This is a genomic window from Methylobacter arcticus (assembly GCF_050917435.1).
Lineage (GTDB): Bacteria > Pseudomonadota > Gammaproteobacteria > Methylococcales > Methylomonadaceae > Methylobacter_A > Methylobacter_A titanis.
Window position 1 is genome coordinate 458,538 of sequence record NZ_CP159583.1, and the last position, 112,877, is coordinate 571,414.

120 protein-coding genes, 1 tRNA gene, 1 pseudogene, 1 CRISPR repeat array and 1 riboswitch (2 of these 124 cut by a window edge) are annotated in these 112,877 nt (G+C 46.1%); of the genes and pseudogenes, 93 read left to right on the plus strand and 29 right to left on the minus strand.

Features of this window, described 5'->3' with window-relative positions:
- The 7 genes from ABXJ76_RS02255 to pmbA all read left to right on the plus strand — a co-directional run.
- A protein-coding gene (locus tag ABXJ76_RS02255; RefSeq protein ID WP_432743704.1) for a YhdP family protein crosses the window boundary here: on the plus strand, positions 1 to 1,995 show its 3' portion. Its footprint begins 1,902 nt before the window's first position; the window shows 1,995 of its 3,897 coding nt (coding positions 1,903-3,897); its start codon lies off the left edge, out of view; its stop codon occupies positions 1,993 to 1,995.
- Between the two features lie 96 nt (positions 1,996 to 2,091).
- Positions 2,092 to 2,895 carry a carbon-nitrogen hydrolase family protein gene (locus ABXJ76_RS02260; RefSeq protein ID WP_432743706.1) on the plus strand — a complete coding sequence of 268 codons (804 nt, stop codon included), beginning with the start codon at positions 2,092 to 2,094 and terminating at the stop codon, positions 2,893 to 2,895.
- A 7-nt stretch (positions 2,896 to 2,902) separates the two neighbouring features.
- Positions 2,903 to 3,487: an outer membrane protein assembly factor BamC gene (gene bamC, locus ABXJ76_RS02265; protein WP_432743708.1), complete on the plus strand. Its 585-nt coding sequence runs from the start codon at positions 2,903 to 2,905 to the stop codon at positions 3,485 to 3,487.
- Positions 3,488 to 3,579: 92 nt separating this feature from the next.
- Positions 3,580 to 5,031: a metalloprotease TldD gene (tldD, locus tag ABXJ76_RS02270; RefSeq protein WP_432743710.1), complete on the plus strand. Its 1,452-nt coding sequence runs from the start codon at positions 3,580 to 3,582 to the stop codon at positions 5,029 to 5,031.
- Between the two features lie 9 nt (positions 5,032 to 5,040).
- The gene (locus ABXJ76_RS02275; RefSeq protein ID WP_432743712.1) at positions 5,041 to 5,268 is read left to right on the plus strand and encodes a hypothetical protein; all 228 of its coding nucleotides are present in this window, start codon (positions 5,041 to 5,043) and stop codon (positions 5,266 to 5,268) included.
- A 128-nt stretch (positions 5,269 to 5,396) separates the two neighbouring features.
- The gene (locus tag ABXJ76_RS02280) at positions 5,397 to 5,519 is read left to right on the plus strand and encodes a DUF2283 domain-containing protein (RefSeq protein WP_432743714.1); all 123 of its coding nucleotides are present in this window, start codon (positions 5,397 to 5,399) and stop codon (positions 5,517 to 5,519) included.
- A 20-nt stretch (positions 5,520 to 5,539) separates the two neighbouring features.
- Positions 5,540 to 6,871: a metalloprotease PmbA gene (gene pmbA, locus ABXJ76_RS02285; RefSeq protein ID WP_432743716.1), complete on the plus strand. Its 1,332-nt coding sequence runs from the start codon at positions 5,540 to 5,542 to the stop codon at positions 6,869 to 6,871.
- Positions 6,872 to 6,999: 128 nt separating this feature from the next.
- Here pmbA and ABXJ76_RS02290 read toward each other — a convergent pair whose 3' ends face one another.
- Together ABXJ76_RS02290 and thiO are read right to left on the minus strand one after the other, a co-directional pair.
- Positions 7,000 to 8,013, minus strand: coding sequence for a quinone-dependent dihydroorotate dehydrogenase (locus ABXJ76_RS02290; RefSeq protein WP_432743718.1), 1,014 nt, complete (start codon positions 8,011 to 8,013; stop codon positions 7,000 to 7,002).
- Between the two features lie 163 nt (positions 8,014 to 8,176).
- Positions 8,177 to 9,277 (minus strand): glycine oxidase ThiO, encoded by a 1,101-nt coding sequence (gene thiO / locus ABXJ76_RS02295; RefSeq protein WP_432743720.1) that lies wholly within the window; start codon positions 9,275 to 9,277, stop codon positions 8,177 to 8,179.
- Between the two features lie 592 nt (positions 9,278 to 9,869).
- Between thiO and ABXJ76_RS02300 the strand changes: the two genes are divergently transcribed.
- From ABXJ76_RS02300 to mgtE, 14 genes are all read left to right on the plus strand, one after another.
- Entirely contained in the window at positions 9,870 to 10,766 is an 897-nt protein-coding gene (locus tag ABXJ76_RS02300) for a hypothetical protein (protein WP_432743722.1), read from the plus strand.
- A gap of 143 nt (positions 10,767 to 10,909) precedes the next feature.
- A complete protein-coding gene (locus ABXJ76_RS02305; protein ID WP_432743724.1) occupies positions 10,910 to 11,155 on the plus strand; it encodes a type II toxin-antitoxin system Phd/YefM family antitoxin in 246 nt (81 codons plus the stop codon).
- Complete coding sequence (locus tag ABXJ76_RS02310) at positions 11,155 to 11,535, plus strand: type II toxin-antitoxin system VapC family toxin (protein ID WP_432743726.1); 381 nt, start codon at positions 11,155 to 11,157, stop codon at positions 11,533 to 11,535. The genes ABXJ76_RS02305 and ABXJ76_RS02310 overlap by 1 nt, the downstream gene beginning before the upstream one ends.
- Positions 11,536 to 11,538: 3 nt before the next feature.
- Entirely contained in the window at positions 11,539 to 12,483 is a 945-nt protein-coding gene (gene pip / locus ABXJ76_RS02315; RefSeq protein WP_432743728.1) for a prolyl aminopeptidase, read from the plus strand.
- Between the two features lie 144 nt (positions 12,484 to 12,627).
- On the plus strand, positions 12,628 to 13,605 hold the full coding sequence (locus ABXJ76_RS02320) for a KpsF/GutQ family sugar-phosphate isomerase (RefSeq protein ID WP_432743730.1): 978 nt from the start codon (positions 12,628 to 12,630) through the stop codon (positions 13,603 to 13,605).
- Entirely contained in the window at positions 13,605 to 14,147 is a 543-nt protein-coding gene (gene kdsC, locus ABXJ76_RS02325; protein WP_432743732.1) for a 3-deoxy-manno-octulosonate-8-phosphatase KdsC, read from the plus strand. The genes ABXJ76_RS02320 and kdsC overlap by 1 nt, the downstream gene beginning before the upstream one ends.
- Before the next feature lie 50 nt (positions 14,148 to 14,197).
- Positions 14,198 to 14,713, plus strand: coding sequence for an LPS export ABC transporter periplasmic protein LptC (gene lptC / locus ABXJ76_RS02330; RefSeq protein ID WP_432743734.1), 516 nt, complete (start codon positions 14,198 to 14,200; stop codon positions 14,711 to 14,713).
- A complete protein-coding gene (lptA, locus tag ABXJ76_RS02335; RefSeq protein WP_432743736.1) occupies positions 14,700 to 15,272 on the plus strand; it encodes a lipopolysaccharide transport periplasmic protein LptA in 573 nt (190 codons plus the stop codon). Before lptC ends, lptA begins: the two co-directional genes overlap by 14 nt.
- A gap of 73 nt (positions 15,273 to 15,345) precedes the next feature.
- Positions 15,346 to 16,071, plus strand: coding sequence for an LPS export ABC transporter ATP-binding protein (gene lptB / locus ABXJ76_RS02340; protein ID WP_432743738.1), 726 nt, complete (start codon positions 15,346 to 15,348; stop codon positions 16,069 to 16,071).
- 28 nt (positions 16,072 to 16,099) lie between these two features.
- The gene (locus ABXJ76_RS02345) at positions 16,100 to 17,545 is read left to right on the plus strand and encodes an RNA polymerase factor sigma-54 (protein ID WP_432743739.1); all 1,446 of its coding nucleotides are present in this window, start codon (positions 16,100 to 16,102) and stop codon (positions 17,543 to 17,545) included.
- 54 nt (positions 17,546 to 17,599) lie between these two features.
- Positions 17,600 to 17,890: a ribosome hibernation-promoting factor, HPF/YfiA family gene (gene hpf / locus ABXJ76_RS02350; protein ID WP_432743741.1), complete on the plus strand. Its 291-nt coding sequence runs from the start codon at positions 17,600 to 17,602 to the stop codon at positions 17,888 to 17,890.
- A 78-nt stretch (positions 17,891 to 17,968) separates the two neighbouring features.
- On the plus strand, positions 17,969 to 18,826 hold the full coding sequence (gene rapZ / locus ABXJ76_RS02355) for an RNase adapter RapZ (protein WP_432743743.1): 858 nt from the start codon (positions 17,969 to 17,971) through the stop codon (positions 18,824 to 18,826).
- A gap of 219 nt (positions 18,827 to 19,045) precedes the next feature.
- Positions 19,046 to 20,101 (plus strand): IS701 family transposase, encoded by a 1,056-nt coding sequence (locus ABXJ76_RS02360; protein WP_432743745.1) that lies wholly within the window; start codon positions 19,046 to 19,048, stop codon positions 20,099 to 20,101.
- A 24-nt stretch (positions 20,102 to 20,125) separates the two neighbouring features.
- A complete protein-coding gene (mgtE, locus tag ABXJ76_RS02365) occupies positions 20,126 to 21,499 on the plus strand; it encodes a magnesium transporter (RefSeq protein ID WP_432743747.1) in 1,374 nt (457 codons plus the stop codon).
- Positions 21,500 to 21,544: 45 nt separating this feature from the next.
- On the opposite strand, the gene ABXJ76_RS02370 is transcribed toward mgtE, so the two are convergent.
- The 9 genes from ABXJ76_RS02370 to ABXJ76_RS02410 all read right to left on the minus strand — a co-directional run bounded on the left by ABXJ76_RS02370 (position 21,545) and on the right by ABXJ76_RS02410 (position 26,332).
- Positions 21,545 to 21,742 carry a winged helix-turn-helix domain-containing protein gene (locus ABXJ76_RS02370; protein ID WP_432743749.1) on the minus strand — a complete coding sequence of 66 codons (198 nt, stop codon included), beginning with the start codon at positions 21,740 to 21,742 and terminating at the stop codon, positions 21,545 to 21,547.
- Positions 21,743 to 21,771: 29 nt separating this feature from the next.
- On the minus strand, positions 21,772 to 22,038 hold the full coding sequence (gene minE / locus ABXJ76_RS02375; RefSeq protein ID WP_432743751.1) for a cell division topological specificity factor MinE: 267 nt from the start codon (positions 22,036 to 22,038) through the stop codon (positions 21,772 to 21,774).
- A complete protein-coding gene (gene minD, locus ABXJ76_RS02380) occupies positions 22,038 to 22,847 on the minus strand; it encodes a septum site-determining protein MinD (protein WP_432743752.1) in 810 nt (269 codons plus the stop codon). The genes minE and minD overlap by 1 nt, the downstream gene beginning before the upstream one ends.
- Positions 22,848 to 23,025: 178 nt before the next feature.
- Positions 23,026 to 23,763 (minus strand): septum site-determining protein MinC, encoded by a 738-nt coding sequence (minC, locus tag ABXJ76_RS02385; protein WP_432743754.1) that lies wholly within the window; start codon positions 23,761 to 23,763, stop codon positions 23,026 to 23,028.
- Between the two features lie 88 nt (positions 23,764 to 23,851).
- Positions 23,852 to 24,022 (minus strand): hypothetical protein, encoded by a 171-nt coding sequence (locus tag ABXJ76_RS02390; RefSeq protein ID WP_432743756.1) that lies wholly within the window; start codon positions 24,020 to 24,022, stop codon positions 23,852 to 23,854.
- Positions 24,023 to 24,024: 2 nt separating this feature from the next.
- Positions 24,025 to 24,216, minus strand: a complete 192-nt coding sequence (locus ABXJ76_RS02395; RefSeq protein ID WP_432743757.1) for a hypothetical protein — start codon at positions 24,214 to 24,216, stop codon at positions 24,025 to 24,027.
- Positions 24,185 to 25,240, minus strand: coding sequence for an IS701 family transposase (locus ABXJ76_RS02400; protein ID WP_432743759.1), 1,056 nt, complete (start codon positions 25,238 to 25,240; stop codon positions 24,185 to 24,187). Before ABXJ76_RS02400 ends, ABXJ76_RS02395 begins: the two co-directional genes overlap by 32 nt.
- Before the next feature lie 134 nt (positions 25,241 to 25,374).
- Positions 25,375 to 26,229 (minus strand): inorganic phosphate transporter, encoded by an 855-nt coding sequence (locus tag ABXJ76_RS02405; protein ID WP_432743761.1) that lies wholly within the window; start codon positions 26,227 to 26,229, stop codon positions 25,375 to 25,377.
- The gene (locus ABXJ76_RS02410) at positions 26,171 to 26,332 is read right to left on the minus strand and encodes an inorganic phosphate transporter (protein ID WP_432743763.1); all 162 of its coding nucleotides are present in this window, start codon (positions 26,330 to 26,332) and stop codon (positions 26,171 to 26,173) included. Before ABXJ76_RS02410 ends, ABXJ76_RS02405 begins: the two co-directional genes overlap by 59 nt.
- A 371-nt stretch (positions 26,333 to 26,703) precedes the next feature.
- Positions 26,704 to 26,820, plus strand: a riboswitch (TPP riboswitch).
- Positions 26,821 to 26,849: 29 nt separating this feature from the next.
- Here ABXJ76_RS02410 and thiC point away from each other — a divergent pair.
- The 3 genes from thiC to ABXJ76_RS02425 all read left to right on the plus strand — a co-directional run bounded on the left by thiC (position 26,850) and on the right by ABXJ76_RS02425 (position 32,758).
- Positions 26,850 to 28,730, plus strand: a complete 1,881-nt coding sequence (gene thiC, locus ABXJ76_RS02415) for a phosphomethylpyrimidine synthase ThiC (protein ID WP_432743765.1) — start codon at positions 26,850 to 26,852, stop codon at positions 28,728 to 28,730.
- A gap of 319 nt (positions 28,731 to 29,049) precedes the next feature.
- Positions 29,050 to 29,493 (plus strand): universal stress protein, encoded by a 444-nt coding sequence (locus tag ABXJ76_RS02420; protein ID WP_432743767.1) that lies wholly within the window; start codon positions 29,050 to 29,052, stop codon positions 29,491 to 29,493.
- A gap of 136 nt (positions 29,494 to 29,629) precedes the next feature.
- The gene (locus tag ABXJ76_RS02425; RefSeq protein ID WP_432743769.1) at positions 29,630 to 32,758 is read left to right on the plus strand and encodes a nitrate- and nitrite sensing domain-containing protein; all 3,129 of its coding nucleotides are present in this window, start codon (positions 29,630 to 29,632) and stop codon (positions 32,756 to 32,758) included.
- A 41-nt stretch (positions 32,759 to 32,799) separates the two neighbouring features.
- On the opposite strand, the gene mazG is transcribed toward ABXJ76_RS02425, so the two are convergent.
- From mazG to gcvH, 3 genes are all read right to left on the minus strand, one after another.
- Complete coding sequence (gene mazG, locus ABXJ76_RS02430; RefSeq protein ID WP_432743771.1) at positions 32,800 to 33,600, minus strand: nucleoside triphosphate pyrophosphohydrolase; 801 nt, start codon at positions 33,598 to 33,600, stop codon at positions 32,800 to 32,802.
- A 73-nt stretch (positions 33,601 to 33,673) separates the two neighbouring features.
- Positions 33,674 to 34,606, minus strand: a complete 933-nt coding sequence (locus ABXJ76_RS02435; RefSeq protein WP_432743772.1) for a carbohydrate kinase family protein — start codon at positions 34,604 to 34,606, stop codon at positions 33,674 to 33,676.
- 138 nt (positions 34,607 to 34,744) lie between these two features.
- Entirely contained in the window at positions 34,745 to 35,128 is a 384-nt protein-coding gene (gene gcvH / locus ABXJ76_RS02440) for a glycine cleavage system protein GcvH (RefSeq protein ID WP_432743773.1), read from the minus strand.
- Positions 35,129 to 35,323: 195 nt separating this feature from the next.
- Here gcvH and ABXJ76_RS02445 point away from each other — a divergent pair, with 195 nt between their 5' ends.
- The 19 genes from ABXJ76_RS02445 (at position 35,324) to ABXJ76_RS02535 (ending at position 55,893) form a co-directional block, all read left to right on the plus strand.
- Entirely contained in the window at positions 35,324 to 36,394 is a 1,071-nt protein-coding gene (locus tag ABXJ76_RS02445; RefSeq protein WP_432743775.1) for an efflux RND transporter periplasmic adaptor subunit, read from the plus strand.
- Positions 36,387 to 37,166, plus strand: coding sequence for a CRISPR-associated endonuclease Cas3'' (locus ABXJ76_RS02450; RefSeq protein WP_432743777.1), 780 nt, complete (start codon positions 36,387 to 36,389; stop codon positions 37,164 to 37,166). The genes ABXJ76_RS02445 and ABXJ76_RS02450 overlap by 8 nt, the downstream gene beginning before the upstream one ends.
- 35 nt (positions 37,167 to 37,201) lie before the next feature.
- Positions 37,202 to 38,701 (plus strand): CRISPR-associated helicase Cas3', encoded by a 1,500-nt coding sequence (cas3, locus tag ABXJ76_RS02455; protein ID WP_432743779.1) that lies wholly within the window; start codon positions 37,202 to 37,204, stop codon positions 38,699 to 38,701.
- 121 nt (positions 38,702 to 38,822) lie between these two features.
- Positions 38,823 to 38,990, plus strand: coding sequence for a hypothetical protein (locus ABXJ76_RS02460; RefSeq protein ID WP_432743780.1), 168 nt, complete (start codon positions 38,823 to 38,825; stop codon positions 38,988 to 38,990).
- 178 nt (positions 38,991 to 39,168) lie between these two features.
- Positions 39,169 to 39,888, plus strand: a complete 720-nt coding sequence (gene cas5c / locus ABXJ76_RS02465) for a type I-C CRISPR-associated protein Cas5c (RefSeq protein WP_432743782.1) — start codon at positions 39,169 to 39,171, stop codon at positions 39,886 to 39,888.
- A complete protein-coding gene (cas8c, locus tag ABXJ76_RS02470; protein WP_432743783.1) occupies positions 39,885 to 41,738 on the plus strand; it encodes a type I-C CRISPR-associated protein Cas8c/Csd1 in 1,854 nt (617 codons plus the stop codon). The genes cas5c and cas8c overlap by 4 nt, the downstream gene beginning before the upstream one ends.
- Positions 41,739 to 41,789: 51 nt before the next feature.
- Complete coding sequence (gene cas7c / locus ABXJ76_RS02475) at positions 41,790 to 42,656, plus strand: type I-C CRISPR-associated protein Cas7/Csd2 (protein WP_432743785.1); 867 nt, start codon at positions 41,790 to 41,792, stop codon at positions 42,654 to 42,656.
- A 64-nt stretch (positions 42,657 to 42,720) separates the two neighbouring features.
- Positions 42,721 to 42,954 (plus strand): hypothetical protein, encoded by a 234-nt coding sequence (locus ABXJ76_RS02480; protein ID WP_432743787.1) that lies wholly within the window; start codon positions 42,721 to 42,723, stop codon positions 42,952 to 42,954.
- Entirely contained in the window at positions 42,944 to 43,294 is a 351-nt protein-coding gene (locus ABXJ76_RS02485; protein WP_432743788.1) for a type II toxin-antitoxin system PemK/MazF family toxin, read from the plus strand. Before ABXJ76_RS02480 ends, ABXJ76_RS02485 begins: the two co-directional genes overlap by 11 nt.
- 165 nt (positions 43,295 to 43,459) lie before the next feature.
- On the plus strand, positions 43,460 to 44,083 hold the full coding sequence (gene cas4 / locus ABXJ76_RS02490; RefSeq protein WP_432743790.1) for a CRISPR-associated protein Cas4: 624 nt from the start codon (positions 43,460 to 43,462) through the stop codon (positions 44,081 to 44,083).
- Positions 44,084 to 44,085: 2 nt separating this feature from the next.
- On the plus strand, positions 44,086 to 45,120 hold the full coding sequence (gene cas1c, locus ABXJ76_RS02495; RefSeq protein WP_432743792.1) for a type I-C CRISPR-associated endonuclease Cas1c: 1,035 nt from the start codon (positions 44,086 to 44,088) through the stop codon (positions 45,118 to 45,120).
- Between the two features lie 16 nt (positions 45,121 to 45,136).
- Positions 45,137 to 45,427 (plus strand): CRISPR-associated endonuclease Cas2, encoded by a 291-nt coding sequence (gene cas2 / locus ABXJ76_RS02500; RefSeq protein ID WP_432743794.1) that lies wholly within the window; start codon positions 45,137 to 45,139, stop codon positions 45,425 to 45,427.
- A 176-nt stretch (positions 45,428 to 45,603) separates the two neighbouring features.
- Positions 45,604 to 47,767: a CRISPR direct-repeat array (repeat unit 32 nt; unit sequence GTCGCGCCCCGCGTGGGCGCGTGGATTGAAAC).
- 336 nt (positions 47,768 to 48,103) lie between these two features.
- Positions 48,104 to 48,745 (plus strand): 3-hexulose-6-phosphate synthase, encoded by a 642-nt coding sequence (gene hxlA, locus ABXJ76_RS02505; RefSeq protein ID WP_432743796.1) that lies wholly within the window; start codon positions 48,104 to 48,106, stop codon positions 48,743 to 48,745.
- Positions 48,746 to 48,747: 2 nt separating this feature from the next.
- Entirely contained in the window at positions 48,748 to 49,281 is a 534-nt protein-coding gene (hxlB, locus tag ABXJ76_RS02510) for a 6-phospho-3-hexuloisomerase (RefSeq protein ID WP_432743798.1), read from the plus strand.
- 134 nt (positions 49,282 to 49,415) lie between these two features.
- Positions 49,416 to 51,401, plus strand: coding sequence for a transketolase (gene tkt, locus ABXJ76_RS02515; RefSeq protein WP_432743800.1), 1,986 nt, complete (start codon positions 49,416 to 49,418; stop codon positions 51,399 to 51,401).
- A 158-nt stretch (positions 51,402 to 51,559) separates the two neighbouring features.
- Positions 51,560 to 52,300, plus strand: a complete 741-nt coding sequence (locus ABXJ76_RS02520) for a hypothetical protein (protein ID WP_432743801.1) — start codon at positions 51,560 to 51,562, stop codon at positions 52,298 to 52,300.
- 3 nt (positions 52,301 to 52,303) lie between these two features.
- Entirely contained in the window at positions 52,304 to 53,470 is a 1,167-nt protein-coding gene (locus tag ABXJ76_RS02525; RefSeq protein WP_432743803.1) for a hypothetical protein, read from the plus strand.
- 361 nt (positions 53,471 to 53,831) lie between these two features.
- Positions 53,832 to 54,818: a transaldolase gene (locus tag ABXJ76_RS02530; RefSeq protein ID WP_432743804.1), complete on the plus strand. Its 987-nt coding sequence runs from the start codon at positions 53,832 to 53,834 to the stop codon at positions 54,816 to 54,818.
- A gap of 556 nt (positions 54,819 to 55,374) precedes the next feature.
- On the plus strand, positions 55,375 to 55,893 hold the full coding sequence (locus ABXJ76_RS02535) for a DUF1097 domain-containing protein (RefSeq protein WP_432743806.1): 519 nt from the start codon (positions 55,375 to 55,377) through the stop codon (positions 55,891 to 55,893).
- Positions 55,894 to 56,042: 149 nt separating this feature from the next.
- Here ABXJ76_RS02535 and ABXJ76_RS02540 read toward each other — a convergent pair whose 3' ends face one another.
- Complete coding sequence (locus tag ABXJ76_RS02540; RefSeq protein WP_432743808.1) at positions 56,043 to 56,207, minus strand: hypothetical protein; 165 nt, start codon at positions 56,205 to 56,207, stop codon at positions 56,043 to 56,045.
- Between the two features lie 44 nt (positions 56,208 to 56,251).
- On the opposite strand from ABXJ76_RS02540, the gene ABXJ76_RS02545 reads away from it, so the two are divergent.
- The 24 genes from ABXJ76_RS02545 (at position 56,252) to ABXJ76_RS02660 (ending at position 78,457) form a co-directional block, all read left to right on the plus strand.
- A complete protein-coding gene (locus tag ABXJ76_RS02545) occupies positions 56,252 to 57,394 on the plus strand; it encodes an RNA-guided endonuclease TnpB family protein (RefSeq protein WP_432743810.1) in 1,143 nt (380 codons plus the stop codon).
- 155 nt (positions 57,395 to 57,549) lie between these two features.
- On the plus strand, positions 57,550 to 58,944 hold the full coding sequence (gene dnaB / locus ABXJ76_RS02550; RefSeq protein ID WP_432743812.1) for a replicative DNA helicase: 1,395 nt from the start codon (positions 57,550 to 57,552) through the stop codon (positions 58,942 to 58,944).
- The gene (gene alr, locus ABXJ76_RS02555) at positions 58,941 to 60,029 is read left to right on the plus strand and encodes an alanine racemase (protein ID WP_432743813.1); all 1,089 of its coding nucleotides are present in this window, start codon (positions 58,941 to 58,943) and stop codon (positions 60,027 to 60,029) included. Before dnaB ends, alr begins: the two co-directional genes overlap by 4 nt.
- Positions 60,030 to 60,074: 45 nt before the next feature.
- Complete coding sequence (locus tag ABXJ76_RS02560; protein WP_432743815.1) at positions 60,075 to 60,347, plus strand: DUF4258 domain-containing protein; 273 nt, start codon at positions 60,075 to 60,077, stop codon at positions 60,345 to 60,347.
- On the plus strand, positions 60,344 to 60,571 hold the full coding sequence (locus ABXJ76_RS02565) for a type II toxin-antitoxin system MqsA family antitoxin (RefSeq protein WP_432743817.1): 228 nt from the start codon (positions 60,344 to 60,346) through the stop codon (positions 60,569 to 60,571). Before ABXJ76_RS02560 ends, ABXJ76_RS02565 begins: the two co-directional genes overlap by 4 nt.
- A gap of 117 nt (positions 60,572 to 60,688) precedes the next feature.
- On the plus strand, positions 60,689 to 61,672 hold the full coding sequence (pseB, locus tag ABXJ76_RS02570) for a UDP-N-acetylglucosamine 4,6-dehydratase (inverting) (RefSeq protein WP_432743819.1): 984 nt from the start codon (positions 60,689 to 60,691) through the stop codon (positions 61,670 to 61,672).
- An 11-nt stretch (positions 61,673 to 61,683) separates the two neighbouring features.
- Entirely contained in the window at positions 61,684 to 62,844 is a 1,161-nt protein-coding gene (gene pseC / locus ABXJ76_RS02575) for a UDP-4-amino-4,6-dideoxy-N-acetyl-beta-L-altrosamine transaminase (protein ID WP_432743820.1), read from the plus strand.
- A complete protein-coding gene (gene pseF, locus ABXJ76_RS02580; RefSeq protein WP_432743822.1) occupies positions 62,841 to 63,590 on the plus strand; it encodes a pseudaminic acid cytidylyltransferase in 750 nt (249 codons plus the stop codon). Before pseC ends, pseF begins: the two co-directional genes overlap by 4 nt.
- Positions 63,591 to 63,597: 7 nt before the next feature.
- Positions 63,598 to 64,842 carry a class I SAM-dependent methyltransferase gene (locus tag ABXJ76_RS02585; protein ID WP_432743824.1) on the plus strand — a complete coding sequence of 415 codons (1,245 nt, stop codon included), beginning with the start codon at positions 63,598 to 63,600 and terminating at the stop codon, positions 64,840 to 64,842.
- A 266-nt stretch (positions 64,843 to 65,108) separates the two neighbouring features.
- Positions 65,109 to 65,549 (plus strand): hypothetical protein, encoded by a 441-nt coding sequence (locus ABXJ76_RS02590; protein WP_432743826.1) that lies wholly within the window; start codon positions 65,109 to 65,111, stop codon positions 65,547 to 65,549.
- 478 nt (positions 65,550 to 66,027) lie between these two features.
- Positions 66,028 to 67,131, plus strand: coding sequence for an FkbM family methyltransferase (locus tag ABXJ76_RS02595; protein WP_432743828.1), 1,104 nt, complete (start codon positions 66,028 to 66,030; stop codon positions 67,129 to 67,131).
- A 53-nt stretch (positions 67,132 to 67,184) separates the two neighbouring features.
- A complete protein-coding gene (locus ABXJ76_RS02600) occupies positions 67,185 to 68,030 on the plus strand; it encodes a transketolase (RefSeq protein ID WP_432743830.1) in 846 nt (281 codons plus the stop codon).
- A 4-nt stretch (positions 68,031 to 68,034) separates the two neighbouring features.
- Positions 68,035 to 69,021, plus strand: a complete 987-nt coding sequence (locus ABXJ76_RS02605) for a transketolase family protein (protein WP_432743832.1) — start codon at positions 68,035 to 68,037, stop codon at positions 69,019 to 69,021.
- Positions 69,011 to 69,760: a 3-oxoacyl-ACP reductase family protein gene (locus tag ABXJ76_RS02610; protein WP_432743833.1), complete on the plus strand. Its 750-nt coding sequence runs from the start codon at positions 69,011 to 69,013 to the stop codon at positions 69,758 to 69,760. Before ABXJ76_RS02605 ends, ABXJ76_RS02610 begins: the two co-directional genes overlap by 11 nt.
- The gene (locus tag ABXJ76_RS02615) at positions 69,738 to 70,973 is read left to right on the plus strand and encodes an ATP-grasp domain-containing protein (RefSeq protein ID WP_432743834.1); all 1,236 of its coding nucleotides are present in this window, start codon (positions 69,738 to 69,740) and stop codon (positions 70,971 to 70,973) included. The genes ABXJ76_RS02610 and ABXJ76_RS02615 overlap by 23 nt, the downstream gene beginning before the upstream one ends.
- Positions 70,973 to 71,815 (plus strand): N-acetylneuraminate synthase family protein, encoded by an 843-nt coding sequence (locus ABXJ76_RS02620; protein WP_432743836.1) that lies wholly within the window; start codon positions 70,973 to 70,975, stop codon positions 71,813 to 71,815. Before ABXJ76_RS02615 ends, ABXJ76_RS02620 begins: the two co-directional genes overlap by 1 nt.
- A 29-nt stretch (positions 71,816 to 71,844) precedes the next feature.
- Positions 71,845 to 72,831 (plus strand): hypothetical protein, encoded by a 987-nt coding sequence (locus tag ABXJ76_RS02625; RefSeq protein ID WP_432743838.1) that lies wholly within the window; start codon positions 71,845 to 71,847, stop codon positions 72,829 to 72,831.
- A gap of 5 nt (positions 72,832 to 72,836) precedes the next feature.
- On the plus strand, positions 72,837 to 74,810 hold the full coding sequence (locus ABXJ76_RS02630) for a hypothetical protein (RefSeq protein ID WP_432743839.1): 1,974 nt from the start codon (positions 72,837 to 72,839) through the stop codon (positions 74,808 to 74,810).
- On the plus strand, positions 74,807 to 74,929 hold the full coding sequence (locus tag ABXJ76_RS02635) for a hypothetical protein (RefSeq protein WP_432743841.1): 123 nt from the start codon (positions 74,807 to 74,809) through the stop codon (positions 74,927 to 74,929). The genes ABXJ76_RS02630 and ABXJ76_RS02635 overlap by 4 nt, the downstream gene beginning before the upstream one ends.
- Before the next feature lie 81 nt (positions 74,930 to 75,010).
- Complete coding sequence (locus tag ABXJ76_RS02640) at positions 75,011 to 75,844, plus strand: flagellin (RefSeq protein ID WP_432743843.1); 834 nt, start codon at positions 75,011 to 75,013, stop codon at positions 75,842 to 75,844.
- A 69-nt stretch (positions 75,845 to 75,913) separates the two neighbouring features.
- Positions 75,914 to 76,336, plus strand: coding sequence for a flagellar protein FlaG (locus tag ABXJ76_RS02645; RefSeq protein WP_432743845.1), 423 nt, complete (start codon positions 75,914 to 75,916; stop codon positions 76,334 to 76,336).
- A gap of 32 nt (positions 76,337 to 76,368) precedes the next feature.
- A complete protein-coding gene (gene fliD / locus ABXJ76_RS02650; RefSeq protein ID WP_432743847.1) occupies positions 76,369 to 77,748 on the plus strand; it encodes a flagellar filament capping protein FliD in 1,380 nt (459 codons plus the stop codon).
- A gap of 2 nt (positions 77,749 to 77,750) precedes the next feature.
- Positions 77,751 to 78,149: a flagellar export chaperone FliS gene (gene fliS / locus ABXJ76_RS02655; protein WP_432743849.1), complete on the plus strand. Its 399-nt coding sequence runs from the start codon at positions 77,751 to 77,753 to the stop codon at positions 78,147 to 78,149.
- Complete coding sequence (locus ABXJ76_RS02660) at positions 78,149 to 78,457, plus strand: flagellar protein FliT (protein ID WP_432743851.1); 309 nt, start codon at positions 78,149 to 78,151, stop codon at positions 78,455 to 78,457. Before fliS ends, ABXJ76_RS02660 begins: the two co-directional genes overlap by 1 nt.
- A gap of 122 nt (positions 78,458 to 78,579) precedes the next feature.
- Here ABXJ76_RS02660 and ABXJ76_RS02665 read toward each other — a convergent pair whose 3' ends face one another.
- Complete coding sequence (locus ABXJ76_RS02665; protein ID WP_432743853.1) at positions 78,580 to 81,087, minus strand: 6-hydroxymethylpterin diphosphokinase MptE-like protein; 2,508 nt, start codon at positions 81,085 to 81,087, stop codon at positions 78,580 to 78,582.
- 117 nt (positions 81,088 to 81,204) lie between these two features.
- Entirely contained in the window at positions 81,205 to 82,032 is an 828-nt protein-coding gene (locus ABXJ76_RS02670; protein WP_432746420.1) for a flagellin, read from the minus strand.
- Between the two features lie 436 nt (positions 82,033 to 82,468).
- Between ABXJ76_RS02670 and ABXJ76_RS02675 the strand changes: the two genes are divergently transcribed.
- Positions 82,469 to 82,663: a hypothetical protein gene (locus ABXJ76_RS02675; protein WP_432743855.1), complete on the plus strand. Its 195-nt coding sequence runs from the start codon at positions 82,469 to 82,471 to the stop codon at positions 82,661 to 82,663.
- A 79-nt stretch (positions 82,664 to 82,742) separates the two neighbouring features.
- Here the strand turns inward: ABXJ76_RS02675 and ABXJ76_RS02680 are convergent, their stop codons facing one another.
- Positions 82,743 to 83,537 (minus strand): cytochrome C assembly family protein, encoded by a 795-nt coding sequence (locus tag ABXJ76_RS02680; protein ID WP_432743857.1) that lies wholly within the window; start codon positions 83,535 to 83,537, stop codon positions 82,743 to 82,745.
- Between the two features lie 238 nt (positions 83,538 to 83,775).
- On the opposite strand from ABXJ76_RS02680, the gene ffh reads away from it, so the two are divergent.
- The 9 genes from ffh to dbpA all read left to right on the plus strand — a co-directional run bounded on the left by ffh (position 83,776) and on the right by dbpA (position 91,118).
- Positions 83,776 to 85,137, plus strand: a complete 1,362-nt coding sequence (gene ffh / locus ABXJ76_RS02685; RefSeq protein WP_432743859.1) for a signal recognition particle protein — start codon at positions 83,776 to 83,778, stop codon at positions 85,135 to 85,137.
- A 259-nt stretch (positions 85,138 to 85,396) separates the two neighbouring features.
- On the plus strand, positions 85,397 to 85,648 hold the full coding sequence (rpsP, locus tag ABXJ76_RS02690; protein WP_340121031.1) for a 30S ribosomal protein S16: 252 nt from the start codon (positions 85,397 to 85,399) through the stop codon (positions 85,646 to 85,648).
- 7 nt (positions 85,649 to 85,655) lie between these two features.
- Positions 85,656 to 86,162: a ribosome maturation factor RimM gene (gene rimM / locus ABXJ76_RS02695; protein WP_432743861.1), complete on the plus strand. Its 507-nt coding sequence runs from the start codon at positions 85,656 to 85,658 to the stop codon at positions 86,160 to 86,162.
- A gap of 8 nt (positions 86,163 to 86,170) precedes the next feature.
- Complete coding sequence (trmD, locus tag ABXJ76_RS02700; RefSeq protein WP_432743863.1) at positions 86,171 to 86,908, plus strand: tRNA (guanosine(37)-N1)-methyltransferase TrmD; 738 nt, start codon at positions 86,171 to 86,173, stop codon at positions 86,906 to 86,908.
- A 14-nt stretch (positions 86,909 to 86,922) separates the two neighbouring features.
- On the plus strand, positions 86,923 to 87,264 hold the full coding sequence (gene rplS, locus ABXJ76_RS02705) for a 50S ribosomal protein L19 (protein ID WP_305269899.1): 342 nt from the start codon (positions 86,923 to 86,925) through the stop codon (positions 87,262 to 87,264).
- 100 nt (positions 87,265 to 87,364) lie between these two features.
- Complete coding sequence (locus ABXJ76_RS02710) at positions 87,365 to 87,850, plus strand: methylated-DNA--[protein]-cysteine S-methyltransferase (protein WP_432743865.1); 486 nt, start codon at positions 87,365 to 87,367, stop codon at positions 87,848 to 87,850.
- On the plus strand, positions 87,847 to 88,731 hold the full coding sequence (xerD, locus tag ABXJ76_RS02715) for a site-specific tyrosine recombinase XerD (RefSeq protein WP_432743867.1): 885 nt from the start codon (positions 87,847 to 87,849) through the stop codon (positions 88,729 to 88,731). The genes ABXJ76_RS02710 and xerD overlap by 4 nt, the downstream gene beginning before the upstream one ends.
- 5 nt (positions 88,732 to 88,736) lie before the next feature.
- Positions 88,737 to 89,513, plus strand: a complete 777-nt coding sequence (gene lpxA, locus ABXJ76_RS02720; RefSeq protein ID WP_432743868.1) for an acyl-ACP--UDP-N-acetylglucosamine O-acyltransferase — start codon at positions 88,737 to 88,739, stop codon at positions 89,511 to 89,513.
- A gap of 216 nt (positions 89,514 to 89,729) precedes the next feature.
- The gene (gene dbpA, locus ABXJ76_RS02725; RefSeq protein WP_432743870.1) at positions 89,730 to 91,118 is read left to right on the plus strand and encodes an ATP-dependent RNA helicase DbpA; all 1,389 of its coding nucleotides are present in this window, start codon (positions 89,730 to 89,732) and stop codon (positions 91,116 to 91,118) included.
- Positions 91,119 to 91,296: 178 nt separating this feature from the next.
- On the opposite strand, the gene ABXJ76_RS02730 is transcribed toward dbpA, so the two are convergent.
- The 5 genes from ABXJ76_RS02730 to flgA form a co-directional block, all read right to left on the minus strand.
- Positions 91,297 to 92,559 carry a DEAD/DEAH box helicase gene (locus tag ABXJ76_RS02730; RefSeq protein WP_432743871.1) on the minus strand — a complete coding sequence of 421 codons (1,263 nt, stop codon included), beginning with the start codon at positions 92,557 to 92,559 and terminating at the stop codon, positions 91,297 to 91,299.
- A gap of 183 nt (positions 92,560 to 92,742) precedes the next feature.
- A tRNA-Arg gene (locus ABXJ76_RS02735) sits at positions 92,743 to 92,819 on the minus strand.
- Between the two features lie 64 nt (positions 92,820 to 92,883).
- On the minus strand, positions 92,884 to 93,378 hold the full coding sequence (locus tag ABXJ76_RS02740) for a flagella synthesis protein FlgN (RefSeq protein WP_432743873.1): 495 nt from the start codon (positions 93,376 to 93,378) through the stop codon (positions 92,884 to 92,886).
- 2 nt (positions 93,379 to 93,380) lie between these two features.
- Positions 93,381 to 93,689: a flagellar biosynthesis anti-sigma factor FlgM gene (gene flgM, locus ABXJ76_RS02745; protein WP_432743874.1), complete on the minus strand. Its 309-nt coding sequence runs from the start codon at positions 93,687 to 93,689 to the stop codon at positions 93,381 to 93,383.
- Positions 93,690 to 93,767: 78 nt separating this feature from the next.
- Positions 93,768 to 94,466 carry a flagellar basal body P-ring formation chaperone FlgA gene (gene flgA, locus ABXJ76_RS02750; RefSeq protein ID WP_432743876.1) on the minus strand — a complete coding sequence of 233 codons (699 nt, stop codon included), beginning with the start codon at positions 94,464 to 94,466 and terminating at the stop codon, positions 93,768 to 93,770.
- 295 nt (positions 94,467 to 94,761) lie between these two features.
- On the opposite strand from flgA, the gene flgB reads away from it, so the two are divergent.
- The 11 genes from flgB to flgL all read left to right on the plus strand — a co-directional run bounded on the left by flgB (position 94,762) and on the right by flgL (position 105,478).
- Positions 94,762 to 95,154, plus strand: coding sequence for a flagellar basal body rod protein FlgB (gene flgB, locus ABXJ76_RS02755; RefSeq protein WP_432743878.1), 393 nt, complete (start codon positions 94,762 to 94,764; stop codon positions 95,152 to 95,154).
- 2 nt (positions 95,155 to 95,156) lie between these two features.
- Positions 95,157 to 95,573, plus strand: a complete 417-nt coding sequence (gene flgC, locus ABXJ76_RS02760) for a flagellar basal body rod protein FlgC (RefSeq protein WP_432743880.1) — start codon at positions 95,157 to 95,159, stop codon at positions 95,571 to 95,573.
- Between the two features lie 10 nt (positions 95,574 to 95,583).
- Positions 95,584 to 96,267, plus strand: coding sequence for a flagellar hook assembly protein FlgD (locus ABXJ76_RS02765; protein ID WP_432743881.1), 684 nt, complete (start codon positions 95,584 to 95,586; stop codon positions 96,265 to 96,267).
- 15 nt (positions 96,268 to 96,282) lie between these two features.
- Positions 96,283 to 97,674, plus strand: a complete 1,392-nt coding sequence (gene flgE / locus ABXJ76_RS02770) for a flagellar hook protein FlgE (protein ID WP_432743883.1) — start codon at positions 96,283 to 96,285, stop codon at positions 97,672 to 97,674.
- Positions 97,675 to 97,727: 53 nt separating this feature from the next.
- A complete protein-coding gene (flgF, locus tag ABXJ76_RS02775) occupies positions 97,728 to 98,471 on the plus strand; it encodes a flagellar basal-body rod protein FlgF (RefSeq protein WP_432743885.1) in 744 nt (247 codons plus the stop codon).
- A 196-nt stretch (positions 98,472 to 98,667) separates the two neighbouring features.
- Complete coding sequence (gene flgG / locus ABXJ76_RS02780; RefSeq protein ID WP_432743887.1) at positions 98,668 to 99,456, plus strand: flagellar basal-body rod protein FlgG; 789 nt, start codon at positions 98,668 to 98,670, stop codon at positions 99,454 to 99,456.
- Positions 99,457 to 99,474: 18 nt separating this feature from the next.
- Complete coding sequence (locus ABXJ76_RS02785) at positions 99,475 to 100,158, plus strand: flagellar basal body L-ring protein FlgH (protein ID WP_432746422.1); 684 nt, start codon at positions 99,475 to 99,477, stop codon at positions 100,156 to 100,158.
- Between the two features lie 15 nt (positions 100,159 to 100,173).
- Positions 100,174 to 101,277 carry a flagellar basal body P-ring protein FlgI gene (locus ABXJ76_RS02790; RefSeq protein WP_432743888.1) on the plus strand — a complete coding sequence of 368 codons (1,104 nt, stop codon included), beginning with the start codon at positions 100,174 to 100,176 and terminating at the stop codon, positions 101,275 to 101,277.
- 40 nt (positions 101,278 to 101,317) lie between these two features.
- Positions 101,318 to 102,358, plus strand: coding sequence for a flagellar assembly peptidoglycan hydrolase FlgJ (gene flgJ / locus ABXJ76_RS02795; RefSeq protein WP_432743890.1), 1,041 nt, complete (start codon positions 101,318 to 101,320; stop codon positions 102,356 to 102,358).
- A gap of 46 nt (positions 102,359 to 102,404) precedes the next feature.
- Positions 102,405 to 104,174, plus strand: a complete 1,770-nt coding sequence (gene flgK, locus ABXJ76_RS02800) for a flagellar hook-associated protein FlgK (RefSeq protein WP_432743892.1) — start codon at positions 102,405 to 102,407, stop codon at positions 104,172 to 104,174.
- A gap of 11 nt (positions 104,175 to 104,185) precedes the next feature.
- Positions 104,186 to 105,478: a flagellar hook-associated protein FlgL gene (gene flgL / locus ABXJ76_RS02805; protein ID WP_432743894.1), complete on the plus strand. Its 1,293-nt coding sequence runs from the start codon at positions 104,186 to 104,188 to the stop codon at positions 105,476 to 105,478.
- 167 nt (positions 105,479 to 105,645) lie between these two features.
- Here the strand turns inward: flgL and ABXJ76_RS02810 are convergent, their stop codons facing one another.
- From ABXJ76_RS02810 to ABXJ76_RS02830, 5 genes and pseudogenes are all read right to left on the minus strand, one after another.
- Entirely contained in the window at positions 105,646 to 105,888 is a 243-nt protein-coding gene (locus tag ABXJ76_RS02810; RefSeq protein WP_432743896.1) for a hypothetical protein, read from the minus strand.
- A 123-nt stretch (positions 105,889 to 106,011) separates the two neighbouring features.
- Entirely contained in the window at positions 106,012 to 106,740 is a 729-nt protein-coding gene (locus ABXJ76_RS02815; RefSeq protein ID WP_432743898.1) for an ABC transporter ATP-binding protein, read from the minus strand.
- Positions 106,737 to 107,483 carry an ABC transporter permease gene (locus tag ABXJ76_RS02820; protein WP_432743900.1) on the minus strand — a complete coding sequence of 249 codons (747 nt, stop codon included), beginning with the start codon at positions 107,481 to 107,483 and terminating at the stop codon, positions 106,737 to 106,739. The genes ABXJ76_RS02815 and ABXJ76_RS02820 overlap by 4 nt, the downstream gene beginning before the upstream one ends.
- Positions 107,484 to 107,493: 10 nt before the next feature.
- Positions 107,494 to 108,453 (minus strand): ABC transporter substrate-binding protein, encoded by a 960-nt coding sequence (locus tag ABXJ76_RS02825; protein WP_432743902.1) that lies wholly within the window; start codon positions 108,451 to 108,453, stop codon positions 107,494 to 107,496.
- Between the two features lie 330 nt (positions 108,454 to 108,783).
- Positions 108,784 to 108,975, minus strand: a pseudogene (locus ABXJ76_RS02830) (transposase); the annotation flags it as partial.
- Positions 108,976 to 108,990: 15 nt separating this feature from the next.
- On the opposite strand from ABXJ76_RS02830, the gene ABXJ76_RS02835 reads away from it, so the two are divergent.
- Positions 108,991 to 109,347, plus strand: a complete 357-nt coding sequence (locus tag ABXJ76_RS02835; RefSeq protein ID WP_432743904.1) for an NAD(P)H-dependent oxidoreductase — start codon at positions 108,991 to 108,993, stop codon at positions 109,345 to 109,347.
- Between the two features lie 245 nt (positions 109,348 to 109,592).
- Here the strand turns inward: ABXJ76_RS02835 and ABXJ76_RS02840 are convergent, their stop codons facing one another.
- Positions 109,593 to 110,267: a TetR/AcrR family transcriptional regulator gene (locus ABXJ76_RS02840; RefSeq protein ID WP_432743905.1), complete on the minus strand. Its 675-nt coding sequence runs from the start codon at positions 110,265 to 110,267 to the stop codon at positions 109,593 to 109,595.
- 197 nt (positions 110,268 to 110,464) lie between these two features.
- On the opposite strand from ABXJ76_RS02840, the gene ABXJ76_RS02845 reads away from it, so the two are divergent.
- From ABXJ76_RS02845 to ABXJ76_RS02860, 4 genes are all read left to right on the plus strand, one after another.
- On the plus strand, positions 110,465 to 110,587 hold the full coding sequence (locus ABXJ76_RS02845) for a hypothetical protein (RefSeq protein ID WP_432743906.1): 123 nt from the start codon (positions 110,465 to 110,467) through the stop codon (positions 110,585 to 110,587).
- A gap of 100 nt (positions 110,588 to 110,687) precedes the next feature.
- Complete coding sequence (locus ABXJ76_RS02850; RefSeq protein ID WP_432743908.1) at positions 110,688 to 111,629, plus strand: bestrophin family protein; 942 nt, start codon at positions 110,688 to 110,690, stop codon at positions 111,627 to 111,629.
- 9 nt (positions 111,630 to 111,638) lie between these two features.
- Positions 111,639 to 112,283, plus strand: coding sequence for a carbonic anhydrase family protein (locus ABXJ76_RS02855; protein WP_432743910.1), 645 nt, complete (start codon positions 111,639 to 111,641; stop codon positions 112,281 to 112,283).
- Positions 112,284 to 112,316: 33 nt separating this feature from the next.
- On the plus strand, positions 112,317 to 112,877 hold the 5' portion of the coding sequence (locus tag ABXJ76_RS02860) for a bile acid:sodium symporter family protein (RefSeq protein ID WP_432743912.1). It continues 510 nt past the right edge of the window; only the first 561 of its 1,071 coding nucleotides appear in the window; its start codon is at positions 112,317 to 112,319; its stop codon lies off the right edge, out of view.

A 112,877-nucleotide genomic window follows, 5' to 3' on the forward strand; every position in this document is an offset into this window, starting at 1 on the left:
CAAGCCGAGGTGACTATTCCAACGCTGAATAAAAGTAAGTATTTGCTGATTCAGGGTAAGGCTGAAGCGGAGATCGGTCAGGTTTTGGCCCTTATGCAGCAGATGCCGCTGAGTTTGCCGGTGGATTCGCTGCTGGAAGCGATTACGCCTCAAGGAAATACCCAGGTAGTACTGGATCTTAAAATTCCTTTAGTTGACGATGTGCCTGCCCAGGTAGATGGCATGGCGGAATTGAAAGATGCCAGATTGACAGTGAAATCGCTGGATCTGCCGGTTAGCAAAATTAATGGCCAACTCAAGTTCAATGAACGGGGCGTTTTTAGTAACGCCATTCAGGCAACGGCCTTGGGCCATCCGATACAAATTAACATTGAAAGTTCGGGTAGCCAAACCAGCGTCAACGTTGCGGGTAAAGCCGGTATTGACGACCTACAGACGCAATTTGACCTGCCCTGGTGGAGCATCGCTGCCGGGGAGACAGAGTATCGGTTAAAGCTGGCGTTGCCTTACGGCGACGTGGCTCCAGAGCTTGTTGTCAACTCGACATTATCCGGTGTATCCCTGGATTTGCCGGGAGCATTGGCTAAGACCCGAGAACAACGCGTACCGTTGTCATTGACATTTAGTTTGGGCGATAAACCGTTATTGCCGATGCTGTTAAATTACGACGATAAACTGAAAGCGGCGATGCAGTTGGATACCCGACAAAAGACTGTTTTTTCAGGGCATGTGCTGGTCGGTGCCGGTGAAGTCGTCCAGTCCCTGGATGCCGGGTTACGGCTGGAGATCAATCGCGACCGTCTGGCTTTGCAAGACTGGCTAGGTTTAGCGGTTGCTCAAGGTGCAGGTGATAGCGTCAGGGAACTGAAAATTCATAGCGATCATGCGTTGTGGAAGCAAACCGATATTGGCCTTTTCGATCTGGCTTTGAAGCACGACCGCAATGACTGGACTGGGGCTATAGCCAGCTCATTTGCAAACGGAAGCATTCATATTCCTGCCGGTTTTACGGGCACTGACAGAATCAGTCTGAACATGAAGTTATTGGATCTTTCGGCATTAAAGCAACTAGGGTCGAAAGCTGTTTCAGCTTCGCAGGCATTATCGCCAGAGCTTATGCCTTTATTGACGATCACCAGTGATAAAACGTTGTGGCAGTCAGTTGATTTGGGCCGGTTATCATTAGAAACCCAGCGCATTCCGGGCGGTATGAGTTTTAACAGCGTAGAACTAACCGGAGAAAATCAAAAGCTGAGCTTGTCGGGCGACTGGCAAGCAAGCGGAGGAAAATCGGTAACGCATACCCAAGGTCATTTGGAAGTGCCTCGTGCAGGGCAACTGCTGGCAAAGTTGGGTATTACTAAGGATATGACCGAAACCAGCGCAGTCGTTGATTTTACCGTTAATTGGAATGCGGCACCGTATCAATTTTCGTTGGCAGATTTGAAAGGCGAGATGGATATTACACTCAAAAATGGACGAATTTTAAGTATAGAACCCGGATTCGGCCGGGTGCTGGGTATGCTGGCGATGGCTCAATGGATAAAGCGGGCGCAGCTGGATTTTAGCGATATTTATCAGGAAGGTTTGACCTTTAACAGCATTAAAGGGCATTTTGATTTAGCCGGTGGAATCGCCTCTACGGATGATTTAGTCGTCGATGCCGTCCCGGCTAAAATTGCCATCAGCGGAGATACCGATCTTGTCAGTCAAACCGTTGATCACATTGTCAATGTCACCCCTAAAAGTGCGGATGCCGTACCTATTGCTGGTACAATTATGGGCAAAGTGGCCGCCTTGATTGGTCAGTCTTTGACCGGCAAAAATCAGGAAGGATTTTTCTTTGGTTCCCAATATCAGGTAAAAGGTGCTTGGGGAAATGCCCAAATTATCCCGATGCATAAAAATAATGGCTTGCTGCAGAAAACCTGGGATGGCATTACCGACTTTCCATGGTTACGGCAAGAAGAAACCACGCAGCAGTTAGAAAAATAGAACGCGGATGACGCGGATAATTAAGATTTTCATCTGCGTCATCAGCGTTCCATTGTATTTGTTGGCTGAGTCGTTATAAATTAAAGAGAGAGTAATATGAACAGATGTGCCGCCATACAAATGGCATCAAGTCCCAATATCAGCGCCAATTTTCTGGAAGCCGACAAGTTGATAGCGGAAGCGGTCAAAGCGGGTGCAAAGCTGGTGGCTTTGCCGGAAAACTTTGCCTTAATGGGCGATCATGAATTGGACAAAATTAAAGCCAAAGAAGCCGATGGTTCAGGGCCTATCCAAAGTTTTTTGGCAACGGTTGCAAAAAAATATGCGGTCTGGGTGGTTGGCGGTACCATCCCGATAGCGGGTGATGACAGCAATAAAGTGCGGGCGGCTTGTCTGGTTTATAACGATCAAGGCGAACGCGTTGCCCGCTACGATAAAGTCCATTTATTTGATGTCAACGTTCCCGGCAGCGATGAGGTTTACCGCGAATCCGATTCTATTGAGCCGGGTATTGAACCGTTGGTGATCGACACGCCTTTTGGCAGAGTGGGCATCGCGGTTTGTTACGATTTGCGCTTTCCCGAGTTTTTCCGCAAGATGGGCATGGAAATACTGATCATCCCGTCCGCATTTACCGCAGAAACAGGGGTTGCTCACTGGGAATTATTGCTGCGTGCGCGTGCCGTGGAAAACCTGTGTTATGTCATTGCGCCGAATCAAGGCGGTTTTCACCTGAATGGCCGCAAGACTTTCGGGCATAGTATGATTATTGATCCGTGGGGTGTGGTACTGGATTGCTACAAAACCGGTGGCGGCTTTGTCTCTGCTGAAATAGATCTGGAGCGTCTGGAAAAAGTGCGCAGCGCATTTCCGGCGCTGAACCATCGTCGTTTTTTTTGAGGAAAATATGCGCATAATCGTTAAAAGTTTATTGCTGATTAGCTTTCTGGTTTCCTGTTCAACCACCACGGAGGAAAGTCGTTACCGCAACACCGACAATCTTGAGCGTCCGCCAATTGTGACTAGCAGCAGTCCGGCTCGGGAGCAGCGTATAGTCGACAACAGCTCAATTTCGAAGAAAAAAGACAGTGCCGGCTTAGGTGCGGATGTTTATTTGAGTACGCCGGGGCAACTGAACATCAAACAACCTTTTGATGAAGCCTGGAATACCTTAAATCGGGCATTGAAGCAAGGCGACATTAAAATAACCGATCATGAACGTGATAAGGGACTTTTTTATGTTACCCAGAATACAACGGATACCAGCGGTTTTTTTGCCAAAGTGACTTCCTTTTTAAGCGATGATGCGGCCATCTATCTGCTGACCGTAAAACAAGAGGGCGAAGAAACGACGGTGATCGCGACAGTAGCTAATGTGAGCGAACAAAGCAGCATGGCTAAAGACGGTACGCCGCCGCCTTCTGTCGAAGGCGCAGAAGACCTGTTGCAGTTATTGTTTAAGACCTTGCGTGATAAGCTGAAAGAAGAATAACGAAGAAGATGAGAGACGAAAGGCGAAAAGAACATCGTTCTGTATCTTCCGCCCTGTGCCTTTTACCCTAAACCCTTATTAATGATTTGTTGATGGAAATATTAAACCTTGCAAGACAAGCTATTCTGATGCCTGCCGGTATACAGGATGGCGATATTGAAAAAATTATGGGGCGGTTGCTCAGTTCGCCGGTTGATGCGGCAGATATTTACTTTCAGTCCAGCCATTTCGAATCTTGGGTCATGGAAGGCGGCATCATTAAAGAGGGTAGCCATAGTATTGAACAGGGAGCCGGAGTGCGTGCGGTATGTGGCGAAAAAACCGGCTTTGCTTACAGCGACCGGATTGAACTGTCGGTATTATTGGAAGCGGCTAATAACGTTAAAGCCATCGTTCGGCAAGGGCAGGATGCAGATCCCTTGCATTGCAAGGTCTCTACCAAAACAGCCGACTGGCCTCAGTATTACTTGACGCACAATCCGTTAAAATCGCTAGAAGATCAGCAGAAAATCGATTTGTTGCGCCGGGTTGACAGCGAAACACGCAAACTGGACAGCCGGATTGAAGAAGTTATTGTCAGTCTGGTCGGCGTACATGAGCATATTCTGGTGGCAAGACAGGACGGTTCTTTGGTTGCCGACGTGCGGCCTTTGGTGCGGATGAATGTCACCGTAATCGTCGAACAAAAGGGTCAGCGCGAACAAGGCAGCATGGGCGGCGGTGGACGTAGCGATTACAGCTATTTTATCGATCAGGATACTGCAGTGGGCTATGGCCGCGAAGCCGTAAGACAGGCGCTGGTTAACCTGGAAGCTGTCGATGCGCCTGCCGGCAACATGGCGGTAGTGCTGGGATCGGGTTGGCCGGGTATTTTGCTGCATGAGGCCATAGGTCACGGTCTGGAAGGCGACTTTAACCGCAAGGGTACTTCGGCATTCAGCGGTCGCGTCGGCGAGCGGGTAGCATCCGATTTATGCACGGTAGTCGATGACGGCACCTTGGCCGGACGGCGCGGTTCGTTAAGCATTGATGATGAAGGCACGCCGACCGAAAAAACCGTATTGATCGAAAATGGCATCCTCAAAGGCTATATGCAGGACAATCTCAACGCCCGGTTAATGGGCGTGAATCCTACCGGTAACGGCCGCCGCGAATCCTACGCGCATCTGCCGATGCCGCGTATGACCAACACCTACATGTTGCCGGGGCAACACGACCCCGAAGAAATCATAAAGTCGGTCAAAAAAGGCCTGTATGCCAAAAACTTTGGCGGCGGTCAGGTCGATATTACGTCGGGCAAATTTGTGTTTTCCGCCAGCGAAGCCTACCTGATTGAAAACGGCAAAATCACCCGTGCCGTTAAAGGTGCGACATTGATTGGTAACGGGCCGGATGTATTAACCAAAGTGTCTATGGTTGGTACCGATCTGGAACTCGATAGCGGTGTCGGCACCTGCGGCAAGGAAGGGCAAAGTGTGCCTGTCGGCGTCGGTCAGCCTACGTTGAAGATTGACGGCTTGACGGTTGGCGGGACGAGTGTTTAGAGGGAATTCATGTCAAAACTAGAAAGTATAAAAGCCGATCTTTCGCTTCATGAGAAAATACTTTTTGCAGCGGTTGCGATTATGATTACTTTAGTCGGCTGGACGGCAGCAAATTATCTGGCAGTTAAAAGCTGGTTGTTATTTATGGCGTTGCTGGCAATAGTCGGCATCAGTATTTTTATTGTTTACCAGTATCGTATTATCAAGAAATTGATAAAGGAGTTAATCGATGTTTAATACTATTATCATGTTTTTAATCGCTACGGTTTTTGTCGCTTTAATCAGTTACTTTGCCTGGGATTCCTATCAAGATTTCAAGGATCACGAATCAAAATAATGAGTTATTTCTTTTTTAGGACAGAGTCGTGAAAATTAAATATTTTGAAGATACCGATACGGCATTACTAGAGTTTTCAGAGTGCCCGATTTTTGAGACTAAAGAAATTAATGAGGTCTCATTTCAGCAGATAAATCGTCAAATCGCATAAAAGCAAATTAAGAGAGCACCGTGCAAAATCAGGAACATATTAATCATTTAAAAAACACCGTTCAGGACATCTTGGACGAGGCTGTAAAACAGGGCGCCAGTGCCGCAGAAGCCGGCTTGAGCCAGGAAAACGGCTTGTCCGTAGCGGTGCGCCTGGGCGATGTCGAAACCATAGAGCATCATTGCAGCCAGGGCTTGGGCGTGACCGTTTATTTTGGTCAACGCAAAGGTTCTGCCAGTACTACGGATTTGTCGCCGGCTTCGATTAAGGAAACGGTCAGCGCGGCTTGCAGTATTGCCCGTTACACCAGCGAAGACGAGTTTTCAGGTCTGCCTGAACAAGAGCTGTTGGCTACCGAATTTCCCGATCTTGAGCTTAACCACCCGTGGGATATTGGCGTTGATGGAGCCATTGCGCTGGCCGTTGAATGTGAAGATGCGGCGCGCTCTTATCATGCGGAAATCAGCAATTCCGAAGGCGCTTCGGTAGATAGCCATCAGGGTATCCGGGTGATGGGGAATTCGCTGGGTTTTCTTCAGGGTTACGCGTCAACCCGTCATTCCTTAAGCTGTTCGGTTTTAGCGCAACGCGGCGACAGCATGCAGCGCGATTACTGGTACACGGTAGCAAGGGATGCGCTTAATCTGGAGTCTGCTGTTGACGTAGGGAACAAAGCGGCTGAGCGGACGCTCCGGCGCTTGCAGGCTCGCAGTTTAAGCACGCGGCAGTGTCAGGTGCTCTATTGTGCGGAAGTCGCTTCCGGCTTGCTGGGATCGTTTATCGGTGCAATCAGCGGCGGCAATCTATATCGCAAGTCCACTTTTTTGCTGGATGCCTTGGATACTCAGGTTTTTCCTGAATTTGTCCGCATTTACGAGCAGCCTTATTTAAAAGGCGCTTTGGGCAGCGGCGCCTATGACGGTGAAGGCGTTGCGACCAAAACACGCGATATAGTCAGCGACGGTTTTTTGCGCAGTTATGTTCTGAGCAGCTATTCCGCACGAAAACTGGGACTGCATAGCACCGGAAATGCCGGTGGCGTGCATAATTTAACGATTGATCCGGGTGCGCTGGATTTTCAGCACATGTTAAAGGAGCTCAATACCGGCTTGTTGATTACCGAGTTGATGGGGCAAGGGGTCAATATAATGACCGGCGATTATTCGCGCGGAGCAGCCGGATTCTGGGTGGAAAACGGCGAAATCCAATATCCGGTTGAAGAAATCACCATTGCCGGTAATCTGAAAGATATGCTGAAAAACATTGTTGCTGTGGGTAATGATATTGATTATCGCGGCAATGTCCGCACCGGTTCGATACTGGTTGAGCGGATGTCGATTGCCGGGGAATAAGCCGCTGTATTGAAAGGGCGACCGGCCGGATCGCCCCTACGGGTAATTCAATTAAACCGGCCGGATCGTGTCCCTACGGGTAATTCAATTAAACTGTAGGGGCAACCGGTGGGTTGCCCTTTTCATGTTTACAGTGATTTAACAATATCTTCAATCAACTGCGGTCCGCGATAAATAAGTCCGCTGTATATCTGCACCAGAGCGGCTCCCTCCGCTAATTTTTCCTGGGCATCAGCCGCAGTTAAGATTCCGCCTGCCGCAATAATCGGAATTTTGCCATTTAATTCCGCCGCCAATCCTCGCACCACAAAAGTCGATTGTTCCTTAACCGGAGCGCCGCTTAAGCCACCGGCTTCATGGGCCAGCGGATGATCGGCAATCTGGTCTCTGGCAACCGTCGTGTTGGTCGCAATCACGCCATCGATTTCAAATTCCAGTAACAGTCTGGCAATATGGCTTATTTCATCGGCTGTCAGATCGGGCGCTATTTTCAGCGCTAAAGGCACGTATTTTCCGTGCTGTTGCTGCAATTTCAGCTGTTCTTCTTTTAGCGTAGAAATAAGAGCTTTAACTTCATCGCCCTGCTGTAACTGGCGCAGGTTCTTGGTGTTCGGCGAAGAGATATTGATGGTGATATAGCTGGCCGATGTATAAGCCTTGCGCAAGCCGATCAAATAATCGTCCGCCGCATGTTCAATCGGCGTGTCGAAATTCTTGCCGATATTAATGCCCAGAATGCCGGAATAGCCGCTTTGTTTTATCTGGGTCAACAGGTGGTCGACGCCCAGATTGTTAAAGCCCATGCGATTGATGATGGCCTGGTGTTCAGGCAGTCTGAATAGGCGTGGTTTTGGGTTGCCCGGTTGCGGGCGCGGCGTTACTGTGCCAATTTCTACAAAGCCGAAACCCAATGCGGCCAGTGCATCAATGTAGTCGCCGTTTTTATCCAGACCGGCGGCAAGACCGACCGGGTTTTTAAACTCCAGTCCCATGATCTTGACGGGTTTGTGGTCAATTTTTGGATAGATGAGTTTGGATAAGCCCGACTTATAAGCCGCATTCAGCAGTTTAAGCGTCACTTCGTGAGCGATTTCCGGGTCCAGAGAAAATAACAGGGGGCGTAGTAATGGGTATAGATTCATGGGGGCGACCGTGTTGTTGGGCAAGGTTGATGGTTGCGAGGGCGATTAACTATTGGAGTGCAGGCGTCCCGTGCAAGCGCAAGCAAAGCTTGCACTCCTGTTGTCATATGTTGCCTTCAAAATATTAGTTGCAGGGGAGACCGGCCGGTCTCCCATTAAAATATTAGTGTGGGCTGGTTAGTTTATAAGGTTCCGGTACTACCTGCGTTGTGCGCTGCAACACCAGATCGACCATCAGTTGCGCCGATGCCGGTCCCATTGCCAGGCCATTTCTAAAGTGGCCGGCATTAATGTACAAGTTGTCGATCTCGGGATGTTGGTCGATATACGGTATGCCATGTTCAGTGCCCGGTCTTAATCCCGCCCAGTGCTGAACAATCGGGAAGTTGTTAAGCGACGGCAACAAATTTACGGCAAATGCATGCAGCCGGTCTCGGGCTTCTTCAGTTGTTGTCTTGTTGAAATCATCCCGCTCTACGGTGCTGCCCGCCAGTATTTTACCGTCAAGTCGTGGAATCAGGTATTGATCGCCATCCAGTACCATGAACTTAAGCGTTTCCGGCAGTGCATCAAATAACAGCATTTGACCCTTAACCGGAGCGATTTTTGGCGCATTGTCGATAGCGGCTGAAAAAAGCTGCCGAAATAACTGACCGGTCCAAGCGCCAGCAGCAATAATCAATTGGTTGACGGCGAGCTGGCCGGATGAGGTATTGATCGCTGTTATGCGGCTATTAGTGCGGGTAATTCCGGTCAATTCGCAATGTTCTATTAGCGTGGCGCCTTTATTGATCAGGTCTTGTTTTAATGATTTAACCAGCCGTGGATTTCGTGCCTGGGCAATTTCAGGCAGCCAAAGCGGCTGGTCGGGGATGGTGTTAATGTTGTTCAAAAAACCGGCATCAGCGGGTTGGCATAAAATAGCGTTAGCCGCACACCAGTTAACCGCCGCAGTCATGTCGGGATTTTTAGTGATCAGTAAGCCGCAGGGATTCCATTCCGGGTCTATCAAGGTTTCGGCAGTTAATTGGGCGGCCAAAGCCGGGTACAGCTTCAGACTTTGTAATACCAAGCGGCTAATCGCATCCGGCTGTCGCCAAGGATAAAGCGGCAACAAAATACCGCCGCCCGCCCAGGATGATTCCTGCCCCAGCTGGTTTTTATCAATAATCGCGACGGTAGCGCCAGCCTTAATAAACTCGCGGGCAGTTAGCAGGCCGATAATGCCGCCGCCAATGAGGGTAATGTCAGGGATTGTGGTCATGTATGTTGGTAAAGATCAGGGTAAAAAATAAGTAGTGTTGTTGGGTAGCGCTGAGGAATGGAAATTGAATAACGTGAGAAAATGTTAAATCATGATGCTCAGGTGACATAAAAGGCGGTTAACCCATTGTCTGTTGTACAAAATATACTATCTTCCTAGCGATTTGATTTCTAATTTAATCGCTTCATGGTTTACCGCAAACGGTTAAATCCAAATTAGCCTTGTTAAGTAGAAAATCTCTATTTGTGTTATAGAGAATACCACACTTATAGCGTCATTTTTCTGTGTCGATTCAACAACCCTCTATAGGTTAGGGCAGATTTTGTGTTTTATGCTTAGCCGAGAGTGGTGCAAAAAAAAATAATTGTGGCGTAGAAGTATAAGCTGAATAATTTGTTGTTTTTTGCGTACAGTTAATTCTTTGTAATTAGAAGGTGTTCTTACTTGTTGATAAATAAGGATTAGTTAATATTAAAAAAGTGATGTTAAAACTTGTAGGGAATTAGTTTAACTGCTACTATTATGCCCGTAGGATAGGATTTGTTGTATTAAAACAAATTTTTATAAAATAATAACCTCATGAGGGGGATAAATGATCAATAAAACTAAACTAGCGCTGGGCATTGCGACGGCAACATTAACCATGACCGGGGCATTGGTTTCTCCGCAAGCTGTCGCCGGCTCAAAATCGCAGAACCACGCTGAAGTAGCAGGCATGAGCAATAAAGTTGACGCATTGGAAGCGCAACTGCAAGCTATGCAAGCTGAGATAAGCCGATTAAGAGCGGAAACAAGCCGTCCTCGTTCTAGTGCCGAAGCCGACAAAGTTCAGGAGCTGGATCAGTGGATGACGTCGGTTAAGAGTGCTCCTGTAGCCGTAGTTGAAAAAGACCACTTATTCTCTGCTCGTGGCGGCTGGATGCATCTTAATGATAATCGTGGTTCAACATCAGGTTTGGGGGGATCCGGCTTAGGTGAAGATGTTCTGACCAGTGGAACAGACAAAGACGCTTTCTATTATGGCGGCGCGATCGATTTCAATATGAACAATAACCTGTTCGGCCTGATGGATCATACTTCGTTTCTGATGGAATTGGGTATTGAATATTCCGAATTAGGCGATAGAAAAGACAGCGGTCTTGATAATGTAATTACTACGGCTGCTTTGGGTCAGACGATAAATTTACAACAATCTGTAACGGTCAATATGTTACGTATCAATGCTTCACCTAAAATAAAATTTATGCATGGCAGCAAATTCAGACCTTGGTTGATTCCAGTCGGTTTGGACATCAATATTATCAGTCCTCCATCTGATGCGGTAACTGTGTTGAACACGGGTATGCAGTTTGGTGCCGGTGCGGAATATGAATTCCTGAAAGGCATTGTGATTGGTGCGGATGGTCGTTATCATCATACTTTTGATGATGTTGACGGTGTTGATACCGATGGCTTCACCTTGGGCGGTTCTTTAGGTTTCAAGTTCTAAGATTGCATACTTAGCGAAACCTGAAAAGGGCAAAAAAGGGAGGGTTTCAAACCCCTCTCTTTTTTTTGCGTAATTTTCGGGTGAATTGACGTTTAATGTTATTAAGTTCATACTTTGAAAAAGTAACTTGATATGGGAGCAATATGAAAGCAACCGCAAAAGATCTTAGAGTTCATTCAAAAGGGCTGCTTGACGCTGTAAGCAAGGGAGAAGATGTCGTCATTACTTTCAGGGGTAAACCTTGCGCTAGGCTTGTGCCTTATGAGGAAGTGGATAAGACAACTGTACTGGATAATAAGGATGAGTTGTTCGGGATTTGGGCGGATCGCGTTGATATTGAATCTGTAGAAGAATATATGCAGAATCTGAGAAAAGGCAGGTTTTTTTGATGTTGGTCGATACGGATGTGTTGATCTGGTATTTAAAAGGTAACAATAATGCAAGGCTGGAAATAGAAGTCTTGTCAGGTTTTTTTATTTCGGTGGTGACTTATATAGAGCTGGTTCAGGGAATGCGAAATAAAAAGGAACTTATTGCATTAAGACGAGCGTTAAGATTTTGGAATGCAAAAGTGCTGTATCTTTCTGAGGATATTTCCGCTAAAGCGATGTTTTATGTTGAGCAATATTATTTAAGTCATTCAATGCAACTTGCAGATGCATTGATAAGTGCGACGGCAGTTGCAAATGGCCTCGACCTTTTTACAGCTAACATTAAGCATTATCGAGTCCTGAAAGATATTTCGATAAAAGAATTTAAACCCGTTTAAATAATGAAAACCCTTTATCCTGAAACACCTCCCTACCACACATTTTTCCTCGAAACCGGCAGTAAGCATCAGGTTTATGTAGAGCAAAGCGGCAGTCCTGACGGCATTCCGGTCATTTTTTTGCACGGCGGACCGTGTTCCGGCACCAAGCCCGATCATCGGCGTTTTTTTAATCCCAAGTTTTATCGCATCATTCTGTTTGACCAGCGCGGCTGTGGGCTGTCGCTGCCCTTTGGTGAGCTGGAAAACAATACCACCCAGGATTTAATCGATGATATGGAGCGTATCCGACATCAGCTGGACATAGCTCAATGGCTGGTGTTTGGCGGATCGTGGGGCGGGGCGCTGGCTTTGTTGTATGCCCAGCAGCATAAGGATAAAGTCATAGGCTTAATTATTCGTGCGGTGTTTCTGGCGCGGCAGCAGGATTTGGACTGGTTTGCCAAAGATGGCGCGGGCAATATTTACCCAGAGCAATGGCAGCGATTAATTGAAAGTATCCCGGAACAAGGACGAGGAAATCCGGTGCAAGAGTTGTATGATGCAATATGGGGCGAAGACGAGGTGGCGCAAAGGCGAGCAGCCAAGGAATGGATGGCCTGGGGTGGGCAGGTGGCATTGGGTAACGATTATCAGCCGAGTCCAAAAGGCGAACATGCAACGGAAAAAATGGTTAAACAGGTGCGCATGGAATTGCATTATGCCAAGCAGCATTATTTTATTAGGGAAAACCAGATCCTGGATAATTGTGGCGGCTTGGTTGATATTCCAACGGTTATCATTCACGGGCGCTATGATTTTGTCTGCCCGATCGAAGCCGGTTATAGTCTGCATAAAGCATTGCCGAATGCCGAATATATTGTTTTACCCAATGCCGGGCATGTCGCTCAGGGTAAGGAAATGATCAATGCGCTGGTTGCTGCAACCGACAGCTTTGCAGGTAATTGATAGTCCTTTAAATTTACAATCAACTGCCCCATAAAGCGGTAAATGCTTTATCATTCACGTAAATTAATAAGCCTTCAACGGCAACATGCCTGAGGCGCCAAATTCAGCATGCCTGAGCGACTGCAATACACTCTATACAAATAAATGAAATTACATGATCAAAAGCTCCGTGAATTGGGCTTAGCCGTTATTCAGGTGGAAACACAGGCGATTGCCGCATTAGCCGAGCAAATTAATGATGATTTTGTGCTTGCCTGCAAATTAATGTTTACTTGTAAAGGTCGTGTGGTGGTTACCGGCATGGGTAAATCAGGGCATATTGCCGGTAAGATTGCTGCGACTTTAGCCAGTACCGGAACGCCCGCTTTTTTTGTGCATTCGGGTGAAGCCAGCCATGGCGATTTGGGTATGATTACTCAGCAAGACGTGGTGTTGGCTTTATCGAATTCAGGGGAAACCGAGGAGGTTTTAACGATACTGCCTATCATTAAACGGCTGGGTGTACCGTTAATAGCCATGACCGGAAACCCGGCGTCAACGCTGGCTAAGTTTGCCACCACCCATATCAACGTGGCTGTTGAGCAAGAAGCTTGCCCGCTGGGACTTGCGCCTACCTCCAGCACCACAGCAGCCTTAGTGATGGGCGATGCGCTGGCGGTTTCTTTGCTGGAAGCACGGGGCTTTACTCGCGATGATTTTGCCTTGTCTCATCCCGGCGGCAGTTTAGGCAAGCGATTGTTATTGATGGTAAGTGATATTATGCATACCGATGAAAAAGTACCCTCAGTGCCTGAGTCTGCACTGATCAGCCATGCTTTGCTGGAGATGACTGAGAAAAAGCTGGGTATGACGGCGATAGTCGATACGGATAACCGCGTCACCGGTATTTTTACTGATGGCGATTTGCGGCGAATGCTGGGCAAGAATTTTGATATACACAAAACCTCCATTACCGAAGTCATGACACCGAATTGTACGGTCATTTCGGCGGATATGCTGGCGGCTGAGGCCATGCAAATTATGGAACGGAAAAAAATTAACGCTTTAATTGTTGTTGATCAGCAGCACAGGGCGATAGGTGCATTGAATATGCATGATCTGATTCGAGCAGGTATCGTGTAATGACGGATAGTCAAAACAGGCAGGCTATTGTGGAAAAAGCCAAGAAACTCAAATTGCTGATTCTGGACGTGGACGGAGTATTAACTGATGGCAGGCTTTTTTTCGATGCTGAGGGCAATGAATACAAGTCATTTCACGCACGGGACGGTCATGGCATCAAGCTGCTGCGTCATACCGGTGTTGAGGTCGCGGTGATTTCCGGGCGCAACTCAAACTCGGTCGCACTGCGCATGAAAAATCTGGGTATCGAGCATGTGTATCAGGGCCATGAAAATAAAGTCGCCGCATTTAATGAGATTATTGAGCTTATAGGTATAACGCCGGATCAGGCGGCGCATGTCGGCGATGACTTGTTGGATTTGCCTATAATGATCAGAGTCGGTCTGGCGATTGCGGTTAGTGATGCTAACTTTGCGGTTAAACAACATGCTGATTGGTGTACGACCTTGCCTGGAGGCCTGGGTGCGGTCAGGGAAGTTTGTGACTTTATTATGCAGGCACAAGGACGTTTTGATGAAGTCTTGAATACTTACTTAAAATGACCCGACTAAACGGCAATTACAGTTATCTGTATCTGATCATTATCGCGGTAATGAGCTGGTGGTTGGTTAAATTAACCGGTTCGGATGAGTTTGGTCGTATAGCGGCTCCTGCGCACAGCCCTGATTATTTCAGCAAGGGCTATACGAAATGGGAAATGAGTGAGTTTGGCATTCCTAAAAGCAAGTTGATGGCTGATGAAATGGTTCATTACAGCGATGACAGCACCACACATATGGTGAATCCATTGATGTTTTTTTATAACGAGAAAACCCCGCCTTGGGTAGTTAAATCAGAGGCTGGTATTTTGTCTGCCGATGGCAAAGATTTGTTATTAAATGGCGAGGTCGCTGTTGAGAGGGCAGCGGCTGAAGGGGTCAGAGAGCTTAAAATATATACCTCCAATTTAAAAGTAAAACCGGAAACCAGTTATGCAGAAACGGGTGCATGGGCAAAGTTGGTCAGTTTACCAAACTGGACGACAGGAATCGGTATGAAGCTGACTTTTGCGGATCCGATTCATATTGAATTGCTTTCTAATGTTAAAGGAAACTATGAAACAAAATAATAAACCTCGCTGCTGGGCACTCCTTAGAAGTAGCTGTTATTTACTTTTAGTGGCGCTTTATAGTGCGGGTGCTTACGCCCTGGAAAGTGACGCCAACCAGCCGATCATTATCGATTCAAATACAGCGACTTATGATGATCTAAAAGGGGTTAGTATTTATACGGGTAATGTGATTTCGATTCAGGGCAGTATTCGGGTGCAGTCAGATAAGCTGGTGGTTTATTTTATAGCCGGTGAGGTGGATAAGCTGGTGTTTACCGGTAAGCCGGCAAAATTTAAACAAACGCCTAACGAAGGAGCCCAGGATATAACCGGTGAAGCGTTAACCGGCGAGTATTACCCTAAAAAGAATTTGTTGGTTTTGATTGATAAAGCCACTGTCTGGCGGGAGACCGGAGCTTATTCCAGTGACATGATTGTGTACGATCTTAAAACCTCGTTAGTTAAAGCGGGCGAAAAAGAATCGACTAGCAAACGTGTCCATGTCGTATTGCAACCGAAAACTAAAGAACAATCGTCAGTATCAGAGCAGTCGCCTGTAAAGGACAATAGTAAATGATGAAGCGAAAGACGCAAGGCGCAAGCTACAAAACGATGTTTTTCACCTTTAGCCTTGAACTTCTTGCTTAACCATGACCAGACTAGCCGCAAAACAGCTGATTAAAAACTACAATAAACGCAATGTGGTGAACGGTGTTTCATTGCATGTTGATACCGGTGAAGTGGTCGGTTTATTGGGGCCTAACGGCGCGGGAAAGACCACCAGTTTTTATATGATGGTAGGCCTGATTAAAGCAGATGAAGGTGACATTACGCTGGATTCACAGGTCATTACTCATCATCCGATGCATTTGCGGGCACAATTAGGGATAGGTTATTTGCCCCAGGAACCCTCGGTTTTTCGAAAATTAAGTGTGGCGGATAATTTACGTGCGGTGTTACAAATCCGTTCTGACTTAACGGAAGGGCAGGCGGAGCTAGTGATTGAGGAATTGTTGCAGGAATTTCATATCCTGCATCTACGCGATCAAACCGCCTTGGGCTTGTCGGGCGGCGAACGGCGGCGGGTTGAAATTGCCAGGGCGTTGGCGACTAACCCTCAATTTATACTGCTGGACGAGCCTTTTGCCGGGGTAGATCCGATATCGGTAGATGATATAAAGAAAATCATCGAACATTTGAAAGATCGCGGTATTGGCGTATTGATTACCGAACATAATGTCAGGGAAACACTAGGTATTTGTGATCGTGCGTATATACTTAACGACGGCAGAGTCATTGCCGAAGGCGGAGCGGAAGCTATCGTTGCCAATGAGGAAGTGCGTAAAGTGTATTTAGGCAATAATTTTAGCCTTTAGCTTTGGAACCTTGAACCTTGAGCCTTAAATGAAACAATCCTTACATCTTCGATTAGGCCAACAGCTGTCTATGACGCCGCAATTGCAACAGGCGATCAAATTGCTGCAGATGTCGACATTAGAATTGCAGCAGGAGATTCAACAGGCTCTTGAATCCAATATGATGCTGGAAGTTAATGAGGAAGAATATGCCGTTCAGGAAGTCGAAATAACAGCTGAGAAAAAAACTGATAATACGGATTTACTGACCAGTCAGGGTTCACAAACCGATATGCCGGATGAACTGCCCATCGATTCTTCTTGGGATGATGTCTATGAATACGCGATGGAGTCGGGTGGTAATTCCTCTGAGACTATCGAATTTGAAACACAGCGCAGTAAATGCTCAACCTTGCAGGATCATTTGTTATGGCAAGTAGAATTGACCTCGTTTTCAGAACGGGACCATGCCATCTCTATGGCTATTATTGATTCGATTAATGGAGACGGCTATTTAATCAGTAGCCCTGAAGAAATTTTTCAGGGGATGTTGGGGCAGTTAGACGATTTGGAATTCGATGAAGTTAATGCGGTACTGCACAGGGTGCAAAACTTTGATCCGGTCGGTGTTGCCGCCATTGATTTAAAAGATTGCCTCAAATTACAGCTACAGCAGTTGCCGGAGGCCACGCCTTATAAAGAGGAGGCATTGATTCTGGTTACCCGATACCTGGATTTATTAGCTACGCATGAACAGTCGAAACTGATGCGTAAATTGGGTGTTACCGAGCGGCAATTGGATGAGGTGGTGGCACTCATCAGAACCCTGGATCCCAAACCGGGCGCACAGATACAGGATTCGGATTCCGAATATGTTATCCCCGATGTCTACGTGGCTAAGCGAAACGGTAAATGGCAAGTCAACCTAAACCCCGATATAGCGCCTAAATTACGTATCAATCCGTTTTATTCAAGCATGATAAAACGGGCAGATAATAGTAAGGACAATGCCTGCATGAAAGATCATTTGCAGGAGGCCAGATGGTTTATTAAAAGTTTGCATAGCCGTAACGATACCTTATTGCGTGTTGCCCGGTGCATTGTGGAAAAGCAGACCGGGTTCCTTGAGCATGGCTCTATTGCCATGAAGTCTATGGTGTTGAGAGATATTGCTGAAGAACTGGAATTGCATGAGTCCACAATATCCAGAGTGACCACGCAAAAATTTATGCATACCCCCAATGGTATTGTCGAATTTAAGTATTTTTTTTCCAGTCATGTATCAACAGAAGGAGGAGGAGAGTGTTCATCTACGGCTATCAGGGCGTTTATTAAAGAGCTAATCAGCAATGAAAATCTGGCAAAACCGTTAAGTGATAGTAAAATAGCCGAGCTATTAAAAGAAAAGGGCATTAATGTTGCTAGAAGAACAATTGCCAAGTATCGTGAAGCGATGCTCATTTCCTCATCAAGTCAGCGTAAGCGTATTTTATAACGCTACCTGACGCTGATAACAAACTAATCATTCACCATTAAAGGAGTTTATCTCATGCAAGTTATCGTAACAGGCCATCATCTTGAAGTAACCGACGCTTTAAAAGCGCACATCGACTCAAAATTTGAAAAATTAGCACGTCATTTTGATAATGTTACCGAAGTGCACGTTATTTTAAGCGTGGAAAAATTAATTCAAAAGGCCGAAGCAACGTTGCAAATGAGTGGCGCTAAACTGTTTGCCGAAGATCATCAGGAAGATATGTATGTGGCTATTGACCACATGGTTGAGAAATTAGATCGTCAAATTACCAAGCATAAAGAAAAAACTGCACAGCATAGATAAAAAAGCAGGCGAAAGGTTCAAGGCGAAAGGTACAAAAAGCGCCTTGAACCCAGCCCCTTTTACCTTGAGCCTCATTTTATGAAACTATTAATCGTTAGCGGTCTTTCCGGTTCGGGTAAAAGTATCGCCTTGGATACGTTGGAAGATTGCGGCTATTACTGCATCGATAATCTACCTGTAACCTTGCTGGAAGACTTTATCAGCCACGTCATGCTGGTGGACAAAAAAACCTATGCCAAAACGGCTATAGGCATTGACGCCAGGAACCAGAGCGAAAGCCTGATCAATTTTTCTGAAAGTCTGGATTTAATTCGCAGCAAAGGGATTGATTGCGAAATTATCTTTATGCAGGCTGAAGAATCTACCTTATTGAAGCGTTATAGTGAAACCCGGCGGCGGCATCCGTTGACGGATTTAAATGTACCGTTAAAAGAAGCATTAAAAATTGAAAAGGAAATGCTGACGCCGGTTGCCAGGTATGCCAGTGTGATCATTGATACCAGCCGAACTCATGTCCATCAGTTGCGTGAGCTTATCAGGGAGCGGGTCGGCGAAAGGGATGCCAGACATATTTCTTTGCAGTTTCAATCGTTTGGTTTCAAGCATGGTGTCCCGCTGGATGCCGATTTTGTGTTTGATGCCCGCAGTTTACCGAATCCCTATTGGGTGCCGGAATTGCGAGGATTGACAGGAAAAGATCAGCCGGTCGTCGATTTTCTTAACGAACAAGAGCATGTTGCCGAGCTTTTTAAAGATATTTCCGGGTTTCTTGAGCGATGGATTCCCCGATTTGAGGCTGAAGGACGTAGTTATTTGACCGTGGCTATAGGATGTACGGGCGGCCAACATCGCTCGGTTTATCTGGTGGATGCATTCGCCAAGCAGTTTAAAGGCCCTTTTTCAAATGTAATCGTCCGCCATCGGGAATTGCAATAAGTTTCTTTTTGGGGCTTCATATCACACCGCCCCGCTTCGCTCTATTTCCGGCATAACCCACAGGGATATGCCGAATGCAGATTATGCATGGAGAAGAATATTTTTCCATGTCGTCAGCTGATCAATTCAAAATAGGCCTATAAGCCTACTTTATCATTTTAGTCATTTTTATTTAACTGATGTTACGCACCCACCCTTCAAAAAGCGTATTATTTCGGGATGGAAAAAATAAAATTAGAATTATACACAGACTACCTGATCTGCAATAACGGGTTTGCGACGGCGACCGGATTGTCGGCAATGATGGAAGGGGATATAAGCCATGACCAGATGACGCGTTTTCTGGCATCGAAAGCATTTACCTCCAAAGACCTGTGGGGGCAAGTTAAAGCGACAGTACGCCAGATAGAACAGGAAGATGGTTGCCTGATATTTGACGATACCATTCAGGAGAAGGCCTGGACGGATGAGAACGAAATCATGTGCTGGCACTTTGATCACTGCAAAGGGCGTTCGGTCAAAGGTATCAACTTGCTGAACGCCCTATACTATAGTGGGGGAGTTTCAATTCCCGTCGCCTTTGAAGTGGTGCGCAAGCCTTACCAGTTCAGTGATGTGAAGACCCGCAAGGTCAAGCGGGCCAGTGAGTTCACCAAAAATGAGCTGATGCGGGAGATGATAGCGACCAGTGTGGCGAATGCCATCAAGTTCCGCTATGTGTTGACGGACAGTTGGTTTGCCAGCAAGGAGAACTTTGAGTTTATCCTGAAGAAAGGCAAGCACTTCATCAGCGCCCTAAAGGATAACCGCTTGGTGGCTTTAACAGAAGAAGACAAGAAAGAAGGCCGTTTTGTACGAATCAGTCAGCTGGAATTGGCGGATCAGCAGGCGGTGCGCGGTTGGATGAAAGGCTTTCAACAGGAAGTGCTTTTCGTCCGCCGGGTCTTTACAAACAAAGACGGCAGCATCGGCCTATTGAATCTGGTATGCAGTGATTTAGCGTGCAATGGCGAACAAGCCGCCACGATCTACCAAAAACGGTGGAAAGTTGAGGAGTTCCACAAGTCATTAAAATCCAATGCGGGGTTGGCAAAGTCACCAACCCGTACGGTCACTACCCAGAACAACCCTGTCTTCATGTCGATCTATGCGGTGTTCAAGCTGGAATGTCTGAAGATAAAACACAAGGCCAATCATTTTGCGCTAAGAACTAAGCTGTTTATCAAAGCGAACCAGATAGCTTATGAAGAGTTGCAAAAATTACTGGCTGCGTAACATCAGTTATTTAAGGAGATTTCTATGGATCTATCTTCTGTGTCATTTACTGAAAAAAAATACAATAACAGGCTTTTATTAACGCAGATTACAGCATTGTTGAAAAGTGGCTCCCTCTTTCAGATTAGGCACTTTATCCATGAGTTATATCCTGCGGAGACAGCGCATTTAATTGAATCGCTACAACCCGAAGATCGAAAGAAAATCTGGGCGGTTATTCCGCCTGATGTTATGGGTGAGATTCTGGTTCAATTGCATGTTGAAGTAGCGAAAGGGCTAATTGAAATCACTGGGCAGAAAGACCTGATTAAAGCGGTTGAAAGCTTGGAGTCGGATGATCTTGTCGATTTATTACATGTCATTCCTGAGCCTTTATATTCCAAGGTAATGGCATCAATAGGGGTCCAGGAAAGAAGCCGCTTGGAGTCGGCATTATCTTATGATGATGATACTGCCGGCGGATTAATGAGTCTGGATGTGTTGACGGTACAGGCAACTCAGTCTCTGGCTGAGGTTTTGCAGGACTTAAGAACGCGCGGATCTTTGCCCAAGGCCACGGATAATTTGTTCGTTGTCGATCAGCTGGATATTTTTCAAGGTGTTTTGCCCTTATCGATGATATTAACCCGTGATCCGCTCACCCTGGTATCAGAATCGATGGATGCGAGTATTGACGGTATTCCTTGTCAGATGTTGGCGGAAGAAGTGGCTTTATTATTTGAACACCGCGATATGCTTTCAGCGCCCGTAGTCGCCGAGAATGGCCGGTTGCTGGGGAGAATTACCGTTGATGATATTGTTGATGTGATTCGCGACCAAGCTGACCGCTCGTTTATGAGTATGGCTGGACTGAGTGAGGAACAGGACATGTTTTCACCGGTCATGATCAGTGCAAAGCGTCGCGCTGTCTGGTTAGGCGTTAATCTAGTGACGGCTTTTATGGCTTCTTGGGTTATCGGTTTATTTGAAGCAACGTTGGAACAAATTGTCGCCTTAGCGGTATTGATGCCTATTGTCGCCAGTATGGGCGGAATCGCCGGCAGTCAGACGTTAACGTTGGTTATTCGCGGCCTGGCATTACGGCAGATCAGCGGTATCAATGCGGTTCAGTTATTTAAAAAAGAATTATCGGTGGGTATCGTAAACGGTGTGTTGTGGTCTTTCGTCGTTGCCAGTATTGGGGGGATATGGTTCCACAGTATCGGTATCGGGCTGATATTAGGCGGTGCGGTTATTATTAACCTGATTTGTGCGGCCTTCGCCGGTGCAAGCATTCCATTAATCTTGCAAAGAATGGACATAGATCCCGCATTGGCGGGTGGCGTTTTACTGACAACAGTTACCGATGTCGTCGGATTTATGGCGTTCCTGGGCTTGGCAACGCTGTTTTTGATGTGAGCCGAAAAAGTTAAGACGTTGCATGGCAACGTCTTAATGTCTGATTTATTTTAACGATAATGTTTCAGCGCGACCTATCATCTCAATGGACAGCTTGCCTTCCTTGCTCAGCCAGCCTATGGCGCGTTGAACATCATTTCTGTTGATGCCGGTTTCAGTGGTAACTTTATTGACACTGGCAGGACCGTTTTTTTCCAGATAGTTCCAGATGGCTCCGGCTGCATCGCCGATTGTATTAGACATAGTGATCACCTTTAGTTTGAATGGTTGTGTTAAGAAGTCTTAGTTTGATGTTCAGGCAGCACGATATTTAATTCCAGTGTCTCCTGAGTGTCGTTTTGTTCAAAATTAACGGATATAGCATCTTGCTCTACGTTAATGTATTTTCGAATAACTTCCAGCAATTCTTTTTGCAATTGAGGAAGGTAAGAGGGTTGGTTTCTGGAGGTGCGCTCGTGAGCAACCAGAATTTGCAGTCTTTCCTTGGCAAGCGATGCCGAACTGGCTTTAGAGGTTCTGAAATAATCCAATAAACTCATTATTTACTCCCGAAAAACTTCCCAAAAAGGCCTTTTTTCTCATCAATGAATCGATGTGGTTTATCTTCACCCAAGTAGCGAGCAACAATGTCCGCATAAGCTTGGCCCGCGTCACTTTTTTCGTCAAGAATAACGGGGGTGCCGGAATTTGACGCATTGAGTACCGATTTTGATTCAGGGATAACGCCCAGTAAATGTAGCGATAAAATTTCTTGTACATCATCCACGCTCAACATCTCGCCTAATTTCACCCGGTCCGGCGAGTAGCGTGATAACAGCAGGTATTCCTTGATAGGCTCTTCGTTTTGTTCGGCCCGGCGTGATTTGCTTGATAAAATACCTAGCATGCGATCAGAGTCCCTCACTGAAGAGACTTCAGGATTGGTTACGATAAAAGCGTCGTCGGCAAAATACATGGCCAAGTGAGCGCCTTTTTCAATGCCGGCAGGGGAATCGCAGACGATGTATTTAAAGTCTTTTTTGAGCTCATCTAAAATTTTGCCTACACCTTCCTGGCTTAGGGCATCTTTATCCCGAGTTTGCGAGGCAGGCAGAATGTACAGTAGATTGCAGTTTTTATCGCGTATCAATGCCTGGTTAAGCGTCGCTTCACCATTGATTACGTTGACAAAATCATAAACAACGCGGCGCTCGCAACCCATAATTAAATCCAGGTTACGCAAGCCCACATCAAAATCAATCACTGCTGTTTTATGGCCTTTTTTTGCCAACCCCATGGCTATAGCGGCGCTTGTGGTTGTTTTACCCACGCCACCTTTACCCGATGTTACGACTATGATTCGTGCCACACGCTACCTCTTAAATATGATGTAAATTAAATGTCATTGTAACTACTCAGCCTATTAGTCCATGGCTTGCAGCGGTTTTTGCTGGTGTAAAATAACTGGAAAGTGGCCTTTTTGGTCAATTTTACTCGTTTTTAAATAAAATAATACGCTAAAGCCTAGGTAATTCAAGCCTAAGTAGTTACATATCTTTAATAACTAAAGTATGATTTTGTAAATAAATCTGAACGTGCTGGTTGAGAACCACGCCATTTAAATCTTCACTGACCTTGTAATTCCCTGCAATCGAAATGAGCTCGGCCTGTAAATCGGAGCAAAAAATACGGGCTTCAGTATTGCCTTGCACGCCAGCCAGAGCTCGCCCTCTTAGCGAGCCATAGACATGAATATTGCCTTCAGCCAGAATTTCTGCGCCGGCACTAACCTGAGCTAAAATGATTAAATCACCCGAGGCATAAATGCGTTGGCCGGATCGAACAGGGTGGGTGATCAGGGTGGTCGTTGCAGCAACGGTTTGTGATTTTGGCTCAGGCTCAGGTTCAGGAGCCTGTTGTTTTTGAGTTTCAGACGATGCTGCAACGGTATGCCCGGAATGCACAGGAATCCCCAGTTTCAATGCCTGTTGATTCTGTTGTGCGCCGCCGCCACGAATCCCTATGGGCAATAGACCCAGCTTACGGATGATTTTCGTGAGCTCAGCAACATCAATGTCGAGATCGTGTTTATTCAGCTCCTGCAAGTCAAATACTAGCGGTGAGTTTTTGAAAAACTCAGGAGCCAGATTAACTTTATCCTGTAATTGTTGCTCGATAGTCATAACATCATTACTGGCTAAAACTAAAACAGGCACAGAAAAAGTGCTGCTTTTAAATTCCAGTACTGCTGAGTGCTTGGTTTTCTGTTGAGAGTCTGTTGACATCCGTTAAATCTGGTTAGTCAGGAATTATAGTAATTCTAACATTGCTGATAAAAAAAATCATTTTTACCATGTAAGCACTAATAGACTGCTAAGGCAGCAGCATCCCTCTGAGCATAAAAAATAGCAAGGCAGCTAAAATGGCTGATAAGGGTACGGTAGTGACCCAAGCTGCGGCAATCTTATAGATGTGAGAACGTTTGACTAATTCTTTACGATAAACTTTTTTCAGGCTTTTGCGCTCTTTTTTATTCAGTTGCATTTTTATTCAGTTGCATTGGGGTCTTGTTTTAGCTCTTTAAGCATAAGCTTTTTATTTTCAACCGTAGCGGTGCTAAAAATTTTCAGGAAAGCCTCGACGTTTTCAGGATCGTTAAGCGCATGGTGTGCTTTAATTTCTTCTATACGTTTTATATCACTGATGTTACGCAGCCAGTAATTTTTGCAACTCTTCATAAGCTATCTGGTTCGCTTTGATAAACAGCTTAGTTCTTAGCGCAAAATGATTGGCCTTGTGTTTTATCTTCAGACATTCCAGCTTGAACACCGCATAGATCGACATGAAGACAGGGTTGTTCTGGGTAGTGACCGTACGGGTTGGTGACTTTGCCAACCCCGCATTGGATTTTAATGACTTGTGGAACTCCTCAACTTTCCACCGTTTTTGGTAGATCGTGGCGGCTTGTTCGCCATTGCACGCTAAATCACTGCACACCAGATTCAATAGGCCGATGCTGCCGTCTTTGTTTGTAAAGACCCGACGGACGAAAAGCACCTCATGAGGAAAACCTTTCATCCAACCGCGCACCGCCTGCTGATCCGCCAATTCCAGCTGACTGATCCGTACAAAACGGCCTTCTTTCTTGTCGTCTTCTGTTAAAGCCACCAAGCGGTTATCCTTTAGGGCGCTGATGAAGTGCTTGTCTTTTTTCAGGATGAACTCAAAGTTTTCCTTGCTGGCAAACCAACTGTCCGTCAACACATAGCGGAACTTGATGGCATTCGCCACACTGGTCGCTATCATCTCCCGCATCAGCTCATTTTTGGTGAACTCACTGGCCCGCTTGACCTTGCGGGTCTTCACATCACTGAACTGGTAAGGCTTGCGCACCACTTCAAAGGCGACGGGAATTGAAACTTCCCCACTATAGTATAGGGCGTTCAGCAAATTGATTCCTTTGACCGAACGCCCTTTGCAGTGATCAAAGTGCCAGCACATGATTTCGTTCTCATCCGTCCAGGCCTTCTCCTGAATGGTATCGTCAAATATCAGGCAACCATCTTCCTGTTCTATCTGGCGTACTGTCGCTTTAACTTGCCCCCACAGGTCTTTGGAGGTAAATGCTTTCGATGCCAGAAAACGCGTCATCTGGTCATGGCTTATATCCCCTTCCATCATTGCCGACAATCCGGTCGCCGTCGCAAACCCGTTATTGCAGATCAGGTAGTCTGTGTATAATTCTAGTTTTATTTTTTCCATCCCGAAATAATACGCTTTTTGAAGGGTGGGTGCGTAACATCAGTTATATCATTGTATTTTAACAGCTCCCGCAAAAAGCCAACGCCAAAAACGGCCCCAACGGCAATATGAGTGGAGCTGACCGGTAAGCCTAATTAGCTGGCAAAGATAACAGTGACTGCGGCGGACATGGCTATGCAGAAGGCGCGCATTTTATCCAGTTCAGTAATATCGCTGCCGACTGTGCGGATTAACTTAGGCCCGTACAGTGCTAAGCCGGTTGAAATGCCTATCGCACCCACCAACATGACCCAAACAGGGATAGAGGCTTTAGTCCCAACGCCGCCGCTGAAAATAGCGTCATTAATGGCTGCCAAGGGGCCAACAGCATTAGCAACATCATTAGCGCCATGGGCAAAACTTAACAGCGCCGCAGAAAATATTAAAGGCACGGTAAATAATGTATTAATGCTGTCTTTGGATTGATCCATTTGTTGCGCGGCTTTGGTGATTCGCGGTTTGACTACCAGATAAACGCAAATAGCTGCTGCAAGACCTATGCTACCGGCGGTAGTAATATCGAGATTCCAAATATTTTTCAAACCCTTCATCAGCAAATAGGTTGAAAAAACCCAAGTCATTAGGAAGATAAGCAAGGGTACAACCTTGGCGGCAGCTTGGAGCATATCTTCCCGATAGGTAATCGTGTGTTTGATTAAATACAGAAAAGCCGCTGCAATCAAACCGCCGAGTAGCGGTGAAATGATCCAGCTGGCGGCGATTTCTCCGAGTACAGGCCAATTGGCAATTCCTGGCCCCCCGGCTGCAATACCTGCACCTAATACCCCGCCAACAATGGCGTGAGTCGTCGACACCGGCGCACCCAACAGGGCTGCCATCATTAGCCAGATAAAGGTATCGGTATTGTTAATCAGCGACGGTTCAATAATGCTATTTTTGATGGTGCTGACGACCTCTCCACCAGCGATAAGCAGCGCCTGCTGATTCAAAAATAGCCGCGATAATGATAGCGCCGGTCATCGTTAAAGCTTTAGAACCGACCGCCGGACCGACATTATTGGCAACATCGTTAGCGCCAATATTTAAAGCCATGTAGCCGCCAATGACGGCGGCAACGATCAGTAAATATGATGGCTTACCGGGTGGTTTGTTGCGCCGACATAAAACATGACGGCGAGGATAAATACCAACGCAAAGCCTGCTCGGAGTAGTTATTTTTGAGAAAACAAGTCGATGTTTTCCGGTTTATTACTATTGTTTGATTCCACGTAATCCTCTCAGGATGTCTCAATAAGCGAATATTTTAACTGAATGGCAGTCGATGGGCTTGTGTTGGCGCTAAATAAGGCTATATAAATGAACTTACTTGTCCAAAACCATCTGTTTTATAAGGTGTTTATGGTATCGTTGGAGTGGCTCAGGCTTGCAATCTGCAGCATTATCCTTTAACTTACGGCTACATCCGTAAAGGCTAGGGGTGCTTATCTTTTTCATGCGTTGCAGGGGAAAGGGAGGCTGAGAAAAACCCTTTGAACCTGACCCCGGTTAATACCGGCGTAGGAAAGCCCAGACTTCCCTGCGCCTTATTGTTTTGTTGTTGGAGATAAACATGAGCGCTGTTCTGAAAGAAGTTACGTCTACTGAGTCCAGTAGCGTAAAGATCGATTCCTACCCCGCATCGGAAAAAATATATGTTCAAGGCAGTCGTCCCGACATACAAGTTCCGATGCGTAAAATTACTTTATCCGATACCCCTCTGAGTTTTGGCGCAGAAAAAGGCGCTGAAAAAAATCCGCCGCTTTATGTCTACGATACCTCGGGCGTTTATACCGATCCTAATGTCGAAGTCGACTTGAAAAAAGGCCTTGGCGCTATTCGTTCGGCCTGGATTGCAGAGCGCAACGATACTGAGGAATTATCCGGCCCCAGTTCGGAATTCGGTCGTCAGCGTCTTGAAGATCCTGCTACCGCTGAGCTGCGTTTTGAGCATATCCGCAAACCGCGTAAAGCCATAGCGGGAAAAAACGTATCGCAGATGCACTATGCCAGACAGGGCATTATCACGCCGGAGATGGAATACATCGCCATTCGTGAGAACCAAAAAATGGAAGAAATGCGCCATTTGTGGAAAGACCAGCATCCCGGCGATTCTTTCGGCGCATCGATTCCCGATACTATCACTCCTGAATTTGTTCGCGATGAAGTCGCCAGAGGCCGGGCGATTATTCCCTGCAACATCAACCATCCCGAATTGGAGCCGATGATTATCGGTCGCAACTTCCTGGTTAAAATCAACGGCAATTTGGGCAACTCGGCGGTGACCTCGTCTATCGAGGAAGAAGTTGAAAAGATGCTCTGGGGCATTCGTTGGGGCGGCGATACCATCATGGATCTATCCACCGGTAAGAACATCCACGAAACCCGCGAGTGGATTTTACGCAACTCGCCGGTACCCATCGGTACCGTGCCTATCTACCAGGCGTTGGAAAAAGTTAACGGCAAAGCCGAAGACCTAACCTGGGAAATCTTCCGCGATACCTTGATCGAGCAAGCCGAGCAGGGAGTGGATTACTTTACTATCCATGCCGGGGTGCGTTTGCATCATGTGCCGCTCACCGCTAAACGCATGACCGGTATCGTTTCGCGCGGCGGCTCGATCATGGCGAAATGGTGTCTGGCGCATCATACCGAAAGCTTTTTGTATACGTATTTTGAAGACATCTGCGAAATCATGAAAGCTTATGATGTGTCTTTTTCATTAGGCGATGGCCTGCGTCCCGGTTCAATTTACGATGCCAATGACGCCGCGCAATTCGGCGAATTGGAAACACTGGGCGAACTGACCAAAATCGCCTGGAAGCACGACGTGCAAACCATGATAGAAGGCCCGGGTCACGTGCCGTTGCACATGATCAAAATCAACATGGAAAAACAGCTGGAAGAATGCGGCGAAGCGCCTTTCTATACCTTGGGCCCGCTGACCACCGACATCGCTCCCGGTTACGACCACATTACCTCGGCGATAGGCGCGGCCAATATCGGCTGGTACGGTTGCGCGATGCTCTGTTATGTTACCCAAAAAGAACATTTGGGCTTGCCGAACAAGCAGGATGTTCGCGAAGGCATCGTGACTTATAAAATCGCCGCCCATGCCGCCGATCTGGCTAAAGGCCATCCCGGCGCACAGGCACGCGACAACGCGATGTCCAAAGCACGTTTTGAATTCCGCTGGGAAGACCAGTTCAATATCGGTCTTGACCCTGAAAAAGCCCGCGAATTTCATGACGAAACCTTGCCTAAAGATTCTGCCAAAGTCGCGCATTTTTGCTCGATGTGCGGCCCGCATTTCTGTTCGATGAAAATCAGTCAGGATGTCCGCGATTATGCGAAAGCCAAAGGGATTGCCGAGGAAGAAGCTTTAAAACTGGGCATGGATGAAAAATCCAAACAGTTTCTTGACGAAGGCGCCGATATTTACCATAAGATTTAGCAGTACCCGTTGGGTTACGGCGCAAAAAGACGCGCCTCGGCAAATTGCTCTGCATTCCCCACATGGATGTGGGGAATGCAGATCTTGCACGACTGTATGGATACAGGAGGTAGAGTAATGCAGAAGCAATTACCGAGGCGTCAATATCTGCCCATGCAGTCGTAACCCAACTTACGGAACTATTTCCTCCCTTAAGGCCCGAAGAGCAGAAGATTTTTATCTTTTTGCCCTTCGGGCCTTTGTGTTGAATGAGTCTGCTCGGATTAGTCTGAGGTGATACATTGCACGCACTCTGGTTTCTTAAAATAAGGCAAGAATAATGGACACTTATCAACATATTTTACTGGCTGTGGATTATTCTGAACATGGCGGTACAGTTGCTCGAAGAGCAAAGAACTTGGCCGAAAAATATCAGGCTAAATTGAGTCTTATTCATGTACTGGATAATATTCCGATGCCTGATACCGGTTATGGAACGGTGATTTCTTTAATCGAAGATTCAGGCTATGAACTGCTCGAAGCGGAAAAAGCCAAGTTAATGCAAATTGGCGATCAGCTGGATGTGGCCCAGAACAACCGTTGGATGGTCTGGGGCGGACCTAAACAGGAGATTGTTCAACTTGCCGAGCGGGAGCAGGTTGATTTAATCGTTGTCGGCTCTCATGGGCGGCATGGCCTATCGCTATTGCTGGGTTCAACGGCAAATAGTGTCCTGCATTACGCCAAGTGTGATGTGATGGCAATTCGGTTGCTGGATGCTTAGCTTTTAGATGCTATAATTTTTCTAACAATTAGGTCAGGTCATTTAGGCGCGTAGGTTGGGTTGCCGTCTTTTTGGTAACTCAACATTTATGCTACCTACCTATTCGACTTTAGAAACATCACTCAAGGAATGTAGCATGTCAAACAGTATCACTTTCACGTCGAGCTTACGGTCAAAATTGATCCTGATGACCGCTATTCCGGCGCTTGCCCTGCTTTATTTTGCCGGGATCGGTGTTTTTGAGCGCTTATCGACCTCGAAAGAAATGGTTAAGTTAGGAGTGCTGGTTGATGTTTCGGTTAAAATCGGTGCCGTGGCACATGAAATGCAAAAAGAACGAGGCATGAGCGCCTCTTTCCTCAGCAGTAATGGTGTCAAATTTGCTGCTGAATTACCGGTGCAACGCGCAAAAACCGATAAGACTGTTGAGATATTTCAATCTACAATTAACCGTTTTGAAGTCAGTAGCTACAGTGGCGGGTTAAATCATTTGTTAGACGCCGCCAAGAATAATCTCGGTGAGCTGAATACCCAGCGCGGTAGCATCAGCGCACTTGGGATGAATGGTACCCAATCCAGCGCTTATTACACTAAAACCATTGACTCTCTTCTTGACGTACCGGCTCAGGTTTCCACACTCAGCAGCCACAGAGAAATTTCCCGCCGGGCTTCTTCCTATTCAAGCTTGCTCAGAGCCAAGGAGCATATCGGCATAGAGCGGGCCTTACTGGCGGCAACATTTGTTGCGGATCGATTTACACCCGACAGCCAAAGCCGATTTTTGAGCAATTTGTCGGCCCAGGATGTTTACACCAACTTGTTTTTTGACTATGCGTTGGACAGTGAAAAAGCCTTTTACACCGCTAAAGTATTAGGTTCGGCGGTTAATGAAGTCGAGCGGATAAAGAAAGTTGCGCTAGACAAAGGCATTGAGCCGGGGCTAGGCATTGATCCGGTGTATTGGTTCAAAATGGTGACCGAAAAAATTGACCTGGTTAAGGAAGTCGAAGATAAGCTTGCTGCTGATTTGCTTAATACAGCGGACAGATTGAAGAACGATGCCCGAAATATGGCGATATTCTTTATCATGCTAACCCTGCTCGCCGTCCTGATGACCGTGGCATTAACTTTTATTATCAGCCGTGGGGTTTTGCGCTCGATTCACTCGCTTCAGCAGGTCGCTAGCGCTATTGCAAATGGCGATTTGAGTTCAAGTATTGAGCTTTCGCAAAAGGATGAATTAGGCGAGTTGTTCCGCTCGATGAATACCATGCAACAGCAATTACTCGCGCGGATCACGAAAGATCATAACGAGCATGATGAATTCCAACGTCTTAAAATTGCTTTGGATAGCATTACCGGTAACGTGATGGTGACGGATAATGAGAGGAACATTATTTATATAAATCCGGCGGTCATCGCTATGATGCAAAACGCCGAAGCTGACATTCGCAAGACCTTGCCTCGGTTTGATTCGCGTAAATTATTGGGAGCGAACATCGATACTTTCCACAAGAATCCGGGGTATCAGCAACAATTGCTGGCTAATTTAACGTCGGCTTTTCGTAGTGAACTTGTGATTGGAGGGCGTACTTTTTATGTGATAGCCAATGCTATCAATAACGAGCAGGGGCAGAGAATCGGCTCGGTGGTCGAATGGAGAGATCGAACTGCGGAAGTGATTATCGAACAAGAAGTTGCCCGAGTGGTGAGTGCTGCGGTTTTGGGCGATTTCAATCAGCGTATTGAAGAAGGCAATAAAGACGGCTTTTTTCTGCAATTGGCTCAAGGTGTTAATGAGCTCATCCAGACCAGTTCTACCAGTTTGGGTGAAGTGGTGCGCGTACTGGGCGCACTGTCTCATGGTGACCTGACCGAAACCATCACGAATGCCTATTCGGGGACTTTCGGTCAACTTAAAGACGACTCCAATTCTACAGTGGAAAAACTGAAAGAGATTGTCAGTCAAATCCAGGAAGCTTCCGAAACGATTAATACCGCGGCGAAAGAAATTGCCGCAGGCAACAATGACCTGTCGCACCGTACCGAAGAACAGGCTGCCAGTCTGGAGCAAACCGCTGCCAGCATGGAACAGCTGACCTCTACCGTACAAGCGAATAGTCAAAATGCCAAGCATGCCAATCAGCTTGCCGTCGGCGCAACAGATATTGCGGGTAAGGGCGTCAAGGTAGTTGGCCAGGTGGTATCAACCATGGAAGACATCAATGAATCTTCACGCAAGGTGGTGGACATCATTTCAGTGATAGACGGTATTGCTTTTCAAACCAATATTCTCGCGCTTAACGCCGCGGTGGAAGCGGCTCGTGCCGGCGAACAAGGCAGGGGTTTTGCTGTGGTGGCCGTCGAGGTGCGCAGTCTGGCGCAACGGGCCGCTGCGGCTGCCGCCGAAATCAAAGCCCTGATCGGCGATTCGGTGGAAAAGGTTGAAGACGGCACCAAACTGGTTGCTCAGGCAGGAAAAACCATGGAAGAAATTGTCAGCGCCATTCATGGGGTAACTAACATTATGTCTGAGATCAGCGCCGCGTCAATGGAGCAAACCTCAGGCATTGAGCAGGTTAATCAAGCTATTGGGCAGATGGACGATGTAACCCAGCAAAATGCGGCTTTGGTTGAGCAGGCAGCCGCTGCAGCCGAGTCTCTGGAAGAACAAACACAAAATCTCGCAGTTACTGTGGCGCATTTTAAATTGGACGGTAACTCGCGCAGTTTTACTGGATTTACCCATGCTGAACCGGTACGTAAGGTTAGCCAAACCGGCATAAAAAGCGTTCCTACCAAGACTTATCAAAATATGCCGGTACCCAATAACGTCGGCATAGACTTGGATAAGGCGCTTGATAAGCATTCTGAGTGGAAGGTGAAGCTTCGTACCGCCATATCAAAACGCGAAGAAATGGATGCCGCAACGATTTCAAGAGACGATTGTTGTGATTTCGGTAAATGGCTGCACCACGACATTAAGTCTCACCTTGCTCATGAGCCGAGTTATGCCGATTGCGTGTCCAAGCACGCGGCCTTTCATATCGAGGCCGGCAGAATAGCTAATATGATCAATGCAAAAAAATTCGGCGAGGCGGAAGCACTGCTGGGTAACGGGTCCGCGTTCGTTTCTGCGTCAACGGCAGTCGGGGTCGCAATTATGCGCTTGAAAAAAGATTTCAATTCTCCGGCAAGGACCCCTGTTGCCCAGCCAAAACCTCAAACAATGACAGCAAGTGCTGATGAGTGGGAAGAGTTTTAATCTATATAGGGGCGACCGGTTGGCCGCCCCTTTTGCACGATCTATTTTTTGTTTAAGGCTTGTTTTGCCTGGTTCCAGAAAGCATCCAACTCAGCCAGTTCGCAATCTTTTAGATTCAGCCCGGACGCTTCAACCTGTTGTTCTATGTATTGAAAGCGCCTAGAGAATTTTTTAGTGCTTTCCTTGAGTGCGACTTCGGCATTGACGTTTAAATGCCGAGCCAAATTAACCGTAACCAGCAATAAATCGCCGATTTCTTCCTGAATATGGGCCTGATCCCCCGATTGCCAGGCTTCTTTAACCTCATCCAGTTCTTCCAGTACTTTATCGAAAACCGGCAGTACATCCGGCCAGTCAAAGCCGTGATTGGCGGCGCGATCCTGTATTTTTTCGCACTCAATCAATGCCGGAAGATTGCGGGCGACACCTGACAATACGCTGTCTGGTTCCGCCGTTTTGTTCTTTTTCTGTCGCTCGATAGCCTTTTCCTGTTCCCAGGCTTGATGGCGTTCTTCATCGGTGTTGAAAACAGCATCGGAAAAAACATGCGGATGGCGGCGTATCAGCTTGTCGCAAATACCCTCTGCAACCTGTTCAAAGCTGAACAAGCCCTGTTCCTCGGCGATCTGGGAATGGAATACCACTTGCAACAGCAGGTCGCCCAGTTCCAGGCGCAAATCATCCAGGTCATTGCGTTCAATCGCATCGACGACTTCGTAGGCTTCTTCGATCAGGCAAGGAATCAAGCTGGTGAAATCCTGCTTGACGTCCCAGGCACAGCCTTCTTTCGGATGGCGCAAGCGCGCCATGATGTCTAAGAGATTTTGGGTGTGTTTTAGCATGAATGGTTTGTCGTGATTTAGTAAGCGTAGCATGCAGGTCGGGTTACGCTAACCCGACCTGCGGCTTTGAAATTTAAAGCGAAGAGCCAAAATTATCGTGGTATCGCTGCTTGAAACCATCCATATCGAATGCATGATTTTGGGTGCCGTTATGTTCGATTTTAATGGCGCCCATCAGTGAGGCGACTCTGCCGGTAGTTTCCCAGTCCAATTCATTCATCAGGCCGTATAAAAGCCCGGCACGATAGGCGTCGCCGCAACCTGTCGGATCTAGTATTGCTTTAGGTTTTGCTGCCGGAATGGTAATGCACTCGCCGTGGGTATAAATTTGAGAACCCTGAGCGCCCAAAGTAATGATCAGCGCGTCAACCCGCTCAGCCATTTGCTCCAGTGACAAGCCGGTACGTTCCTGCATTAACTCGGATTCATAATCATTCAAGGTCATCCAGGTGGCCTGATCGATAAACTTGAGCAGTTCTTCGCCATTAAACATCGGCATGCCCTGGCCGGGATCGAAAATAAACGGTATATCCAGTTCCGCGAATTGCTCGGCATGCAATTGCATGCCTTCCTTGCCGTCGGGCGATACAATGCCGATGCTGATTTGTCGGTCAGTCGGCACTGAATTCAAATGCGACGAATTCATCGCGCCCGGATGGAAGGCGGTAATCTGATTGGCTTCCTCATCGGTGGTGATATAGGCTTGGCCGGTATAATGATTATCCAGAATCTGAATGAATTCGCTGGATAACTGGTTTTGAGCCAGCCATTGGGCATACGGTTCAAAATCATGTCCGACGGTTGCCATAATTAACGGCTCTTCAGCGAGTAGTTTCAGATTGTAGGCAATGTTACCCGCACAACCGCCGAATTCGCGTCGCATCACCGGCACCAGGAATGATACATTCAGAATATGGATTTTTTCCGGCAAAATGTGATGTTTGAATTTATCATGAAAAACCATGATGGTATCGTAAGCCATAGACCCACATATTAATGCACTCATTGTGTTCCTTTTTATCGTCAGGGATGGTGTGTATGCCGCAAGACTGCCGGGAGCAATCGCGGCTAAAATAAAAGTTATAAAGATACAAGGTGAAAAGACTATTGTTTGGCATCTTTCTCCTTGTACCTTTAGCCTAAATCATTGCTCAATCATTTGCTGGTAAGCATCCGCGTCCATCAATGCGTCCAGTTCGATCAGGTTATTTGCCTTGATGCAAAACAGCCAAGTTCCATAAGCGTCATCATTGACCCGCTCAGGTTCATCCGCCACCGCTTCGTTAACAGCGACCACTTCGCCGCTAACCGGGCTGAATAAATCGGATGCCGTTTTAACCGATTCGACTACGGCACATTGCTCTTTTGCCATGACTTTACGGCCCAGTTCCGGCAACTCAATAAAAACCAAATCGCCCAATTCTTCCTGCGCAAAATCGGTTATGCCGATGCGAACGATGTTATCGTCTTCCACCTGCACCCATTCGTGGGTCATTGCGTACTTCAAGTTATCCGGTAGGTCGCTCATGATAATGTCTCAATAGTGTTAGTTACTTTGTTTTCTCGGCAACTGCTCCTGCGTTGCTCTACCTTCTACATAAGCCACATGGATGTGGTGAATGCAGATATTGCAGGAGCAAATATCTGGCCATGCAGTTGAAGGATAACGTGCAATTTTTTAAAAACAACAAAAAAATGCATTTAAGAACGTAAATCTTATAACATGTTTCAATCCACGCACCCTTTTATTGCCTACATGAATGTTCTTTCAATAGCCTGTATTTTTTTACTCAGTGTTAGCTTAAGTTTTGCCGATGATGACGATAAGCCGGTTGTCAATCAGCCGGGTTCCGCAGGGCCGGAAACACTTTTCCTGTCCAATCAAGCCCAGTCGTTATCGGGTTTGCAAACGATAACACTCGGCCCTGTCAGCCATCATGCTGAATTTACCGCATACGGCAGAGCGGTCAATTTACAGCCGCTGATTGAATTGCGGCACCGGTATTTGCTCGCGTTAACCGAGCGCGGCGGCGCGGCGGCAAGATTTAAGCAGGCCGAACAGAATATCAAGCGGCAACAAGACTTGTATCGGGAGGGCGCGACATCAAAGCGCAACCTGCAAGTTCAGCAAGCGCAATGGCAGGCCGATAAAGCCCAGGTTGATGCGAGCGCTGTTCAAAGCGAGGCTATCGTAGATGAAGCCCGGCTCAATTGGGGTAAAAAACTTACCGAATGGGCGTTATCTACGGATTCCGATAAATTGAGCGCTTTTTTATCCGGCAAACAAACGCTGCTGCAAATTACCTTGCCGGTTAATAAACAACTGGCCAACGACGTTCAGGGTATTTACGTTGAAGCCTCGGGAAACCGCAGTGCGGCCAGTAAAGCCGAGTTGATTTCAGCGGCTCCGCAAACCGATGCCACCGCGCAAGGCGAAAGCTATTTCTTCCAAACTGACGGTCGCGGCAACTGCTCCGGGCAGTCTTGCGGCATACACACCAACTCTATTAGAACCGGCATGCGCGTTGCGGCCTGGATAGCTGAGCAAGGTGAAAACCGCTCCGGCGTCGTTATTCCCAAATCCGCTTTGGTCTGGCACCTGGATCAGGCCTTCGTTTACATTAAAACCGCTGAACAACAGTTCAGCCGCCGCATCATAGACCAGTATTCAGCAACGACCGGCGGTTATTTTGTCGGCAACGGCATCAATGCCGGCGAGCAACTGGTTGTCACCGGAGGACAAATGCTGTTGTCGGAAGAATTTAGAGGTCAAATACCGGATGAAGATGATTAATAAACCAGTCAAAAATGGCGAAATCGATAATATTTTTTATGCGCATTCGACAGAACGAAGTGATAAAAGCGATTGGCAACAGTTACAAAACCACCTTAAAAATGTTGGAGAACTAGCAGGGGGGTTCGCTGAGGCTTTTAATTGTGCTGAATACGGCAAAGCTGCCGGTTTACTACATGATTTGGGTAAATATACGGTAGAGTTTCAAAGGCGACTTGAAGGTAAGCACCCAAAAGTAGATCATGCAACTTGGGGCGCAATAAAAGCGATTGAAAAATATGGAAATTGTGGTTATTTAATTGCTTATGCCATTGCTGGACATCACGCCGGGCTTGCAAACGGTGCATACCGCACAGATAAAAGACTCACGTCTTTAAACGAACGTTGCAATAAAACAAATTTACCGCTCCTAAAATCAGTATGGGAAAATGAAATAGAACAGCACTTGATTAACAAGCTGTCAGTTCCGCCTTTAAAACCAAAAACAGGATTTGGCTGTTTTCAATCAGTTTTTTTATCTCGCATGATTCTTTCCTGTTTGGTTGACGCTGATCGACTGGATACGGAAAAATTTTGTAATGAAGTAGAAGGGGTACCCTTGTCATCAAGAGGGCAATATCCGAGTTTGATTCAACTGAAAACGAATTTTGATCAATCACTACAATTATTCAAAAGTGATAAGGATATAAATGTAAAACGTGCAGATATTTTGGCTGCTGTACGTTATAACGCTAAAACGCTAAAACCTTTGTACCGGGTTTGTTTAGCTTAACCGTTCCAACTGGCGGGGGTAAAACATTGGCATCTATGGCTTTTGCGCTTGATCATGCCGAAACTTATCAAAAGCGCCGCATTATTTATGTCATCCCTTTTACCAGTATTATTGAACAAAATGCCGCCGTGTTTCGTAAGCAGTTCGGTGATGAATATCAGAATGCGGTTATTGAACATCACAGTGCGTTTAATGATCCTGCCATTGAAAAACAACCTGACAGTAAAACTAAGTTAAAAATGGCGATGGAAAACTGGGATGCGCCGGTAATCGTAACGACAGCCGTGCAATTTATGGAATCTCTTTTTTCTAACCGTCCTAGCGATTGCCGGAAACTGCACCGTATAGCCAATAGCGTTGTGATTTTAGATGAGGCGCAAACTTTACCCATGCACTTATTGCGTCCCTGTATGGCAGCTCTTGATGAATTGGCACGAAATTATGGTTGCTCAATTGTATTGTGTACGGCTACACAACCGGCATTTAAAGAAGAAGACGAATTTTCGGGCGGCTTACAAAATGTGCGCGAATTAGCTAAATCCGACACCATTAACCTCAAACAGCTCTACGAGGACTTTCAGCGCGTTTCTGTAAAACATATAGGTATTTTAGATGATGACGAAGTTATAAAACGGTTGCGAGCGGAACCGCAAATATTGTGCATCGTCAACACCAGAAAACAAGCGCAACAACTGTATCAAGGCATAGCGGATTTGACTGGTTCATTTCATTTGTCGACTTATATGTGCGCAGTACATAGAAAATTGGTGCTGGCAAAAATACGTTTTGCCTTAAAACAAGGCAAAACCTGTCGCGTAGTTTCCACGTCATTGATAGAAGCCGGAGTGGACGTTGATTTTCCTTGCGTCATGCGCAGTGATGCAGGTTTGGATTCTATTGCTCAGGCTGCTGGACGTTGTAACCGTGAAGGTAAAAATGGGAAAGAAGATAGTCATGTTTGGATATTTACCGCCAAAGACCACGCTCAGCCGCCCGAACTTAAAACCTATGCCGACAAAATGAAAGAAACGCTCAGCCTTGAGCCTTTTAGCAGTGACCCTTTGGGTTTGGACGCTATTCAGGATTATTTCGGGCGTGTGTATGGGCATAAAGAAGCAGGGCAAACCAGTGAGCTAGATAAACATAACATTCTAGGCGAAATACGAGACAGCAAACTTCAAAGCCTGCCTTTTGATTGGATTGCACAAAAATTCAAAATAATTAGCAACATCATGAAAACTGTCATTGTGCGCTATGATCAAACGGCGGTTGAAGCCATCGAACAATTATACGAATTACCCGATTACATGAGTGTTGGACAGCTTGCAAGAAAATTGCAAGTCTACACAATTTCTGTGCCGCAGCATTTAGCAGGGGAGTTAATCAAGCTGGGCGCATTGCAATACGTTCAGTCCAAAAGATTCGGTGAGCAATTTTTAGTCTTGGAAAGTGACAACTTATACACCGATAGTATTGGCTTCAATCCCGAAGCTAATCCGTTAATAATGAGCGGCGAAGACTGTGTTTGGTGGTGAAAGTACATTACAGGCTTGCTGGACTCACTGTCAGTTACAATGTAACGAGATAATTTACTAACCATTGATGGAAGTATGATACATTATTCCTTTCTAACCTAGAACTCAAAAAGGAGTAGATATGGATAAGTGGTTACTGAAAATCGAGGGAAAAGAAGAAGACGATTACCTCACAATGTTTTTTTCCTGTCGAATTTCGAGAGCAGTAACAACAGTAATATTCAAAACTGTTGTAGGTGTAAGTGGTGCGGGTACTGTTATAGCAGTAATTCAGCATTATATTCCCTAGTCTTTATCTGCTAGTGGATGTCGCTGGCGGATTAGGCTGGCGTGGATTGAAACCATCATTGGTTAGGAAGTGTTGTCATCGCCGACATTAGTCGGCGATGTGGATTTATATACCCCCAAACGGGAGCTTGGGAACTAATGCAAGTCTCGAAGTTAACCTAATCAGAACGGCAAGGATTGTGTTTTATGAATACTGCACGCAAATTATTGGAACTGGAGCAAGCATGAGCAAAGGCATTATCTTAAAAGTCTGGGGTGACAATGCCTGTTTTACTAGGCCAGAAATGAAAGTAGAGAGGGTTTCTTACGATGTTATTACGCCGTCGGCAGCACGGGGCATTATTGAAGCTATCCATTGGAAACCAGCCATTCGTTGGGTTATAGATCGTATCCATGTGCTTGAGCCGATTCGTTTTGAAAACATAAAACGTAACGAGGTTGCAGACATGATAAAGCCTAATAATGTTAAGGCTGCAATGAAAACTGGCAATCTTGGCAAGCTGATTTATCACGTTGATGACGGCGATAATCGCCAACAACGCTCGGCAATCATTCTTAAAAAAGTGAGCTACGTCATTGAAGCTCATTTTGAACTCACTGCGCAGGCAGGGGCTGATGATAATGCCGGGAAACACATTGAAATATTCAAACGCAGAGCCACTAAAGGGCAATGTTTTCAGCAGCCCTGCTTAGGAAATCGGGAGTTTAGCGCGTCATTTGAATTGCTTGAAAGCCTGGCCGACATTCCCACTTGCCACGAACAGCTCAAAGGGGAGCGTGATTTAGGCTGGATGTTATGGGATATAGATTTTACTAATGGCATGACACCATGTTTTTTTAGGGCCAACATGAATGACGGCATCATTGCTATACCTTCTATGCAGGAGGCAGTGGCATGATTCTTCAAGCATTGAATGGCTATTACGATAGGATTTCTGTCGCCGAACCAAAAAAAGTTCCTCCTTATGGTTGGAGCTTAGAAAAAATTAGTTATTGTGTTGTGTTGAATGCGGATGGTTCGATTTTTAATATTGAGGATTTACGTATTCATGAAGAGAAAAAGAAGTCAGTCCCAAATTCTTTTATAGTACCGATGTATGAAGGTAGAACCTCAGGTGTGAAAGCCAATTATTTGTGGGACAACTCAGCCTATACCTTAGGTATCTCAGAAAAGCCGAAAGACTTGGGCAAAAAGTATGAAGATTTTTGGGCTAAGGTAAATGCTTTTGATAGTACAAATTCAAAGGCATTACAAGCCTTGCAAAAATTTCCAGCGTTCTGGAATGACAATAAGCAAAATTGGCATGAAAAAACCAAGGATGCTTTAGACAGCAATTTTGTTTTTAGGTTACTTGACGATGGAAATAAATTTGTTCATGACTGTGAGGAATTCAAAAAACAATGGGCAATAGTACTTTCTAACTATCTTGGCAAACTTTCGGATGGTCAATGCCTTATTGATGGACAGACTACAAAAATAGCCGAGCTACATAGTTCTATCAAAGGCGTGGATAAGGCGCAATCATCAGGCGCGTTGATAGTATCGTTTAACAAAGAGTCGTTTGAATCTTACGGTTTGAAAAATGGCAAAAATGCCAGTGTCGGCACGAACGCCGCATTTAAATATGTTACGGCACTTAATTATCTGTTACGTAAAGATAGCAGCAATAATCAACGCTTAAAAATTGGTGATGCTGTAACCGTGTTTTGGGCAGAAGCGACTGAAAGTGCAGATGCTGAAATGGCGGAAAGCTTTATGTCTGAAGCCATGAACCCTAGTGATGCACAAGAAACAGCGAGTTTAGCTAGCTGTTTGCAGGAAGTCTCGCAAGGAAGGCCCTTGAAAGAATTGCGCCCCGACCTTGAACCCTCGACTAAATTTTATATTTTGGGTTTATCGCCCAATGCGGCGCGCATATCGATACGGTTTTGGTATATGTCTACACTCGATGAAATGACGCAACGTATAGCACAGCATTACCATGATTTACATCTTGAACCCCAACAAGGTAACGGGCTTCCAGCAATTTGGAAATTAACTTATGCAACCGCCCCTATTCGTGATGGTAAAGCAAAAGCCGATAACATATCTCCTCAATTGGCAGGTGATCTTGCCCGTGCAATTTTTACGGGACAAGCTTATCCGCAAAGTCTACTAGCACAAGTACTACTGCGTATGCGCTCAGATGGCGTGATAGATTACACGAGAGTATCGTTGTGCAAAGCTGTCATCAACCGTCAAATTCGTTTAAATCCATCTATCAATACAAAGGAGTTATCTATGAGTCTGGATGTAGAAGAAACAAATGTTGCCTATCGAATGGGGCGGCTGTTTGCTGTGCTTGAAAACATACAAAAGCAAGCGTTAGAGAAAAATGGCAAAGATCCTAAAAAAATCAATGCCACGATACGCGACCGTTATTGGGGGGCGGCTTCTGCTACACCAGCTTTGGTATTTCCTTCGTTGATGCGTAATGCCACGAATCATCTCGCCAAAATTAGAAAGGATGATAGTGAGAAAAATAACTTGGCATCATTTTTCGATTGGCAAATAGGCGATATTGAAAAGGATATGCCGACTTCATGGCCACGTAATCTTAATCTTCAAGATCAAGGACGTTTCGCCATCGGCTATTACCATCAGCGGTTTACCCGAAAAATAAAGGACGCAGCAGGAAAAGAAATTGAAAATCTTGTAGCTGTAGATATTGACGAAGATCAGTCACCAAGCGAATCAGTTGATGACTAGATCAGAGACTTAATGACCTGCAATTATTTAAATACTAAAGGGATATATAAGATGACTATGATTAACAACCGCTACGAATTTGTTTTACTGTTTGACGTAAAAAACGGCAACCCTAACGGTGACCCCGACGCCGGTAATATGCCACGCCTAGACCCAGAAACTAACCAAGGTTTGGTGACCGATGTTTGCCTAAAACGCAAGATTCGTAATTTTGTAGAATTAACACAAACAGATAAGCCGGGTTATACAATTTATATGCAGGAAAAAGCCGTGTTGAATAATCAGCACAAATTGGCATACGAAGCTCAGGGCTTAAAGTTTGTACAAAAAAAACTACCTCCAGAGGCGGATAAAGCAAAAGCTTTGACGCAATTCATGTGCAACCATTTTTTCGATATTCGTACCTTTGGTGCAGTAATGAGTACCGAAGTGAATACAGGCACTGTTCGTGGGCCGGTACAAATTGCTTTTGCACGTTCAATTGACCCGGTTTTTCCGCAAGAAATTTCAATAACACGCATGGCGGTCACTAATGAAAAGGACGCAGACAAAGAACGCACAATGGGACGTAAACATATTATTCCTTACGGTTTATACCGCGCCCATGGTTTCATCTCTGCATCGCTTGCTGAAAAAACAGGTTTCACCGAAGAAGATTTACAGATTTTGTGGAAGTCACTTGCGGAAATGTTTGAGCATGACCATTCAGCCGCGCGTGGCGAAATGGCAACGCAAAAATTGATTGTCTTTAAACATGACGATAAATTAGGCAACGCACCGTCACATAAACTATTCGACCTGATCATGATTAATCGTGCCAAAGAAGATGATATGCCAGCACGTAGCTTTAGTGATTATGTCGTTAGTATTAATCGAGATGATTTACCACATAGTGTTGAAATAATAGAAATAATATAATCGTAGGTTGGGTTAGCGATAGCGTAACCCAACAATTGCCTATCAATTAATTAAGGTGAATAACATGCAAACGATTACATTTACAACCGATGATAATGTCAGCCGGTTATTACAGGACATTGCCAAAGAGAATAATAAACCGACCGGTGAAATTATTGCTGAATCGTTACGTTATTATGCAGAAATGCTACAAAGAAAAAAGCTAAGCCAGCAAATCAAATACGCGTCTAACTTGGTGGCAAACCAAACCTTGGAAATCAATCAATCCTTAGCAGCGAGTAATTCAGATGGGCTTTAAGCGGGGTGATGTGCATTTAGTTAATTTTAATCCCTCAAAAGGCACGGAAGCGGGAAAAATACGTCCAGCGCTTATAGTGCAATGCAATGATTTAAACGATGCAGGCCACCCAAGCACCCTTGTTTTACCGCTGACAACTCAGATTCATGCAAATGCTCAGCCCTTGCGCTTCAACCTTGCCGCCCGTGAAGCGTTAAATCTATCTTCCGATATCATGATTGATCAAGCTCGCGCGATAGATAATCAGCGCATCACCTCAGAGCCGTTGACGTCGCTTTCTGAAGCGGAAATGACGACGATTGAGCGGTATATGAAAATCATTTTGGGTTTTGAGCAATGAGCCAGTAAATGACCGAACATTTAGCTATTTGGATATCTGCGTCCAATGGCATTAAAAAATTGCGCGAGTTGTGTCCATCAATAGTACCCAATCTCGATAAATCCAAAACATTTATGAAATATCCGCTAGATATTCCGATAATTAATCCTTGGTTTGATTAGGAACATGGAACTCGAACTCATCTACCTATCCCGCCTGCAACATTACCTGTTTTGCCCACGGCAATTTGCCTTAATCGAACTGGAAGACATCTGGACTGAAAACCAGTTTACTGCCGAAGGGCAGGTGTTGCATCAACGGGTGAATCAGGCCGATCAGCAAAAACGCGGTTCTATACGAACCGTGTGGGCCTTGCGTTTAGCCAATGCAGAACTGGGCATTGAAGGCGTTGCCGACGTGGTTGAATACCATAAACAAGCCGATGGGACAGAAATACCCTATCCGATTGAATATAAACGCGGCAAGCCCAAGACGCACCGTGCCGATGAGGTGCAGCTCTGCGCCCAGGCGCTCTGTTTGGAAGAAATGCACGGCGTATCGGTGCCGGAAGGCGCATTGTTTTATGGCGAAGTTCGCCGTCGGCATCCTGTCGTTTTTGATGCCGAATTACGCGACTTAACCGCACAAACCATCGTGGCTTGCCGAACGATTGTGCAAACCAAAACCACGCCCAAAGCCGTCTACAAAGCTAAAAAATGCAACGCTTGCTCGCTGATCGACCAGTGCCATCCCAAAGGTTTTCATAAATCGGCTGCCGCATGGTTGGCAGAACAGCTCAATGAGGATTAAACATGCGCCCATTACGCAACGTCATTTATATTCAAACGCAAAATTCCTGGCTACATAAAGACAATGAAAATCTGGTCTTAAAAGTAGATAAGGAAACCAAAGCCCGCGTGCCCATCCATAAATTACAAGGCTTAGTCTGTTTTGGGCAAGTGACGGTTTCACCTTATCTGATGGCGCACTGTGCGGAAAATGGCATAACCATTACCTTTTTAAACATGTTTGGTAAGTATCTGGCGCGGGTAGAAGGCCCGGTGAGCGGCAATGTGTTATTACGCAGAACACAACATCTAACCGGGCATAGTGTGGAAAAAAGCGTTGCCATTGCTCAAACCATGTTGACGGGAAAACTTTATAACCAGCGCTATGTGCTCAGGCGATATTGTCGTGATCATGGCGATAACATCAGCGACGATGCAGTACGCGTAGAATTGCAAACCGCTGAAAAACGCCTGACCCGTTGTTTAGCACAGCTAGCGGATTGCAAAGCTATCGATACCTTGATGGGGCGCGAAGGCGAAGCGGCGCAAGTGTATTTTGGCGTGTTTAAGCATTTGATCCGTCAAACTGATTTTCAGTTTGATACCCGAAGACGCAGGCCGCCGACTGATGCTGTTAATGCGTTGTTATCATTTTGCTACACCCTGTTAACGCATGATTGTCGATCTGCGCTGGAAACTACCGGGCTGGATCCGGCTAGTGGTTTTTTACATCAATTACGTAGCGGCAGGCCATCATTGGCACTGGATTTAGCAGAAGAATTTAGACCTATGGTTGACCGGTTTGTGTTGTCGTTGATTAACAAAAGGCAATTGGTCGTAAAGGATTTTGAGACTTGGCCTAATGGGTCTGTCACTTTGAAAGACGAGCCTCGCAGAACATTACTAGCAGCCTGGCAAGACCGTAAGCAAGATACCTTAATGCACCCATGGTTTGAAGAAACAGTGCCGGTGGGTTTACTGCCTTGGTTGCAAGCCCAAGTGTTAGCGCGATTTTTACGGGGTGATTGTGATAGCTACGTGCCGTTTTTATGGAAATAAACCCTGAGTAAGTAACATGATGATTTTAGTAACCTATGATGTCAGTTTTAAAAATGATACCGGGCCAAAACGCCTGCGTAGAATGGCTAAATTATGCCTTGTATATGGGCAGCGGGTACAGTATTCGGTATTTGAAATTGAGGTTGATATGGCGCAATGGACGAAATTAAAAAATGATTTAATAGCCGTTATGGATGAATCGTTGGATAGTTTACGGTTTTACTATTTGGGCAATAATTGGGAGCGTCGCATTGAACATATTGGTGTAAAAGCGGTATTGGATTTAAACGGCTTATTATTATTGTAATGCGAACCCTAAGTGAGCATAAAACTACCTGTATGTCGCAGCCGTGTTAATGGATTGATTTTTTTAGTGTTTTTATTTTATGGGCAAATAATTTATAATGATTTTTGCAGATGTTTTGACTAGCTCGCAAATTGTTGGATTTTTTATTATTAAATTCAATGAGTTAGTTATCTGCTGTCGCGCCCCGCGTGGGCGCGTGGATTGAAACGCAAGCTCCTGACCCTCATCAAGCAGCATGCCGCGTCGCGCCCCGCGTGGGCGCGTGGATTGAAACCAGATTAATCTACGCTATCCGCTACTGGCAGGGGTCGCGCCCCGCGTGGGCGCGTGGATTGAAACATTAACTCTCGACTATGCCCAACGATGGCTAGGTCGCGCCCCGCGTGGGCGCGTGGATTGAAACAAGTTAAAGGACTTTATCCGGTCATGGAGACGCTGTCGCGCCCCGCGTGGGCGCGTGGATTGAAACCAGATTAATCTACGCTATCCGCTACTGGCAGGGGTCGCGCCCCGCGTGGGCGCGTGGATTGAAACACCCTCAAGATATAACTGTGCCAGGATAGGATGTCGCGCCCCGCGTGGGCGCGTGGATTGAAACATTTATTGTTCCTGGCAGTTAATGCCGATTAAGGTCGCGCCCCGCGTGGGCGCGTGGATTGAAACCTCTCGTAATGATCAGTGTTTACCTGATGCCGGTCGCGCCCCGCGTGGGCGCGTGGATTGAAACTGCCCAAGCTGCTAGTGATGCAGACCCAATGAGTCGCGCCCCGCGTGGGCGCGTGGATTGAAACATTCTCTTTGCTTTTAACAGCAGCAGACGCGAGTCGCGCCCCGCGTGGGCGCGTGGATTGAAACTAGTCGTGGTGATGCAGTTGTTAGACCATACAAGTCGCGCCCCGCGTGGGCGCGTGGATTGAAACGTTATTATGTGATTTGTGCGGTTTGGTCGATGAAGTCGCGCCCCGCGTGGGCGCGTGGATTGAAACACGATCGGCCGTGTCGGACTGGGTGCACGGGAAGTCGCGCCCCGCGTGGGCGCGTGGATTGAAACATTGAGTACACATCGGCGCGCTTGATTACTTGGTCGCGCCCCGCGTGGGCGCGTGGATTGAAACTTCAACCGATTGTTGATGTTGCAGCTTTAAACGTCGCGCCCCGCGTGGGCGCGTGGATTGAAACCAAAAATTACCGGCTGCGGCGCTAAGGATAATGTCGCGCCCCGCGTGGGCGCGTGGATTGAAACAAAGGATATTTGTTTTACAAAGCCATGACCCTGGTCGCGCCCCGCGTGGGCGCGTGGATTGAAACTCCTACGCTGCTTGTTCGGGCTGCTTGTCGTAGGTCGCGCCCCGCGTGGGCGCGTGGATTGAAACCCTGTAGCAAGCATGGCTCACGAAGCTTATAAGGTCGCGCCCCGCGTGGGCGCGTGGATTGAAACTCTGTTATTTCAAACAAGCACATATAATGGTTGTCGCGCCCCGCGTGGGCGCGTGGATTGAAACACCCGATCTGACGTTAACACGGCGTACACGATGTCGCGCCCCGCGTGGGCGCGTGGATTGAAACATGATTATGTTTCCGTTGTTAAGTTAATAACCCGTCGCGCCCCGCGTGGGCGCGTGGATTGAAACAGAACAAGCCGTTGCGCTTTGGGAGAAAAAAAGGTCGCGCCCCGCGTGGGCGCGTGGATTGAAACATTTATAAAAAACACACCTCTCTAATCCGATGTGTCGCGCCCCGCGTGGGCGCGTGGATTGAAACAATTGGTGCTGGAAGAAGAAGAATATGTCGCAACGTCGCGCCCCGCGTGGGCGCGTGGATTGAAACAGGAATAGAGGTAGCAATGGAATACCTCAATCGTCGCGCCCCGCGTGGGCGCGTGGATTGAAACAGGAAATAACGCGGTTGCCTAGTCAGAGAAAAGTCGCGCCCCGCGTGGGCGCGTGGATTGAAACGTTTTACATTGAAATCAAGGCCAGTCCTGCCAGTCGCGCCCCGCGTGGGCGCGTGGATTGAAACTGATTTTGCAGTGCTGTCGCCTAAAACTGTACGTCGCGCCCCGCGTGGGCGCGTGGATTGAAACGTCATACGCAGGCGAAACGGTGATGGCGATATGTCGCGCCCCGCGTGGGCGCGTGGATTGAAACATCCATAGAGGTTGAATTTATGAAAAATAGGAAGTCGCGCCCCGCGTGGGCGCGTGGATTGAAACCGCAGGATAAGCGCAAGTGGTTTTGCAGTGAGGTCGCGCCCCGCGTGGGCGCGTGGATTGAAACACCGCTCTTTATCAAGACGCAACGCTGTCCACGTCGCGCCCCGCGTGGGCGCGTGGATTGAAACCGTCAGATACAAATCCCACTATATATAAAGGACGTCGCGCCCCCGCGTGGGCGCGTGGATTGAAATTAGCATCGATCTGAAACTTTATGACAATTCAACTTCACGATAGAAGAGGTTGTCATACCATACTTTCAACATTTAAAAAGTTGAGCATCGCGTAATACATAATATTCTGACTGTCTGCCGGACTTAATTCTGGTGCTATCTATGCGCCAACGCAGAACATTGAGCATTGGGCATTGACATCGGTCCCCTTTCTACTTTAAAGTTGCATTCGCATAAAAGAGTAAGTAACTAAAATTATAACTATTACTATAAACCATCGGAGCACGCATCATGGCAAAACCATTAATACAAATGGCATTAGATTCATTGGATTTCGACCAAACAGTCGCACTGGCTACTTTAGTAGCGCCTCATGTTGATATTTTTGAAATCGGAACTCCATGCATTAAACACAATGGCGTTAACCTGGTTAGAGAGTTGAGAGCAAGATTCCCAGATAAATTACTGTTAGTCGACCTTAAAACAATGGACGCAGGTGAGTATGAAGCAACGCCTTTCTACGCAGCAGGCGCTGATATTTGTACAGTTTTAGGTGTATCCGGCCTTGCAACTTGTGCCGGTGTTATCAAAGCAGCCAATGCACACGGTGCAGAAGCTCAAATCGATTTAATTAATGTTGGCGATAAAGTGGCTTGTGCAAGAGCAACTGCTGAAGCGGGCGCGCACATTATGGGTATTCACACAGGTCTTGACGCACAGGCAGCGGGTCATACACCTTTTGCTGATTTGACTGACATCGCATCACTGGGATTGCCTGTTAGAATTTCTGTAGCGGGTGGCATTAACGCATCGACAGTACAGGATGTTGTTAGAGCCGGTGCAAACATTATTGTAGTTGGCGCAGCAATTTATGGTGCCGCATCACCTGCTGATGCAGCACGTGAAATTCGCGAATTGGTTGACGCGGTATAGTTATGCATCAGAAACTTATCATAGAAAAGATTTCAGGTGTTCTTGAAGCTACAGATGATACGTATGATGTAAAGCTGACCCAATTGCTTGATAACGCCAAGCGTATATTTATTGCAGGTGCTGGGCGTTCCAAGCTTGTCGGTAATTTCTTTGCAATGAGACTGGTTCACGGCGGTTACGATGTCAGTGTCGTAGGTGAAATTGTCACGCCGAGCATTAAAAGTGGCGACTTATTAATCATTATTTCCGGATCCGGAGAAACTGAGCAATTAATAGCGTTCACTAAAAATGCAAAAAAAATAGGTGCAAACATCGTCTTGATCTCTGCGAAAAGTGGCTCAACCATTGGTGATATGGCAGATGCTGTATTTCAAATCGGTAGCCCTGAGCAGTATGGCAAGGTTTTAGGTATGCCTATGGGAACTGTGTTTGAGCTATCAACTTTGTTATTCTTGGAAGCAACCGTTTCACATATTATTCATGAAAAGGGAATTGCTGAAGAAGTAATGAGAGAAAGACACGCTAATTTAGAATAGCGACACAGGAACGAGTGGCTATGACCACTCGTTCTATTCTTTAGTAGGCAAGAACGCCAAAGAACATTCCGTGACAGAGTCTTTCAGGCTGAAAAGTCACCATTTAGTAATCTATAAATAGTAAGGAGAACAATATGACTTCGCGTCGAGAATTAGCGAACGCCATACGCGCTTTGAGCATGGATGCCGTGCAGAAAGCAAACTCTGGGCATCCAGGCGCACCAATGGGCATGGCGGACATTGCCGAGGTTTTGTGGAATGATCACATGAACCATAATCCGTCCAACCCAAAATGGTCAGATCGCGACCGTTTTGTTCTTTCAAATGGTCACGGATCAATGCTGATTTATTCACTATTGCATTTGAGTGGCTATGATTTACCGATGAGTGAATTAGCCTCTTTCCGTCAACTACATTCAAAATGTGCGGGACATCCCGAATACGGTTATGCACCAGGTGTTGAAACAACGACTGGACCATTAGGCCAAGGTATTGCCAATGGAGTTGGTTTTGCGATGGCTGAGAAGTTGCTTGCAGAACAATTCAATCGTCCAGGCCATAAAGTCGTTGATCATCATACCTATGCATTCATGGGCGATGGCTGTTTGATGGAAGGCATTTCTCATGAAGTCTGTTCATTGGCGGGTACTTGGGGTTTAGGCAACCTAATCGCTTTCTGGGACGATAACGGTATTTCTATTGATGGACATATTGAAGGCTGGTACACGGACGATACAGTAAAACGTTTTGAAGCTTACGGTTGGCATGTCTTGTCAGTAGACGGACATAATCCTGACGAGATTTCCAAGGCGATTGTCATGGCTAAAGCAATGACTGATATGCCATCATTAATCTGCTGTAAAACCACCATTGGTTTTGGCTCACCCAATAAATCAGGGACTCATGAATGTCATGGTGCGGCTTTAGGTGATGCTGAAATTAATTTAACTAAAGCAGCTTTAGGTTGGGATCACGAAGCATTTATCATTCCAGCAGATGTTTATGCCGGTTGGGATGCTAAAGCAAAAGGCGCGAAAGTCGAAGCAGCATGGAATACTAAATTCGCAGCTTACGAGGCAGAACATCCAGAATTAGCAGCAGAATTTAAACGTCGCATGGCAGGTGAATTACCGGCTAATTGGACAGCTGCAACTGACGCATTGATTGCCGAAACTAATACAAAAGCAGAAAATCTTGCCACACGTCAATCTTCACAAAAAGTTATTGGCGGATTAGCGCCTACATTACCTGAATTCTTAGGCGGTTCTGCGGACTTAACAGGCTCTAACTTAACCAGTTGCAGCAGCTTCAAACATGTCAGCGGTAAAGAGATGGGTAATTACATCTCCTACGGTGTGCGTGAGTTTGGCATGTATGCCATTATGAACGGTATGACCTTACATGGCGGCTTATTGCCTTTCGGCGGAACATTCCACATGTTCTCTGATTATGCGAAAAGTGCTTTGCGTATGGCAGCGTTAATGAAAATTCGTACCATCGCTGTTTTAACGCATGACTCTATTGGTCAAGGTGAAGACGGTCCGACGCATCAGCCGATTGAAAATACTTCTGCTATGCGTTACATTCCCAATATGGATGTTTGGCGACCTGCCGATACCACAGAAACAGCGGTTTCCTGGGTAATGGCAATTGAACGTATGACAGGGCCTTCAAGCTTAGTATTAAGCCGTCAAGGCTTGCCTTTCGTAGCGCGTACTGATGAACAAATCGCAGCTATTCGTAAAGGGGCGTACGTTATTTCTGAAGCGGCAGGCAGTGCTCAAGTTATCCTCATCGCGACCGGTTCAGAAGTTGATTTAGCCATAAAATCACAAGCAGCCTTAGCGGAAAAAGGTATTCAAGCGCGCGTTGTTTCAATGCCATCAACAAATGTATTTGACCGTCAAGATCAAGCTTATAAAGACAGCGTATTAACACCCGGTGTAAAACGTGTTGCCATTGAAGCAGGTATTACTGATTTTTGGCGTAAATATGTCGGCTTAGAAGGCGCAGTTGTCGGTATTGATACTTTCGGCGAATCTGCACCTGGCGGCGTATTGATGAAACACTTCGGCTTTACTGTTGAAAATGTAGTCAAAAACGTAGAAGCGGTACTGTAATTTTAAAGGCCATATTTGCGTTAATTGTCTAGTTGAGAAAACTAAAATCTGATTGCATCGAGTGTGAGATTAACTCATTGATATGAAGGTTTATTAGAATAAAGGTAATTGACGTAGATATGGCTACTCTAAAACAACGCATAAAGGGGGATTCACACGTGAAAATAAATAATTTGACGAATGGTTTAGTTGCCGCACTATTATTAGCTAGTCCCATAGTCGGGGCCGATACTCAATATCCGGCTGCAGATTTCGAGCCAAAAGTAATTTATCAGGATGCTGAATATATTGGCCAAAACAAGCCTGCATCTGCGGAGGTATCGACCAAGCAGGCCAAGCCGACGGCTGATGTGGATTCACAATATCCAGCTGCAGACTTTGAACCAAAGGTTTTATATAAGGATGCTGACTATAAGAAAAGTGCGGCTACAGGAAGTTCTTCGGTATCTGAAGGCGTTGCAGCAGTAAGTGAGAAACGCACGATTACAGGAAGTTCCTCGACATCTGAAAGCGTTGCGACAGATGATGTAGCAGTAAGTGGAGTGGAAAAAGTGGAAGACGAATCAATGCTGAGTTATTTGCTCGGGTTAGCTGTTTTTGCAGTGGCTGGGTATGCCTTCTTGAGAAAACGTGAGCCAAAAATAAAGACTAGCAGCAGTACGCCAGTTTATTCTGGTCATATGAGTGGGCTTTCTGGCGTTGCTCGATATATCAGAAAACATAATCTGTCTGCAGTAACTGGTGTTGCCAGATACTTGGAAAGTCAGGTTGTTTCTGCAAAAGATGCAGCGGTGTCAAGCGGCGTTGAAAAGTACCTTGAAAAACAGGCTAAATCTGCACAAGAAAAAGCGGCGCAAGCGGGAACCGGAGTTGAAAAGTACATGCGCGATCGGGGGTGATAAGTGGATCAAAATTACCTAGTCAATTTAGTGTCAGGACTTTTTGGTTCCAAAAAGGAAGTTGAAACTCAAACCAGTTCTCCCGCATATTTTAGCGATCTTAATGGACTGACTGGAGTTGCTAGGTACTTGAAAAGCCAGGAAGTTGTGCCGGTGCCAAGCGGAGTTGCGCGGTATTTGAACAGGCTGGAAGAGTTGTCAGCAGCCAATGAAGTTGCTAATGCTTTGGAGCGCCAGGAAGAAGTATCGGCAGTAGACGAAGTTGTTGGTTACTTGGGAAGTCACGAAGAGGGGTTAATAGCTGATGAGAATCTCGACAACCAGGCAGTTGAGGTATCATTGAGCAGTGTTACCAAGTACTTGGAGAAACTGGATCAACATCCTGTTAGCAGCGTTGCCAAATATATGGCAAGGCAAGCTATTATCGCAAAAAAAGCACCGAAAATTAGTGGTGTCACTAAGTATATGACCCAGCATGCTGTTGTCGTTACAAAAAAAGCGCCAGTAGTGAGTAGCGTAGCTAGATACGTTGAAAAACAAGCCAACTCTCCCGCTATAAGTGGTGTTTCTAAGTATTTAATCAGGCAGTCTATATCGGCTAGAAATACAGTAGCAGCAACCGGAGTAGCAAAATATCTTGAAGACGAGTCCATTGCTGCGAGAAAAGCGGCAGCAGCGACTATAGTTGCCAAGTATTTGGAAGAGCAGCGTATTTTCGCAAAAGAGCAAGAAAAAGAAAAAGAAAAAGAACAGCAGTTGGCCAGAGAAAAAGAGATGGAAAAAGCGGATGAAAGGGCAGTTGCCGCCGCCGCTGCAACCGGAGTGGCTCGATATTTGGAAGAACAAGCAATTTTGGCAAAAGAAAAACCACCGGTAAGCGGCGTTGCTAAATATGTGGCAAAACAAATATTATTCAGAAAAGAAACGCCTATTTTAACTGGCGTAGAAAAGTACATGGCAACACAAGCAATGCGCGTAAAAAAAGCTCCGATTATAAGTGGTGTTGCAAAGTACGTGGAAAAAGAGGCGATGACTGCAAAAATATTGCCTAAAGCAAGCGGAGTCACCAAGTATATGCAAAAACAGGCTGTATTGCCGATTTCAAGCGGTGTCTCTAAATACGTGAGTAGGCAAGTTATTGCTGCAAGAGCAACACCTGAAAAAGCGTGATATGACCGAGTTGTATTAATAACGTGTTAATGTCTTGACCGAATATGAGTCTGCTGCCGTTTATTGTTGTAATTAAAACGATGTATCTATTTTGAAGTCTATCGTTAAATTAGTTTTCCTAAGTAAATGGCTTTAATTTTAGGGGCTATGCGAAAAATGACGCATTGATTCAGCGAGTAATTGCTTACTAGGCATGGCTCAGGGTTGTATTGCTATTTTATGATAAACAACCTCGGCGCACGGTATAACTACCCCACCCTTGTAATTATATTGGATGTCACGCTTGTATATTTCAAATGTATTTGAAAATGACAAGTGTATGTCCTGATGTGTTTAACTTTTAAAACTAAAGGAACCCCTAATGGCAAAGACTTTACTTGAACAACTGAGAAAAATGACTGTTGTTGTAGCCGATACTGGTGATATCCAGGCTATTGAAACTTTCACTCCGCATGATGCGACAACTAATCCATCCTTGATTACTGCTGCTGCTCAAATGCCACAATATCAAGGAATTGTCGATGATACTTTGAAAGGTGCTAGAGAAACCTTAGGTAAAGATGCATCTGCAGCACAAGTGGCTACCCTTGCTTTCGAGCGACTAGCTGTTTCTTTCGGGCGTAAGATACTTGAGGTAATTCCGGGCCGTGTTTCTACTGAAGTAGATGCTCGCCTTTCCTTCGATACTGATGCCAGTATCGCTGTAGGTCGTGACTTGATTGCCATGTATGAAGCGCAAGGCGTTTCACGCGAACGAGTGCTGATTAAAGTTGCAGCGACTTGGGAAGGAATACAGGCGGCTGCAGTTCTTGAAAAAGAAGGTATTCACTGTAATCTGACCTTATTATTTGGTCTGCATCAGGCAATCGCCTGTGCCGAAAATGGCATTACGCTGATTTCACCTTTTGTTGGCCGTATTCTTGATTGGTATAAAAAAGATACGGGTCGTGATTCTTATGCGCCTGCTGAAGACCCTGGTGTCTTGTCGGTTACAGAAATCTATAACTACTACAAAAAATTCGGCTATAAAACCGAAGTTATGGGTGCAAGTTTCCGTAATATTGGCGAGATTGTTGAATTGGCAGGTTGTGATTTATTGACCATTGCGCCAGCCTTATTAGCTGAACTCCAGTCTACAGAAGGTAATCTGGAGCGTAAGTTGGATCCGAAGAATGCAGCTAATGTGTCAATTGAAAAAATGACAATCGACAAAGCAACTTTTGATGCTATGCATGCCGAAAATCGTATGGCTTCTGACAAGCTTGCAGAAGGTATCGATGGCTTCACCAAAGCGTTAGAGTCGTTAGAAGGAATTCTTTCAGCACGATTAGCCGTTTTAGAAGGATAAGTTGATTTAAGTCCCTCGGTTTATATTTATAAGCCGGGGGACACTTCTTTTTATTCAGCAACTACGTAACCATAGGGTAGTATCCTCAGCTACGCTATAAAATTTGGCACGGATGTCCAAAGTAAATCAATTGTTATCATCCGCTTTCTAGCATAAGGTAGAGAATCTGCTGCTTTTTGATGTCTAAATCTATTCAGGTTGCCCGATATTTTGGCTTTTGCATGTCGATTGTAAAGTAATTAAGTGTTGGTGGTTTTTGACTTTTTGTGGCTCAATATCAGGCTTGCTGCCTACTTTAAAATCAATTAAATTAGCGCTTTCAATTAGTAATGCATTTAACCTGAGAAGAAGCAAAAAACCGCTCAAACCGTTTTATGATTTACTTATTTAGACGCGATATCAATGTTGGTGTTTTGTGAAAATATTATCTGTTAATATTTAACCGCACTGATTTTAGTTTGGTCTATAGGGTTAATCCAATGTGTTATGTTTCGTAGAACCGCCTCAATGCGAAATCTAATTAAATAATAAGTGGGGTGAATTTTGGAAATATATTATGAATAATCTTACAGCACTTTCACTCAGTATTGCCGGTCTGGCTGGGTTAGCAACATTTTTGGCGGTGGGGCCACTTAGCGGTATCTTTTTTATATGGGCCGCAACTATTGCATGGGCCACCTACTTTTTTCTCGGCGCCTCTAAGGAAGCCTTAAAAAATACCATCGTGTGTGGAATTTTTGGTGTTTTTATGGCTTGGTTGGCTGCTATTCAAATCACCAATATTCCCGCCTCAGCAATTCTTGGCTTCCCGTTTTGGGCTGCGGTTACAGTAGCTTTTTCAGTCGTAGTTATGTGTCTTGCGGCAAATATTCCTGCGCTTGCATCAATACCAACAAGCGTACTCGGGTATTCGGCTACATTTGCCTATTTGCTACAAACACCCGGTAAATTGAGTAAAGATATTCTGTTGAGTGTTTCTTTGGATAATGCATTGATTGTCATATCCATCTCTATTGTAGCCGGTGCATACTTCGGTCAGTGGTCAGGGCAGCTGAGTGCTAAGTTGACTAAATAATTTAACCAGCTACGGTGAACTTAAGTCGGTGGTAACAAATTTTTAATAGAATTGTGTTTTTCTGGTCGTCTCCCAGAAGCGTTCAGGGATGAACGCGACCCCCCAGTGAGATTGCATAACACAGTGGAGCATCGAGCGCGAGGGCCGATTTAATCAGCATCCGCTTTCTGCTTTTGATATTGCTTTAAATAGTCTTTAACTGCGTCATTAATGACTGAGGCCATGCTAACGCCTCGATCTGACGCGAATTTATCCAGTTCAGCTTTAAGATATTTGGGCATGACTAAATGTACTCTGTCTGATTTACTGCTCATGTTGTGTTATTTATTGTGTAATGTGTTGATTGTTGTATTATATTATGACTATGTTAATACAAAAATCCTATAAATTTTGTTTCTATCCAGATGCCGCACAAGTAGAACAGCTTGCGCGCGAATTTGGCTGTGCGCGTTTTGTATGGAATCAAGGTTTAATCAGAAGGGAATACGCTTACCAGCAATGGGGCGTAAGCCTATCAAGTGCATACGATATATCTAGTCAGATTACAGGACTGAAGAAACTTGAAAGCCACGCATGGTTGAAGGATGCAACCGCCGGGGCATTGCAGCAAAAACTGATTGACCAAGACAAAGCTTTTGATAACTTTTTCAAAGGCCGGGCAAGTTTTCCTAAATTCAAGAAGAAAAGCCATGCCCAAAGTATTCGGTATCAGCTGGATCAACGCTGTGTGCTCAACAATTACCGAGCCGGTGAGTTGCTGAAGCTACCTAAGTTGGGCGAATTAAAAGTTAAGTGGTCGCAAGTTCCAGGTGGCATACCCAAGATGGTCACAGTATCAAAGTCGGCCAGCGGTAAGTATTTTGTCGGCTTCATGTGCGAGGTCGAACAGGACTTAAAGCCGATGACCGGCAAAGTTGTGGGTATCGATGTCGGGATTAAAAGCGTAGTTGTGTCCAGTGATGGTTTTCACTCAGGAGCACCAAAGTACACGTATTATTACCAGCGCAGATTGAGGAAGGCGCAACGGGTTTTAAGCCGAAAAAAGAAAGGCAGTAACGGATGGAAGAAGCAACGGATTGTCGTAGCGAGGGTTCACGAGAAGATAGCCAATTCCCGGAAGGATTTCTTGCATAAACTGACGACTAAACTCGTGAGTGAAAATGACGTGATCTGTGTTGAGGATTTGAATGTGTCCGGCATGATGAGGAATCGCTGTTTAAGCAAGGCGGTTGCCGATGTCGGCATCTTCGAGCTAAACAGACGGATACAGTACAAGTCTGCATGGTATGGCAAAGAGGTGATTAAGATTAGCCGCTGGGAGCCGAGTACCAAGACATGCAGTTCATGCGGTCAAATCCGCATCATGAAATTATCGCAACGGGTTTATGAGTGTGAATGTGGTTTAGTCATTGATCGCGACTTAAACGCCGCGCTCAATATTAAAAGGGCTGGATTAGTCCTGAGTGGAGCGATATATCAACTTGATAAGGTAGCGGCGTGAGCTGTTGCTTGTTTCAGGATCGCGGTGAAACTCGACCCAATTTTAAACAAAAGCTTTCGCCTGGAGGGAGGCGGTTGTTTTGAAAGCGGATTCCAAATTACCAGGATTGCACTTCGGAGTTGAACCCGCCATTAATATCTTTATCGCTATGAACCATGTCTGAAAATTATTCGTTTGATCGTGACTATTCACTGGATGCTTTAAAAGTCCCTCCCAATTCCATACAAGCTGAGCAATCGGTTTTGGGCGGATTAATGTTGGATAATCAAACCTGGGATTCTGTATCCGACAAGGTGGTAGAAGGCGATTTTTATCGCCGAGATCATCGGCTAATTTTTAAGACCATTGAGCAACTCGCCGAAAAACAGATTCCTTTTGATGTGATAACCATATCGGAATCGCTGGAATCAATCGGTGAACTGGAGAATTCCGGCGGGCTATCCTATTTAGGCATGCTGGCAAAAGACACGCCCAGCGCCGCGAATATAGTGACTTACGCGAATATCGTCAGGGACAGGTCGGTGCTTCGGCAGTTGATTCATGTCGGCACCGAGATTTCAGATTCGGCCTTCAATACCGAAGGCCGCGAGACGGCCGATCTGCTTGAAAATGCCGAGCGTCAAGTCTTTAAAATTGCCGAACAAAGGCAACGAGGGCAGGGCGGATTTTCAAGCATTAAATCGTTGCTGGCGCGCGCCGTCGATAAAATTGAAACACTGTTTGAACAGGAAGGTTCCATCACCGGAGCGGCTACCGGTTTTACCGATTTCGATGAATTGACCTCGGGTCTGCAACCTGCCGATTTAATCATTGTGGCGGGACGTCCGTCGATGGGAAAAACGACAATCGCGATGAACATGGCCGAAAATATTGCTATTAAAGGTGATAAACCGGTTGCGGTGTTCAGTATGGAAATGCCGGGAGATTCGCTGGCGATGCGGATGATGTCTTCCTTAGGCCGTATTGACCAGCATAAAATCAGAACCGGTAAATTGGAGGATGATGAGTGGCCGCGCTTGACCTCGGCCATCAATATACTGGCTGAAACCAAGTTATTCATCGACGATACTCCTGCATTAACGCCGACCGAAGTGCGTTCAAGAGCCAGACGTTTAGCGCGTGAGCATGGCCAACTGGGCTTGATCGTGCTGGATTATTTACAGCTGATGCAATCGCCGTCCAGCGGTGAAAACCGGGTGCAGCAGATTTCCGATATTTCCAGAGGCTTAAAGGCGCTGGCCAAAGAGTTGAATGTTCCCGTGGTCGCCTTGTCCCAGCTTAACCGTAATCTGGAGCAACGCCCCAATAAACGTCCGATGATGTCAGATCTGCGCGAGTCTGGGGCAATCGAGCAGGATGCCGATTTGATCGTGTTCGTGTATCGCGACGAAGTCTATAACGAAGACAGTCCCGATAAAGGTATCGCCGAGATCATTATCGGCAAACAGCGTAACGGCCCGCTGGGAACCGTCAGGCTGACCTTTTTGGGGCAATATACCCGTTTTGAGAATTTTGCCGGAACCTATTATGGCCGTGGAGACGACGAATGATCCCTGCAGCTTATGCGGAACTCAATCTGAATGCACTCCAGCATAACCTGGATAAAGTACATAACTGTGCGCCAGGCGCCAAAGTCATGGCCGTTATTAAGGCGAATGGCTACGGACATGGCTTGATACGCATTGCCGAAGCATTAAAAAATGCCGATGCCTTCGCCGTCGCCAGAGTTGACGAAGGCATTCGCTTGCGCAAGGCGGGATTTAGTCACAGGATTACCGTTTTAGAAGGCTTTACCTGCGCCGAAGAGTTACAGGAAATGCAGCATTACCAATTGGATTCCGTAGTGCATTGCTTAGCCCAATTGGATATATTCAACGCTGGAGCAGGGCAACAGGCTATTGCTATTTGGTTAAAGCTCGACACCGGCATGAATCGCTTAGGTTTCAGGGCGGAAGAGATCCACGAGGTTTATCAGCGCTTAAGCGACTGCCCGCTGATAAAACAGCCGATCAGCTTGATGACGCATTTTGCCAATGCCGATGATATAAGCGACAATAAAACGCTAAAACAGATCAGCTTATTCAAGCAAACCGTTGCCGGTTTACCCGGTGAGTGCAGTCTGGCTAATTCTGCGGCTATCCTAGGTTGGGAGACCTCCTTAAGCGATTGGGTGCGCCCCGGCATTATGTTGTACGGGATATCGCCGTTTTCCGATGCAACAGGACAGCAACTGGGGCTGAAACCGGTTATGTCCTTGCACTCCCGGTTAATTGCCGTCAAGCAAGTCGATGCGGGCGATACCGTCGGTTACGGCGGTACCTGGCGCTGTGAAAAGGCTACAACGCTGGGCGTGGTGGCGATTGGTTATGGCGACGGTTATCCGCGCTACGCCAAAGCCGGAACGCCGGTGTTGATTAATGGCCGACTCGTGCCGCTGATCGGTAGGGTATCAATGGACATGATGACAGTTGATCTGGAAACCCAGTCCGACGCCAAACCCGGCGATCCGGTAACCTTGTGGGGCGAAGACTTGCCGGTTGAAGAAATTGCGCTATGGGCCGATACCATACCTTATACTCTGGTGTGTGGTGTTACCCAACGGGTACAGCTGGTTGAAAAACAACATGACTGCTAGGTTGATGTTATTTCAGCTTGCTTGCGACTATGTGGTATTGCTGCAATGAAGCTGATTTATAGAAAACACGCCATCGTACGCATGTTCGAGCGGGGCATATCAGACGAGGATATTCGCGAAATTTTAACTACCGGCGACATTATTGCTAGCTATCCCGATGATAGGCCTTATCCGAGTCAATTATTATTGGGTTGGATCGGCACTAAACCTATACATATTTTAACGGCAGAAACCGATGATGGAGAGATCATTATCATTACGGCTTATCATCCAGAGCCTATGCTTTGGGAAGACAATTTCAAGAGGAAGCGTTTATGAAATGCCCTATTTGTAAACACGGCGACACAATGACTGGCACAGCAAGTATCACATTAGAAAAAAATGCCGCAACTTTGGTATTCAAGGGTGTGCCAGCGCAAATTTGTAATAACTGCGGTGAAGAATACTTTACCGATAACATTACCCAGTCAATTATTAAGCAAGCTGAACTGGCGATTGCCCAAGGCGTACAAATTGATGTGCGGCAGTATAGAGCTGCATAAGTTGATTTTGCCGATTTTAAAGTTACAAGACGGTGTGCGATTCAAATTTAAATACAAAGCACTTAAGGTCAATGGCTTACATTTATCTGTATCTGACGGTACAAATAAGGACGCATCATGTTTGATAACACATCTATTTTGATCACCGGTGGTACGGGGTCTTTTGGTCAGCATTTTACTAAGACCATTCTTGAACGCTATAAACCGAAGAAACTCATTATTTTTTCCCGTGATGAGCTAAAGCAATTTGAAATGCAGCAGCAATTCAATGCCTCTTGTATGCGTTATTTTATTGGTGATGTGCGCGATCAAGATCGATTGCGTAGGGCTCTGCAAGGTGTTGATATTGTCATTCATGCGGCAGCGCTCAAACAAGTGCCTGCGGCTGAGTACAACCCCTTTGAATGCATTAAAACCAATGTACTTGGCGCGCAAAATCTGATTGAAGCGTGTTTGGATACCGACGTTAAACGGGTAGTAGCGCTGTCTACAGACAAGGCGGCGGCACCGATTAATTTATACGGCGCCACCAAACTGTGTTCAGACAAACTGTTTGTTGCCGCCAATAATATCAAAGGGCATCGTGATATTCGTTTTAGCGTCGTGCGTTACGGCAACGTCATGGGCAGTCGCGGTTCGGTCGTGCCGTTTTTTCTTGAGCAACGCAAGACTGGCATCTTGCCGATTACCGATCCGGCCATGACGCGCTTTAACATCAGTTTGCAAGACGGCGTCAATATGGTGTTGTGGGCGCTTGAGAACGCTTGGGGCGGGGAAGTGCTGGTGCCGAAAATTCCGTCTTATCACATTACCGATGTCGCTACGGCGATTGCTCCCGAGTGCGAACAAAAAATAATCGGCTTGCGTGCCGGTGAAAAAATCCATGAAGAAATGATTACTGCCAGCGATAGTTTTAACACCGTCGACTTGGGTGTTTATTACGCTATTTTGCCGGCAGGCGGGCATTATTCCATCGAAGACTATTGCGCAACAACCGGCGCGCAAATTGTGACGCCCGGATTTTGCTACAACAGCGGCAGTAACGAGCAGTTTTTAACGGTGGATGAATTGCGCGATTTAGTGCAAAAGCAGCTGGTTTAAGTAGATTCCTTATGATTCCTTACGGTCGCCAAACGATTAGTGAAGCTGACATTCAGGCCGTGGTTGAGGTATTGCGTTCGGATTTTCTGACACAAGGCCCTGCTGTTCCTGCTTTTGAAAGCGCGGTGGCAAATTATTGCGGGGCACAATATGCCTGTGCCGTTAACAGCGCGACCTCGGCTTTGCACATTGCCTGTTTGGCGCTGGGCGTCGGCAAAGGCGATAGCGTCTGGACCAGTCCGATTACTTTCGTTGCCAGTGCCAATTGCGTCTTATATTGCGGCGCTGATGTTGATTTTGTCGACATTGATCCACGCACTTATAACATCAGTGTCGAATGCCTGGCAGCCAAATTGGCTCAGGCAGAAAAAACAGGTAATCTGCCAAAAGTAGTGATCCCGGTGCATTTATCCGGCCAATCTTGCGATATGGAAGCGATTCACCGGTTAAGCCAGCAATACGGTTTTAACATTATTGAAGATGCCTCTCACGCTATCGGTGCGCAGTATCGCGGCCAATCGGTAGGCAATTGCCGTTATTCGGATATTACCGTGTTTAGTTTTCACCCGGTCAAAATCATCACCACCGGCGAGGGCGGCATGGCGCTAACCAACGATGCCGGATTGGCAAGGCGTATGCAGTTATTGCGCAGTCATGGTATTACCCGCGAAACCAGCGAGATGACGCACGATGCCGATGGCTCTTGGTACTATCAACAGATTGCACTGGGTTTTAATTATCGCCTGACCGACTTTCAGGCGGCTTTAGGTTTGAGCCAAATGCAGCGCCTAGATGAATTTGTCGCCACACGCCATGCCCTCGCCAAGCGCTATGATGATTTGTTAAGTCACTTGCCCGTGGCGATTCCGTGGCAACATTCGGATAGTTATTCCGCGCTACATTTGTATGTGATTCGGTTGCGGTTAAATGCGATTAACAAGACGCACAGTGAGTTATTCGAACTATTACGAGCGGAGGGTGTAGGTGTAAACCTGCATTATATCCCGGTGTACTGGCAGCCGTATTATCAGGAGATGGGCTTCAAAATAGGTTATTGTCCGGAAGCGGAACGATATTATGGAGAGGCCATCAGTTTACCCATATACCCCGGATTGACTGAAACACAGCAAAATCAGGTGGTATTGGCATTGAGAAAGGCAGTAACAGTATGAAAATAGCTATTATTCCGGCCCGTGGTGGCAGTAAACGTATTCCCCGTAAGAATATCAAGGATTTCTGCGGTAAGCCCATGATTGCATGGTCGATTGAAGCTGCTAAGGCATCAGGTCTGTTTGACCATATCATTGTGTCCACCGATGATGCCGAAATTGCTGAAGTGGCTAAACAGTGGGGGGCAGAGGCACCTTTCATGAGGCCTGTTGAGCTGTCTGATGATTATGTGGGTACAGGTGCTGTAGTTAAGCATGCGGTTGAATGGTCGTTAAAGCATATCGGTAAATCTGAATTTGCGTGCACCATTTACGCCACAGCCCCGTTTATAAAGCCTGCCGATTTGATTAGGGGGGTGGAGTTACTTTTGCAGACGGGTAAGCAGATTGCATTTACGGTGACCAGCTTTCCGTTTCCCATTCAGCGCGCTATCAGGATTACCGAGAGCGGTGGTGTTGCAATGTTTCAGCCGGAGCACTTAATGACACGGTCACAAGACTTGGAGCCTGCCTATCACGATGCCGGCCAATTTTACTGGGCAAGAACCGATGCTGTTCTGAATGACGTGCCAGCGTTTTCAGATGCTGCCGTACCGCTGATTCTGCCCCGGCATCAAGTCCAGGACATCGATACAACGGAAGATTGGCAGTGCGCCGAGCTGATGTTTGATGCATGGCGCAGATTTGATCATCCAGTTGGCAGTGTTGAGCATCCGCACGCTGGTTTTCAACGTTTAACTAAGGAGTAGTTTGGAAATGAAGAACAAGTCACTTAATCTACCGTGGGCAAAAATAGACAGTTTTGTCGGCAACCATACCAGTCCGGCGCTAACCGTACATCGTCCTTGCCCTATTTGTGGCACCCTTCATTGTCGAACCTTGCTTGTGTTCGATGATTTTCAATTCTACAGTGATTCTGAAGAACAACCGAAACGTGCACAGATTCGAGAGGTTCAGTGTCAGAGTTGTCATGCCGTTTATCTTAACCCCTGCTACACAAGCAGTGGCTTTGGTTACTTGTTTGCGGAGGCGGGACAATCTTATGGCTCAACTGAAGGCCGACCGCAAGAACAAATTAATTGGATGGGCGTTCGGGGCTTGCTGGATGAAGGCAAGATATTTCTGGATGCGGGCTGTTATGACGGGCGTTTTTTGAGTGGATTGCCAAAAAGTATCCGACGGATTGGGATTGATATAGATGCGCCTGCGATTGTACGTGGTCAAGAAAGATATGGTTTGGATGGTGTTGAGCTCATACATGGTGCATTTGAAGCTTTCCAGTGTCCAGTTGAACCTGATGTCATCAGCATGTTTCATGTTCTGGAGCACCTTGCGAATCCAGTCGAAGTGCTTCGTCACTTGCGATCAATATCGCATGAGGAAACACGGCTTATTATCGAAGTCCCGATTCTTGAATACGGTAAAAATAACGATATTAATGGTTTCCTTTCTGCTCAGCATATGACGCATTTCAGCGCACATAGTCTTGGTGAACTTATGAGTCGAGCAGGTTGGGAGGTGTTGGAAAGACAGCAGATGTCAGATTACGACGGTCACCGCATCCTAGCCAAACCAGGAGGCTCCTCTATTGAGGTTATGGGGGATGTATCTGATCGGACGCGAGTATCTGAATACTTTGAAAATTGGTATCGAAATCTGTCCGAAGTGGCACGGAAAATTGAATCCTGGCCGAGGACATCACGTATGGTGATTTGGGGGGGGGGGATGCATAGTGAGTTTCTCTATCAAGTTACCCCATTGTTCCTGCAAGATATACAGTGTGAATATATAGTCGTGGATAGCGACCCTATAAAACAAGGTAAGAGTTGGCGTGGTTTATCCATACTCAATCCAAATATCCTTAAGGAGGTTGAGTGGGATGATTGTCTGCTGGTGATTTCAAGTTATGGCGGTCAGGAAAATATTGCTAAGGCTGCTGCCAGTATGAATGTGCCGGATTCTGTGGTGAAACGGTTATATGATTACGTAACTGTTTATTAACACGGGATTTGCATTAGCGTAACAAGTTGGATGTACGCTATAAATTTGCAGGGAGACGTGTTTTTAAAGAGGTGCATGAAAAATTCACATTTTTAATCAATGTGTTTTCTGGTGGGCGATTGAGGTTGCGCCCATTGTAGTACTGCCCCGGAATAGAGATTTTTGTGTGATAAAGTAAACTGTATTTTTAGAGGAATAAAAATGAAACTCAGAGTTACCCCCCTTTTTACAGATGGTTGTGTCCAGTTCTTAAACAACCTTTTTAAATGGTACTCATCGCTAATAATTGGTCCCTTGAGTGTTTTGGAATGGGGTGGGGGGAATTCTACTTTTTTTTCCTTCAAAAAGACACCAAAGTGCTTACTGTTGAAAGCGATGATGCATACATCGAGGAGCTAAGCGAGATCGCCGGAAAATTGGGTTATAAGGTAAATATTACGGATAAAGATAGTCTCAACATAACCCAATTTTTAAATAATGATTTGACCATAATAAAGGCTCAAGATTACAGTGAGATTGGTGATAATATTTTTAATTTCACAAACTGGTCGTTTATTGTGAATGATGGTATTGCAAGAAAAAAAGTATTAGAAAAAATTATAACACTTGATAGCCAGCCAATTGTTATTTTGGATAATATTGAATATTGCGCTAATTGGGGGCATCTGGCTCGCAGTAGCGCGAAACCGGAACAAGTTAAGGTGTAGGTGTATAGACAGATACTTCGAGACGATAACTGGCGGCATTATATATTTGAGCAGAACGAAGGGCGAGAAGGGCATTCAATTGCTGACTCTTCCGGATGGGAGGCTCCTCATAGGTGGGCGTCAGCTGTTTTGTGGTGAAAAGAGCATTTGCTAAATAAATTAATGATATCCAATATAGGGTTTCCTATTGTTAACGCCTCTGGTGCTGATGACTCAGACATGCTAACGCTAGAGGAGAGGTGCCCGTTCGATTGGGAGAAAATGAAGTGGCTTAAGGAAGAGTATCCATCTGAGTTGAATTTGGGTTTAAATAGAAAATTTGAGTGAGTTATTAGGCGTATATGCTTTTGTGTAGTGGGTTAGATGATTGATCTCTTGCTCAATGTGGCGCTGATGACACTGTCAAAGGTGTCTTTTATAGTTGCAAAAAAACGAAGGTTAGAAATGCTTGCCATTTTAATTTAGTGAGGCACTGGGCATGAACAATAAGCAGTTTGAAATATCCCTAGGGAATTTATTAACCAATCAAAATTTTTCTATTGATGGTTTATTTAAAAACAAAAAGAGTGTGATTATATTTGGATCAGGTTCCAGTGGCAACCATGCTTATCAATTTTTGCGGGAACATTATCCAGAAATTGCAATAAAATATTTTATAGATTCAGATATTAAAAAACATGGCTCATATTTGCATGATATAGAAATTGTTTCAGTTGATGCAATAAAGGCTGATGATACTGTTTTAATAGCAAGTGACTATGCAATTGATATTGCAATAACACTTAAATGCAACAACATAAATGATTATTTTTATTTTGGATTTTGTGACGACTATAACCGGTGGAAAGGTCACTTTGATTCAAAATATATCCTTAATTCAAGAGAAGATATACTCAAGATTTCTGAATTATTGGCGGATGATGAAAGTCGACAAATTTTTTACTCGCTGATTGCCTTTCGCTGTTCGCTTGACCCTTTAAAACTTAAAGTATCAAGCTTTCCAGAATATTTGCACCCTAATGTGTTGCCACGTACTAATGATGTAATTGTTGATGGTGGTGGGTATATTGGAGATTCAGCACAATTATTTTTTGATTTTTTGGCAAAACAAGCAAAGATATTTAGCTTTGAGTGTGATTCGACTAACTATAAACTTCTTGAACGTCTATCTGAAAATTACAATGGAAAGCTAATTCCCGTCTTCAAAGCACTTTGGAGTGAAGAAACTAATCTTAAATTTGTTACAAACAACAATCACTATGAATCAAGGATCTCTTTTTTAGATTCTCCGAATACATTTTTAGTGGAGGCAGTAACAATAGATAAATGGTTTAAAGAACCCATTAACTTTATAAAGTTAGATGTTGAGGGGGCTGAGATGCATGTAATTGAAGGTGCATCAGAAACATTGAGATCAGGGATGTCTGGATTAAGACTCGCTGTTTCTGCGTATCACCTACCAGATGATCTTTGGAAAATTCCACAACGCTTGAAAGATCTTAATAGAAACATAGATATATATATGGGGCATCATTCGCAAAAATTTATGGCTAGTGTTTGCTATGCAGCTTTACCAGACTAATTTTCATGTTGATAAATATGAAGAAAAATTGAGATAAGAGAACATTTGAAATTATGACCGACTTTTCAAAAATCATCAGACGGGATGCATTAGCTCTCCTCTATCATGCTAATTCTGGGCATCCAGGTGGCGCATTATCATGTGCAGATATTGTGGCTTTCCTTTGGGAACATGAGCTTAGTTACAAATATCCAGATTGGCAAAAACCGGATCGAAATAGGATGGTGCTTTCCAAAGGCCATTCGGTTGCGGCAATTTACGCAGCAGCGGGTCGATCGGGTCTTCTTGAGCCGGATCAGGCGACATCTCTTCGCAAGCTTGGCAGTTCTTTGCAGGGTCATCCTCATGTGTTAGATACACCGTGGGTCGAGACAAGTACTGGTTCACTTGGTCAAGGCTTTTCTGTTGCCGTCGGAATGGCTTTGGGTTTAAGGCATCAGAAGATAAGTTCTCGCGTGTACGTTATTTTGGGAGACGGTGAGATGCAGGAAGGTGAAGTATGGGAGGCTGCCATGTCTGCCGCGCATTTTAGACTGGACAAGCTTTGCGTAATTATTGATTACAACAAGATGCAGAGTGATGACTTGAACGAGAATATCATGAGACTTGAGCCACTTGTAGATAAGTGGCGCAGTTTCAACTGGGCAGTTCAGGAAATTGATGGACATGATATGGAAGCTATTAGATCGGCAGTCGATAACGCGAAGAAAGTTCAAGGACAGCCCAGTGTTATTATTGCGCATACTTTGAAAGGCAAGGGGGTCTCTTTTATGGAGGGAGTTCCGGAATGGCATGGAAGCGTTAAGATCACTAGCGAACAGCTTAAGCATGCTCTAAAGGATCTAGGGGCAAATCAAGAGCAAATTGAAGATTACTTAAATGGGACTTTCTGGCGCTAATTCTATGACACAAACAAATGTACCATCTTTAATAGGTTCTTCTGGAGATTCTCTTCGAGAAGCTTTTGGTAAAGAATTAACACAATTGGCTGAACATTATACGAATGTTGTTGTTCTGGATGCTGACGTAGCCGGAGGAACCGGTATGCATCATTTTTTAAAAAAATACCCGGAAAGATTTTACCAGTTTGGTATTGCTGAACAGAATATGGTGGCAGCGGCTGGTGGAATGGCAAGTACTGGATTAATTCCTGTTGTTACAACGTTTGGTGTGTTTTGCTTAAGAGCTTATGAGCAGGTACGCCTATCTGTTGCGTATTGTCGGAGGAATGTGAAGATTGTTGCAAGCCATCCTGGGCTTGATGTAGGGCCCGATGGTGGCTCTGCTCAAACCTTAGAGGATATTGCCGCCTTTAGAGCTATCCCAGGGATGACGGTTATTTCGCCTGCTGATTCCTTTGAGGTTGGGTTGGCTACACGGGCAATTCTTGATTTTGATGGACCGGTTTACATGCGGACGGGTAGGAGTCCAGTGCGTCGAGTGCTGGATGAGAGTTATCAATTCGAGATTGGCAAAGGGCGGATACTTCGTGATGGTACTGATGTTGCGATTGTCGCATGCGGGGTTGAAGTAGCGCGTTCATTAGATGCGGCGGAAATCCTTGAAAAAGAAGGTATTTCGGTGCGAGTGATAAATATGTCAACAATAAAGCCGATTGATATTGATCTTTTGGTGCGGTGTTCTAGAGAAATGGGCGCTATTGTGACAGCAGAAGATCATAATGTCATCGGAGGGTTAGGTGGGGCAGTTGCTGAAGCGTTAGTTCAGAATGCACCTTGCCCTATTGAGTTCATTGGAGTTAGGGATGAGTTTGGTGAGTCTGGTGAACCTGAAGAGTTAGCTGAAAAGTATAAGCTGACAGGACCATATATTGCCGAGGCTGTACGAAAGGTAATTGCTCGGAAAATGAGGCGAGAGCATGGGGAATGAGCAACGAATTGCCCTAATAACAGGTGGTAGTCGAGGAATAGGTCGAAGCATTGCCTTAGCTTTGGCTAAGGAGGGGTATCCTGTCGCACTGACTTATCGAGAAAACCGAATAAAGGCTGAAGAGACAGCAAGCCAGATCATATCTGATGGAGGTAGGGTCTTGGTGGTTGAAATGGCCATGGAGGATCGCAAGAGTATTCGTGAAGCTTTGCAAACTGTTCGATCGGAATTGGGGCGTATATCAATCCTTATCAATAATGCAGCAATTGCGCAGGAAAAACCATTTGGGACCATCACTGATAATGATTGGGATGCTATGTTGAATGTTAACTTGCGCGGCGCTTTTGTGTGCGCACAGGAAGTATTGCCGGATATGCTTGAGCAGAGCTGGGGGCGTATAGTAAATATTTCTTCTATTGGCGGGCAGTGGGGCGGGGTGAATCAAGTTCATTACGCCGTTTCAAAAGCAGGATTAATAGGCCTGACGCGCTCTCTGGCTAAGATATATTCAGGAAAAGGGATTACAACTAATGCCGTAGCCCCTGGTCTTGTTGCAACGGAAATGTCCGCATTGGAACTTAATACGGAAGCGGGGAAAGAAAAGGTGAAAAACATTCCTGTTGGACGGATAGGTTATATCGCTGAGGTTACTTCCGCCGTAGTTTATCTCGTTAGCAGTGATGCCTCCTACATCACTGGCCAGACCATAAATATCAATGGAGGAATGTATTTTGGCTAAGACGCTAATGATTATCGGGGCAGGCGTTGAACAGGTTCCGGCATATGAGGCAGCGAAACGACGTGGACTGACGGTTATCGGCACCGATATGGATCCGGATGCGCCAGGGTTTGCATTTGCTGATCACAAAATTCTCGTATCTACCCGTGATGCCCAGGCGACAGAGAGAGAGGCTGTTAGATTTCACGGTACACATTCAATCCACGGGGTGATGACGATTGCCAACGATGTTCCATACACCGTAGCACGAGTGGCACATGCAATAGGGCTGCCTTCAATCAGCTTGGAAGCGGCCAAGTGTGTGACGGATAAACTGTTGATGAAGGAGAAATTTGCATCGAATAATGTCGCATGTCCATGGTTTGCAAGTGTTGATAGTCCAGAGCAGCTACGCAATTTAATAAAGAGTAACAGTGGGCGAGATTTTGTTTTAAAACCCGTTGATGGACGAGGTGCGCGGGGTGTGCTGCTGATTAACAGCCGTGTCGATCTTGAATGGGCGTTTGCAGAGTCAATGCGTTGGGGTGACTCTGGACGTTTGATTCTTGAAGAGTTTATTCCGGGTATGCAACTTTCCACCGAGACGTTTATTTTGGACGGCAAATGTTACACCCCCGCTATTGCAGAGCGTAATTATTCACGTCTTGAGCAGTTTAGGCCGAATATTATCGAAGACGGGGGGACGATTCCTGCTCTGATCGATGCCGAGATGAGAAAGGCTGTGGATGATGTGATTTTGCAGGGGGCATCTGCGTTAGGGATTAATGAGGGCCTTATCAAGGGAGATATAGTAATCGATAAGGCGGGAAAGCCGCTCATTATTGAGCTTGCTGCACGCCTTTCAGGCGGTTGGTTTGCGACCCATCAGATTCCAGCGGCTTCTGGAGTCAATTTGGTCGATGCGGTTATTTCGTATTCACTGGGAGAGGCTGTAAGCCCGTCTCAACTGATTCCGATATGTCAGCGTGCCACGGCGATTCGTTATTGGTTCCCGCCCGAGGGGAAGATTAATCGCATAGTGGGGGAAGAGAAGCTTAGGCAGATGTCCGGGCTGCTTTCATATGGTTTCTTCCGTAAGCAGGGTGACATTCAGCCAAAAATTCGTATGCATCCAGATAGGTTTGGTTATGTGATCGTTGCCGGTGATAGTCGCGATGAAGTGCTGGACCAAGTGGCTCAGGCGCTGAGCTGTGTTCATGTTGAGGTTGTTTAATGATCAAGTTTATTGCCGAAGTCTCAAGTAATCATAATCGCAATTTGTCACGATCAATGGATTTTATCGACGCAGCAGCTCGTTCCGGTTGTACTGCTGTGAAGTTTCAGTTATTCAAGATTGAGCAGTTATTTTCTCCGGAAATATTGGAGAGATCAGAAAAACACCGTAAGCGTAAAGAATGGGAGCTGCCGTTGGAGTTTGTGCCCAAGCTGGCACAGCGCTGTCGTGAGCTGGGGATAGAATTTTCCTGCACACCGTTTTATCTGGATGCAGTCGCTGAGCTTGAGCCGTATGTGGATTTTTACAAGATAGCCTCTTACGAATTACTCTGGGATGAGTTGTTGGCTGCTTGTGCCAGAACCGGCAAGCCAGTAATTATTTCTACCGGAATGGCAACGATTGATGAGATTAAACATGCGGTTGATGTGCTTCAGCAGAATGGTTGCCAAATGCCAACCTTGTTGCATTGCACATCTGCGTACCCGACGCCTTATGCAGAAGCCAACCTTGCCGCGATTGAAACCCTGCGGCAGGCGACGGGCTGCGAGGTCGGCTGGTCTGATCATACGGTAGAGCCTGCTGTTATCCATCGTGCTATTCATCGCTGGGGTGCCAGGGTAATTGAATTTCATATTGATTTGGATGGCAAGGGTGAGGAGTATGGTGCAGGGCATTGTTGGCTGCCTGAGCAGATTGGCGCTGTGATTCGTGATGTCGAAAAGGGTTTTGTGGCTGATGGTAATGGCATCAAGGAACCTGTGCCCTCTGAATTGCCGGATCGTTTGTGGCGCGCAGATCCATCCGATGGATTGCGCCCGATGAAAGAGATTCGTGCATAGTGGAAATAATTCAGGGCGGTTGATTTAGCATGAATGTCTTGATTGTTTGTCATGCCGGCGCTGGGCTGGGGCTTGGCCATTTGGCGCGTGCTCTCGTGGTAGCTCGTGCTCTGCATCAAGAGCTTGGGGCGCATGTGCAGCTTTTGATTCAGGGCGATCCGGTCCAGCGTCCCGATCTGGCTGAGTTTGATCATAAGTTTTTTGGGCTTGAAGACAATCTGGTTGATACGATTCGTCAGCAAGCCCGGCATAGTGATATTCAGGTTGTAGTCTTCGATTTGCATCCGCAGTTGATATCAGCAGATATTGACGGTTTATTGAAGGCTTTACGGCAGGACGGTCGCAAGATCATCGGCGTGGATAGCCTCGATAGTCATAGTGATAATCTGGATTTGGTTTTTATCCCATCGTTTCGATTTTCGCCGCCAGTAGATGTAACTGGCACCGCTCCAATTCTCTTTGGATGGGATTGCTTTCTGCTGAATGTGAAATACCCACCTATTGAATGGAAATCAGGAAGACAAGTCCTTGTCTTGGCTGGAGGTGCCGATGCCACTGGCTTGGGTGAAACATGGCCGGCGTTATTAAATGAGGCGTTGCCCGATGGCACTCAATTGGACTGGGTTACTGGCCCCTATGCACAACAACCGGTTTGGCCGCTAACGCAGCGAATTGCGATGCTGAATCACCAAGCACCATCTGGGTTGGACGATTTGATGCAGGCAGCAAATTATGCGGTAACTGTTTATGGTGTAAGTTTCTTTGAGTTACTTTATTACGGCGTACCAACTGTTGTGTTTTCGCCATACGGCAACAAAGATGATGCTGAACTGGCCGAGATTGAGGCAGAAGGTGTTGCACTGGTGGTGAAGGATGAGGTGGAGGCGGTGGCTAAACTGAAAGAATTGATGGCAGATGACAAGTTGGCAGCAGCGATTTCATTGCGTGCGAGACAGAAATTGTCAGTTCTGGGTGGGTATAAATTTGCACGGGCCGTAACGGCATTGGTAGCTTAGTTATTATGGCGCAGGGTTATTTAATCTTTCATCTTAATTTAGCGTTTTCATCGATCAAGGCGGAAGCGCGTCCTGAGGTGATACGCAACTGCTATTGGCCGTTGCTGGAGTTGGCCGAGAGTGAGGGCATTCCTATCGGTATCGAGCTGACCGGCTGGACTTTACAGCAGATTGCCTTGCTGGATAAGTCATGGATGGAACGCTTTCGCAGTATGCTGAAAAATCGCCAGTGTGAGTTGATAGGCAGCGGGTGGTCCCAGATTATTGGGCCGTTGGTGCCCTACGAGGTGAATCGCTGGAACCAGAAGCTAGGAACAGATGTTTATCAGCAGTTGCTTGGGGTCATGCCCAAGCTTGCCTTGGTGAATGAGATGGCCTTTTCGACAGGGATGGTGGATGTGTATGCGGAGGCTGGCTACGAAGGCATCGTCATAGATCGGGACAATGTGCGCCTGGCACTGGGCTTGGGTCACGCTCCACTCTCGGCAACCCCAACCCATGCGTTGGGGTGTGGTGACCGATCGCTGCCCGTGTTGTGGTCTGATTCAATTTTGTTTCAGCGCTTGCAACGGGTTGTGCATGGGGACATCCCCGTCTCCGAATACATGGCGTATGTGAAAGAACGAGCTGTTCAGGACGGCGCCGTGCTGCCCATTTATTGCAATGACGCAGAGATCTTCGATTACCGTCCCGGACGATTTACAGCCGAATCGCGCCTCCATCCGGATGGAGAGTGGGCAAGACTTAAACAGGTATGTAGCAGACTAAAAGAAGACCTTGCGCTAGATTGGCTGAGTCCTGGTGATGCGTTGGCGCTGCAAGCGGCAATACCAAGCCCGAATATCCGGCGATTGACTTCGGTGAGTCAGCCAATTCCTGTTAAAAAACAGGCGAAGTACAATATCAACCGCTGGGCGGTGACGGGAAGAGATGACTTGTGGTTAAACACATCTTGTCATCAGATATATCAGGCATTAACGCAGGATGATGGCGCGCTTGAAGATAGCTGGCGGGAACTCTGCGAATTGTGGGCGAGTGATCTTCGCACCCATATCACTATCGAGCGCTGGGATGATGTGGTCGAGCGCGTTTCCAACCTAAATCATCGATTGGGACTGGTACACTTTCGGAGTGAAGTTAGCGACACTGCCGAACCTCATAAGCCTCTATGTGAAATCACCTTGCCGCAAGATGTAAAGATTGATCAGGATGAAGAAGGAATACTGTGGACGATCAAGACGCCCCATGTTCATCTTGTCCTGAACGCACGTCGTGGCCTGGCAATCAAGTCGCTGGCTTTCAAGTCCCATCACTTTGAGCCAGTTATTGGCACCTTGCCTCAAGGTTACTTTAGATCCATTGAGCTCGGCGCAGACTTTTACTCAGGTGGAGTGCTCATTGAGATACCTGGTGAGCGTAGTCGAGTGACCGATCTGGAATGGGTTACGCCCAGCGTTCGGCAACAAGGCGCTGAGCTATTAATCTGCGCAAGTATTCCCCTGGCTCAAGGCATTTTGAGAAAAGAGATAGTGGTTGATGTTAAGTCTGAACGGGTAAGACTGAGCTATAACTTTAAGCTATTCGAACGGCCATTGGGGATTGTACGTGTTGGCATCATGACGCTCCTGCCGGATTCGCTTTTCTTGCCCTTGGCAGTGCATTGTGTAAATGGTGGGCCAGAAGTTGAGGTGTTTCATCTCAATCAAGAAGTTAATCATGGTCATGCGGCTTCGACGCTGGTTTCAAGTACGGCCGCTTTTGGCGCAACGGATGGGCGTTTTGTGATCAAAGGAGCTGCAAATCGCAGGCTTGTTTTTGCCTGGAATCCGGCTGGGTGCGCGGCTATGCCCATGCTGAAACATCAGCGGGCGCAAGAACGTTATTTAACCCGGCTTTCGTTTTCTTTGTGTGAGTTGGATGATACGTCATGTGCGGGGGGCAGGTTAGTGCCGTTTACTATTGAGTTGAGCGTAGCATGATGATTAATTTTGCTGCTACAGTAAAAAACATCAATATCTTGACCAGCCTGCACACAGATGTTTTATCAGAAATAGCCCTCACACTTTCGGAAAATAAAATAATAATTAAAGGAATTTAACGGTATGCCGATAATTATTACGAATTTAAAAGGGCAGTTTTTAATAAACTGTATTTATAAGTACATTACGAGGATAAGATCATGGCCATGGTAATCAACACTAACGTTGCGGCAATTAACAGCCAACGTAAATTAAATGACACTAACAATAACTTATCGACTTCTATGGAGCGTTTGTCATCAGGTTTGCGGGTTAACTCGGCAAAAGACGATGCGGCAGGGATGGCGATCAGCAATAAGATGACTTCGCAAATACGCGGTATGACCGTTGCTACTCGAAATGCCAATGACGGTATTTCTTTGGCACAAACCGCTGAGTCAGCGATGGGCACGATGACTGAAACCATGCAACGGATGCGTGATTTAGCCGTACAGTCTTCGAATGATGCTGGGGTGACAGCAGCCGATAGGGATAAACTACAGACAGAATTCAAACAATTGAATGATGAATTGACCCGGATTATTACCAATACCGAATTTAATGGTAAAAAAATTATTAATGGTTCTTTAAAGACGGGTTTAGCCGTTCAAGTGGGTGCTAATACAACTTCAGATAACCAGATAAAAATCTCTATCGCTAATTTAGCGAGCACTATTGTGAAGGTTACCAGCGCTACAGTTGCTTCTACTGCCGCTAAGGCTCTTTCTGCGATTACTCAGTTAGATGCTGCTATTAAGAGTATCGACACAGCAAGATCCAAACTGGGTGCGATTCAAAATCGATTCACCACCACCATTACCAACCTGCAATCATCTATCGAGAACCAATCGGCTGCCCGTTCACGGATTACCGATACTGATTTTGCCCAGGAAACGGCCAACTTGAGCCGAAATCAGATTCTGCAGCAGGCAGGCACCGCGATGTTGGCGCAAGCGAATCAGGGCGGGCAATCAGTGCTGAGTTTGCTCAGATAGGCATCATGGCAATAATCGAGGGAGGCCTATGCTTCCCTTTTTCAATAGATTAATTAGAAGGTTGGTGTCATGAACAGTGAAATTACTCATGTATCGAAGCTTGTTCCTGTGCCGGTTCTGAGAAATAAGCAAAATGACTCGAAAGAGGTTGCCGCCAATGCCAGTACAGCGAAAGAACAGCAGGTTGGCGTTGAGTCATCTAAAGAAGCTCTGAAAACACAACCGGCGGCTTTAAACGCCGAGGCAAAAGAGGCTTCTTTAGACTCGGTTAAATCGGCGGCAGCTACAGGAAACTCCATTTTTCAATCGGCAAATCGCAATCTGGAATTTCAGGTAGATGATTCGACGCAAAAGGTTGTTGTCAAGATTATCGACAGCAAGACCGGCGATTTAGTGCGACAAATTCCATCCGAGGACATGCTGGCATTTGTCAGAAGAATGCAGGAGCTTGAAGGTGATAATCAGGGAACGATGCTTCAAGATAAGGTTTAACGGGTTAGCAAGCTAAAGATTAGGAGAAGGTTATGGCTATTTCATCGTCGTTAGGAATTGGCAGTGGCATGGACATCAACGGCATCGTTAGCCAGTTAGTTGCCGCTGAAGGTCAGCCACAGTTTAATGCAATTGGGCGCCAAGAAACGGCGGCAAAAGCACAGGTCAGCGGACTGGGCAGCCTTAAGAGTGCATTATCGACTTTTCAGACTGCGGTGCGAAAGCTTAATGACGTAAACTTATTTAAAACCAATCAGGCCGTGTCCGGTAATGAAGGTATTGTAAAAATCACTGCTGGAGCAGGCTCGGTAGCCGGTTCGCATACTGTGCAAGTGACTAATTTAGCCAAAGCGCAAAAGTCTGTTGCTGTGACTGAATTTACCGGGGCATCTGAGGTGGTAGGTTCCGGCACAATGACTTTTGCGGTCGGTGACACTCCCCCTTTTTCGCTAACGATTGATTCCAGCAATAACACGTTGGCGGGTATTCGTGACGCTATCAACGGTGCATCTGATAATAATGGTGTGACCGCCAGTATTATCAATGTCAATAATTCGACTAATACGGGCACTATTTCTAAATTGGTGTTGACGGCTAAAGATACCGGTTTGGCGAATGCATTTTCTGTGGCAGTGGTTGGTGATGCTGGGTTGGCGCGGTTAGATTCATCGACACCGGCAAATTTTACCGGGGAGGCGGCCAAGGATGCGAATATTCTGGTTGATGGCCAGGCGGTTACCCGCAGCAGCAATGTTATTTCCGATGTGTTACAGGGCGTGACGCTGGATTTGCAATCAGCGGTGCCGGGTACCGATGTCAACGTAGATATTAAGCTGGACAATGAAGCGATCAAAAAAACCATTACCGATTTTGTGGCCGCTTATAACACGATGACAAGTACAGCCGAAAAGCTGGGCAAGTTTGCAGGCAAAGACGGTGGCAGCAACGGTGCGTTATTGGGTGATTCGACGCTACGAAACATTAGAAATGACTTGCGCCAACAGACCAGTGTCCCGGTGACTTCAGCAAACGCCGCTTTTAATACCCTGAAAAGCATCGGCATCGATATAGATAAAAGCGGCGTGATGACGATGGATGGCAGTAAACTTGATAAAGCCTTGGCTACCAATTTGTCATCGGTGAGCGATGTGTTTTCATCCAGTGACGGGGTTGCTACCCGATTGAATGCTAAGGTCATACAATACTTGCAAACAGGGGGGGCTTTGGACACGCGTCAAACTTCACTGAACAAACAGTTAAAACAACTTAGCGATAAACGTGATAGCGTCCAATTACGCCTGGATAATGTACAAAAAGGCTTGATGAAACAGTTTATAGCGATGGATATAGCCGTGGGAAGATTTCAATCAACCGGTTCTTTTTTAAGTAACCAAATAAATCAGTGGAGTTAGAGATGACAGCTTTAGCGTATAGGAATAATGCTAATAAATATGCCGCCATGCATACTGAAACAGTAATTGATGACGCGTCGCCTCACAAGTTGATTCAGATGCTGATGAGTGGCTTTCTGATGCGGGTCAATGCATCAAAAGGCAGTATAGATCGAGGCGATTTTGAGGAAAAAAGCATACAGATTTCCAAGGCTTCCGCCATTGTCGGAGGCTTGATGGATGGCATAGATAGTGAGCGAGGCGGCGATATAGCGGCTAATTTAATGAGTTTATATGAGTATATTAACGCGCGCTTGTTTCAAGCCAGTGCCCAGAACAGCACTGAAATCCTTGATGAGGTGCTGGTGCTGATGCGGGAAATTAAGCAAGCTTGGGATGCTATTCCTGAAACATATCAGTAATGAATACTGTCGCTGAATTATTGCAACGGCTAGACGATTTTGCCGACCTTATTGCATCCGCTATTGAATCCGGCGATTGGGATGGCTTGAATGAGATGCTAGTTAATCGGCAGGAAGTGCTACTCAAGCTATCTACATTAGCTTTGTCGGATCAGGAGCGCGAGTTAGCTGTCAAGACGATGGCTTCGATACAATCGACAGACAGGCAATTTTTGGCAATAGTGCAAGGCCAAAAAGAGATTTTACAAAAGCAAGCTGCGTTACTTGCTCATGACAGAAAAGCTGTTCGAGCGTACCAATCGGAATGACTTGAGTTGATTATGCGGGGTTGTCTAAAACGAGGTAAATCGTTTAATCGAAACTGCCCATAACGGGCATAATGAGCAAGAGTTTGTAGCGCTTGCCGAGGCATAGAAAGCCAATAATTATTTCATGGTTTTTCTGTAATTGCTTTTGATTCTTCCTGTTTTATCGCATCAAGTTGCTTTTTTAAGCTAACTGCCGATTCGAGATCCGGCGTTGTTTGTAAAATATGCTCCAGCATCAATTCGGCGGCTTCATAAACCTTGATGTCAATATAGAGCGAGGTTAGTTTTAACTTGCTTAAGGTATCTTCCGGGAAAAAGTTGATATAAGCGTTATAGCTGTCGATAGCCAGTAGGTGATCGCCGGTGATTCGAGCCAATTCTGCTTGATAGGGCAGATAAACAGGCGACAGTTGGGTCAGGCAATCCAGAGCCAAAAAGGCGTTTTGTTGGTCTTGCCAGTCAAGGCTGATGGCGGCAATCCTCAGTAAGGCTTCTTCAAGTAGGGGTGGCTGATCCAGATTAAGGATGTGATTGTAATGAACGAGGGCTGCTTCAGTATCATTTTCTAGTTCGGCAAGATAACCCTCGATCAGTAATAGATAAGGTTCTTTGTTGTCGTGATTGCTGTCATTAATAAAACCTAGCTTGAGGTTTTTTAACTCGTCGATTTTTCTGTGTTTAAACAGTAGTTTTATTTTGCTTTTTAATAGTAGTAAGGTGGAATTTTTGACTACTTTGGATTTGAAGGCAGTATCTTGCGTGGTTATGACTTGATTGAACTGGTCTTGAAAGGCTTGTAACGCTAAAGCCGTTTGTTCTGAAATAGATGCATGAGGATGTTTTTGTAGCCATAATGTGGCGCGGTGATAGCTTTTGTCTTGATCCCATTGTGCGAGTAGTCGGGAAAAGTCTGGCTCTGCTTTAAGTTCTTCTCGTCTGGTTTTGGTGCGGGCTATAGCTGAATCAATTAGGGTTGATAATTTAGTTGCACCTGACTGGTAGGCTTGATAATAGATCGTACCGAGTTTTTTGGCTTTTTCTGCATCCCAGTTGTCGGAGTCGTGTGGCGAGTTAATTTTTATAAATTGGCGTATGCCAAATTTCTTTACTAATTTGCTGTGTTTACGGTATTTCCTCTTGAGCTGTTTTTCAATGTTATCCAGTTCGCGTTTGTCTTTGTAATTTTCAATTTTGCCTTCGGCGCTATACATACGTTCATTGATAACCAGCGCTTTTTTGGCTAGTTTGGCGATAGCCTTTATTTGGAAGTCGGTTTTTTCTAGTTCATTAATAACGGCTTGATAATGTGAATTCAATAAGTCATCGGTTAGTTGCGGTATACGCTGTTTTACGCTGCTTATGTCGTTGTCTTGGATGTCAGGCAGGGTGATTTCTGTGCAGGGGATGTGGCTAATATGCTCGACCTTGGCGGCGGTGGGCGCAAGGTTGATGATTTCACAGTGGCTGCTGCTAATTTGCGCTGCCTGTTTTTCCAGTGTTAGCAATGCCGCATGATAATCCTGACCTGTAGGTCTGTATTCGCCGTTATAAATTTCAACTTGTAATGGCGTTGAGTTGTATTTTGGACCGGCTAACTGTTCGTCACTGCCTTGCGCGTGGGTGATGCCTTCTTTGGTAAAGCACAAATCAAAACCGGCTAACAGGATTTTGCTAAAGCCAAAATAATGTGCCATAGACAATGCTGAGTTGGTGACCGTCGGTCCTGTGCCCTGGATGTTAGCAATATTGAGATCCGATTGCCACGGCAGTCTTGTGCCCAAATACAGGCTCTGTCCATGCCATTGGTTAATCAATCCTGGCTGTACGTGGTATGAGTTTATAAACACGGTTTGCTCACTGAATAAAAACATTTCCCTACTGACATCTATGTTGACATCCTGGGGGTCAACTGAAAACACAAAATCGGGTTCAATACCTGCGCTAATGAGTTGCCGGGAAATTCGTGAAACCGAAAAAACCACCAGTTTGCGCCGGTTCTCCAGCAGCCATGGAAACACTGTCGTTAATGAGGGGCCGCCAGCAAGAATGATGACAGTTTTGTCTTGATAGGCGTTAGCCAGATACGTCACCGGTAAAATATTTTCGGCAATATTTTCCAGTTGGCGGCTAATAAAGGCTTCATAACCGATGGTTGTATTGTAGCGAAAATGTAATATGTGCAAGGCTTCGGTAAGTTGCCAGCCTAGTTCGGCATAATCGTCAATAATGGCTTGTTGGGCGCAGATGGCATTAAATGATTTAATGCTATTGATGTAGGAGTATTCGTTTATTTTGAAGATATGTGCCTGTTCTTCCCATAGCGCCGGTGTCGTGCAAATAATTTCTTCTGGGAGATTGTCAAGTAACTGGTGCTGGTGTAATTGCTCCAAAACCTGTTCAGGCTCAATAAAAATATAGCGTGATCCGGAAGGTATGCCCTGTTGTTGCACGTATTTAGGTAACAAGCCGGAGTCAGTGCCGATGATAATGTTAAGGCAATCTTCCTGTAGTAAGCGCTTACTGAATTCGGCATCGAAAACAGCTTGCGCACTGACCTTATCAAAGCTACCTCGATTGATATTGTACAAATACCTGTCGCCGAAGGCGTTGGTTTTGACTGTATCGGCCATCGATATTTAAGCAAAAGTGGTTGAGGTCATAATAGTCCGTGTCGGGTTGGCTAGAAAGCATAGTGCCTGGCTGTGGATATGTCAGGCAGTGAGTGCAACATGCTCACAGTGTAGATGTTATTGCAGTAATTTCAAAACGGACTGTGTTGATTGATTGGCTTGTGCCAGCATCGCTGTGCCTGCCTGTTGCAGAATCTGATTTCGGCTCAAGTTGGCAGTTTCCATCGCAAAATCAGTATCGGTAATCCGTGAGCGGGCAGCCGATTGGTTCTCGATAGAAGATTGCAAGTTGGCAATAGTGGTGGTAAAACGATTTTGAATCGCACCCAGCTTGGCTCTTGAAGTGTCGATTTTTTTAATGGCGCCATCTAATGCAGTAATCGCCGCAATAGCTTTAGAGGCCGTACCACTAAGGTTGGTAGTGGTAACAGTGGCAATAGTAGCCGATAAATTATCGATAGATATCTTTATCTGGTTATCTGAAGTTGTATTAGCCCCCACTTGAACGGCTAAGCCGGTCTTTAAGGAACCGTTAATGATCTTTTTGCCATTAAATTCGGTGTTGGTAATAATTCGACTTAACTCCTTATTTAGTTGACCAAACTCTTCTTGTAGTTTTGATCTATCTTCTGCTGTTACCCCGGCATCATTAGCCGATTGTACGGCTAGGTCACGCATCCGTTGCATGGTTTCAGTCATGGTGCCCATCGCCGCTTCAGCAGTTTGCGCCAAGGAAATGCCATCGTTAGCATTTCTCGTGGCAACGGTCATGCCGCGTATTTGCGAGGTCATGCGGTTACTGATTGCCAGTCCTGCCGCATCATCCTTGGCGCTATTAACTCGCAAACCGGACGATAACCGCTCCATAGAGGTCGATAAGTCATTGTTAGTCTTATTTAATTGGCGTTGACTGTTGAGTGCTGAAATGTTGGTGTTAATTACCATGCCGGCCATAGTTGTTCTCCTGGTAGAAAAATAAATTGTAAATGTCGAAATTTTATAAGCTATTTTTATGCCAAAAGTTAAATAAATTTTAAGTCATTGAATTTAATAAAATTAATTTAATTGTTGGTGGTGGAGTCGGTTTTTTGACTAGGGCGAATAATAGTGCTTTTGGATGAGTGACAGTTTTTTGCCGCTCAATGTGGAATTGGCTGCAAAGTTTATATTTTTTATCTTGACTTTATAGGCCGCATATAATTTAGGATGTTACCGCCAATTCAGGTAGGCGCTGAAATGATAGGCATCGAAAAACATGTGTTGCTCTAAGCTTGGTTTAACTGACTTTTTTGAAATTAAGCATTAAAAATTTGAAGGGTGAGTTAAAGTATTGTACGAGCAGGTCGATAGTATTTTTGATGTCTAAATTTTGGAGGTTTTTATGATAGGTTCAGTAGGCGGTGCGCCGGGATTAGCAACGGCTCTTATGAAAGAGAAGACGGCGATGCAGGATGTGGAGGTCGCGGTAGTTAAGAAAGGTCAGGATCTTGAAAAGGCTAAAGGGGAGTCGGCATTAAAGTTAATTGATTCGGCTTCTGGCTCATTGGGGTCGGGACGTATTGATGTGCGGGTATGATCGACTGATTTTGCGTTGATAGTGCGGCATACCAAGCCGGTTGGCAAAAAAGAGCAGCTTTACGCTGCTCTTTTTTTGTTCAGATTTTCTTTAAAATAATTTCCAGCACCAGTTTGCTGCCAAAGTAAGCCAGCAGCAGTAAAATGAAGCCGGCCAAAGTCCAGCGGACTGCGGTTTTTCCTCGCCAGCCATAACGCAATCGGCCTATCAAAAGACAAGAAAAAATGATCCAGGCGATAATCGATAATACGGTCTTGTGTACTAAATGCTGGGCGAATAAATCTTCAATAAATATAAAGCCGCTGATTAATGAAATGGTCAGGAAAAAAAGTCCTGTACCGAGCATTTGAAACAATAAGGATTCCATGGTTTGCAAGGAAGGCAATGACTGGATAAAGCGTTTGGGCGGATGGCTTTTAAGCTGCTGGTCTTGAATGGCGAGCAAAATAGCTTGCAGGGCGGCAATGTTGAGCAGACTGAAGGCGATGATGGAGGTTAAGATGTGGATACTCATCTGCCAGTTGTGGGTGTGCAGTAGATGGGGTTTTTCGGACAGGTTCAACTCTAGTACCAGCATGATGGCTGCAAGCGGAAAGATAACGAGGCCCAGTTTTTCGACAGGTTTGGTGATTGTTGCTATCAGCAGCAGCAAGGCGACAATTAGGGAAATCAGCGATGCGGTGCTGATAAAGCTAAAATTAAAGCTGGCGTTCTGCTGGAAAGCGATAGATGTATATAATGTGTGCGCGCATACTGCTGTCCATGCCAGATAAAGCGGTGTACGCTTCCGTCTGTTCAGATGGGTATCTCGGGCAATAAACAGCGTGCTTGCCAGATAAGTGCAAATTGACAGAGTAACGAGTGTGGTGTTCATTAGGGTTGTTTGTATGGTTTTGTGATCAAGTGATAACGGCGTGGACTTATTGCCTGAATGGATGCGGGTGGGCAGTGGCAGCGTCCTCATGATAAGACTGGCGGAATCTACAGGGCAGCACAAATTCCCTTGAGATTAATGCAAAGGCCTCAATGGCTATGTTAATATATCCCGCTAAATAGTCCTAGCGCATTTGTGTTAGTGAGTGGTTTCCTTAAAGATTAATAAAGACACTGATATGTTTGATAATTTAACCGATCGATTAAGTAGCACGCTTAAAAAAATTAAGGGTCAGGGGCGCTTGACTGAAGGCAATATCAAGGACACCCTGCGCGAAGTGCGTATGGCTTTGCTTGAGGCTGATGTCGCTTTGCCGGTGGTTACGGACTTTATTGAACGTATCAAGATAGGTGCGTTAGGCCAAGAAGTTCAGTCCAGTCTTTCGCCCGGGCAGTCTCTGATCAAGTTGGTTCAGGCTGAACTGGTTACGGTAATGGGTGAGGCCAACGAAAAGTTGAATCTCAACGCGGTTCCGCCTGCGATTATTTTAATGGCCGGTTTGCAGGGCGCTGGTAAAACGACGACGGTGGCTAAATTAGGCCGCTGGCTCAAAGAAAATCAAAAGAAAAAAGTCGGCGTGGTCAGTACTGACGTTTATCGGCCTGCGGCTATTAAGCAATTGCAGATGCTGGCAAATGAGGTTTCTTTGGACTTTTTTGACAGTGATGTGTCGCAAAAACCGGTAGATATTGCTAAAAACGCGATTGAAGCGGCCAAGAGAAAGTTTCTCGATGTCATTATTATCGATACCGCAGGTCGTCTGCATATTGATGATGAGATGATGGGGGAGATTAAGGAATTGCATGCGGCCATCAATCCTATCGAAACCTTGTTTGTGGTTGATAGCATGACCGGGCAGGATGCTGCGATTACTGCCAAAGCCTTTAATGATGCCTTGCCGTTGACCGGGATTATCCTGACCAAGGCGGATGGCGATGCGCGGGGCGGTGCGGCGTTGTCTATACGCCATATTACCGGCAAGCCGATCAAGTTTATCGGCATGGGCGAAAAAACCGATGCTTTGGAGCCTTTCTACCCGGATCGTATCGCCTCCCGTATCTTGGGTATGGGCGATGTGTTGGGCCTGATTGAAGAGATCGAACAGAAGGTTGATAAAGAAAAGGCTGAGAAGCTGGTCAAAAAGCTGCAAAAGGGTAAGGCCTTTGATCTGGAGGATTTTCGTGAGCAGTTGCTGCAAATGCAGAATATGGGCGGGGTCGGTTCCATGCTGGATAAATTGCCGGGTATGAATGACATTCCGCAGGAAATGAGAGATAAGGTTAATGATAAGGAATTATCGCGTCAGATTGGGGTGATTAATTCCATGACCATGAAGGAGCGACGTTATCCTGATTTGATTAAAGGCGGCCGCAAGAAACGTATTGCCGATGGTTGCGGACAACAATTATCGGATGTTAATCGCATCTTGAAGCAGTTTATGATGATGCAGAAAATGATGAAGCGTTTCAAAACAGGCAACATGACCAATATGATGCGGGGCATAAAAAATAATGTGCGCGGCATGAGTATGAGAAGGTAGTTTTTTGGTGGCTAATCAGCAGCAAAAAACAAAGCGCTGATGCATCCGGCTCATGCTAAGCACCTCTACATAAAACACATGGATGTGGGAAATGCAGAGAAATAACGGGATCATTTCCTGTCCATGCAGTCGTAGAGGCGCCTACTTTTGGCACCTGCGTTCCATGAATTAAATGAAGTGCGTGTTGTTCTTTACTTGTATAGAAAATCGCGTAAAATAAGTCGATTAAATTTTGATTAATTGTTTTTGAGGAGCTTTGATGGTAACCATTCGTCTTTCTAGAGGTGGCGCGAAAAATCGTCCTTTCTACCACGTTGTTGTAACCGATAGCAGAAGCGGTCGTGATGGTCGTTATATCGAACGTCTTGGTTTTTTTAACCCGTTAGCGCGTGGTAATGAAGAAAAATTGCGTTTAGATTGCGACCGTGTTGATCATTGGAAAGCCAATGGCGCACAGCCTTCTGAGCGTGTTGCAAAATTGATTAAAGACGCACGTAAAGCGGCGGCATAAACCTAAATTGTCAAAGCAACAGCATATAAGTGTCGGAAAAATTTCCGGCGTTTTTGGTATAAAGGGATGGGTTAAGGTATTTTCCTTTACTGATCCGAGGGAAAATATTTTAACTTATTCCCCCTGGTTGTTGAAAAAAGACGATGAAACAAAAACGGTTAGTGTTGTTGACGGGCAGCTGCAAGGTAAGACCATAGTCGCTCAGTTGACGGGTGTTAATGATAGAAATCAAGCAGAAAGTCTGATGGGTTGGGATATTTTCATAACCCAAGAGCAATTGCCTAACGCTGCTAAAGATGAATATTACTGGTCTGATTTGATGGGTTTGCATGTTGAAACCGTTGATGGTGTTCAGCTAGGTCTGGTTGATAGTCTGCTGGAAACAGGCGCTAATGATGTGATCATTGTTCAGGGAGAGCGAGAACGGGTTATTCCGTTTTTACAGGGACAAACGATAATTAGCGTTGATCTGGTTGCAGGTAAAATTATTGTCGACTGGGATCCTGAGTTTTAATTGCTGTCATGCGTTTTGATGTTGTAACCTTATTTCCAGAAATGGTGGTGGCGGCTGCGGGTTGCGGCGTAACCGGCAGGGCAATCGAACGCAACATCGTCAGTTTGTCGGTATGGAATCCTCGGGACTATACCGTGGATAGACACAGAACTGTTGATGATCGGCCTTACGGCGGCGGTCCTGGTATGGTCATGAAATATCAGCCCTTGCATGATGCGGTTAATGATGCAAAACAGGCTGGCGAAAAAACCGCTAAAGTGGTTTATTTGAGTCCGCAAGGCAAGCCGATTACTCAGGCTTTGTTGTCAGAAGCTTGTAATGAAACGCAATTAATTTTAGTTGCGGGGCGTTATGAAGGTATTGATGAACGTTTTGTCGAGTTGGATTGCGCCGATGAATGGTCTATCGGCGACTATGTTATCAGTGGCGGCGAACTTGCAGCCTTGGTAGTCATTGATGCAATAACGCGTTTATTGCCGGGTGTGCTTGGCGATGAAGGCTCTGCCCAGCAGGACTCTCACAGCGACGGTTTGCTAGATTGCCCTCACTTTACTAGGCCTGAACAAATTGAAGGACGTTCGGTGCCGACGGTTTTATTAGGTGGTAATCATGCGGATATAGCTCGCTGGCGAATGAAGCAGGCTTTAGGTAGAACTTGGCAGAAACGGCCGGATTTGCTGGAAAAAAAGAATTTGAGTGCAGAGCAGGAAAATTTGCTTAGAGAATTTATTGTGGAGTTGGTTTAAATTAAGGTGTGGTAATGAGCAATATTATTGATGAATTGGAAGCAGAACAACTGAAACAGATTCCTGACTTTGGTCCAGGTGACACGGTTGTTGTGCAGGTTAAGGTAAAAGAAGGCGAGCGTGAAAGAATTCAGGCTTTTGAAGGTATCGTGATTGCAAAACGTAATCGCGGATTAAACTCAGCTTTCACAGTAAGAAAAATTTCTCACGGTACTGGTGTTGAGCGTGTATTTCAAACGCACAGCCCTATCATTAGCGAGATCAATGTTAAGCGTCGCGGCGATGTACGTCGTGCCAAGTTGTATTACTTGCGTGACCTGACTGGTAAAGCGGCTCGTATTAAAGAAAAACTTTAATCAGGCGTTTTTACGCGAGATAAAAAGGCAGCTTTGAGCTGCCTTTTTTTATGGCTAATCTTTTATCGAATAATTAAAACTTAGATTCAAGGTTTATTGAATGCCATTTATAATTCAGTGGGTGGAAAACTGTTCGGGATCTGAGGAAGTTGTGAGACTTCAGACTCCGGCAGGACGACTGGCTTTATATTATCAACAGGGTGTGATCATCAAAACTGATTGGGAATTGGGTGATTACCTGAGTCTGACCGGTGAGCATGAATTAAACTCGTATTGGCAGCATGTCGATAATCGCATTAATATTAAATTGTTAAAACAAGGCAGTGTATATAGAAACCAGGTCTGGGCTGCGCTTTGCCAGATACCCTTTGGCGAAACCCTGACTTATTCTGCATTGGCAAAAAAAATAGGTTCTTCTGCACGTGCGGTCGGTAATGCGTGTAGAGACAATCCTTATGCTTTATTTATTCCCTGTCATCGGGTGGTTTCTGTTTCCGGTATGGGCGGCTATTGCGGGCAAACTGAGGGTGATTTTATGGCTATAAAACACAAATTACTGGAATTTGAAGCAAACTATAAAAAATGAATGCAGCTGTGTTGATCGACCAATTTCTTGATGCTGTTTGGGTAGAGCAGGGCTTGAGCGAGAATACGCTTTCAGCCTATGGTAGTGATTTGAGAATTTTTGCCAAATGGTTGGCAGAAAAGCCTATGCTCGACGTTGATGGTGGAGAGTTATCAAGTTTTCTTGCCAGCCGCTATAAAGACGGCATAGGCAACCGATCTACTGCGCGCATCTTGTCCAGTCTTCGACGGTTCTATGGCTATTATATCCGAGAAAATAGCATCAAAGTCGACCCCACCGCCTTGATAGAATCGCCTCATATTGGTCAACTATTGCCCACATCGCTCTCTGAAAAGGATGTCGAATTATTGTTGGCAGCGCCGGAAGTCACCAATACCTTGGGTTTTAGGGATAGAGCTATGCTGGAAATGCTTTATGCCACAGGACTTAGGGTGTCGGAACTGGTCAATTTAAAGTTTGAGCAGATCAGTTTTAGGCAAGGTGTGGTCAGAATTATCGGCAAAGGCAACAAAGAGCGACTGGTGCCGGTCGGCGAAGAAGCCATGAGCTGGCTGGAGGATTATATGAGTCAAGCGAGAAAGATCCTACTTGGTGAGCGCCAATGCGATTATTTGTTTGTCACCAATCGGGCCGACGGCATGACTAGGCAGGCTTTTTGGCATATTATCAAACGTCATGCAAAAAAAGCCGGCATCAACAAAGAACTGTCGCCGCATACCTTAAGACATGCTTTCGCTACCCATTTGTTAAATCATGGCGCGGATTTGCGCGTGGTACAACTATTGCTCGGGCATTCGGATTTATCCACCACGCAAATTTATACCCATATTGCCCGCGAAAGACTCAAAGAATTACATGCAAAATATCATCCAAGAGGATAGCTAAGATGACTCAAAATATTCACCCGACCGCTTACATAGCACCGGATGTATCGCTGGGAGACAATGTGACGGTAGGGCCTTTTGCCGTTATTGAGACAGGTGCTCAAATGGGTGCTAACTGTCAGGTCGGCGCTCATGCTGTGGTGCACAGTCATGTGAAAATGGGTGACGACAATATTTTACATCCGCATGCGGTGTTAGGCGGATTGCCGCAAGATACCGGCTTTAAAGCTGAAACGGTTTCCTGGCTTATCTGCGGTGACAATAATGTTTTTCGAGAGGGCTTTACTGCACACCGAGCCTCTAAAGAACATGCCGAGACACATATTGGTTCAGGTTGTTTCTTTATGAACAACAGTCATGTCGCGCATGACTGTATAGTCGGTAATAACACCATATTTGCCAATAATGTCGCGATCGGCGGATTTGTCGAAGTCGGCAATAATGTTTTTATCGGCGGGGCAGTGGTTGCGCACCAGTTTTGCCGGATCGGCTCATTCGCGATAGTGCAGGGCACAACCGGTCTTAATATGGATGTTATTCCCTTTATGCTGATTGGCGGGCGTCCCGCGCGGCATTATAAGTTAAACACCGTAGGATTAAGACGTGCAGGCATTACCGGAGAGCGCTATAACGTGCTGTCGGCGGCATTTCGCCTGTTAAAGAACAAACAAAGCCTGGATGACTTGGAAGAAACGGAAGAATTAAAGCAATTGAAAGACTGGCTGGCCGTTAAGTCCAAGCGCGGCGTGCATGGCTTTGTTGATGTGTCGAAAAAGTAGGGTGAGCAGCGCTTTTTTTTGCCCGTATAAGATTTCAAGCCGGATGAAGATTTCAATCGCTGATACCTCTTCAATGTGGAAACGTCGATTCAGTCTGCGGCTAATGATGGATGCTGAAAAATCAACCTTGTCCGGCTTAAATTTCCAGTATCTGGTATCATAAGCGATTGAATTACGGCACTTCGCCGCCGTTCACGTCAACATAAAGAGTCCTTAGTGAGTACTGCCAAATTTTCATCCCTAGCTTTAAAACCCGCCTTGCTTGAAAACATTGAATCCCTGGGTTATACCCACCTAACGCCCATTCAAGCAGAGAGTCTGCCGCATATTCTTGAGGGCAGGGACGTGATTGCGCAGGCTAAGACCGGCAGTGGAAAAACCGCTGCATTTGGTATTGGTCTATTATCCAAGTTGGATTTGAACAGCTTTAGAGTTCAGGCGATGGTTGTTTGCCCAACCCGTGAGCTTGCCGATCAGGTCGGCAAAGAGATTCGGCGCTTAGCGCGATTCACGCAAAATATTAAGGTATTGACCTTGTGCGGCGGCGTACCTTTCGGGCCGCAGCTGGGTTCTCTGGAACATGGCGTTCATGTAGTGGTCGGCACGCCGGGCCGGTTGCAGGAACATCTGCGCAAACGCAGCTTACGCTTAAGCAATCTCAAGGTGCTGGTGCTGGATGAGGCCGACCGGATGCTGGATATGGGCTTTGAAGAGGCGATTTCCGATGTGGTTTCCTACGCGCCGACGCACCGGCAAACCTTGCTGTTTTCAGCGACGTATACCGATCCTATTCGGGAAATAAGCCAGAAATTTCAGTTTAAGCCGGTTTCCGTCAGTATTGAGAGCAGTCACCATGACAGCGATATTGAGCAGCGTTTTTACCAAGTAGAAAAGTCTAAACGGATCAGCGCGCTGGGTTATCTTTTATCTTACTATCGGCCTGAATCAGCCGTGGTCTTTTGCAATACCAAACGGGATTGCCAGGATGTGGCAAGTTCGCTTGAAAACAGCGGTTTTTCGGTTCAGGCCTTGCATGGCGATTTAGAGCAAAAGCATCGGGATCAGGTATTGGTGCGTTTTTCCAATAAGAGCTGCTCTGTTTTGGTAGCGACCGATGTGGCTGCGCGAGGCCTGGATATTAAGGATATGCAAGCGGTGATCAATTACGAATTGCCTTGGGATCCTGAAATTTATGTACACCGGATTGGGCGTACCGGCCGCGCCGGTAACAAGGGCTTGGCGCTTAGCTTATGCACGGAACAGGAATTAAACCGGGTTAAAGCGATTGAGGAGTATCAAGCTATTCCGGTTAAGTGGGACGAAGTTGCGCCTTTTCAGATGGGTTACGAACAGCGCTTTGAGCCGCCGATGGTGACCTTGTGGATAGACGGCGGGCGAAAAAATAAAGTGCGTCCGGGAGATATACTCGGTGCGTTAACGGGTGATTCGGGAATTGCGGGCAGTGAAGTCGGTAAAATCGATATTTTCGATGCCCATGCTTACGTGGCTATCAAGCATGGCAGTGTTGATAAGGCCTTGGCTTGCTTGAGAAACGGGAAAATAAAGGGACGCAATTTTAACGTTCGTAAGTCCCAGTGGGGATAAGCGAAAGGGTGACTTGCCGGTCGCCCTTTTAACGGTATTTCCTAAGCGGGACGGGGTTTGCAACCCCGTTCTTAACGTTTTGCTAGCTTGAGTGATGCGGCAAGGGACGGTCAGCGCACGAAACGTTTCGGACGGGGCAACAGTCTCCCGTCCGGCTGTCGCCAAGTAGCTCGATAATCTAAGCGCTTCTTGTCCGAGGCTTATTTCTGGACTGATTGCCACCGGCCGGCTTACGCGCTTGATTTGAGTTTCTGGTCGGGCGTGGGCCGCGCGGTTCCTCTGGCGGCATCGGCGGAGCCACTGCGGAGGCTTCAAAGCCGACAATTTGTTCGCGTTTAATCTCTTTCCCGATCAGTTTTTCAACCAAGCGCAAGAAGCTGTATTCATCATGGGATACCAGCGATATGGCTTGACCTTCTTCGCCGGCACGTCCGGTACGACCAATTCTATGGACGTAATCTTCCGGCGCTCTGGGCAGTTCAAAATTGACCACATGCGGCAGCAGGTTGATATCAATGCCGCGTGCCGCCACGTCGGTCGCCACCAACACCCTGATTTCACCGGCTTTAAAGCCTGATAATGCACTGGTTCTGGCGCCCTGGCTTTTGTTGCCGTGTATGGCGGCTGCCTTAATGTCAACTTTGTTGAGTTTTTCGGTGAGTCGATTGGCGCCATGTTTGGTCGTAGTGAATACCAAAACCTGTTGCCAATTATTTTCTTTTATCAGGTGGCAGAGCAGTTCGGTTTTGTTGGCTTTATTAACCAGGTAAGCGACTTGGTCAACCAGTTCTGCAGCGGTGTTACGCGCGGCGACTTCGATTTTAATTGGGTTGACCAGAAGCCCTGTGGTGAGCTTGCGGATATCTTCTGAAAAGGTTGCCGAAAACAGCAGGTTTTGGCGCTTTTTCGGCAGGAAGGCAATAATTTTGCGAATATCCCGAATAAAACCCATATCGAGCATGCGGTCGGCTTCGTCGAGTATCAGTGTTTCTACTTGATCGAGTTTTACCGCATTCTGATTAACCAGATCTAAAAGTCGGCCTGGCGTGGCCACTAGTATATCTACGCCGCCTCTTAATTTCATCATCTGCGGGTTGATTTTTACCCCGCCAAAAACGACTTCGGATTTTAAACGGGGATGCAGATGCGCCCCATACTTGTTTACCGATTCGCCTATTTGCGCAGCAAGTTCTCTGGTTGGTGTCAGTATCAATACCCTGACTGGACGGTTATTGCCGTAAGCCTTTTGCGATAAGCGGTGCAGAATGGGCAGGGTAAATCCTGCTGTTTTACCGGTTCCAGTCTGTGCGGCCGCCAACACATCATGGCCGCCTAAAACGGCTGGAATGGCTTGTGCCTGAATGGGGGACGGCGTGGTATAGCCGGCATCAGCAATGGCACGCAACAGTGGATCAGATAAACCGAGGGTGGTAAATGGCATATTTTTAGGGTCTCAATAAAAGGTTGCTGTTGACAAACGTCTTACAGCTTGGTGAAAACAGTGTAGGGCTTATTAAAAAAACGCGGCAATGAATGATGGTTAAGTTTATTGCGGTAATATTGGCGTTTTGATAGAGATGGAATGTCTTGTCGCGGGTAGGCGAGTGTAAGTCGTTGATATGAATGGTGCCCCGAGGCGGATTTGAACCACCGGCCTGTCCCTTAGGAGGGGACCGCTCTATCCAGCTGAGCTATCGGGGCAAAAACAGAATGAATTCTACCATAGATGGTTATTTAATTCATTTGTTCTGTGCGGGCTAAGTGATTATACCGAAATTAAGGTGTGGGAATACCGGTCACTCTTGGCTGAGCCATCGGAACCGTAAGTATTTGCGAATTCCGGCTTGCCTTTTAAAATATCCAGTGAGCGTTTGGTGTGGCGAGATAAAAGATCAATGCCGGCACCGTTTTGTTCATTCAAGCTTTTGCATTCTGCGCAGACAAGCATTAGCTGCGCCCAGTTGCTAATGGATTCGGCGGTTAACAGGCCAGCTGTTTCAGCCCGCTTAAAATATTCACTGATACTTTTTTGATCATTAGGCAGCTTTTCGGTTGCCAAGACTTGAGCGAGTTGCGCATTGAACTGTTCCAATTGCACAACCAATTGCTTTTTGCTGGCTGCGATAGTATTAATTAATGCAGCTTGCTGCGTTTTTTTTAAGGCATCAAGTTCCCGATTGAGTTCCTGATGAAGCTGCTGCGCCAATTGCAGTGCATTAAGGATGAGTTGTTCGGTAATGGGGTATGTTTTTTGTATCATGGCTATGCACTATTTTCTTGAGGCATTAATTTCTCAAGTTGAAGCATTTTCTTGGCAACTTTCTCCGCATCTACCTGATAACTTCCGTCAGCAAGCGCTTTTTTTATCGAGTTGACTTTGTCAATATCTATGGGCACTGCAGAAGATGAGCCAAAGGTCTTTTTTATTTCTTGTGTTGCGTTCGTCAGTGCAACACTGTCGTCTTTTTTTGTAGGGGGAACAGCAACTTTTTGCCCGCTATCGACTCCCGTTTTCGAGGGCGTTTTGAGCGGCACCGGACTGTTCATTCTGCCGTTTATCTCGATAGCCATGATAAATTCCTTAATAATTTTTTCATTTGAAATTTGTATCGGCAGAACGGTAAAAAACTTTAACGATTTTCTGTGCGTTTAGTCATTAACGGAGACTAATCCAGGCTCGATAACGGTGGCATTAATCAGGCGTCCTGAGTTCTGATTTTTAATTCTGATGAGTTGCCCTTTAGTGCCGTCCATCATTGCTACCCCGCTCATCTTAATAGAAAAATTCGGTTTTGTTGAGCTGATAACAACTTTATCCCCTCTTTTGATAAGCTTGGGTTCGGCAAGGTTTCTCAGGCTGAGAATGGTTCCGCTATTAAGTTGGCGCGTGACCTGTTTGTTTTCAACTTGTTCCAGTTGAGTGGCAAAATCTTCTCTGAGGCTAGATACTTCTCTTTTTTCGATAGCAAGATGTTGCCGGGTAATGATGTCACCGCGTTGTATCGGGTGAGATAGGACGACGACCATTTGATAAGTCTTGATGATCGCAGAAGTAAAAATCGACCATTTTTTTCCTGTGTTACAGCGTACGCCGATAGCGGTTCTGCCTGCCTTAATGAGATTGTTGGTTGTGTATGCCTCCAGCGGATCGATGCATTGAGGTAAATTTAAGCGACTGTCCAATGGAACCAGACTGACTTCGTATTCTCCCGGGAGGTTTATATTTTGTGCAATATAATCGTTAACGGCTTCACCAATAGATTCGTGAGATTGCGAACCTTGTTCTGCATGGGCCGGGGCGAAAAAGATAAAGAGTAATGCCAAAAAAAGAGGTGTTTTTTTTATCATTGTAGAACTTTGTTTTATGACGTGGTCAGGTGACTAGGTATGATTAAAATCAGCTTGTTTGATAAAGCAGCCAATTTATTGACATGTTATTTGGACTGCAAGTCGATTAATTGGCTGCTTACTTGGCAGCGGCTACTTTTTGCCGGGTCATTTAAAAGTATTCTAATCCTAATCAGTTGCCGAGTAGTGGCAAATAATTTTAAAAAATCATAGCTAATTGATTTAAATCGTATTGTGTGTTTTTGGCATATGCTGTGCTATTGTTTTTGTATCAGTAATCAGTGAGGCAACTATCATGGCTATTAATTTTGACACAGCGCTTGGCATTGAACCTAAGGCCCTGGCTTTTCGAGAAAAACGAGGTGAGATACTGGCGGCTAATTTAGCCAATGCAGATACGCCCAACTTTAAAGCTCGTGATCTGGATTTTAAGTCGGTTTTGAAACAAAGCTTGGCTTCAGGCGCAAGCATGGAGCGTACCCATGCCGGGCATATTACACCGCAGCAACAAGTATTTGGCGCTAATGTCATGTATCGGAATCCCAGTCAGGTGTCATTAGATGGTAATACCGTCGAAGCGCATGTTGAACAGGCTAAATACGCTGAAAATGCGGTGCAATATCAAGCTAGCCTACAGTTTATTAATGGTAAGTTTTCCGGCCTGATGGCCGCTTTGAGAGGGCAATAGTCATGGCTGCTTTAAGTATATTCGATATTGCCGGCAGCGGCATGAATGCTCAGTCGTTAAGGCTGAATCTGGTCGCAAGCAATATATCCAATGCGAACAGTGTCAGCAGCAGTGCGGCGGAGGCATACAAATCCAGGCAGCCGGTATTTGCCGCTGAATTAAATAATGCGATGAACAAGCATAATGCCACCAGTAAGGTCAATGTGCTGGGCGTAGTCGAGAGCCAAGAGGCTCCTATTATGGAGTATTCCCCGAGTCATCCTATGGCCGATAAAGACGGCTATATCTTCAAATCGAATGTGAATACGGTCGAAGAAATGGCCAATATGATGTCGGCATCACGCTCTTACCAAAATAATGTCGAAGTGTTGAATACGGCAAAGCAGATGATGCTTCAGACCTTAAAAATGGGACAGTAGGGAGATAAAAATGGCTATTCAAGGCGCAGTAAATCCATACAGCAATTTAACCGTCACCGCTAAATCAGAATCGGCGGCAACACCTAAAAAAACGTCATTAGGACAGGAGCAGTTTTTAAAGTTAATGACCACGCAGATGACGCATCAAGACCCGACCAAACCGATGGAAAACGGTGATTTTTTGTCGCAAATGGCGCAGTTTGGAACGGTATCGGGTATTCAGGACTTGCAAAAGTCATTTGGTGATTTTGCCGGTTCAATCAACTCCAGTCAGGCCTTGCAGGCAACCAGTTTGGTTGGGCGACAAGTATCTGCACTAGGCACGAAAGGGCTGTTGGCAGTCGGGGGCGATATATCCGGTAATATTAATTTAACCGACAGCGTCACCAATATTAAGGTCAAAGTAACCAATGCCGCTAGCGGAGAGTTGGTACAAAATGTCGATATGGGCAGTCATAGCGCGGGAAAAATACCTTTTGTCTGGGATGGCCTGAATTCAAATGGCGTCATGGCCAATCCCGGCGTCTATAAAATAGAAGCAACGGCGAGTATCGACGGCAAAAATACCGTATTGGAAACAGATATTAATTCGCGGGTTGATAGCGTCAGCATGGCTAGCGGCACTACGGGAATGAAAGTTAACCTGACCGGATTGGACAGCGTTGCTTTTAATCAGATCAAACAAATTCTTTAGGACTGGAGGTGTAACATGGGTTTTGCAACAGCATTAAGCGGCTTAAAAGCCGCATCAACAAGTTTGCAGGTAACCGGCAATAATATTGCCAACTCGCAAACTACCGGTTTTAAAGAATCACGGGCGGAATTCGCTGATGTCTATGCGTCCAGTATCGGTGGCGTCAGTAAGACGCAACCAGGTTCTGGGGTAAAGGTCACCGAAGTGGCTCAGCAATTTAATCAGGGCAATATCGAGTCCACTCAAAACAGCCTTGATTTGGCCGTCAGTGGCAATGGTTTTTTTGTCTTGGCGGATACGGTGAATCTTCCTGACAAAAATAATCCGAATAACCCTGTGGATCCTTCGGTACCCACCGCCTATACCCGCAATGGCGCGTTTCAGTTAGACAGTGCAGGCAATGTGGTTAATGACAAAGGCCAGTATTTATTGGCTTTTGCCGCTAACGGCACTAGCGCAGCGGAGGGTTTTAGTGTCGGTGTTTTTACGCCGTTGACCATTGATACCGCTCAGGGTTTGCCCAACGCTACCGAAAATATCAATATGAAATTGAATATTAACGGGGCTGCCGCAGTGCCGCCAACGGCAGCGTTTGATCCTACCGACCCTTTGTCCTATAACAATACGACATCGATCACCACTTATGATATTCAGGGTAATGCGCATATCGCTTCAACCTATTATGTAAAAACGGCGGTGGCTAACGAATGGGATGCTTATTTGTTTATCGATGATTATGGTATTACTACAGGGGGGCCTGCGGTGCCGCCAGGAGTCGCGCCCGCATCGACAGTGGTGGGTGCGGGGGTTCCTCCGGCGGCGGGAACGCCAAATCAACCAGGGGCAGCGATACCGTTAACTTTTACTCCGACGGGATTGCTTAATACCGTGGCCGGCGTTGCTGCTACCAGTGTGGATTTTGGGGCTATTGATTTATCGGGTATCGATCCTAATCTAAAAGTTGACGATATGGCTTTTGATATCGATTTTTTTGGCACGACCCAGTTCGCCACGCCTTTTAGCGTTAATGGCTTGGATCAGGATGGCTTACCGGCCGGTAATTTGACCGGCATTGATGTCGATGCCACAGGAGTGGTATTTGCAAGGTACAGTAATGGCGGCTCCAAGGCTTTAGGGCAGGTGGCTTTGGCCCGATTTCCAAGTAATCAAGCGCTGGCAAAATTAGGCGATACTTCCTGGGCAACGACATCAACTTCCGGAGCGCCTATTTTTGGCGCGGCCGGCGATAATAATTTTGGCGGGATTCAATCGTCAGCGTTGGAAGGTTCCAATGTGGATTTATCTGAGCAGTTGGTTAAGTTGATTATTGCACAGCAGGCTTATCAGGCTAACTCTCAGACCATCACCACCGAAAAAACCTTGATACAAACTATTCTGAATGCGTAATTTACTGGAGTAATGTTTGCTTATATCTGGTTTTAAGCTAAAGGAGAGCTGTTATGGATCGTAGTTTATATATTGCCATGAGCGGCGCCAAGCAGACGCTCATGGCGCAAACGGTAAATGCCAATAATTTGGCGAATGCGCAGACGACCGGTTTTAAATCAGATTTGGAGCAGTTCCGCAGTAGGCCTGTGCTGGGTGTCGGCTTTCCTACCCGGGTTTATGCGATGAATGAAGAGCCGGGGGTCGATCTTTCTCAGGGCGGCATGCAGACGACAGGCGGCGATTTGGATGTGGCTATTAACGGTGAGGGTTATTTTGCCGTTCAGGGAACTGATGGTAAGGAAGCTTATACGCGCGCCGGTGATCTGCGGGTTACTCCGGAAGGTTTATTGCAGACCGGAGCGGGTTTGCAAGTGCTGGGGCAGGATGGGCCTATCACCATTCAGCCGGCAGAAAAACTGACCATAGGCAGTGACGGTACGATCAGCATTATTCCATTGGGTTCGGGTAACGCGACTACACAGGTGGAAGTTGGCCGTATCAAGCTGGTTAAGATAGAGACGGATAACCTGGAAAAATCAAATGATGGCTTGTTGCATGCTAAAGATGGCAAGCCGGTAGTCGCCAGTGCTGATGTCAGGCTGGCGCAGGGCGTTTTGGAAGGCAGTAATGTGAATGCGATTAGCGCGATGGTCGACATGATTGAGCTGGCAAGAAATTTCGAGCTGCAAACGAAGGTGATGAAGAGTGTCGATGAAAACTCGGCAGTGGGTGCCAAGTTGATGCAAATGGGCTAGGATAAACCCAAATTTGCAAATTGTATCGTTCCTACGCTCCGGCGTGGGAACGATAGAGCAGAATTTATTTTTACAAAAGCCGAGCTAAGCTCGGCTTTTTTTTGCGCGGCGAATTGGGCTTTAGATAGCTAAAAAAATGGCACAGATCATGCTTTATATTTAACTAAGACAATAAATTGGCACTGAGGAGATTATCATGACAGAACGCGCATTATGGGTGGCTAAATCCGGTCTGGATGCCCAGCAAACAAGAATGGCGGTTATTTCCAATAACTTGGCGAACGTCAACACCACTGGGTTTAAAAGAGGGCGAGCGGTTTTTGAAGACCTGATGTATCAGAATATTCGTCAAGTCGGCGCTCAATCTACGCAAAATACCCAGCTGCCGACGGGTTTGCAGTTAGGAACCGGTGTAAGAACGGTTGCCACTGAAAAACTGCATACGCAAGGCAATGTTCAGCCGACGGAAAATTCGCTGGATGTGGCAATAAATGGCCGGGGGTTCCTGCAAATATTAATGCCGAACGGCGATACCAATTATACCCGCGATGGTTCGTTCAAACTAGACGCCACAGGGCAGTTGGTTACTTCAGGCGGATTAACGTTGAATCCTGCGATCACCGTGCCTCAAGATGCACTGAGCGTCACTATCGGCACTGACGGTACGGTATCCGTTTTGCAACCGGGCATTGCGGTGCCGAGCGTGCTGGGCCAGATACAGACCGCCAACTTTATCAATCCTACCGGGTTGGAGGCCATTGGCGAAAACCTTTATCGGGAATCTGCCGCCAGCGGCGCGCCGATAGTGGGAACGCCGGGGGAAGCGGAATACGGGACGTTGACTCAAGGCGCATTGGAAACCTCCAATGTCAATGTCGTTGAGGAACTGGTCAATATGATTGAAACGCAACGGGCTTATGAGATGAACTCCAAGGCGATTTCAACCACCGATCAGATGCTGTCCTTTGTGACGCAACAATTATAAGTTAGGGGTGACGATATGATGACTAAAAAACCTAGATTTTCCTTAAGTATCGTTGCCGTCACGCTGTCGCTGCTAGAGGCTTGTACATCCATACCGTCAAGGGATCCTGCATTTGCTCCGGTTGCGCCAGCCGACTTAAGACCGCCGGTACAAAGCAGCGGATCGATCTATCAGGCCGGTTACGATATGCGCCTGTTTGAAGATCACACGGCAAAAAGGGTAGGCGATGTGCTGACGATTCAATTCAATGAGCTTACTCAAGCAAAAAACAAAAACAATCTTATGGCCAAGAAGGACACCCAAGTCTCAGTGACTGCGCCTACTTTGTTTGGTATGGCGGCATCGGTGCTGTCCGGTAACGACCTTGAAACCGAGGTGGCATCGAAAAAAGGCTTTACCGGGATGGGGACTTCCGATCAAGCCAACAGCTTAAGCGGCAATATCTCTGTAACCGTGGTTGAACTGCTGCCGAATGGCAATTTAAGCGTACGCGGCGAGAAAAGAGTCACTTTAAATCAAGGAGATGAATTTGTCAGGTTGTCGGGCATTGTCAGGCCGGTTGATATTAACGCAGCCAATGTTATCTCCTCGGACAAAGTGGCCGATGTCACTATTATGTATGTAGGCGAGGGCGCTATGGCCGATGCCAGTAAAATGGGTTGGCTGGCAAGAATTCTGTACAGCCCCTGGTTTCCACTTTAAGGCAATGATTTCTTTATGAACAGACACGTTAAGCGCTTTATCGTTCTTATCCTGCTAGGCATCGCTTCCAGCGGGCCGGTTTATGCCGAACGGATCAAGGATATCGCCTCCATCGAAGGCGTCCGCAGCAATCAGTTGGTCGGTTACGGTTTGGTCGTCGGACTGGATAAATCCGGCGATAAAACGACTTTTACCGGACAAAGCTTACGCAGCATGTTGGCGCGTCTTGGACTGACCTTGCCTCCCGGCATTGATCCTAAATCAAAAAACATTGCAGCGGTTTCTATTCAGGCAGAACTGCCGGCATTTGCCAAACCGGGTCAAGCGATTGACGTCACCGTATCTTCATTGGGCGATGCAAAAAGCCTGCGAGGCGGGACCTTGTTAATGAGTCCTTTGAAAGGCGCAGACGGACAGGTTTATGCCATTGCTCAGGGTAGTTTGATTGTCAGCGGCCTGAGTGCTTCAGGTCAGGACGGTTCAAGTATTACCGTCAATAATCCCAATGTGGGCCGTATTCCCAATGGAGCGACTGTTGAGCGCACCGTTAGCACCTCTTTTTCTGAAGGCGATGCCTTGGTGTTTAATTTGCATACTTCAGATTTTACCACCGCCAATCGCATGGCGGAGTCCATTAACAAAATATTGGGTGCCAATACCGCAAAGGCGCTTGATGCGACTTCGGTCAGGGTTAGTGCGCCGCTAGATCCCAATCAAAAAGTGACCTTTGCGTCGGTGGTCGAAAATATGATGGTGATTCCGGATGATGCACCGGCGCGTATTATTGTTAACTCCCGTACCGGGACTGTCGTTATTAACGGTAAGGTCAGGGTGCAGTCGGCGGCCGTGTCTCATGGCAGCCTGATCGTGACTATCAGTGAAACTCCGCAGGTCAGCCAGCCCAATGCATTATCCGGCGGGCAAACGGCAGTTACACCGCAATCTACCCTCAAGATTGAAGAAGAGAAAAATCACATGTTTGTGTTTAATCCTGGCGTTTCCCTGGATGAAATTGTTCAGGCGGTCAACAAGATAGGTGCCGCACCCAGTGATTTGGTGGCTATTCTTGAAGCGCTGAAATCAGCCGGCTCCTTGCATGCCGAGTTAATTGTTATTTAAAGTTGTTAGTTTTTAAGCGCAGATTTAGCTGGGGGTTGTTATGTTAAAGGTACAGCATGCCGATGTTTATACCGACTTTAATGGCTTGGCTAAATTAAAAGGCGAGGCCCGAAAAGAGTCGCCGGAAGCGTTGAAAGAAGTTGCCAAACAATTCGAGTCCATTTTTCTCAATAATGTGCTGAAAAGTATGCGTCAAGCCAAGCTGGCCGATGGCGCCATGGATAACGATCAAAGTAAATTTTATAACGATATGTATGATCAGCAGTTGGCCGTCCATTTGTCGGGTTCTCCCGGCGTTGGTCTGGCCGACTTGATCGTTAAGCAATTGAGTCACGATAAACCCAAACATCAGAAGCAGGATACGGAAGATGCTCTGAATAGATCCGGGGGAATATCACCTAGCGGTTCTGAACAGGCTCACGCCGTTAACCGGCAGGCAAGCGGTAAAACCGACAGCCCGGTCGCCAGCTTTAAAGACGGTCAAGTGATGCTTACGCCTTATGTTCATGACCGAAGCCCACTTGAAGCGGCAACTGAATTGCCGATGGAGTCTATGGGTGGATTAAAGACTGGTCACGTCTTGCCGATACAGTCAGCAGATGAGTTTGTCAGTCGCCTGCATCCCTTAGCCGTCCAGGCCGCCAGAGAATTGGGCATTGAACCCAAGGCTCTGTTGGCACAAGCCGCCCTGGAAAGCGGCTGGGGGCGTTCGGTGATAAAAAATAGTCATGGCGATAACAGTTTTAATCTGTTTAATATTAAAGCCGATAAAGCTTGGCAGGGCAAACAGGCGCAGGTGTCTACACTGGAGTTTGATCAGGGTATTGCTAGAAAAGTGAATGCCGGGTTTAGATCCTACGATTCCTACGAAGAAAGCTTTAGGGATTATGTCGACTTTATAAAAAGCAACCCGCGTTATGGCGACGCCTTAAAAAAAGTAGGCAATGCGGAACACTATATGCATGAATTACAACAGGCGGGTTATGCCACCGATCCGAAATATGCCGCCAAGGTCATGAGTATCTATCAAGGCAAGACCATGGCCGGATTTGAGCCTGATGTCATCGTGGCCATGAACTAATGATCACGTTAAGTTTGGCCGTTAACTCTCGGAACAGGACGCACTCATGAGCGGATTACTATCAACATCATTATCAGGTTTGATGGCTGCTCAGCGCTCATTGGAAACGGTGCAGCACAATATTTCCAATGTAAACACCGACGGTTATAGTCGGCAACGGGTAGAACAAGCAACCAACGCGGCGCGCTTTACCGGCGATGGCTATATTGGGCAGGGCGTCAACGTCACTAATGTCACGCGCAGTTATGACCAGTTTATTAATAAGCAATTGAGTTCCAGCCTTTCTGCCTTTGGCGATGTCGACCGTTACCACCGACTTGCCACTAGCATCGATAATATCATAGCCGATCCCAGTACCGGGATAGCGCCGGTGATGAATCGTTTTTTTAATGCGATCAATGAAGTGGCGGATGATCCTTCATCGGTGCCTGCCAGGCAAGTGATGTTGTCAGAAGCCGAAATTTTGACGCAAAGCTTCAACACCATGAGCGGCCGCTTTGAAGAGATCCGCACGCAGAACAATAACGATATGATTGCCATGGTTAACGATATTAATTCTTACGCGACGGCGATAGCTAAGCTTAATGTACAGATCGCCGAAGGCATCGGTAAAACACAAGGCCTGAAACAGCCCAATGACTTGCTTGATCAGCAGGACGCTTTGATTGCAAAGTTATCCGCAATCGTCAATGTGTCTGTGTTGCCGCAGGAAAATGGTACCTCCAGTATTTTTATTGGCAATGGCCAGTCATTAGTGCTGGGTGGCGGCACCGCAACATTCACCACCCTGCAATCTACATTCGATTCAAACCGCTTGGAAATTGGGCTGGTAACAACGAATAGTGTCACGGAAATCACCAATCAGATCAGTGGCGGTTCTTTGGCGGGTTCATTGCGCTTTCGGGATGAAGTACTGGATCCGGCGCAGCAAAAACTCGGACGGGTTGCTGCCGGTTTGGCCATGGAGATTAATGCGCTGCATGAACAGGGTTTTGATTTGAGCGGTAACGCAGGAGAGGCCTTATTTAGCTTTTCCGGTGATGAAATTCCGGTTATTAAAAGCGCCCAGAATGCCGGTAATGCAATCGTTACCGCTAATTTTCAGGATGTTAATAGCAATCCATCAGCGGCTGGCAGTCTCGATTTTAGCGATTTTCGCCTAGAGTATGTTAGCGGAACTGATTACACCCTGACCAGGCTTCGGGATAATCAGGTGATTAATCTTACGGCTACCGAGACCGGCGCGGGTACGAATATCTTTACTTTATCCTCTGCAACTGGTTTGCCGGGCATTGACATAACCGTTGATCAGAATGCGGGTGTATCAGGAGGCGATCAATTTCTAATCAGACCAACCTACAATGCGGCCCAAAAAATGGCTGTCGCTATTGACGACCCGAGAAAAATAGCGGCAGCCACCAATATAGAACTGGATACGAATGGCGATCCTGTTGATGATGGCTCGGGCAACCCCGTTATTATCAACGGCGCGATGCCCGGCGATAATAGAAATGCCTTGCAACTGGCAAATCTGGCTAATAAATTGGGCATGTTAGGCGGAACCGCCTCATTTAATAGTGCTTATAATGAAGTGGTTTCCGGTATCGGAACGTTGACGCGGACCGCTAAACTGGGTGCTTCCGCACAGGAAACTTTATTAAATCAGGCCAAGGGTGCCAGAGAGAGTCTGGCCGGTGTGAACCTGGATGAAGAGGCGGCCAACTTGATAAAATTTCAACAAGCTTATCAAGCATCCGCACAAGCTATTTCGGTAGCCAGATCCTTATTCGATACTTTATTAGGCGCAGTGAGATAGGAGCGATAGCGATGAGAATTTCAACAGCTTGGGCGCAACAGCTTAGTGTTAACGCAATGGGCAAGCAGCAAACCGAATTGGCTAAGATACAACAGCAAATAAGCTCTGGACTTAAAGTGTCTACGCCTGCTGAAGACCCGGCGGCAGCGGTAAGGGTGCTGGATTTAGATAAGACGATTGCAAAAACAGAGCAGCATCAAAGTAATATTTCTACCGCGCGTGGACGATTGAATCTTGAGGAATCGGCTCTGGAAACGGCAAATAATATTATGTTTCGCGCCAAAGATCTGACTATTCAAGCCATAAGCTCCGCCACTCTAAATGACAGTGACAGGCTATCGATAAAGTTTGAAGTGGATCAATTAATTGAACAATTGGCCGGCGTTGCCAATACCCAAAATGCCAATGGTGAATTTATTTTTTCGGGCGATCTTTCGACGGTACCCGCATTTACCAAGCAAGCGGCAACAGGCGAATATGTGTATCAAGGCGGCACGCAGCAGCGGGTTTTGCAGATTGGCTCTAGCAGACAGGTAGCGGATAGCGATTTAGGTGCTACTGTATTTGACAATATAACGTCGAGCAGTCCGGCAGCCGATGAAAATGGCAAGCGTAGTATTTTCAGTACGCTAAAGGCGCTGTCTGACGGCTTGGGCGCATCGCTTAACCCTGCTTCAGGTGAAATTACCGGCGACCGGTTTTTACGCTATGGCTTGGATTATTCTACTGCCCCAGCTACATTTGACTTGACTGCCGATGGTGGGGCGCCGATACCGATAAACTTAAGTGGTCAAGCGTTTACCGGTGTGGAAGATCTTGCCGCTGAGATTAACAACCAACTTGCAGCCGCCGCTGCACCCGCTCCTGCGACTATGCAAGCGCGAAGCAACGGCAATAGAATCGAGTTTGCCTCGATAGCTACAGGTGCGGCTTCCAATATACAAATTAATAACACTTCAGGCACATTTTTAACGGATGCCGGTTTTACTGAAGGCCAGAACCAGGCTGGGGTTGCCGCCCAAAGCTATCAAAGCCAGATGACCAGTGTTTTGGGTGATCTCGATGCAGCGCTAGGTAGATTTTTAGAGACAAGAACCAGTGTTGGAGCCAGGATGAACGCTTTGGACAATCAAGAATCCCAAAATGAAAAATTTGTCTTAGACACCACGACAACGCTTTCTGAAACTCAAGATCTTGATTATGCCGATGCGATCAGTAAGTTTCAACTGCAATCCATCGCTTTGCAGGCCGGACAACAAGCTTTTGCCCAAGTCAATAAATTATCGTTATTTAATTATCTTTAAGGTAAAGGCGAAACAGTCGCCTTTTTACTCTGCGTCATTTTTCTGATTGCCGAGTGGCCGTTTAGGAATGGAATTCAAATAACTTGAACAGGCGATAACTTGTAGGGGCGACCGGCGGGTCGCCCCTTGCGCAACGGTATGAGTTATTTGATTTTCATTCCTAAGGCTTACGGATAAATGACTTTAGGCTGAAAGTTAGCCGCCGGGTATTTAGCGTCAAACTCGATTTCCTTTTCGGCGGTTTTTGGGCTTGGACATTTAGTTGAAGGCTTGACTGAGTCTTTATCGAGATAGATGACTTTAGGCTGAAAATTTGCTGCCGGGTATTGGGCATCGCTTCCGGCTGAAGCCGTTAATGACGCCAACGCAATAACAGCGGTCGTCAATCCTAAGATAATTATTTTTTTCATGTGATTTAACCTTGGGTAGTTTCTGCGGTAAGCCCCGCAGAAGTCACTCTAACAAGGCTTGACGATTCAAGAGTATCGGGTATTTTGGCCGAGGCTGCAACTGTTTTTCCAGCCGGAAAGTGATCACAAAAGTTGTTTTATTTCGGGATGATTTTTCAGTAATTGCTGCCTGAATGATTCAATAGCCAGCTCATTGCCGCGCTCATTTCGGGGGATGGGTACGACGATTTCGCTAACGACCTGCATCGGCGCTGCCGATAAAAATATCAGTCGGTCAGCCAAGGCGATGGCCTCGCGCAGATCGTGGGTGACAAATAAAATCGTATGCGGACGTTGTTGCCATAGATTCAGTAACAGCTCCCTGACTTGCCTGGCGGTCGGCGCATCCAGCGACACAAACGGCTCATCCATCAGCAACACCTCGGGATCAATAGCAAATGCCCTGATGATCGCGACTCGGCGACTCATGCCCAATGACAGATGTTCTGGATAACTATGCTGCGCTGCGGTTAATTGCATGACCTCAAGCAATGCGTCAATCACCTCGCGAGCTTGATGCTTATCCACTGCCAGCTCAATATTTTCCCTGATCGTACGCCAGGGCAGCAGGCGCGGATTCTGGAAAACGTAACCGATCTTGGGGGCGGTGTGTTGTTGGCCCACTAGAATATCGCCCTCGTAATCATTATCCAGACCGGCAATAATATTTAACAGCGTGGTTTTGCCGCAGCCGGACGGGCCGACCAGACAAATAAACTCCTCCGAAGTTAGCGACAGTTTAAGGTCGACGATACTGGGATCGGCCGCAGCCCGATAGGTTTTGTTGTCGATTTGGATTTGGATGTCGGTCATTTGCGCCACCGCAGGGCTTTTTTGTCCAGCGGTTTTAAAATCAGCAGTTCTATCAGCTGAATGACCGCAACAAAAGCGATGGTATAAGCCAGTATGCCGGCGACATCGAACAGTTGAAAGAACAAATGCAGTTGATAGCCCATGCCGTTGCTGCGGCCTAATAACTCGACCACCAGAATGATTTTCCAGATCAAGGCCAGACCCGAACGGGTTGCGCCCATCACAAACGGATGCAGTTGCGGCCAGATAACGTGAACCAAAGTTTTGCGTTGGCCGAAACGGTAACAGCGCGCCATGTCCAGCAAGTCCTGATCCAGCATGCGGGTGCCTTCGCGGATCGTAACAATGACATTGGGCAGCTTGTTAATCACCACCGCGAGTATCGCCGCCGATTCCATCAGGCCGAACCAGACATAGCACAAGATAATGGTGACCAGAGCCGGGATATTTAAGAAGATGACCAGCCAGTTGTCGAAGAACGCATCGAGTTTTTTACAGCGCCCCAGTACGATACCGATAGCGCAACCGAGCAACATCGCAATCGCAAAACTGATCACCAGCCGCAGCAGGGTGACGCCCAAGTGGAAAGGCAGCTGTCCCGATACGCAGGCTTGCCAGAAAACCTTGGCGACTGCTTCGGGCGTCGGCAAGGTGTTGCTGTCTAAATAAACGGCCAAACTTTGCCAGATGGCTAAAAAAGCCAGCAATGACAGGGCCGGTAAAAACTTTTTAAGGCTAATCAAACCGAATCCTTTATTCAATGGACCAGAAAGTACCGGGCTGCAGGTGCTCTGATTTCCCGGTTAACTGATTGTGGCTTAGCTGACGGAGCATCGTATAGATGCGCTCCGCAGCCAGCTGTTCCGGTTTGCCCCAATGCTCAATGCTGCCTTCACAGTAACGCTGGCGCAGTTTGGTTTGGGTCGGCAAATCATCCGCCTGGGTTAACGGGATAACTTTTTTCCAGGCAGCATCAGCCGTACACAGCTGATTTTTAGCCTGCTTGCTGGCGTTAAAAAAATGGTTGACCGCCTGTTTGTGTTCATTGGCCCAACTTTGCTTGAACACATAACCCAGGCTAGGAACATCTTCCATAATGCCTAAGCCTTCTAAAATACCTTTGCCGTCAATAAGCTGACGATACTGCTGGGCTTCAAGTCTGGCTGCAAAATGCCAATAGGTAAGGACGGCATCCACGCGGTTGTGCTTGATTTGCTCGGTGATCAGCGGCGGTGCGCCGAAGACTTTTTCCACCGAAGCATTCAAATCGAATTGTTCTTGTTGAGCTAGAGCTTGTAGCAATAGCCAGTTTTTGTCCAGCTCGCCACCGGCAATTCCCAGCCGTTTATCGTGGAGATCTTTTATCGAATGGATCGGGCTGTTTTCCGGTACAACCAAGGCACCCGAGGTATTCGAATAAGGGTAAAAAGTAAAATCGGAACCGGTAGCGCGCAGCCTGGAAACCCAAATCCAGTCCGACACAATCATATCGACAGCGCCGGATTGCAACGCAATCTTGCCCGCTTCCGCATTGGCTAAATGCTGTATTTTCAATTGAAAGTCAGCGGCTTGGGGATTATCCTGTAAAGCCGCTAACTCCCAAGCGGCGGTGCCGGAAGCCTGAACGCCGATACGAATGACGGTTTTTTCCGCAGCATAACTGTTGCCTGAGGCAAGCAGGAACAGGCCGATAAAAAAGACATTAAATTTCATAGAAACTATCTCAATGACTAAGGAGAAAGCTATCTATTCTATCTGGACGCAGAGCTTGGTGCGAGGATGATTGCAATTATCGGTGTTGCCGCATTTCACTTTTTGGGCTGCGAATCCCCGCAGGATACGCGTAAATTTGTACAATAGGCCTGCCGATTAGAGCTTGAGCTGTCAGCACTTTTTCGGTATCGAACCTTTTGGATTTTAAGCGTTCCGGATCAGTTTGCGTGTTCAATTCTCCGGCTGAGCCATTGATCGATTCGTTGCAAAATTTCTTTTTGGCGTTTTGGTTCTGAAGGTGGATTCAACTCCGAAGTGCAATCCTAGTATTCATGCGGCTTCTTGCTCAGGTTGAGCAAAAAATACAGCATGAGGTGTTTTGTAATTGAGTGTTTTTCGTGGGCGATGATTAAGTTTGTACATTACAGCATCAACGTCATCATCGGTTATGTTCTCAAAACTACTATTTTTGGTAAAGTACTGCCTAATTAAACCATTGGTATTTTCGTTTAAGCCACGTTCTCAGGAACTATAGGGATGTGCAAAACAACAGGCTTCACCGGGAAATTATTTTCGGTGCGGGATATTCCGACTCGCGATTCGATTTTTGGCGCTGGCGAAAATAACCCGGATTTAAACAAAGTTGTCGATCAACTGGAGCAAGTATCCGGGGTCATTATTGTTACGCCTATTTACAAAGCCGCTTATTCCGGGGCGCTAAAAGCCTTATTGGATTTGCTGCCGCAACAGGCCTTTGCCGGTAAAGCCGTATTGCCAATCGCGACAGGCGGGTCCCAGAAACACTTGCTCGCGATTGCTTATGCGCTGAAACCGGTCTTGTCTGCTTTAGGTGCGATCCATGTTCTCAGCGGTTTATATGTCTCTGATGACTAGGTCAAAAAGAACGATTCCGGGCATCTGATACTGAATGACGATCTTGCATCACGGCTGGGCGCACAAGTTGATACGTTAGTGCATGAGGTCGGCCTGATTAGGACGCAGCAATCCTTATTGAGCAGGAAGGTTGCATGATCTGCAAAGCCCTATTTTCACAATATTTAATATTCATTTAACCTGGAAAATACGATGACCAAAAATAATTTTATGGCAAAATCTTGGGGTTTTGTTGCTTTACCCCTTTAAGCTTGTCGATTGTACTTATGAGTTGAATATAAGCTGGAAAACACCAAATCTTCCAGAAACCTTACGATCTCTGTCTCATCTTTATTTTCCCCAAAGTCAGTCAGCGACGGCAGATTATTCATAAAAAAATTCTGGAAATGCGCCATTTCAATAATGGTAGAGGCTAATGATTTTGGGTATTTATATTTGGGGTTACAGTCCAAAATCATGTTTCCGATAACAGCGCAAAGGTCTTTGTAGGGTTTAAACAGGTGATCCTTGTTATCCTCCGATACCCGTTTAGTCAGATAGGCTTTGGAGCCTTCTGTAATAATGATTTGATGAAGGATACTTTCATCGACATAACTGGTTCTAATATCGTCTTCCACTGTGGTAGCTAATAATTTAATGACCATTTTTAGCTTAACAACAGGATCTGTAATATTGTTAGTCTGAAAAGTCACCCGGTATTCGAGCCAGCTCCAATACCAGGCGGTAATATAGATCAGCAGGCGGTGCTTGTTTTCAAAATATCGGTAAATGCCGGCTTCGGTTGAGCCGATAGCTTCTGCCAGTTTTTTAAAGGTGAATGCTTCAAACCCGTTAAGGTGAATTAACTGAATGCTGTGCAGAATGATTTTTTTGCCCAGTTCGGATTGCTCCGGATCCCTGAGAAATAATTTTTCATTCATTTTAATTTGTAGCTGTATTTCCATGGCGCCCTGTTTTTTATCTGTAGTTAATGCATTTGACCCGATTGTTTTAGCAAGGGCTGCCGCATTTCATTGTAAAAATGATAACTGAAAGTATTGCAATTTGCAAAGATAGTGTTACTATCACTCACAAATAGTTTTGCTATTTTTCACCTTTATTCTAAAGGCATTCGATTATGGAAGTAAAAGATATGTTTCAAGAACTAAAAAGCGACCTGCCTGCAAGTATTGTGGTGTTTTTTTGTGGCCGTTCCTTTATGCCTTGGCATCCGGTGCGCCCTTGTTCTCCGGTATTATAGCGGGCATAGTCGGCGGTATTGCAGTGGGTATAACTAGCGGTTTGCCACTTGGGGGAGGCGGTCGAATAATCGTTAATGTTTTGATTCGGGGATTAGCAATATGAAAAACTCTTTACGGTTACATAGCAACAAGGATGAATCACCAGGTTTTTTGCGTGGTGCCCTCATGTGGCGGGGGTCAGTTACGCCACGTATTTTTCCCAGTCTGCTGTTAATGACTTGTTACTGTTTGTTAATAGTTGCATTGGATCAATACTGGCAGCCCTTGCCGCATCTTGCCGTGACTCCGTTTGAATATACCGGCGTGGTGCTCGGATTGGTTCTTGTATTTCGGACCAACGCAGGCCACGAACGCTGGTGGGAGGCCAGAAAATTATGGGGCGCTATTGTTAATCAGAGCAGAAATATTGCCATTGGGGCGATAAGTTACGGCGATATTTTGAATGTCAGCCCTCAACAGCCTCTGTGGACTAAAGACATAGTGAAATGGACGATTGCATTTCCTTTTGCAACTAAAGAATCCTTGCGCAATGGCAAGGACTTCGATGAGTTAATCGATTTACTGAACGAACAGGAGCTGGCTGCGTTGAAGTCTGCCGTACATATGCCGCTGTTTGTTGCCGGAAAAATAGCGGAACTATTGCAACAGGCACGACTTAGCCGTCATATCGATGGCTTTGTTTTTATGGGCATGGAAGGCCAACGGGTTTTGCTGATCGATCACATCGGTGCTTGCGAAAGAATCCTGAAAACGCCCATGCCCTTGGTTTATGCAATCAAAGCCAGGCGGTTCATTTTGATTTTCTTATTATTGTTGCCGTTTTCATTAATAGAAAATTTGGGCTTCAGTGCGGTATTTATTTTTTTTCTGGTCGCTTATTCATTGCTGTCTTTGGACAGAATTGGCATTGAACTACAAAACCCGTTTGTCACTAAAAATTTAAGCCACCTGCCTTTAGACACTATTTGCGACTCTATAAAGCTTCATTGTTCGGCATTGCTGGAACAGTCCCAACGCAGTGGAAACCATAACTTTCCTTGAGATCAAAAAATGAAAACACTAACCAAAGAAATGCAAGCCGCCATTACACCCGCAATGGCGTTGGACTTATTAAAAGAAGGCAATAAACGCTTTGTAAATAACCTCAAGGTGAACCGCAACCTTTTGCAACAGGCCAATGAAACCTCCGACGGACAACACCCGTTTGCGGTTATTTTAAGTTGCATTGATTCCCGTACCTCGGTTGAGTTGATCTTTGACCAGGGCTTAGGCGATGTATTCAGTGTCCGTATTGCCGGCAATGTCATTAACGAAGATATTCTCGGGAGCATGGAGTTTGGCTGCAAGGTGGCCGGTTCTAAAATAATAGTGGTGTTGGGTCATACCAAATGCGGAGCAATAAAAGGCGCTTGCGATCATGTAGAAATGGGCAACCTGACAGCGCTGTTAAGCAAGATACAGCCAGCGGTTTATGACGAAAAAACCGTCACAGAAAACCGTAATTCAGACAACAGTGAATTTGTCGAAAAAGTGGCCGCCATTAATATAAAAAGAACGGTACATGCCATTATGGAACGCAGCCCTATTTTAAAGGAAATGATTGAGACCGGTGTGTGTGGAATTATTGGCGGTAATCATGATCTTACAACGGGTGAAGTCAGTTTTTATGATGATACTTTGATTATTAACAAATAATCCAATCAACTATTTTTCAGTCGGAAACCAAATATGAATCCAGCAAGGCATTGGGTCGAAATGCTCACGGATACTATTCATCGATTTTTTATTTGGATAATTGTTGCTTCTTATTTTATCGCCGCCTTGCTACCGGGATTCGGTATCTGGATTCGTGAAGTTGAGCTGGGCAGCATCGTCTTTTTTCAAAATAAAATAGACTTATCCTTACCGCCACTGATGCTATCGTTGTTGTTATTCAATGCCGGTCTGGGGGTCAAGACCAAGGAACTCACCCAGCTGGCACATAAGCCGCTGTTGCTGTTAAGCGGTTTGGCGGGCAATTTGGTGACACCGTTAGCCTTCATTATTGGCATAAGTTTCATCATGAAGTTTTGGCATAATCCAGAAGAAGTCCAACATATTCTTGTCGGTCTCGCATTGGTTGCCTCCATGCCGATTGCCGGAGCGTCTACGGCATGGGCGCAGAACGCCAACGGCAATCTTGCCTTAAGTCTCGGCTTGGTATTGCTTACCACATTACTTAGTCCGCTACTCACACCGCTGGTTCTCCATGCTGTCGGCTTCGTGACTACAGGCGATTATTCTGAAGAT

Excerpts from the sequence above, each read along its gene's own strand:
- ABXJ76_RS02260 (WP_432743706.1), top strand. The coding sequence starts at position 2,092 with ATGAACAGATGTGCCGCCATACAAATGGCATCAAGTCCCAATATCAGC.
- bamC (WP_432743708.1), top strand. The coding sequence starts at position 2,903 with ATGCGCATAATCGTTAAAAGTTTATTGCTGATTAGCTTTCTGGTTTCC.
- tldD (WP_432743710.1), top strand. The coding sequence starts at position 3,580 with ATGGAAATATTAAACCTTGCAAGACAAGCTATTCTGATGCCTGCCGGT.
- ABXJ76_RS02275 (WP_432743712.1), top strand. The coding sequence starts at position 5,041 with ATGTCAAAACTAGAAAGTATAAAAGCCGATCTTTCGCTTCATGAGAAA.
- ABXJ76_RS02290 (WP_432743718.1), bottom strand. The coding sequence starts at position 8,013 with ATGAATCTATACCCATTACTACGCCCCCTGTTATTTTCTCTGGACCCG.
- thiO (WP_432743720.1), bottom strand. The coding sequence starts at position 9,277 with ATGACCACAATCCCTGACATTACCCTCATTGGCGGCGGCATTATCGGC.
- ABXJ76_RS02300 (WP_432743722.1), top strand. The coding sequence starts at position 9,870 with ATGATCAATAAAACTAAACTAGCGCTGGGCATTGCGACGGCAACATTA.
- ABXJ76_RS02305 (WP_432743724.1), top strand. The coding sequence starts at position 10,910 with ATGAAAGCAACCGCAAAAGATCTTAGAGTTCATTCAAAAGGGCTGCTT.
- ABXJ76_RS02310 (WP_432743726.1), top strand. The coding sequence starts at position 11,155 with ATGTTGGTCGATACGGATGTGTTGATCTGGTATTTAAAAGGTAACAAT.
- pip (WP_432743728.1), top strand. The coding sequence starts at position 11,539 with ATGAAAACCCTTTATCCTGAAACACCTCCCTACCACACATTTTTCCTC.
- ABXJ76_RS02320 (WP_432743730.1), top strand. The coding sequence starts at position 12,628 with ATGAAATTACATGATCAAAAGCTCCGTGAATTGGGCTTAGCCGTTATT.
- kdsC (WP_432743732.1), top strand. The coding sequence starts at position 13,605 with ATGACGGATAGTCAAAACAGGCAGGCTATTGTGGAAAAAGCCAAGAAA.
- lptC (WP_432743734.1), top strand. The coding sequence starts at position 14,198 with ATGAGCTGGTGGTTGGTTAAATTAACCGGTTCGGATGAGTTTGGTCGT.
- lptA (WP_432743736.1), top strand. The coding sequence starts at position 14,700 with ATGAAACAAAATAATAAACCTCGCTGCTGGGCACTCCTTAGAAGTAGC.
- lptB (WP_432743738.1), top strand. The coding sequence starts at position 15,346 with ATGACCAGACTAGCCGCAAAACAGCTGATTAAAAACTACAATAAACGC.
- ABXJ76_RS02345 (WP_432743739.1), top strand. The coding sequence starts at position 16,100 with ATGAAACAATCCTTACATCTTCGATTAGGCCAACAGCTGTCTATGACG.
- hpf (WP_432743741.1), top strand. The coding sequence starts at position 17,600 with ATGCAAGTTATCGTAACAGGCCATCATCTTGAAGTAACCGACGCTTTA.
- rapZ (WP_432743743.1), top strand. The coding sequence starts at position 17,969 with ATGAAACTATTAATCGTTAGCGGTCTTTCCGGTTCGGGTAAAAGTATC.
- ABXJ76_RS02360 (WP_432743745.1), top strand. The coding sequence starts at position 19,046 with ATGGAAAAAATAAAATTAGAATTATACACAGACTACCTGATCTGCAAT.
- mgtE (WP_432743747.1), top strand. The coding sequence starts at position 20,126 with ATGGATCTATCTTCTGTGTCATTTACTGAAAAAAAATACAATAACAGG.
- ABXJ76_RS02370 (WP_432743749.1), bottom strand. The coding sequence starts at position 21,742 with ATGTCTAATACAATCGGCGATGCAGCCGGAGCCATCTGGAACTATCTG.
- minE (WP_432743751.1), bottom strand. The coding sequence starts at position 22,038 with ATGAGTTTATTGGATTATTTCAGAACCTCTAAAGCCAGTTCGGCATCG.
- minC (WP_432743754.1), bottom strand. The coding sequence starts at position 23,763 with ATGTCAACAGACTCTCAACAGAAAACCAAGCACTCAGCAGTACTGGAA.
- ABXJ76_RS02390 (WP_432743756.1), bottom strand. The coding sequence starts at position 24,022 with ATGCAACTGAATAAAAAAGAGCGCAAAAGCCTGAAAAAAGTTTATCGT.
- ABXJ76_RS02395 (WP_432743757.1), bottom strand. The coding sequence starts at position 24,216 with ATGAAGAGTTGCAAAAATTACTGGCTGCGTAACATCAGTGATATAAAA.
- ABXJ76_RS02400 (WP_432743759.1), bottom strand. The coding sequence starts at position 25,240 with ATGGAAAAAATAAAACTAGAATTATACACAGACTACCTGATCTGCAAT.
- ABXJ76_RS02410 (WP_432743763.1), bottom strand. The coding sequence starts at position 26,332 with ATGGCTTTAAATATTGGCGCTAACGATGTTGCCAATAATGTCGGTCCG.
- thiC (WP_432743765.1), top strand. The coding sequence starts at position 26,850 with ATGAGCGCTGTTCTGAAAGAAGTTACGTCTACTGAGTCCAGTAGCGTA.
- ABXJ76_RS02420 (WP_432743767.1), top strand. The coding sequence starts at position 29,050 with ATGGACACTTATCAACATATTTTACTGGCTGTGGATTATTCTGAACAT.
- ABXJ76_RS02425 (WP_432743769.1), top strand. The coding sequence starts at position 29,630 with ATGTCAAACAGTATCACTTTCACGTCGAGCTTACGGTCAAAATTGATC.
- mazG (WP_432743771.1), bottom strand. The coding sequence starts at position 33,600 with ATGCTAAAACACACCCAAAATCTCTTAGACATCATGGCGCGCTTGCGC.
- ABXJ76_RS02435 (WP_432743772.1), bottom strand. The coding sequence starts at position 34,606 with ATGAGTGCATTAATATGTGGGTCTATGGCTTACGATACCATCATGGTT.
- gcvH (WP_432743773.1), bottom strand. The coding sequence starts at position 35,128 with ATGAGCGACCTACCGGATAACTTGAAGTACGCAATGACCCACGAATGG.
- ABXJ76_RS02445 (WP_432743775.1), top strand. The coding sequence starts at position 35,324 with ATGTTTCAATCCACGCACCCTTTTATTGCCTACATGAATGTTCTTTCA.
- ABXJ76_RS02450 (WP_432743777.1), top strand. The coding sequence starts at position 36,387 with ATGATTAATAAACCAGTCAAAAATGGCGAAATCGATAATATTTTTTAT.
- cas3 (WP_432743779.1), top strand. The coding sequence starts at position 37,202 with ATGGCTTTTGCGCTTGATCATGCCGAAACTTATCAAAAGCGCCGCATT.
- ABXJ76_RS02460 (WP_432743780.1), top strand. The coding sequence starts at position 38,823 with ATGGATAAGTGGTTACTGAAAATCGAGGGAAAAGAAGAAGACGATTAC.
- cas8c (WP_432743783.1), top strand. The coding sequence starts at position 39,885 with ATGATTCTTCAAGCATTGAATGGCTATTACGATAGGATTTCTGTCGCC.
- cas7c (WP_432743785.1), top strand. The coding sequence starts at position 41,790 with ATGACTATGATTAACAACCGCTACGAATTTGTTTTACTGTTTGACGTA.
- ABXJ76_RS02480 (WP_432743787.1), top strand. The coding sequence starts at position 42,721 with ATGCAAACGATTACATTTACAACCGATGATAATGTCAGCCGGTTATTA.
- ABXJ76_RS02485 (WP_432743788.1), top strand. The coding sequence starts at position 42,944 with ATGGGCTTTAAGCGGGGTGATGTGCATTTAGTTAATTTTAATCCCTCA.
- cas4 (WP_432743790.1), top strand. The coding sequence starts at position 43,460 with ATGGAACTCGAACTCATCTACCTATCCCGCCTGCAACATTACCTGTTT.
- cas1c (WP_432743792.1), top strand. The coding sequence starts at position 44,086 with ATGCGCCCATTACGCAACGTCATTTATATTCAAACGCAAAATTCCTGG.
- cas2 (WP_432743794.1), top strand. The coding sequence starts at position 45,137 with ATGATGATTTTAGTAACCTATGATGTCAGTTTTAAAAATGATACCGGG.
- hxlA (WP_432743796.1), top strand. The coding sequence starts at position 48,104 with ATGGCAAAACCATTAATACAAATGGCATTAGATTCATTGGATTTCGAC.
- hxlB (WP_432743798.1), top strand. The coding sequence starts at position 48,748 with ATGCATCAGAAACTTATCATAGAAAAGATTTCAGGTGTTCTTGAAGCT.
- tkt (WP_432743800.1), top strand. The coding sequence starts at position 49,416 with ATGACTTCGCGTCGAGAATTAGCGAACGCCATACGCGCTTTGAGCATG.
- ABXJ76_RS02530 (WP_432743804.1), top strand. The coding sequence starts at position 53,832 with ATGGCAAAGACTTTACTTGAACAACTGAGAAAAATGACTGTTGTTGTA.
- ABXJ76_RS02535 (WP_432743806.1), top strand. The coding sequence starts at position 55,375 with ATGAATAATCTTACAGCACTTTCACTCAGTATTGCCGGTCTGGCTGGG.
- ABXJ76_RS02540 (WP_432743808.1), bottom strand. The coding sequence starts at position 56,207 with ATGAGCAGTAAATCAGACAGAGTACATTTAGTCATGCCCAAATATCTT.
- ABXJ76_RS02545 (WP_432743810.1), top strand. The coding sequence starts at position 56,252 with ATGACTATGTTAATACAAAAATCCTATAAATTTTGTTTCTATCCAGAT.
- dnaB (WP_432743812.1), top strand. The coding sequence starts at position 57,550 with ATGTCTGAAAATTATTCGTTTGATCGTGACTATTCACTGGATGCTTTA.
- alr (WP_432743813.1), top strand. The coding sequence starts at position 58,941 with ATGATCCCTGCAGCTTATGCGGAACTCAATCTGAATGCACTCCAGCAT.
- ABXJ76_RS02560 (WP_432743815.1), top strand. The coding sequence starts at position 60,075 with ATGAAGCTGATTTATAGAAAACACGCCATCGTACGCATGTTCGAGCGG.
- ABXJ76_RS02565 (WP_432743817.1), top strand. The coding sequence starts at position 60,344 with ATGAAATGCCCTATTTGTAAACACGGCGACACAATGACTGGCACAGCA.
- pseB (WP_432743819.1), top strand. The coding sequence starts at position 60,689 with ATGTTTGATAACACATCTATTTTGATCACCGGTGGTACGGGGTCTTTT.
- pseC (WP_432743820.1), top strand. The coding sequence starts at position 61,684 with ATGATTCCTTACGGTCGCCAAACGATTAGTGAAGCTGACATTCAGGCC.
- pseF (WP_432743822.1), top strand. The coding sequence starts at position 62,841 with ATGAAAATAGCTATTATTCCGGCCCGTGGTGGCAGTAAACGTATTCCC.
- ABXJ76_RS02585 (WP_432743824.1), top strand. The coding sequence starts at position 63,598 with ATGAAGAACAAGTCACTTAATCTACCGTGGGCAAAAATAGACAGTTTT.
- ABXJ76_RS02590 (WP_432743826.1), top strand. The coding sequence starts at position 65,109 with ATGGTACTCATCGCTAATAATTGGTCCCTTGAGTGTTTTGGAATGGGG.
- ABXJ76_RS02595 (WP_432743828.1), top strand. The coding sequence starts at position 66,028 with ATGAACAATAAGCAGTTTGAAATATCCCTAGGGAATTTATTAACCAAT.
- ABXJ76_RS02600 (WP_432743830.1), top strand. The coding sequence starts at position 67,185 with ATGACCGACTTTTCAAAAATCATCAGACGGGATGCATTAGCTCTCCTC.
- ABXJ76_RS02605 (WP_432743832.1), top strand. The coding sequence starts at position 68,035 with ATGACACAAACAAATGTACCATCTTTAATAGGTTCTTCTGGAGATTCT.
- ABXJ76_RS02610 (WP_432743833.1), top strand. The coding sequence starts at position 69,011 with ATGGGGAATGAGCAACGAATTGCCCTAATAACAGGTGGTAGTCGAGGA.
- ABXJ76_RS02615 (WP_432743834.1), top strand. The coding sequence starts at position 69,738 with ATGGAGGAATGTATTTTGGCTAAGACGCTAATGATTATCGGGGCAGGC.
- ABXJ76_RS02620 (WP_432743836.1), top strand. The coding sequence starts at position 70,973 with ATGATCAAGTTTATTGCCGAAGTCTCAAGTAATCATAATCGCAATTTG.
- ABXJ76_RS02625 (WP_432743838.1), top strand. The coding sequence starts at position 71,845 with ATGAATGTCTTGATTGTTTGTCATGCCGGCGCTGGGCTGGGGCTTGGC.
- ABXJ76_RS02630 (WP_432743839.1), top strand. The coding sequence starts at position 72,837 with ATGGCGCAGGGTTATTTAATCTTTCATCTTAATTTAGCGTTTTCATCG.
- ABXJ76_RS02635 (WP_432743841.1), top strand. The coding sequence starts at position 74,807 with ATGATGATTAATTTTGCTGCTACAGTAAAAAACATCAATATCTTGACC.
- ABXJ76_RS02640 (WP_432743843.1), top strand. The coding sequence starts at position 75,011 with ATGGCCATGGTAATCAACACTAACGTTGCGGCAATTAACAGCCAACGT.
- ABXJ76_RS02645 (WP_432743845.1), top strand. The coding sequence starts at position 75,914 with ATGAACAGTGAAATTACTCATGTATCGAAGCTTGTTCCTGTGCCGGTT.
- fliD (WP_432743847.1), top strand. The coding sequence starts at position 76,369 with ATGGCTATTTCATCGTCGTTAGGAATTGGCAGTGGCATGGACATCAAC.
- fliS (WP_432743849.1), top strand. The coding sequence starts at position 77,751 with ATGACAGCTTTAGCGTATAGGAATAATGCTAATAAATATGCCGCCATG.
- ABXJ76_RS02660 (WP_432743851.1), top strand. The coding sequence starts at position 78,149 with ATGAATACTGTCGCTGAATTATTGCAACGGCTAGACGATTTTGCCGAC.
- ABXJ76_RS02665 (WP_432743853.1), bottom strand. The coding sequence starts at position 81,087 with ATGGCCGATACAGTCAAAACCAACGCCTTCGGCGACAGGTATTTGTAC.
- ABXJ76_RS02670 (WP_432746420.1), bottom strand. The coding sequence starts at position 82,032 with ATGGTAATTAACACCAACATTTCAGCACTCAACAGTCAACGCCAATTA.
- ABXJ76_RS02675 (WP_432743855.1), top strand. The coding sequence starts at position 82,469 with ATGATAGGTTCAGTAGGCGGTGCGCCGGGATTAGCAACGGCTCTTATG.
- ABXJ76_RS02680 (WP_432743857.1), bottom strand. The coding sequence starts at position 83,537 with ATGAACACCACACTCGTTACTCTGTCAATTTGCACTTATCTGGCAAGC.
- ffh (WP_432743859.1), top strand. The coding sequence starts at position 83,776 with ATGTTTGATAATTTAACCGATCGATTAAGTAGCACGCTTAAAAAAATT.
- rpsP (WP_340121031.1), top strand. The coding sequence starts at position 85,397 with ATGGTAACCATTCGTCTTTCTAGAGGTGGCGCGAAAAATCGTCCTTTC.
- trmD (WP_432743863.1), top strand. The coding sequence starts at position 86,171 with ATGCGTTTTGATGTTGTAACCTTATTTCCAGAAATGGTGGTGGCGGCT.
- rplS (WP_305269899.1), top strand. The coding sequence starts at position 86,923 with ATGAGCAATATTATTGATGAATTGGAAGCAGAACAACTGAAACAGATT.
- ABXJ76_RS02710 (WP_432743865.1), top strand. The coding sequence starts at position 87,365 with ATGCCATTTATAATTCAGTGGGTGGAAAACTGTTCGGGATCTGAGGAA.
- xerD (WP_432743867.1), top strand. The coding sequence starts at position 87,847 with ATGAATGCAGCTGTGTTGATCGACCAATTTCTTGATGCTGTTTGGGTA.
- lpxA (WP_432743868.1), top strand. The coding sequence starts at position 88,737 with ATGACTCAAAATATTCACCCGACCGCTTACATAGCACCGGATGTATCG.
- ABXJ76_RS02730 (WP_432743871.1), bottom strand. The coding sequence starts at position 92,559 with ATGCCATTTACCACCCTCGGTTTATCTGATCCACTGTTGCGTGCCATT.
- ABXJ76_RS02740 (WP_432743873.1), bottom strand. The coding sequence starts at position 93,378 with ATGATACAAAAAACATACCCCATTACCGAACAACTCATCCTTAATGCA.
- flgM (WP_432743874.1), bottom strand. The coding sequence starts at position 93,689 with ATGGCTATCGAGATAAACGGCAGAATGAACAGTCCGGTGCCGCTCAAA.
- flgA (WP_432743876.1), bottom strand. The coding sequence starts at position 94,466 with ATGATAAAAAAAACACCTCTTTTTTTGGCATTACTCTTTATCTTTTTC.
- flgB (WP_432743878.1), top strand. The coding sequence starts at position 94,762 with ATGGCTATTAATTTTGACACAGCGCTTGGCATTGAACCTAAGGCCCTG.
- flgC (WP_432743880.1), top strand. The coding sequence starts at position 95,157 with ATGGCTGCTTTAAGTATATTCGATATTGCCGGCAGCGGCATGAATGCT.
- ABXJ76_RS02765 (WP_432743881.1), top strand. The coding sequence starts at position 95,584 with ATGGCTATTCAAGGCGCAGTAAATCCATACAGCAATTTAACCGTCACC.
- flgE (WP_432743883.1), top strand. The coding sequence starts at position 96,283 with ATGGGTTTTGCAACAGCATTAAGCGGCTTAAAAGCCGCATCAACAAGT.
- flgF (WP_432743885.1), top strand. The coding sequence starts at position 97,728 with ATGGATCGTAGTTTATATATTGCCATGAGCGGCGCCAAGCAGACGCTC.
- flgG (WP_432743887.1), top strand. The coding sequence starts at position 98,668 with ATGACAGAACGCGCATTATGGGTGGCTAAATCCGGTCTGGATGCCCAG.
- ABXJ76_RS02785 (WP_432746422.1), top strand. The coding sequence starts at position 99,475 with ATGACTAAAAAACCTAGATTTTCCTTAAGTATCGTTGCCGTCACGCTG.
- ABXJ76_RS02790 (WP_432743888.1), top strand. The coding sequence starts at position 100,174 with ATGAACAGACACGTTAAGCGCTTTATCGTTCTTATCCTGCTAGGCATC.
- flgJ (WP_432743890.1), top strand. The coding sequence starts at position 101,318 with ATGTTAAAGGTACAGCATGCCGATGTTTATACCGACTTTAATGGCTTG.
- flgK (WP_432743892.1), top strand. The coding sequence starts at position 102,405 with ATGAGCGGATTACTATCAACATCATTATCAGGTTTGATGGCTGCTCAG.
- flgL (WP_432743894.1), top strand. The coding sequence starts at position 104,186 with ATGAGAATTTCAACAGCTTGGGCGCAACAGCTTAGTGTTAACGCAATG.
- ABXJ76_RS02810 (WP_432743896.1), bottom strand. The coding sequence starts at position 105,888 with ATGAAAAAAATAATTATCTTAGGATTGACGACCGCTGTTATTGCGTTG.
- ABXJ76_RS02815 (WP_432743898.1), bottom strand. The coding sequence starts at position 106,740 with ATGACCGACATCCAAATCCAAATCGACAACAAAACCTATCGGGCTGCG.
- ABXJ76_RS02825 (WP_432743902.1), bottom strand. The coding sequence starts at position 108,453 with ATGAAATTTAATGTCTTTTTTATCGGCCTGTTCCTGCTTGCCTCAGGC.
- ABXJ76_RS02835 (WP_432743904.1), top strand. The coding sequence starts at position 108,991 with ATGTGCAAAACAACAGGCTTCACCGGGAAATTATTTTCGGTGCGGGAT.
- ABXJ76_RS02840 (WP_432743905.1), bottom strand. The coding sequence starts at position 110,267 with ATGAATGAAAAATTATTTCTCAGGGATCCGGAGCAATCCGAACTGGGC.
- ABXJ76_RS02845 (WP_432743906.1), top strand. The coding sequence starts at position 110,465 with ATGGAAGTAAAAGATATGTTTCAAGAACTAAAAAGCGACCTGCCTGCA.
- ABXJ76_RS02850 (WP_432743908.1), top strand. The coding sequence starts at position 110,688 with ATGAAAAACTCTTTACGGTTACATAGCAACAAGGATGAATCACCAGGT.
- ABXJ76_RS02855 (WP_432743910.1), top strand. The coding sequence starts at position 111,639 with ATGAAAACACTAACCAAAGAAATGCAAGCCGCCATTACACCCGCAATG.